Source organism: Colwellia sp. MB02u-10 (assembly GCF_014077185.1).
In the GTDB taxonomy this organism is placed as follows: Bacteria; Pseudomonadota; Gammaproteobacteria; order Enterobacterales; family Alteromonadaceae; genus Cognaticolwellia.
This window is the reverse complement of sequence record NZ_JACGVK010000123.1, coordinates 1-114,824: the sequence shown is the minus strand read 5'-3', so window position 1 is coordinate 114,824 and position 114,824 is coordinate 1. Positions and strand designations below refer to the sequence as shown.

General features: G+C 39.4%; 92 protein-coding genes, 1 other RNA gene and 1 pseudogene. 40 read left to right on the top strand and 54 right to left on the bottom strand.

All coding sequences use genetic code 11. The annotated features are described in order from the left end of the window. The first annotated feature begins 420 nt into the window (after positions 1 to 420). From miaB to H4J59_RS12395, 7 genes are all read left to right on the top strand, one after another. Complete coding sequence (miaB, locus tag H4J59_RS12425; protein WP_182239806.1) at positions 421 to 1,863, top strand: tRNA (N6-isopentenyl adenosine(37)-C2)-methylthiotransferase MiaB; 1,443 nt, start codon at positions 421 to 423, stop codon at positions 1,861 to 1,863. Between the two features lie 86 nt (positions 1,864 to 1,949). Beyond that, on the top strand, positions 1,950 to 3,029 hold the full coding sequence (locus H4J59_RS12420; RefSeq protein ID WP_182239805.1) for a PhoH family protein: 1,080 nt from the start codon (positions 1,950 to 1,952) through the stop codon (positions 3,027 to 3,029). Beyond that, positions 3,019 to 3,489, top strand: a complete 471-nt coding sequence (gene ybeY / locus H4J59_RS12415) for an rRNA maturation RNase YbeY (protein ID WP_220469811.1) — start codon at positions 3,019 to 3,021, stop codon at positions 3,487 to 3,489. The genes H4J59_RS12420 and ybeY overlap by 11 nt, the downstream gene beginning before the upstream one ends. A gap of 202 nt (positions 3,490 to 3,691) precedes the next feature. Next, complete coding sequence (locus H4J59_RS12410; protein ID WP_182239803.1) at positions 3,692 to 4,570, top strand: HlyC/CorC family transporter; 879 nt, start codon at positions 3,692 to 3,694, stop codon at positions 4,568 to 4,570. Positions 4,571 to 4,576: 6 nt separating this feature from the next. Next, positions 4,577 to 6,136, top strand: coding sequence for an apolipoprotein N-acyltransferase (lnt, locus tag H4J59_RS12405; RefSeq protein WP_182239801.1), 1,560 nt, complete (start codon positions 4,577 to 4,579; stop codon positions 6,134 to 6,136). A 266-nt stretch (positions 6,137 to 6,402) separates the two neighbouring features. Continuing rightward, positions 6,403 to 8,064, top strand: coding sequence for an amidohydrolase (locus H4J59_RS12400; RefSeq protein ID WP_182239799.1), 1,662 nt, complete (start codon positions 6,403 to 6,405; stop codon positions 8,062 to 8,064). A 56-nt stretch (positions 8,065 to 8,120) separates the two neighbouring features. After that, positions 8,121 to 8,444 carry a VanZ family protein gene (locus H4J59_RS12395; protein WP_310733186.1) on the top strand — a complete coding sequence of 108 codons (324 nt, stop codon included), beginning with the start codon at positions 8,121 to 8,123 and terminating at the stop codon, positions 8,442 to 8,444. A gap of 128 nt (positions 8,445 to 8,572) precedes the next feature. Here H4J59_RS12395 and H4J59_RS12390 read toward each other — a convergent pair whose 3' ends face one another. Together H4J59_RS12390 and H4J59_RS12385 are read right to left on the bottom strand one after the other, a co-directional pair. Then, entirely contained in the window at positions 8,573 to 9,532 is a 960-nt protein-coding gene (locus tag H4J59_RS12390; RefSeq protein WP_182239797.1) for a diguanylate cyclase, read from the bottom strand. Positions 9,533 to 9,534: 2 nt separating this feature from the next. After that, on the bottom strand, positions 9,535 to 10,623 hold the full coding sequence (locus tag H4J59_RS12385) for a response regulator (protein WP_182239795.1): 1,089 nt from the start codon (positions 10,621 to 10,623) through the stop codon (positions 9,535 to 9,537). Positions 10,624 to 10,851: 228 nt separating this feature from the next. Between H4J59_RS12385 and tpx the strand changes: the two genes are divergently transcribed. Next, positions 10,852 to 11,496 (top strand): thiol peroxidase, encoded by a 645-nt coding sequence (gene tpx, locus H4J59_RS12380; RefSeq protein ID WP_182239793.1) that lies wholly within the window; start codon positions 10,852 to 10,854, stop codon positions 11,494 to 11,496. 601 nt (positions 11,497 to 12,097) lie between these two features. Here the strand turns inward: tpx and H4J59_RS12375 are convergent. Then, the gene (locus H4J59_RS12375) at positions 12,098 to 13,435 is read right to left on the bottom strand and encodes an amidohydrolase (RefSeq protein ID WP_182239791.1); all 1,338 of its coding nucleotides are present in this window, start codon (positions 13,433 to 13,435) and stop codon (positions 12,098 to 12,100) included. A gap of 734 nt (positions 13,436 to 14,169) precedes the next feature. Between H4J59_RS12375 and H4J59_RS12370 the strand changes: the two genes are divergently transcribed. Continuing rightward, on the top strand, positions 14,170 to 15,579 hold the full coding sequence (locus H4J59_RS12370) for an NAD(P)/FAD-dependent oxidoreductase (protein ID WP_182239789.1): 1,410 nt from the start codon (positions 14,170 to 14,172) through the stop codon (positions 15,577 to 15,579). A gap of 281 nt (positions 15,580 to 15,860) precedes the next feature. On the opposite strand, the gene H4J59_RS12365 is transcribed toward H4J59_RS12370, so the two are convergent. The 3 genes from H4J59_RS12365 to H4J59_RS12355 all read right to left on the bottom strand — a co-directional run bounded on the left by H4J59_RS12365 (position 15,861) and on the right by H4J59_RS12355 (position 17,429). Beyond that, entirely contained in the window at positions 15,861 to 16,253 is a 393-nt protein-coding gene (locus tag H4J59_RS12365; protein WP_220469810.1) for an MGMT family protein, read from the bottom strand. After that, positions 16,247 to 16,912, bottom strand: a complete 666-nt coding sequence (locus H4J59_RS12360) for an SDR family oxidoreductase (protein ID WP_182239787.1) — start codon at positions 16,910 to 16,912, stop codon at positions 16,247 to 16,249. The genes H4J59_RS12365 and H4J59_RS12360 overlap by 7 nt, the downstream gene beginning before the upstream one ends. A 133-nt stretch (positions 16,913 to 17,045) precedes the next feature. Next, complete coding sequence (locus H4J59_RS12355; protein ID WP_182239785.1) at positions 17,046 to 17,429, bottom strand: hypothetical protein; 384 nt, start codon at positions 17,427 to 17,429, stop codon at positions 17,046 to 17,048. A 611-nt stretch (positions 17,430 to 18,040) separates the two neighbouring features. Here H4J59_RS12355 and H4J59_RS12350 point away from each other — a divergent pair. From H4J59_RS12350 to H4J59_RS12335, 4 genes are all read left to right on the top strand, one after another. Continuing rightward, positions 18,041 to 19,006, top strand: coding sequence for a tRNA-dihydrouridine synthase (locus H4J59_RS12350; protein WP_182239783.1), 966 nt, complete (start codon positions 18,041 to 18,043; stop codon positions 19,004 to 19,006). Between the two features lie 155 nt (positions 19,007 to 19,161). Then, on the top strand, positions 19,162 to 20,139 hold the full coding sequence (locus H4J59_RS12345; protein WP_182239781.1) for a methylenetetrahydrofolate reductase: 978 nt from the start codon (positions 19,162 to 19,164) through the stop codon (positions 20,137 to 20,139). 81 nt (positions 20,140 to 20,220) lie between these two features. Beyond that, positions 20,221 to 20,463 (top strand): hypothetical protein, encoded by a 243-nt coding sequence (locus H4J59_RS12340; RefSeq protein ID WP_182185053.1) that lies wholly within the window; start codon positions 20,221 to 20,223, stop codon positions 20,461 to 20,463. 86 nt (positions 20,464 to 20,549) lie between these two features. Then, complete coding sequence (locus tag H4J59_RS12335) at positions 20,550 to 20,753, top strand: hypothetical protein (RefSeq protein ID WP_182239779.1); 204 nt, start codon at positions 20,550 to 20,552, stop codon at positions 20,751 to 20,753. Between the two features lie 259 nt (positions 20,754 to 21,012). On the opposite strand, the gene H4J59_RS12330 is transcribed toward H4J59_RS12335, so the two are convergent. From H4J59_RS12330 to H4J59_RS12320, 3 genes are all read right to left on the bottom strand, one after another. Continuing rightward, positions 21,013 to 21,402, bottom strand: a complete 390-nt coding sequence (locus tag H4J59_RS12330) for an acyl-CoA thioesterase (RefSeq protein WP_182232378.1) — start codon at positions 21,400 to 21,402, stop codon at positions 21,013 to 21,015. Between the two features lie 66 nt (positions 21,403 to 21,468). Further along, positions 21,469 to 22,539 (bottom strand): beta-ketoacyl-ACP synthase 3, encoded by a 1,071-nt coding sequence (locus H4J59_RS12325; RefSeq protein ID WP_182239777.1) that lies wholly within the window; start codon positions 22,537 to 22,539, stop codon positions 21,469 to 21,471. A gap of 525 nt (positions 22,540 to 23,064) precedes the next feature. After that, positions 23,065 to 23,679, bottom strand: a complete 615-nt coding sequence (locus tag H4J59_RS12320) for a DsbA family protein (RefSeq protein ID WP_182239775.1) — start codon at positions 23,677 to 23,679, stop codon at positions 23,065 to 23,067. Positions 23,680 to 24,006: 327 nt separating this feature from the next. On the opposite strand from H4J59_RS12320, the gene H4J59_RS12315 reads away from it, so the two are divergent. The 3 genes from H4J59_RS12315 to H4J59_RS12305 all read left to right on the top strand — a co-directional run bounded on the left by H4J59_RS12315 (position 24,007) and on the right by H4J59_RS12305 (position 26,234). Then, positions 24,007 to 24,282: a tetratricopeptide repeat protein gene (locus H4J59_RS12315; RefSeq protein ID WP_182239773.1), complete on the top strand. Its 276-nt coding sequence runs from the start codon at positions 24,007 to 24,009 to the stop codon at positions 24,280 to 24,282. A 29-nt stretch (positions 24,283 to 24,311) separates the two neighbouring features. Then, a complete protein-coding gene (locus tag H4J59_RS12310) occupies positions 24,312 to 24,581 on the top strand; it encodes a hypothetical protein (protein WP_182239771.1) in 270 nt (89 codons plus the stop codon). Positions 24,582 to 25,226: 645 nt separating this feature from the next. Further along, positions 25,227 to 26,234, top strand: a complete 1,008-nt coding sequence (locus H4J59_RS12305) for an NAD(P)-dependent alcohol dehydrogenase (RefSeq protein WP_182239769.1) — start codon at positions 25,227 to 25,229, stop codon at positions 26,232 to 26,234. A 617-nt stretch (positions 26,235 to 26,851) separates the two neighbouring features. Here H4J59_RS12305 and H4J59_RS12300 read toward each other — a convergent pair. Continuing rightward, on the bottom strand, positions 26,852 to 27,022 hold the full coding sequence (locus tag H4J59_RS12300) for a hypothetical protein (RefSeq protein ID WP_182239767.1): 171 nt from the start codon (positions 27,020 to 27,022) through the stop codon (positions 26,852 to 26,854). Positions 27,023 to 27,308: 286 nt separating this feature from the next. Here H4J59_RS12300 and H4J59_RS12295 point away from each other — a divergent pair, with 286 nt between their 5' ends. Both H4J59_RS12295 and H4J59_RS12290 read left to right on the top strand, forming a co-directional pair. Continuing rightward, the gene (locus H4J59_RS12295; protein ID WP_259369507.1) at positions 27,309 to 28,733 is read left to right on the top strand and encodes a nodulation protein NfeD; all 1,425 of its coding nucleotides are present in this window, start codon (positions 27,309 to 27,311) and stop codon (positions 28,731 to 28,733) included. Then, on the top strand, positions 28,717 to 29,496 hold the full coding sequence (locus H4J59_RS12290; RefSeq protein ID WP_182239766.1) for a slipin family protein: 780 nt from the start codon (positions 28,717 to 28,719) through the stop codon (positions 29,494 to 29,496). The genes H4J59_RS12295 and H4J59_RS12290 overlap by 17 nt, the downstream gene beginning before the upstream one ends. A gap of 516 nt (positions 29,497 to 30,012) precedes the next feature. Here H4J59_RS12290 and H4J59_RS12285 read toward each other — a convergent pair. Together H4J59_RS12285 and H4J59_RS12280 are read right to left on the bottom strand one after the other, a co-directional pair. Continuing rightward, positions 30,013 to 30,450 (bottom strand): universal stress protein, encoded by a 438-nt coding sequence (locus tag H4J59_RS12285; RefSeq protein ID WP_182239764.1) that lies wholly within the window; start codon positions 30,448 to 30,450, stop codon positions 30,013 to 30,015. 30 nt (positions 30,451 to 30,480) lie between these two features. Next, positions 30,481 to 30,936, bottom strand: a complete 456-nt coding sequence (locus H4J59_RS12280; protein WP_182239762.1) for a cytochrome C — start codon at positions 30,934 to 30,936, stop codon at positions 30,481 to 30,483. A gap of 497 nt (positions 30,937 to 31,433) precedes the next feature. Here H4J59_RS12280 and H4J59_RS12275 point away from each other — a divergent pair, with 497 nt between their 5' ends. Continuing rightward, entirely contained in the window at positions 31,434 to 31,898 is a 465-nt protein-coding gene (locus H4J59_RS12275) for an Hsp20/alpha crystallin family protein (protein ID WP_182239760.1), read from the top strand. Between the two features lie 280 nt (positions 31,899 to 32,178). Next, positions 32,179 to 33,090, top strand: coding sequence for a DNA-binding protein (locus tag H4J59_RS12270; RefSeq protein WP_182239758.1), 912 nt, complete (start codon positions 32,179 to 32,181; stop codon positions 33,088 to 33,090). 494 nt (positions 33,091 to 33,584) lie between these two features. On the opposite strand, the gene lon is transcribed toward H4J59_RS12270, so the two are convergent. Next, complete coding sequence (gene lon / locus H4J59_RS12265) at positions 33,585 to 36,053, bottom strand: endopeptidase La (protein WP_182239756.1); 2,469 nt, start codon at positions 36,051 to 36,053, stop codon at positions 33,585 to 33,587. Between the two features lie 377 nt (positions 36,054 to 36,430). On the opposite strand from lon, the gene H4J59_RS19670 reads away from it, so the two are divergent. From H4J59_RS19670 to H4J59_RS12245, 4 genes are all read left to right on the top strand, one after another. Next, the gene (locus tag H4J59_RS19670; protein WP_182239755.1) at positions 36,431 to 37,099 is read left to right on the top strand and encodes a response regulator transcription factor; all 669 of its coding nucleotides are present in this window, start codon (positions 36,431 to 36,433) and stop codon (positions 37,097 to 37,099) included. 93 nt (positions 37,100 to 37,192) lie between these two features. Then, positions 37,193 to 40,807, top strand: a complete 3,615-nt coding sequence (locus H4J59_RS12255; RefSeq protein WP_182239753.1) for a CheR family methyltransferase — start codon at positions 37,193 to 37,195, stop codon at positions 40,805 to 40,807. 290 nt (positions 40,808 to 41,097) lie between these two features. Then, positions 41,098 to 41,367, top strand: coding sequence for a DUF211 domain-containing protein (locus H4J59_RS12250; protein ID WP_182136937.1), 270 nt, complete (start codon positions 41,098 to 41,100; stop codon positions 41,365 to 41,367). Positions 41,368 to 41,389: 22 nt separating this feature from the next. After that, positions 41,390 to 41,977 carry a hypothetical protein gene (locus H4J59_RS12245; RefSeq protein WP_259369506.1) on the top strand — a complete coding sequence of 196 codons (588 nt, stop codon included), beginning with the start codon at positions 41,390 to 41,392 and terminating at the stop codon, positions 41,975 to 41,977. 134 nt (positions 41,978 to 42,111) lie between these two features. Here H4J59_RS12245 and H4J59_RS12240 read toward each other — a convergent pair whose 3' ends face one another. The 7 genes from H4J59_RS12240 to H4J59_RS12210 all read right to left on the bottom strand — a co-directional run bounded on the left by H4J59_RS12240 (position 42,112) and on the right by H4J59_RS12210 (position 56,288). Further along, positions 42,112 to 50,628, bottom strand: coding sequence for a GH36-type glycosyl hydrolase domain-containing protein (locus H4J59_RS12240; RefSeq protein WP_182239751.1), 8,517 nt, complete (start codon positions 50,626 to 50,628; stop codon positions 42,112 to 42,114). After that, entirely contained in the window at positions 50,628 to 51,608 is a 981-nt protein-coding gene (locus H4J59_RS12235) for a universal stress protein (RefSeq protein WP_182239749.1), read from the bottom strand. Before H4J59_RS12235 ends, H4J59_RS12240 begins: the two co-directional genes overlap by 1 nt. Before the next feature lie 552 nt (positions 51,609 to 52,160). Further along, entirely contained in the window at positions 52,161 to 52,862 is a 702-nt protein-coding gene (locus H4J59_RS12230; protein WP_182239747.1) for a cyclic nucleotide-binding domain-containing protein, read from the bottom strand. Between the two features lie 370 nt (positions 52,863 to 53,232). Beyond that, positions 53,233 to 53,949 (bottom strand): SGNH/GDSL hydrolase family protein, encoded by a 717-nt coding sequence (locus tag H4J59_RS12225; protein ID WP_182239745.1) that lies wholly within the window; start codon positions 53,947 to 53,949, stop codon positions 53,233 to 53,235. A gap of 197 nt (positions 53,950 to 54,146) precedes the next feature. Beyond that, positions 54,147 to 54,317 (bottom strand): hypothetical protein, encoded by a 171-nt coding sequence (locus H4J59_RS12220; RefSeq protein ID WP_182239743.1) that lies wholly within the window; start codon positions 54,315 to 54,317, stop codon positions 54,147 to 54,149. Between the two features lie 188 nt (positions 54,318 to 54,505). Beyond that, entirely contained in the window at positions 54,506 to 54,940 is a 435-nt protein-coding gene (locus H4J59_RS12215; protein ID WP_182198793.1) for a universal stress protein, read from the bottom strand. A 277-nt stretch (positions 54,941 to 55,217) separates the two neighbouring features. Beyond that, positions 55,218 to 56,288: an NAD(P)-dependent alcohol dehydrogenase gene (locus tag H4J59_RS12210; RefSeq protein WP_182239810.1), complete on the bottom strand. Its 1,071-nt coding sequence runs from the start codon at positions 56,286 to 56,288 to the stop codon at positions 55,218 to 55,220. 194 nt (positions 56,289 to 56,482) lie between these two features. Between H4J59_RS12210 and H4J59_RS12205 the strand changes: the two genes are divergently transcribed. Beyond that, positions 56,483 to 59,173, top strand: a complete 2,691-nt coding sequence (locus tag H4J59_RS12205; protein WP_182239741.1) for a cation-transporting P-type ATPase — start codon at positions 56,483 to 56,485, stop codon at positions 59,171 to 59,173. A gap of 218 nt (positions 59,174 to 59,391) precedes the next feature. Here the strand turns inward: H4J59_RS12205 and H4J59_RS12200 are convergent, their stop codons facing one another. The 3 genes from H4J59_RS12200 to H4J59_RS12190 all read right to left on the bottom strand — a co-directional run bounded on the left by H4J59_RS12200 (position 59,392) and on the right by H4J59_RS12190 (position 61,136). Further along, positions 59,392 to 59,820 carry a TerB family tellurite resistance protein gene (locus H4J59_RS12200; RefSeq protein WP_182239739.1) on the bottom strand — a complete coding sequence of 143 codons (429 nt, stop codon included), beginning with the start codon at positions 59,818 to 59,820 and terminating at the stop codon, positions 59,392 to 59,394. A 71-nt stretch (positions 59,821 to 59,891) separates the two neighbouring features. Further along, positions 59,892 to 60,209, bottom strand: a complete 318-nt coding sequence (locus H4J59_RS12195; protein ID WP_182198790.1) for a hypothetical protein — start codon at positions 60,207 to 60,209, stop codon at positions 59,892 to 59,894. A gap of 108 nt (positions 60,210 to 60,317) precedes the next feature. Then, a complete protein-coding gene (locus tag H4J59_RS12190) occupies positions 60,318 to 61,136 on the bottom strand; it encodes a formate/nitrite transporter family protein (protein WP_182136947.1) in 819 nt (272 codons plus the stop codon). 242 nt (positions 61,137 to 61,378) lie between these two features. On the opposite strand from H4J59_RS12190, the gene fdhF reads away from it, so the two are divergent. Genes fdhF through H4J59_RS12175 form a run of 3 tightly spaced genes read left to right on the top strand, consistent with a single transcriptional unit; the run spans position 61,379 to position 65,448 of the window. Beyond that, on the top strand, positions 61,379 to 63,490 hold the full coding sequence (fdhF, locus tag H4J59_RS12185; RefSeq protein ID WP_182239737.1) for a formate dehydrogenase subunit alpha: 2,112 nt from the start codon (positions 61,379 to 61,381) through the stop codon (positions 63,488 to 63,490). Next, complete coding sequence (locus H4J59_RS12180; protein ID WP_182239735.1) at positions 63,471 to 64,511, top strand: 4Fe-4S dicluster domain-containing protein; 1,041 nt, start codon at positions 63,471 to 63,473, stop codon at positions 64,509 to 64,511. Before fdhF ends, H4J59_RS12180 begins: the two co-directional genes overlap by 20 nt. Then, positions 64,504 to 65,448, top strand: a complete 945-nt coding sequence (locus H4J59_RS12175; protein WP_182239733.1) for an oxidoreductase — start codon at positions 64,504 to 64,506, stop codon at positions 65,446 to 65,448. Before H4J59_RS12180 ends, H4J59_RS12175 begins: the two co-directional genes overlap by 8 nt. Before the next feature lie 3 nt (positions 65,449 to 65,451). On the opposite strand, the gene ppsA is transcribed toward H4J59_RS12175, so the two are convergent. From ppsA to H4J59_RS12095, 17 genes are all read right to left on the bottom strand, one after another. Next, complete coding sequence (gene ppsA / locus H4J59_RS12170) at positions 65,452 to 67,965, bottom strand: phosphoenolpyruvate synthase (RefSeq protein ID WP_182239730.1); 2,514 nt, start codon at positions 67,963 to 67,965, stop codon at positions 65,452 to 65,454. A 40-nt stretch (positions 67,966 to 68,005) separates the two neighbouring features. Further along, positions 68,006 to 68,251, bottom strand: coding sequence for an acyl carrier protein (locus H4J59_RS12165; protein WP_182239728.1), 246 nt, complete (start codon positions 68,249 to 68,251; stop codon positions 68,006 to 68,008). Continuing rightward, complete coding sequence (locus tag H4J59_RS12160) at positions 68,248 to 69,573, bottom strand: dihydrolipoamide acetyltransferase family protein (RefSeq protein WP_182239726.1); 1,326 nt, start codon at positions 69,571 to 69,573, stop codon at positions 68,248 to 68,250. The genes H4J59_RS12165 and H4J59_RS12160 overlap by 4 nt, the downstream gene beginning before the upstream one ends. Positions 69,574 to 69,624: 51 nt before the next feature. Continuing rightward, complete coding sequence (locus H4J59_RS12155) at positions 69,625 to 70,626, bottom strand: alpha-ketoacid dehydrogenase subunit beta (RefSeq protein WP_182239724.1); 1,002 nt, start codon at positions 70,624 to 70,626, stop codon at positions 69,625 to 69,627. Further along, positions 70,623 to 71,642, bottom strand: a complete 1,020-nt coding sequence (gene pdhA / locus H4J59_RS12150; protein ID WP_182185026.1) for a pyruvate dehydrogenase (acetyl-transferring) E1 component subunit alpha — start codon at positions 71,640 to 71,642, stop codon at positions 70,623 to 70,625. Before pdhA ends, H4J59_RS12155 begins: the two co-directional genes overlap by 4 nt. A gap of 50 nt (positions 71,643 to 71,692) precedes the next feature. Next, positions 71,693 to 73,471: an acetate--CoA ligase gene (gene acsA, locus H4J59_RS12145; RefSeq protein WP_182239723.1), complete on the bottom strand. Its 1,779-nt coding sequence runs from the start codon at positions 73,469 to 73,471 to the stop codon at positions 71,693 to 71,695. Positions 73,472 to 73,799: 328 nt separating this feature from the next. Further along, positions 73,800 to 74,129, bottom strand: coding sequence for a YbaB/EbfC family nucleoid-associated protein (locus tag H4J59_RS12140; protein WP_182137031.1), 330 nt, complete (start codon positions 74,127 to 74,129; stop codon positions 73,800 to 73,802). A 64-nt stretch (positions 74,130 to 74,193) separates the two neighbouring features. Next, a complete protein-coding gene (gene dnaX, locus H4J59_RS12135) occupies positions 74,194 to 76,398 on the bottom strand; it encodes a DNA polymerase III subunit gamma/tau (RefSeq protein ID WP_182239721.1) in 2,205 nt (734 codons plus the stop codon). A gap of 9 nt (positions 76,399 to 76,407) precedes the next feature. After that, the gene (gene apt, locus H4J59_RS12130) at positions 76,408 to 76,953 is read right to left on the bottom strand and encodes an adenine phosphoribosyltransferase (RefSeq protein WP_182136958.1); all 546 of its coding nucleotides are present in this window, start codon (positions 76,951 to 76,953) and stop codon (positions 76,408 to 76,410) included. A 54-nt stretch (positions 76,954 to 77,007) separates the two neighbouring features. Further along, positions 77,008 to 77,391: a response regulator gene (locus H4J59_RS12125; RefSeq protein WP_182239719.1), complete on the bottom strand. Its 384-nt coding sequence runs from the start codon at positions 77,389 to 77,391 to the stop codon at positions 77,008 to 77,010. Between the two features lie 21 nt (positions 77,392 to 77,412). Beyond that, positions 77,413 to 77,535, bottom strand: a complete 123-nt coding sequence (locus tag H4J59_RS19450) for a hypothetical protein (RefSeq protein WP_259363252.1) — start codon at positions 77,533 to 77,535, stop codon at positions 77,413 to 77,415. Positions 77,536 to 77,765: 230 nt separating this feature from the next. Beyond that, positions 77,766 to 79,025 carry a lipopolysaccharide assembly protein LapB gene (locus tag H4J59_RS12120; RefSeq protein WP_182239717.1) on the bottom strand — a complete coding sequence of 420 codons (1,260 nt, stop codon included), beginning with the start codon at positions 79,023 to 79,025 and terminating at the stop codon, positions 77,766 to 77,768. A 2-nt stretch (positions 79,026 to 79,027) separates the two neighbouring features. Next, positions 79,028 to 79,645: an energy transducer TonB gene (locus H4J59_RS12115; RefSeq protein WP_182136961.1), complete on the bottom strand. Its 618-nt coding sequence runs from the start codon at positions 79,643 to 79,645 to the stop codon at positions 79,028 to 79,030. Between the two features lie 3 nt (positions 79,646 to 79,648). Continuing rightward, positions 79,649 to 80,050 (bottom strand): biopolymer transporter ExbD, encoded by a 402-nt coding sequence (locus tag H4J59_RS12110; protein ID WP_081149207.1) that lies wholly within the window; start codon positions 80,048 to 80,050, stop codon positions 79,649 to 79,651. Positions 80,051 to 80,062: 12 nt separating this feature from the next. Then, positions 80,063 to 80,587 carry a MotA/TolQ/ExbB proton channel family protein gene (locus H4J59_RS12105; RefSeq protein ID WP_182136962.1) on the bottom strand — a complete coding sequence of 175 codons (525 nt, stop codon included), beginning with the start codon at positions 80,585 to 80,587 and terminating at the stop codon, positions 80,063 to 80,065. Further along, positions 80,587 to 81,930, bottom strand: coding sequence for a MotA/TolQ/ExbB proton channel family protein (locus tag H4J59_RS12100; RefSeq protein ID WP_182239715.1), 1,344 nt, complete (start codon positions 81,928 to 81,930; stop codon positions 80,587 to 80,589). The genes H4J59_RS12105 and H4J59_RS12100 overlap by 1 nt, the downstream gene beginning before the upstream one ends. Next, positions 81,930 to 82,709 (bottom strand): DUF3450 domain-containing protein, encoded by a 780-nt coding sequence (locus H4J59_RS12095; RefSeq protein ID WP_182190233.1) that lies wholly within the window; start codon positions 82,707 to 82,709, stop codon positions 81,930 to 81,932. Before H4J59_RS12095 ends, H4J59_RS12100 begins: the two co-directional genes overlap by 1 nt. A 2,331-nt stretch (positions 82,710 to 85,040) precedes the next feature. On the opposite strand from H4J59_RS12095, the gene H4J59_RS12090 reads away from it, so the two are divergent. Then, complete coding sequence (locus tag H4J59_RS12090) at positions 85,041 to 85,322, top strand: hypothetical protein (protein WP_182239713.1); 282 nt, start codon at positions 85,041 to 85,043, stop codon at positions 85,320 to 85,322. Between the two features lie 520 nt (positions 85,323 to 85,842). On the opposite strand, the gene H4J59_RS12085 is transcribed toward H4J59_RS12090, so the two are convergent. Beyond that, positions 85,843 to 88,761, bottom strand: a complete 2,919-nt coding sequence (locus tag H4J59_RS12085) for a TonB-dependent receptor domain-containing protein (protein WP_182239711.1) — start codon at positions 88,759 to 88,761, stop codon at positions 85,843 to 85,845. 341 nt (positions 88,762 to 89,102) lie between these two features. Here H4J59_RS12085 and H4J59_RS12080 point away from each other — a divergent pair. Continuing rightward, positions 89,103 to 89,326, top strand: a pseudogene (locus tag H4J59_RS12080) (transposase); the annotation flags it as partial. A 78-nt stretch (positions 89,327 to 89,404) separates the two neighbouring features. Here the strand turns inward: H4J59_RS12080 and H4J59_RS12075 are convergent. After that, positions 89,405 to 92,206 carry a TonB-dependent receptor gene (locus H4J59_RS12075; RefSeq protein ID WP_182239709.1) on the bottom strand — a complete coding sequence of 934 codons (2,802 nt, stop codon included), beginning with the start codon at positions 92,204 to 92,206 and terminating at the stop codon, positions 89,405 to 89,407. Positions 92,207 to 93,021: 815 nt separating this feature from the next. On the opposite strand from H4J59_RS12075, the gene H4J59_RS12070 reads away from it, so the two are divergent. The 4 genes from H4J59_RS12070 to H4J59_RS12055 all read left to right on the top strand — a co-directional run bounded on the left by H4J59_RS12070 (position 93,022) and on the right by H4J59_RS12055 (position 96,712). Next, on the top strand, positions 93,022 to 93,801 hold the full coding sequence (locus H4J59_RS12070; protein ID WP_182239808.1) for a TSUP family transporter: 780 nt from the start codon (positions 93,022 to 93,024) through the stop codon (positions 93,799 to 93,801). A gap of 12 nt (positions 93,802 to 93,813) precedes the next feature. Then, complete coding sequence (gene priC / locus H4J59_RS12065; RefSeq protein WP_182239708.1) at positions 93,814 to 94,416, top strand: primosomal replication protein PriC; 603 nt, start codon at positions 93,814 to 93,816, stop codon at positions 94,414 to 94,416. A gap of 122 nt (positions 94,417 to 94,538) precedes the next feature. After that, complete coding sequence (locus H4J59_RS12060) at positions 94,539 to 94,814, top strand: late competence development ComFB family protein (protein WP_182239706.1); 276 nt, start codon at positions 94,539 to 94,541, stop codon at positions 94,812 to 94,814. Positions 94,815 to 94,882: 68 nt separating this feature from the next. After that, positions 94,883 to 96,712: an SLC13 family permease gene (locus H4J59_RS12055; RefSeq protein ID WP_182239704.1), complete on the top strand. Its 1,830-nt coding sequence runs from the start codon at positions 94,883 to 94,885 to the stop codon at positions 96,710 to 96,712. 588 nt (positions 96,713 to 97,300) lie between these two features. Here the strand turns inward: H4J59_RS12055 and H4J59_RS12050 are convergent. The 12 genes from H4J59_RS12050 to pspA form a co-directional block, all read right to left on the bottom strand. Next, entirely contained in the window at positions 97,301 to 97,858 is a 558-nt protein-coding gene (locus H4J59_RS12050) for an NAD/FAD-utilizing enzyme (RefSeq protein WP_182239702.1), read from the bottom strand. A 438-nt stretch (positions 97,859 to 98,296) separates the two neighbouring features. Beyond that, positions 98,297 to 98,393: signal recognition particle sRNA small type (gene ffs, locus H4J59_RS12045), an RNA gene on the bottom strand. 692 nt (positions 98,394 to 99,085) lie between these two features. Continuing rightward, complete coding sequence (locus H4J59_RS12040) at positions 99,086 to 99,943, bottom strand: DUF3014 domain-containing protein (protein WP_182239701.1); 858 nt, start codon at positions 99,941 to 99,943, stop codon at positions 99,086 to 99,088. 105 nt (positions 99,944 to 100,048) lie between these two features. Beyond that, positions 100,049 to 100,687, bottom strand: a complete 639-nt coding sequence (gene maiA / locus H4J59_RS12035) for a maleylacetoacetate isomerase (RefSeq protein WP_182239699.1) — start codon at positions 100,685 to 100,687, stop codon at positions 100,049 to 100,051. A 51-nt stretch (positions 100,688 to 100,738) separates the two neighbouring features. Further along, positions 100,739 to 102,289 (bottom strand): transcriptional regulator TyrR, encoded by a 1,551-nt coding sequence (gene tyrR / locus H4J59_RS12030; RefSeq protein ID WP_182239697.1) that lies wholly within the window; start codon positions 102,287 to 102,289, stop codon positions 100,739 to 100,741. Positions 102,290 to 102,399: 110 nt separating this feature from the next. Then, positions 102,400 to 102,735, bottom strand: coding sequence for a 4a-hydroxytetrahydrobiopterin dehydratase (locus H4J59_RS12025; protein WP_182190445.1), 336 nt, complete (start codon positions 102,733 to 102,735; stop codon positions 102,400 to 102,402). Between the two features lie 12 nt (positions 102,736 to 102,747). Beyond that, positions 102,748 to 103,560 (bottom strand): phenylalanine 4-monooxygenase, encoded by an 813-nt coding sequence (gene phhA, locus H4J59_RS12020; protein ID WP_182239696.1) that lies wholly within the window; start codon positions 103,558 to 103,560, stop codon positions 102,748 to 102,750. A gap of 222 nt (positions 103,561 to 103,782) precedes the next feature. After that, positions 103,783 to 104,793, bottom strand: coding sequence for a YcjF family protein (locus tag H4J59_RS12015; protein WP_182239694.1), 1,011 nt, complete (start codon positions 104,791 to 104,793; stop codon positions 103,783 to 103,785). Next, positions 104,790 to 106,220, bottom strand: coding sequence for a YcjX family protein (locus H4J59_RS12010; RefSeq protein ID WP_182239692.1), 1,431 nt, complete (start codon positions 106,218 to 106,220; stop codon positions 104,790 to 104,792). The genes H4J59_RS12015 and H4J59_RS12010 overlap by 4 nt, the downstream gene beginning before the upstream one ends. Before the next feature lie 164 nt (positions 106,221 to 106,384). After that, entirely contained in the window at positions 106,385 to 106,876 is a 492-nt protein-coding gene (gene pspC, locus H4J59_RS12005; RefSeq protein ID WP_182239690.1) for an envelope stress response membrane protein PspC, read from the bottom strand. Further along, the gene (pspB, locus tag H4J59_RS12000) at positions 106,873 to 107,097 is read right to left on the bottom strand and encodes an envelope stress response membrane protein PspB (protein ID WP_404842451.1); all 225 of its coding nucleotides are present in this window, start codon (positions 107,095 to 107,097) and stop codon (positions 106,873 to 106,875) included. The genes pspC and pspB overlap by 4 nt, the downstream gene beginning before the upstream one ends. A 51-nt stretch (positions 107,098 to 107,148) precedes the next feature. Next, the gene (gene pspA / locus H4J59_RS11995) at positions 107,149 to 107,820 is read right to left on the bottom strand and encodes a phage shock protein PspA (RefSeq protein ID WP_182239688.1); all 672 of its coding nucleotides are present in this window, start codon (positions 107,818 to 107,820) and stop codon (positions 107,149 to 107,151) included. A gap of 190 nt (positions 107,821 to 108,010) precedes the next feature. Here pspA and pspF point away from each other — a divergent pair, with 190 nt between their 5' ends. The 6 genes from pspF to H4J59_RS11965 are packed head-to-tail and all read left to right on the top strand — an operon-like array spanning position 108,011 to position 114,415. Beyond that, positions 108,011 to 109,102, top strand: coding sequence for a phage shock protein operon transcriptional activator (gene pspF / locus H4J59_RS11990; protein WP_182239686.1), 1,092 nt, complete (start codon positions 108,011 to 108,013; stop codon positions 109,100 to 109,102). A gap of 9 nt (positions 109,103 to 109,111) precedes the next feature. After that, complete coding sequence (locus tag H4J59_RS11985; protein ID WP_182239684.1) at positions 109,112 to 110,728, top strand: ABC transporter substrate-binding protein; 1,617 nt, start codon at positions 109,112 to 109,114, stop codon at positions 110,726 to 110,728. Position 110,729: 1 nt separating this feature from the next. Then, the gene (locus H4J59_RS11980) at positions 110,730 to 111,758 is read left to right on the top strand and encodes an ABC transporter permease subunit (RefSeq protein ID WP_182136983.1); all 1,029 of its coding nucleotides are present in this window, start codon (positions 110,730 to 110,732) and stop codon (positions 111,756 to 111,758) included. Further along, on the top strand, positions 111,748 to 112,641 hold the full coding sequence (locus H4J59_RS11975; protein WP_182185010.1) for an ABC transporter permease subunit: 894 nt from the start codon (positions 111,748 to 111,750) through the stop codon (positions 112,639 to 112,641). Before H4J59_RS11980 ends, H4J59_RS11975 begins: the two co-directional genes overlap by 11 nt. Continuing rightward, complete coding sequence (locus H4J59_RS11970) at positions 112,641 to 113,633, top strand: oligopeptide/dipeptide ABC transporter ATP-binding protein (RefSeq protein ID WP_182239682.1); 993 nt, start codon at positions 112,641 to 112,643, stop codon at positions 113,631 to 113,633. The genes H4J59_RS11975 and H4J59_RS11970 overlap by 1 nt, the downstream gene beginning before the upstream one ends. Beyond that, a complete protein-coding gene (locus tag H4J59_RS11965; RefSeq protein ID WP_182136986.1) occupies positions 113,630 to 114,415 on the top strand; it encodes an ATP-binding cassette domain-containing protein in 786 nt (261 codons plus the stop codon). Before H4J59_RS11970 ends, H4J59_RS11965 begins: the two co-directional genes overlap by 4 nt. Positions 114,416 to 114,824 lie beyond the last annotated feature (409 nt).

Below are 114,824 nucleotides of genomic sequence, written 5' to 3'. Positions count from 1 at the left end.
CAAGTAATCGGATCCGTAGTCTACCATTAGTCGTAGTGGCAATAATTTGTGATAAATTTTGAGTCATATGTAGTAATCCTTTGTTAAGGATATTAGATCACAAAATTATCGGAATTGGTATAACTCACGACTCGATTATTTATTTGCTCGTTTTACCCGCAGATAAAGAGACCCTCGTATTAATGAATCGGGTGAAACTTAAGGGAAACACTCGCAAAAAACGCACCATTAAGCGTTTAAAGGTCAAACTGGGCGCTTCAAATTTCTGCTGACTCACAGCACTAAACTAAAAACTTAAAACTATTTTTAACCAAGATATTTCTAAGCTAGCATCATAGGCAAAGAAAGAGTAAAATATGCCTCCTTAAATTCTCTAGCAAAAACTAGAATCAATTCATAGAAAAGATTAGGCGCGAAACAATGAGTAAAAAGCTATATATCAAAACTTGGGGCTGTCAAATGAACGAGTATGACTCGCAGAAAATGGCTGAACTTTTAGACTCAACCCATGGCTTTGAACTAGCCGAAGCAGCAGAAGATGCTGATGTTATCTTACTTAACACCTGCTCTATCCGTGAAAAAGCACAAGAAAAAGTGTTTCATCAGTTAGGTCGCTGGAAAAACCTCAAAGTAAAAAATCCTGATTTAATCATAGGTGTTGGTGGTTGTGTTGCTTCACAAGAAGGCGATGCTATTCGTCAACGCGCCCCCTATGTTGATATGGTTTTTGGTCCACAAACCTTGCACCGTTTACCTGAAATGATCCAACAAGTTACCGGTAACAAAGGTCATGTCGTTGATGTGAGCTTCCCAGAGATTGAAAAATTTGACCGTTTACCTGAGCCAAAAGCCGATGGCGCTACTGCCTTTGTTTCTATTATGGAAGGTTGTAGTAAGTATTGTACCTTCTGTGTAGTACCTTATACCCGTGGTGAAGAAGTCAGTCGTCCGCTCGATGATGTCTTATATGAAATTGCTCAACTTGCCGAACAAGGTGTGCGCGAAGTCAATTTACTTGGCCAGAATGTTAACGGTTATCGTGGCGATTCGCATGACGGTAGTATTTGTCGTTTTTCTGAACTGTTACGCTTAGTCGCTACCATTGACGGTATTGACCGTATTCGCTATACCACATCACATCCCATCGAATTCACTGATGACATTATTGATGTTTACGCTGATGTGCCTGAGCTTGTTAGTCACTTACATTTACCCGTGCAAAGTGGGTCAGACCGCATTTTAACGCAGATGAAGCGTGGCCATACCGCTTTAGAGTACAAGTCTCAAATCCGTAAATTGAAAAAAGTTCGACCTGATATTTGCATGTCATCTGACTTTATTATTGGTTTTCCAGGTGAAACTGATGCTGATTTTGAAGCGACCATGAACTTAATTAAAGCAGTAGATTTTGATTTAAGTTTCAGCTTTATTTACAGTGCTCGCCCAGGAACACCTGCGGCCGATATGGTTGATGACATTAGTGATGAAACTAAAAAACAACGTTTACAAATATTGCAAGACCGTATCAGTCAACAAGCACTGCAAATTGCACGTCATATGCTTGATACCGAGCAACGTATTCTAGTTGAAGGTCCGTCAAAGAAAAATCCAATGGAATTGCGTGGCCGAACAGAAAATAATCGTATCGTAAACTTTGTTGCTCCACATACCGTTATTGGCCAATTTGTTGATGTCAAGATTACGGATGTTTATGCCAACTCGTTACGCGGTGAACTGATTCGCCAAGAAAGTGAGATGGGTTTACGTATCGCCCATTCGCCCGCTGACATTTTGGCTAACAACCATCACCAAGCAGAACAAAATCCAGTGAATGAGCTAGGGGTAGCCACCTTTACGCCTTAAGCCATTATTATTCATAAAAGTAAATATTAAGGGCAAATAATTATTTGCCCTTTTAACATCTTACTTAAAACACTTGGGAGCAGCAATTGAGTAAAAATACCAGTATAACTTTTGAACTATCTCCGGCCGATAATAATCGTCTGGCCAATTTGTGTGGCGCTATAGACGACAACCTTAAGACGATAGAACGTCGAATGGGCGTTGAGATCAGCTACAGAAGCCATGAGTTTAAAGTTACCGGTAAAAGTGTCAATGCAGAGGCTGTGAAGCAAGTTTTGATCAATCTTTACCTTGAAACTGAAACCGTTAAAGGTAAGTCAAACACCATTACCGCTAAAATACTGCACTTAGCCATTGTAGAAGCCGGAGTGTTAGAAGCCACGCCAAGCAAGCTTGATGCTAAATACGACGATATGGTAACGATAAAAACCAAACGTGGCATGGTCAAGCCGCGTAACGAAAGCCAGCAAAGTTACGTCCAAAATGTTATTACCAATGATATCAGCTTTGGTGTTGGTGTTGCCGGTACAGGTAAAACTTACCTAGCCGTAGCCTGTGCTGTCGATGCTTTAGAGCGTCAAGAAGTCAGACGCATATTACTGACCCGCCCAGCCGTAGAAGCGGGTGAAAAGCTCGGATTTTTACCCGGTGATTTATCGCAAAAAGTCGACCCATATCTACGTCCGTTATACGATGCGCTATTTGAAATGCTCGGTTTTGAAAAAGTTGAAAAGCTGATTGAGCGTAATGTCATCGAAGTGGCTCCATTGGCCTACATGCGCGGTAGAACATTAAACGATGCCTTTATTATTCTTGATGAAAGTCAAAATACTACCGTAGAACAAATGAAAATGTTCTTAACCCGTATCGGCTTTAACTCGCGCGCCGTGATCACAGGTGACATAACTCAGGTAGATTTACCACGCGGACAAAAATCTGGCTTACGTCATGCTATTGAAGTATTAGTGGATATACCCGGCGTTAGTTTTAACTTCTTTCAAGCAAAAGATGTGGTACGCCACCCTGTTGTCGGTCATATAGTTGAAGCTTATGAAGCGTTTGAGCAAAAAGAGCAGCGCTTAAAAGCAGAAAAACAACAAGCGCGCGAACAACAGCAAAAAGCAGAAGCCTTAGCCGCTGCAAGCGAAAGCAAACATGGCGAATAACGTGGCTAATATTGTCGTCGATTTACAATTGGCTTGTGATGATAAGACGGTGCCTGAACTCAGTGACTTTCAACGTTGGACTGAGGCTGCGCTAGCGCCATATGAAAAATCATTTGAACTTACCATTAGATTGGTCAATAGTGATGAAAGCCGCCAGCTTAATCATCAATATCGAGGCAAAGACAAAGCCACCAATGTTTTATCATTTCCATTTGAAGTACCTGATGGCATTGAACTGGATTTATTAGGTGACCTTGTTATTTGCGTTGATATTGTTGAGCAAGAAGCCGCAGAACAACACAAATCTATCAATGCCCATTGGGCGCACATGGTTGTACATGGCTGCTTACATTTATTGGGCTTTGATCATATTGACGATGATGAAGCAGAAGAAATGGAAGCACTTGAAACGAAATTAATTACCGGTTTGGGCATTGCTGCACCTTATGAAATACAATAGCAGCCAATATTCAATAATAAGCGGGCTCATTGATGAATTCGCTTAGTATAAATATCAAAGCATTATTTGATCTGTCTCAGTAAAATAGTTACTGAAGAGAATAAGCAACAATTTAGTACTTGAAATTAACTACGATCGGTTCCAAACTAGTCGAATAATTTAATAGTACTAAATTCAACTAACAAGGAATTAAAAAGGCTCTATGAGCGACGACCAACCCCACTCTAGTAACGGTTCTTCAAATAAGTCAATCTTGACTAAAATTATGCAAGTATTTACCGGAGAACCGAGAAGTAAAGAGCAGCTAGTCAATGCATTAAATGATGCTGAAAACCATGAATTTATCAACCCTGAGATCAAGCAAATGATCGAAGGCGTACTCGAAGTATCTGATATGCGAGTACGTGATATTATGATCCCTCGGTCACAAATGATCACCTTAGATATTAATGATCCACTAGAGAAATCACTCGCCATTATAGTAGATTCTGGGCATTCAAGATTTCCTGTGATTAATGATGATATTGACGACGTTGAAGGCATCTTATTAGCGAAAGATTTACTCGCTTACGGCTTTAGCCAATTCGATGAAGCATTCACCATTGCACAAATTATTCGTCCGGCCATTATTGTTCCTGAGAGTAAAAAAGTTGATCCACTTTTAAAAGAGTTTCGCCAACAGCGTTATCATATGGCGATTGTCGTTGATGAATACGGTGGCGTTTCAGGTGTGGTGACCATTGAGGATATTCTAGAGTTGATCGTCGGTGAAATTGAAGACGAAACCGATGATGCCATGGAAGAAGATATTAAATACCTTGCTGGCCAAGTTTATCAAGTGAAGTCACTTACCGACCTTAACGACTTTAATAATTACTTTAATTTTCAATTTAATGAACGTGATGCCGATACCATAGGGGGTATTGTTACCCAGCACTTTGGTCATATGCCGAAAAAAGGTGAAAAAACCACCATCAATAAAGTTATATTCAAAGTCACCGCTGCCGATAACCGTCGCATTCAAACCTTGCAAATTACCGTACCAAAAGAACATGTAGTTGCTGGTAAAGTGGCTGATTAACACTTTATGCTAAATAAATTCTTTACACGAATTAACCACAACATCATTAATAAAGACAATGGCCTCAGTTTTTTACTGGGGCTTGCATTAGTACTGTGCTATGCACCCTTTTCTTATTATTGGCTAATGGCGATACTATTGCCAACTTGGCTATATTCGCTACAAGGCAAATCAGCTAGAGCGGCAGCCAAGCAAGGTTTTATTTTTGCCTTTGGTTGGTTTTCTGCTGGTATCAGTTGGGTGCATGTCAGTATCGACCAGTTTGGTGGTTTACCGCTGATTGTATCGATATTATTAATGGTGCTGCTGTGTGTCTATTTAGCACTATTTCTCGCCCTTGCCTGCTATTTGGCTGCGCGTTTTTCCTATCAACAAAAACTTAATCTTTGGCTTTTATTACCCTTTTGGCTACTTGCCGAGTTCTTACGTGGCGTATTACTCACCGGCTTCCCTTGGTTAACGTTAGGTTATAGTCAAATTGACGGTCCTTTGGCGGTGTTTGCCCCTATCATGGGCGAGAAAGGTATCAGCGCCTTAGTGATTACCATCAGCATTGCCATAGTTTATATTGTTAAACAGCGCAAACCTTGGCGACATATTGCCTTACTTATCGCCATTAGTGTAGCAAGCCTAGCCTTACAGAATAAAGTTTGGGTGTCAGCAACAGGTCAGTCTGTTAACACTGTGATGGTACAAGGCAATATCAAGCAAGCAATGAAATGGTCGCCAGAGTTAACTTGGCCAACCATGTTAAGCTACTTAGATTTAACCCGTAAAAATTATCCTGCTGATATTGTTATTTGGCCAGAATCAGCCATCACCGCAATAGAGCCAAGTGCCCAAGCGCAAGATTTCTTACAAATAGCACAAAAATCAGCCTTATTAAATAATAGCGCTATTATTTCCGGCATAATTGATTACAACATCAATAGCAGAAATTATTACAATAATTTAATCGTACTGGGTAAAGAATTGCCGAGTGACAGTCAAGGAAGTTACCAATATAACAATCAGAATCGTTATGCCAAGCATCACTTACTGCCCATAGGTGAGTTTGTACCCTTTGCTGATTGGTTAAGACCACTAGCGGCGATTTTTAATTTGCCGATGTCGTCTTTTAGTCGTGGTGAATATGTGCAAAAAAACCTCGTTGCTAATGGTTATCACTTACTGCCATTGATCTGCTTTGAAGTCGCTTTTGCAGAGCAACTTAGCGCTAACTTTTCTAACCAAACTGATTTACTCTTAACCGTGAGTAATGATGCTTGGTTTGGTGATTCACATGGCCCACACCAACACTTAGAAATTGTTAGAATGCGTGCGCTAGAGTTTGGACGACCTTTTTTGCGGGCAACCAACAATGGCATTACCGCTGTTATTGACCATCGAGGTCATATTCTTAAACAAATCCCACAATTTGAACAAGCGGTTCTGAGCAGCCAAGTAGCTTTAGTTACTGGACTAACACCTTATGCGCGCTACACGCGTGTTATCGACTTTGTTATTCCTTTATTACTTTTATTACTGGCGGTGATACGTCGTTTTCAATATAGAGCCAAATCATAAAAGCTAACAGCCGCGCTGTGCTTATAATACAGACTTTTATAACAACAAAAAACGGTGTTAATAAACCCTACCACAAGCAGAACAAGTTAATCGTGCTAGCGACTTAACACCTGGACTAAGGTTATGATTTTATCTTGCTCTCCTTTGCAGAATCTTTAGGTATTTTTCTCATAAAAAGCTCTGCGTCCATAGATAAAAAGCTAAAGTTTTCACTATTTTTCATGTTAGTATTTAGTGATAATAAAAAGGTGCGCCAAGGAAATACAATGATTAGACTATCCACCTCAATAAAATCGGCAATACTCATCACAGCATTGAGCCCAAGCCTAGTGTTTGCAAAAACTACGTTAATTACCAATGTTCAAGGCTATACCATAACGGGCAGCGAACTAGAAAGCTTCGCTGCTATTGCATTTACTGATGACAAAATCGATAAAATATATTCTGCAACAGACACGTTACCAAGCACAAAAAATTTAACCGTTATTGATGGTAAAGGAAAAACATTAATCCCGGGTTTGATTGATTCCCATGGTCATATTTTAAACTACGGTTTAAGCCTATTACGCGCAGATTTAGTCAACAGTGCTTCAGAGCAAGACGCCGTTAATAAAACCTTAGCCTACGCCAAAGCCAACGCGGGGCTAACATGGATACAAGGTCGAGGCTGGAACCAAACCCAATGGCCAAGCAATGCCTTCCCTAATGCAGAGAGTTTAGACCAGCACTTTATCGAGCAACCGGTTTGGCTTGAGCGTGTTGATGGCCATGCCGGCTGGGCAAATTCAAAAGCGATGGCGCTGGCGGGCATCACAAAAGATACCGTATCACCGGAAGGTGGTGAGATTATTAAAGATAATAATGGCCTACCTACGGGTGTTTTTATCGATAATGCCATGGCACTCATTAATGACAGTATCGCGCCTTTAACTATCAAGCAGCAAAAACAAGTGTTGGTCAAGGCGATGGACTCGCTTGCCAGTTATGGCCTTACTAGCGTACATGACGCTGGTATTGACACCGATAACCTTAATGCTTTTAAAGAACTCAGCCAAGAACAAGCGATGAGTATTCGCGTTAATGCTATGTTGTATTTACCGTCGGCTAAGTGGCAACAAACGTTAGCTAACGGTCAATATCGCAGCAAAGACGATATGTTAACCTTTAATAGCGTTAAAATTCAAACCGATGGTGCCTTAGGCAGTCGCGGTGCGGCATTAATTGAAGATTATTCTGACCACCCAGGTCATAAAGGCTTACTGCTAAATACTCCGCAAGAATTTGAACTTTTAGTTAATACTTCAATGCGCCAAGGCTATCAAGTTAATAGTCATGCCATTGGTGATAATGCGAATAAACTGGTACTTGATACCTACGAAAAACAGATCAAAGCGACTAATACCAAAGCGTTACGTCACCGTGTTGAACACGCACAAGTATTACGCCTTGAAGATATACCGCGTTTTGCAGCGCTAGATCTTATTGCTGCCATGCAAGCAACCCACGCGACCAGTGATAAAAATATGGCACAAGACCGACTTGGGCCAAGCAGAATGTTAGGCGCCTATGCCTGGAGAAAGTTACTTGATGCTAAAGTAATGATTGCGGCTGGCTCAGATTTCCCCGTTGAATCACCCAATCCATTTTTTGGTCTACATGCCTCAATTACTCGTCAAGATCATAGCAATAGTCCCGAAGGTGGTTGGTTTGCTGATCAGAAAATGACACCGCTAGAAGCTTTTAGAAGTTTTACCTTAGATGCTGCCTATTCTGGCCACCAAGAAAACATCATTGGTAGCTTAGCCAAAGGGAAAAAAGCTGATTTTGTTTTACTCGACAATAATTTATTTACCATGCCTGAGCAAAATATCTGGCAAATATCGGTGGATAAAACTTGGGTAAATGGCAAGTTGGTGTATAAAAAGTAGTGACTATCATCGCAATAACAAACTTTATTAAGCAGTTTTGGCTAGGTATAACAATCGTGATCTTAGTACTAATAACGGTTGCTTCGCTCTACCCTGCCCAGTATTTGCCCAGCGTACCTGGCAGTGATAAAACCCACCATTTTATTGCCTATTGCGCTTTAATGTTGCCTACCGCACTACGTCGGCCTAAATATTGGTTAGCCTTTGCCTTGTTATTCATTACGTGGAGTGGCTTAATTGAATTGATTCAGCCACACGTTAATCGCTATGGTGAATGGTTAGATCTGGCGGCTAACACAGGTGGTGTGCTATTAGCGATAATTATTGCGCAAGCGCTACATGGCTTAATTGCGTTAAAGAAAACAAAATGCAATCAGTAAGCTAACATCAGTCAACTACTTTGCTACGCTTATGAACACTGAAGTATTAATGCGTTTATTCATATAAAAAAAGCCCATATGGGCTTTTTTTATCACCATTTTTTATCATCATAATACTGGCTATAGCATTATTTTTGATAAATCGTCGCTTTATTACGGCCATTATCTTTAGATTGATATAAAGCATTATCGGCATGCTCAAGCCACTGTGTTTCTGAGCTATAGTTTGGTTGAACTTGCGCAACCCCTAAGCTAATAGTATATTGAACCTCAATGCCATTATAAATAACTACTGACTCTGCTACTGTTTTACGCAAGCGCTCAGCAAATATTAGCCCGCCTTCTGCATGAGTATCCGCTAATAAAATAATAAACTCTTCACCGCCATAGCGAGCTGAAATATCAGTTTCTCGTACTTGTTCGCGGATCAATTTAGCTAAATGGCGAATCACATCATCACCCACTAAATGGCCATAGTTATCGTTAACAACCTTAAAGTGATCTATGTCTAACATAACTAAGCAACTAGCATGTTGGTTACGCGTATAACGCTTAAACTCGGCTGCTATACATTGCTGCCAATGATTGCGATTAAATAATTGTGTCAGGCCATCGGTTCGACTCAAAATAGCTAAATCAGCGTTAGCTTTTTTTAACTGCTTTTTCTGCGTAGCATTGTCAGTTACGTCGTAAACTAATAAACATAAATGAGAAACTTCACCCGTAGTCGACTTTAAAGGAATAAAGGTGGTATTTTGGTACATAAACTCAGCGGTACCGGTAATAGGGCGGTAATTGTTAAATTTGAATACATAAGGGCGCTGCTCCCAAATAGTAAATGCTTTATTTTTTAATAAAAAAACTGATTCCGCTTTACGACGAAACCAGTCTTGGGGTATTTCGTCAAAAAGATCAAAGAGTAACTTACCTTTAACTTCACGCGGCAATAAGCCACTGTGGTTTTCCATAAAACCATTCCAAATTTGAATGGTGTAAGCACGATCAAGCACCACCAGGCCAACATCAATGGTATGAAGTACTTCCATCATCCAATGCAATTCGTTCAACTGTTCAGTTTGTAATGACATGATTAATCCAACAAGTAAGCAATTTTATGATTAAGTACGGCTAACGATTGTTCAGTAAAGAGCAGCAGTAGATCGAATTTAATAGGGTAGTTTTCGATACTATAACTAATTTCAATCGCGAGCGTTTTCTTCCATTTATTAGTATTTGTCGCAATTAATTCAGAAATTTTCCTATGTTGACCTAGCACGACCGGATGGCCCTGACTAAAGGACATATCAAGCTGCTCTGCAATACCACTTAAACACGCACCAATCAGTAAATTAGCCATGTCCATTAACAACTCTAACTCAACATTGTTATCAAATTTGTGTTCATATTTCATCAAGGAGGCAATGTCTTTAAAGCTTGAGTCATTGAGAATTAAAAGTGCTTCGCCTGAGATACCAGCACCAATAAAACCTTGACAGATACCTGAGGTTTCATCTTTGTTCTCAACGTCCGAAAGCGCCATGGTTAACTCGCTGACTTCAATTAAATTAACATTAGGAATAGGTAAAACAACAACAACGTCCAGTAAACGAGCGAGTAAATCACCTGCCTGCCCCATAGCTACATTGGTAATTTCTTTATAACAATCAATCATTTCACTATCAACTTTGACAATTGATTCTTGTGTTGCTGCCACAGCAGGCTTTATCACTGATGCGCTTTTTATTGAGCCTGTTGATTGATTTATCAGTTTAGCTGTTTCATTTTCATTTTCAGCAATGATGAGTTCTGCTTTACTAAAAACCCCATAAGCACTCAATACTTCAGTAAGTTTGCTTTTATCAACGGGTTTTTTAATGAAGTCTAATGCGCCTAAACCCTTCACTCTTTGATGTGCATCAGGTTGAATATCACCTGATATAACAATGGTAAGGGTTGGCAGGTCTTGTTTCAATATGGTTTCTAGTACTTGATAGCCGTCCATTTCTGGCATATTCAAATCAAGTAATAAGATATCACCTTTACCTGCCTTAATTGCCGCTATGGCTTCAATACCATTATTGGCAAATGTTATATCAGCATCCCAGCCATCAGGAAGTGAGCGCGCAACTTGTTTTCGCGCCATAGTAGAATCGTCACAAATAAGTAAGGAAGTTGGCATAACAGAAAAACCCTAGGTTGGGATAGCAAAAGATAACTCAAGTGACATTTTCAGCAAGATATATTCAGTAATAAAAGATCAATATATACTCATGCTATGATATTTAGTGGTAGTTTTTTTAAAATAAAATACGATTAATTCACATTTTTTTCTACACTTTTTTCTACACTTTTTTCTTACAAAAAGGTAAGCTTGGCTTCTAGTTTACCTTAAGTAAATATCGAAATTATGAATATTTTTAAAATAACCGCAATTGCCTTACTTAGCTCAGTATTTTTCTCTTCAGCCAACGCTGATATTTCTGTACCTGAACTGACAGAAACTACCAATTTAGTCATGGCAGGTAACAAGTACGTTACCTTACTTGGCAATCAAGTGAAAGTAGGAGATCAAGCACCTGACTTTAAGGTAGTAACTCAGTCATTTTCACCCGTTACCTTGGCTGAATTTAAGCATAAACCTGTGTTAATTTCAGTTGTACCGAGTTTAGACACCGGTGTTTGTTCTATTCAGACTAAGCGTTTTAATGATGAAGTAGCAAATTTACCCGAAAACGTAGTTATGTTAACAATAAGCAATGATTTACCTTTTGCTCAAAAACGTTTTTGTAAAGTTGAAAAAGTAGAAAATATCAAAGTGTTATCAGATGCTGTTTGGCGAGATTTTGGTCATAATTATGGTTTACTTATTAAAGATATGGGCTTGTTAACACGCGCTATTTTCATTATTGATGTCGACGGAAAAATCGCTTACAAAGAATTAGTCGGCAATATTTCTCAACACCCAGATTACGACACGGCGTTAACCAAATTAAGATCAATGAGTCCAACAGTTCAACCAACAAAAACTACAACAAGTGAGCATTCTGGCTAGCAATTTTCAAACGATAGCATGATGAGAGCCAATATAAAACATTAGCTCTCATCAACTAACAAACGTAAAACAAATAATTATATTATTAAAAATCAATAGTATAAAAATAAAAAACAACTCAACTACCCCCTTGCTGTTTAAATTAAATACATTAATCTCATCTTTAATAGTATAGTCGCCGATAGGGTCTACATTAACCGCCTATTCAGTATTGAAAGGCACAATTAAACGCTGTAAACGTTTAATTTCAGTTATCACAATTCGCAGCTTTAGCTGGTTTTAGCATCAACTTATAGCCATTTAAATCAACCTACTTTTTCATGAGAAAAATGGATACATGCCAGGCATGAAATTTAGTCAGGCGTTACGCTACTTATAAATTTTATCACACTGTATTTTTTCATTTTAACCCTTAAAAAGGTACAGCTAATTAACTTGCTATTACATACGGTTAATAAACACGACTCAGCACCAAGATCGTTGCTATTTTATTATCACTAAAGCGATATTAATATAATCCGCGCTAACGATTAAATTTATTGTGATACTGAACCATTCACTTTTCAGTATCACAATAAAGACACGTTAAGGGCTAGGCTTGTTATTTCGCCATAACATCAAGTAGCGCATATACCGTAGCTTCGACACCTGATTTAATCGCGGGCTCAGGGGTTATTTTAAATTGCGGGCTATGATGACTTGGCACAGCCGCGCCACCGGCTTGTGCACGCTCAAAATCAGCTTTTGGCGTGCCGCCTACTTTAAAATAAACACTAGGAATATAAGGCTGTGTGGTAAAAAAGCCAAAATCTTCTGCGCCCATACCCGTTTCTGCCGGCTCTAATAGCGCGTCAGCACCCATTTTTTCACTTAATACGTTTTTCAAACGCTTAGCCAATTTTTTATCATTAAAGGTCGGTGGATAAGCGAATTCACTGACCACTACTTCTGGTAATTTATCTTCTGGTACACCGGCAGTACGTGCTGTGCCTATAGCAATACGTTTAATTGCTGATAGTAACTGCTCACGTACCTCTGGTGTTAAACTTCGTACTGTTAACTGCAACTTAGCTTCATCTGAAATAATATTATGCTTAGTACCGGCATGAAATGAACCTACTGTAATAACACCCGCATAACGCGGCGCTAACTCACGACTAATAATCGTTTGTAAGTTATTCACAATTTGCGCACCGATCACGACAGGATCTTTACCTTGATGTGGTGAAGCACCATGAGCACCAATACCATGTACCGTAATATCAACTGTATCCGCACCGGCATAAGGTGAGCCTTCGTCTACAATTACCTTACCCGCTTCTGAATTAGCGGTAACATGAAAAGCAAAAGCATAATCAGGTTGACCAAAACGCTGCCATAAATTATCTGCCATCATCGCAGACGCTCCTGGGCCCTTTTCTTCTGCGGGTTGTCCTATAAGCATTAAGGTGCCTGACCATTTATCTTTATTTTCAGCCATATAGCGGCCAGTTCCCACTAGGCTCGTCATATGAACATCATGACCACAAGCGTGCATAACACCAACAGTTTCGTCATTCCAATTCTGCATTTTAACGGTTGAGGCATTAGCTAAGCCTGACTGCTCGACTACGGGCAAACCGTCCATATCGGCTCGTACCATGACCATTGGACCTTCGCCATTTTTCATTATCGCGACAATACCTGTGCCGCCAACACCTTGAGTAACTTCATAACCAACAGCACTCAATTCTTGCGCTAAACGTTTTGCTGTTTTAGTTTCCATTAATGATAATTCAGGATTACGATGAAAATGATCCCATAACGGTGCTAAGTGCTGTTGATAATCTTTTGCAATATCGTTAGCCGTGTTTTGTTCAAAGGCTAAAACGTTAGTCGTCGCAAAAGACGAGATTGTGAGTGCTGACGCAATTAAGATTGCTAATGTTTTACGCTTCATTTTCAACTCCATAGATTGTCTAAATATCATCCCATTTTTATAACGAATCACTTTAAAATCTTGATGACTTTATTGTTATAGCAAACAGAGTGGGTATGTAACTTACTCTACCTAGGCTCATTATCAATGTCTTGCTGTTTTCGCTAATCTGCCTAGATTCAACGACAGACGACCTTAATCTCTAGCCATTTATGTCTACTTATTATCTTATTCTTGTTGGTAATTAAAGCGACAGCTGACTGTACAAAGCTCAGTCATACCGAGTCTTTAACCACCCTTTCGCTTAACAAACATGCGCTTAATGGCACATTTGTTTACTTATTGATTTATGAGCCTCGGGGATAAGATTTTTTTAACAACAGCTAAAGCTTAATTAACCAACAAAAACTCAACCTAACATCAGAAGAAATAATCTACTTTTTTTATAAAAAAGTTACTGATATTAAATTTTTTATTGTGCTCAATATTGTGCTGAAAGTTAAATTAAATCTTACTTATGCTGCCCACAATATTGAGTTATCATTGCATAAACGCCAAGTCGATATTGTCTGCTGGTACAAGGGTAAATACCTCAACAGAGCCACATTAAAAATATTCAAAACTTAACCGCTTTGCAGCTTGAGTGTTAGCACTGATGGGCGCACACCTAATGTTATTTGCGTTGCGCGAGTGTCGTTATACAATAGTTTTCAAGATAGTTACCATTTTGTCAGAATATTAAAGGAATTCATCTAATGTCAGTCAGAGAGAAAATAACCATTGCCGGTGCTGGCCCCGTTGGTACTTTACTTGCCGTACTTTTAGCTCGACATGGTTATGCCGTTAATTTATTTGAATCACGACCTGACTCGCGCAATCATAATATTTATCAGGGTAAGTCGATTAACATTGCTTTGTCTGATCGGGGCTGGTTGGCATTAGCCGCTGTTGGTATTGAAGCAGAGATTAAACAACATGCCATTGCTATGCATAAGCGCGTAATGCATGCCATTGATGGCACGATTACCGAACAAGCATATGGTCAAGATGACCAAGCTATTTGGTCGGTTTCTCGTTCGGGTATTAATGAGCAGCTACTTGATTTAGCTGAGCAAGAGCCTTTAATAAAAGTGAAATTTGAACAACGTTTAGTTGATCTTGATTTTAGCGATGCCAGTGCTAGCTTTAGCCATGATCATAACCTTGAAAAAATATCAGCAGATATTTTATTTGGTGCCGATGGCGCTTTCTCAAAAGTGCGTCGCCTAGCACAAGACACGCCACGCTTTAGTTATAGCCAGTCTTATATGCCACAAAGCTATATTGAATTAAACATTCCAGCCAATGATGATGGTTCATTTAAAATAGCCAAAAACGCCTTACATATTTGGCCACGTAAAACCTTTATGCTGATTGCCTTACCTAACCCTGACGGCTCTTTCACTTGCACTTTATTTCTAGACTCTGAAGGTGAGGTTTCATTTTCTTCATTAACAAACCGCGCTGAGGTGGTTGCGTTTTTTGCAGAAAATTTTGCCGATGCACTACCTTTAATGGAAAATCCGATAGATGACTTTCTCAATAAAACCGCCAGCCCATTATTCCTGCTTAATGTTGACCCTTGGGTTATCAATAATACTGTCGCGTTAATTGGTGATGCAGCTCATGCCATGGTGCCTTTTTATGGTCAAGGCATGAATTGTGGTTTTGAAGATTGTCGAGTCTTAGACGAATTAATTACTGAATATCAGCAAGACTGGTCGAGAATATTTCCAGCTTATCAAGTGGCTAGAAAAATAAATGCGGATGCCATTAGTGAGTTAGCGAAAAGAAATTTTGTTGAAATGAGTGAGTTGTCAGGTCAGGCAAGGTTTTTATTACAGAAAAAAATAGAAGCAGAATTTCATCAACGCCATCCTACACTTTGGACTCCGCTATATACTATGGTGACCTTTTCGCCTTTACTGCCTTATTCTCAGGCCTTAGCACTGGGTGATATTCAGCAAGAGATTATGCAAAAAATAATGCAAATTCCCAATATCGAAAAATGTTGGCAAGCCGACTTTGTTTATGACAAATTGTGGCAATTAGCCCAAGCAGCATTTGGCGCTGGCCATACTGATTTAGTTAACCAGAAAAATTTAACCGACTATGATAAAGGCTAAAGCAGGCTCGAAAAAGGCAGGGTTAATCATGCCAACGCAAAGAAAAAGCCGCTAGCGAAAAAAAGATAACTGGCGCTCCTTTTCATCATTAAACCAGTGGGGTTGGGGATAATTATCAGGCACTGAAAACGATACTCATCAAGGGTTATTTTCTTAAAATTAGCCGTTGAAGGTGAGATTTATTCTTCAGCCGCTTGACGTTCGTAACCATTTATAACTAACCGCGATAAAGCAGCTTAGATTCATTAGTTAACTCAGCTGCTTTTAATTGTAGACAATAGCTAATGCGCTAAAACAAACAACAATTCTGCTAAATCAGGTTGCCATTGAAAGTTTTTTAATTTGATGCGCGCCCCTATAACTAACACTTGCTCAGCTTGCAGTAAGTCACGTTGTCGAGCAAAATTCTCGCTACCGGCTGCAAATGAAATTCTACCTTGAGCATTAATTACCCGATACCAAGGAACGGCTTGCCCATGCCAGCCGTTAGTTGGCACAGCAGCTAACGCTTTGCCTACTAAACGAGCCCGGCCAGGTAAACCTGCTAGATCAGCAATTTGGCCATAGCTGGCGACTTTTCCCGAAGGAATAGCCAGAACAGTTTGCCAAATTTTTATATGCTTGCTACTAAAAGGTTTACCAACATTTGAGCTTATATTACGCTTAATTACCAAGGCAAAATATTGCCATTGGAGTGTTTAAAAATACCACTTTGTGCCAAGGTTAATTGATTAATTAATGCAACTAGCTTTTTAGCCGCATCACTCGCGCTAATATCACCCCCATAATTAACCATCTCTGTTTGGACATAACCAGGATGATATATACCAACAGCCACTTTATTACTGGCAAGGTCATGACTCAACGACATGGCTGCCGCATTTAAAGCCGCCTTTGACATTCTGTATCCATAACGACCACCTGAGTCATTATCGGCAATAGAGCCCATTCTTGAGGTGATAAGTGCTACTTTTGCTCCTTGATTAAGCTGTTTTTGCAAACTGGCAACTACTCTTAGCGGTGCTAACGCATTGACTTCGAACTGCTCTCGTATCGTGCTTAGATCGAGATTAGCTAAACTTTCATCCCTTAAAACACCCGCATTACACACCAATACATCAATGTCGAGATGCTTTAATCCAGATACCATATTTGCTATACCCAAATCACTTGTTACATCGATATCTTCGATGATATTGACATCAAGCGCGGTTAACTCAACTGAAGTTTTTCGACACAGCGCAAAAACACGATCTCCTTGTGCCTTAAAGTGCATACACATGGCTAAACCTATGCCTCTATTCGCACCGGTAATCACAATATTATTGTTCATTGACTATCCTTATAGTTAAACGTTTTTATTGATATTAAATCATTAAAACTAAAAAACCACTTCAGTGAAGTGGTTTTTAATATGCTATCAAGCTTATTGACTAAGCGTTAGACTTATTTACTAAGCAGTGCGCTTACTCGCCACACTTACCTTCTTTAGCTTTTGTGGCTTTACCTTCACCACATTTACCTTTGGCTTTGGTCTTCATTTTACTTTCGCCACACTTGCCTTCAGTTTTAGCTTTGCCTTCCCCACATTTGCCTTCGGTTTTGGCTTTGCCTTTACCTTCACCACATTTGCCTTCGCCGCACTTACCTTCGGTTTTAGCTTTGGCTTTACCTTCACCACATTTACCTTCGCCGCACTTACCATTCTCGTGGCCGTCAGCTGACACTATAGTCATTACATTTTGCACAGCAAATGGGTTAGTTTCTGCTTGCACTGGCATTGTTGCCGCAACAGTTAATACAAATAAGCCTAATAAAGCCGCAATTGAAGATTTTTTAATTAATTTCATTATATTTTCCTTTTAATTTTAATTTTTTATTTAGGTACTACATCTACTAGGTATAACTATTAACAAAGACCATACTGGATATAAATAAATTTCAAGTGCTGTAAATTTTTTATATAAATTTAAAGAAATTTTGTATCTACAACACTGTCAGATTAGCTTTGTCTACATGAAACCACAAGTAAAAAAACTCACCTATTTAACTTCTGCATTAGCCACTTTTAGTAGCAAAATGTCGTTAACATGATTAATTATCATTCTCTTTTTGTCAAAAAAAAATTACATAAACATGACTAAGCTCACTTAACCTTACTAACGCCACTTAATTTTCATCACAAAAACACATTAGCTCTGAATAATTTTCTGGTGGAGCTTAGGTTTTTGAGCAATTTTTAACACTAAAAAAATAGAAAATAAATAAGTAGCCTGCTATTTATTTTTAGTTGTTATGGTGGCTTAATGTTATTATTGCCTGATGATTACCCTTGGGTAAATCAACATTAATGGCAACTAAAGTGCGTTGCCTGTTGAGAACACATTGCTCTTAGCATAAGGTATTTAATAAAACACCATTGAATAACGTCTACCGCCTCAAATATTACAGCTAATAACGTATGCATACCCCAATAGAAACCAAAGTAAAAAAAATTATCCTAGCACCTATGGAAGGTGTTGCCGATGAGTTAATGCGTAAGACACTGACATCTCTGAATAATTATGATTTTTGTATAACAGAATTTATTCGTATTGTTGACGCCTTAATGCCTGAGCATGTTTTTAGAAGAATGTGTCCTGAACTAGAGAATGGCTGTAGAACTCAAAGTGGTACACCTTTGAGAATTCAGTTACTCGGCCAAGAGCCCAATTGGATGGCTGAAAATGCGGTTAGGGCATTAGACATGGGCTCATACGGTATTGATGTTAATTTTGGTTGCCCAGCTAAAACCGTTAACAAAAGCAAAGGCGGCGCTGTTTTGCTGAACGAGCCAGAAAAAATCTACCAAATAATGGCTAAAATGAGAGCTGCCATTGGCCTTGATGCAACTTTATCAGCGAAAATTAGGCTAGGTTTTAACGATGCGTCAAAGCTAGATGAAATTGTTAGTGCCATCGAGTCAGCTCAAGTTGACCAATTAACCATTCATGCTCGCACCAAGCAAGATGGCTACCGACCTCCTGCTTACTGGCACTTTATTGGCCAAATAAGACAAAAATACGCTATTGAGATATTTGCTAACGGTGAAATTTGGAGTCAAAGTGACGCGGCTAACTGTATAACGCAAAGCCAAACACCCAACCTAATGCTGGGGCGTGGCGCATTAGCCCTACCCAACTTAGCCAATGTGATTAAGTTTGATGAAAAACCTATGCCTTGGTCTGAACTAAGCTTGTTGTTAATAAGTAATAGTGAATTTGACTTAAAAGGTAATAAAAGCTTTTATTTTTCAAGTCGTTTAAAACAATGGTTGCGTTATTTAAAGTTACAATACCCACAAGCAGATACCTTATTTAATAATATCAAACGATTAAAAGATAAAGATGAAATTCTTCATCAAATAGATATCGCCGCATCGATATAGAAAATCAAGCTAACGTAGTAAACCCGCCGCCTTATCAACATTAGCTATAATGTTGATAAAACTATTATTAGACTAACGCAGATTTTTATCATCCAACAAGGTAAGATAATTGTTATTAAAGACCATTAATTTACCTTAAATAAGAAGTAACGATAGTGAAGAACGGTTCAGAGTTAAGAGCACGATATAACGACGTAAATCGTGGTGTCTACTTTATTGGCACAACCCCGCCTAAAAGTGATACACCCATTGAACAAGTATCAACCATTGCCGATAAATTACTTGAGCGTGTAAGCGACATCGACTTTGACGGTTTAATTGTTTATGACATTCAAAATGAGGATTCACGGACCTCAAAACCACGGCCTTTTCCTTTTAAGTCGACGCATGATCCTCGACTTTACTCTTCACTTTTACAGCAAAAGTCAAACCGACCGGTAATTACTTACAAGAGTGTCGTACAATCAAACGGGGATGCTTTTAATCAGTGGGCTAATGAAGCCTGGCATGAATATGGTATTCGCGACATTGTGTTGGTTGGAAGCCCTTCACGGCAAAATAATATTAGCCTACCTTTAGGCGATGCCTATAAAACCTTAGTAAACAATGAAAACAACTTTTTTATTGGCGGTATTACTATTGCTGAGCGCCATGCAAATAAAGGCAACGAACATGTTAAATTAATTGAAAAACACCAGCAAGGTTGCAATTTTTTTATCTCGCAAGCCATTTACAATGCCCAAGCAACCATTGATATGTTAACGCGCTATGCCATTGAATGTCAGCAACAAGGTATAAAGCCACAACGTATTATTTTAACTTTCTCTCCTTGTGGCAGTAAAAAAACCTTAGCGTTTATTGAGTGGTTAGGAGTCAGTGTTCCTGAAGCAACAAGTTTACGTATTTTAAATGCTGAGCGCCCCTTATACGAATCAATTAGAATTTGCAGCAATACCTTGGTTCAGATACTTGATGCGGTATTACCCTACAAAGTACCTTTAGGGCTTAATATTGAGAGTTTAACCAACCGTAAAGAAGAAATTGACGGTTCAATATTACTTTATAAACTCTTACGTTCAACCATGGATAATTATTTAGCTAAACAAGAACTCAGTGGACTTTTTACTGATTAATTAAGCATTTTTCTCATCGTTATACGCTATGCTTAATTGAAATGTTATTTATTTCAATTACAAGGTAATGGAGGCTTAAATATGTCAGGTACAGCGATGGTTGTGTTAATTGTATTTATTTCAGTTGGCTTTGGGGTAATATTCGACATGTACAAAAAGCATTTAGAATTTAAAACCAAAACCTTAGACCACAACAGCCAAAGTAATGAACAAGCTGTAGCGATGACAAAACAAGTACAAGCACTTGAAGAGCGTATGCAAGTGCTAGAAAAAATTGTCACCGATGAAGGCTATAGCGTACAAAAAGAGATTAATAAACTCTAAGCTGCAAACGCTAAACTACAAGTTTTTACTATTGGTAATTATGATGGTGGTGATTATGGTCATGACCAAAAGGATCAAGTGTTAATATGAAGTTAATCATGAGAACCGAATTTGAAAACTTACAAAAAAATCCACTTCATGGTTATCAAAGTGATGTTAATGGTGAAAAGCAGGTCGTAAAATTATATCGAAATGATCAACTTATTGCGAAAAAGATCACGCTAAAAAAGTCTATTCGATATTTTGCTGTTGATAGCTATCAGCAATTTCTCACTGATGAAACTGAGTAAACCCAACTACGACTAACTATCTGATCAGATAAACGTCTGATCGGATAAATACCTAATAAATAAATACACCGCCTGCATCACTATATTGCAATGTACTTCCCTTATCGCATTTGGTGCTTATTTGGTATTACCACACCAAAACCACTCAATAAAGGTAGGTTTTAGCGCTGCAATAGCGAGGTAGAGTTGACGGTAGATGTGATACATTCTAATGATTTATAAGGCAGTTACTAAGAACTTTTTAGATTAACCAAACATATTAACTTTCCAAATCTTCAGTTAAAGAAGCCAAGGTTTTACCATGTGGGATCGGCTGTTTGGATTCAGGATCAACCTGAACAAAAACGATATCATCCGCCAAGCATATTGTTTTTTTCGTCACCTTATTGCGCATAATGCATGTAATGGTAATCGACGACCTTCCAACCGCTTTAGTTGATAAACCAAACTCAACAATGTCACCTTGTTGAGCCGACGATTCAAAGTTTATGGCGCCAATATGCTTAGTAACCAAACAGTTTGTTTCTAGTTGGCAAATGGCATATATAGCAGCTTCCTCATCAATCCAAGCTAATGCCCTGCCGCCGAAGAGTGAATTGGCATAATTTAAATCATTAGGCAAAATTAAACGGCGAGATAAAAAGCGCATAGGTATCCTTATTATAGCTATCAGCCAACTCAAAGTAGTGTTGGCTGATGAACAAAAATTTATTTTTTACAAAGATTTGCCAGCAATAATGTCTTGAACTAATTCCAAGCCAGACTGCTTACATTCAGGTAAGTCAACATCGGTTGTTGATAAAGCGTGCGTTCTATCACCCCATTTCACCACATGAGCGCTCCATGTTAAACCACCACCAAAGGCTGGAAGTAACACATAAGATTGCTTTGCAATAAAGCCTTCTTCTATCGCTTCTACAAAGGCCACTAAGGTGGTTGCCGCTGACATGTTGCCATATTTATGAATGTTGATAAATACCTTTTCTTTGTCCATTTTAAGACGTTTTACTAGGGTATCAATAATACGTAAATTTGCTTGATGAGGAACAACACTGGCCATTTGGTCAGCACTAAGTTGCGCTTGTGCTAGTGCTTTTTCACAAGCCTGCGCCATACCTGAAACCGCTTTTTTAAAAATATCGGGCCCTAAAAACGCCCAATTAGACTGCCCAAGCAAACGTCCTTTATTAGCATATTTCATGCCCCAACCTTCAACAGCAAGAATATCTCGAGATTCGCCATAACAGCCTAAAGCTTGCGTTATAACACCAGTTTCTTCTGCACTTTCTTCCAAATAAAGCGCTGCTGCACCGTCACCAAATAAGACAGCAACATCACGATTACTCCAGTCCATAATGGGTGAAATAGTCTCAGCTCCAATAACCAGCGCTGATTTAACCACGCCACTTTTTATCATAGAAGTTGCAACACTTAAACTATACATACCACCAGTACAAGCGGTACTAACGTCCATACAAGCGGCATTCTCAGCTCCTAGTAAACGCTGGACGTTCGAGGCTGCGTTAGGACAAATCTGATCAAAGGTGGTGCTGCCAAAAACAATCAATTCAACATCTTTGGCAGTTTTACCTGCAGCAGCTAATGCTCGCGCACAGGCAACATGGGCTAACTCACTGACGGTAACATGAGAAATTCTTCGCTCTTTCATGCCTGTGCGAGAAGTTATCCATTGGTCATCTGTTTCTAAAAACGTTGCTAAATCATCATTGGTAAGAATAGCAGGCGGTAAGCATTTGCCCCAACCGGTAATTGCTGCGTATGTCATAGGAAACCTTATTTTGCTGTTATTTTTACTTTTAAAAAGCAAAGAATAGTCTTTTTTTATGACCACATCATACTACAAAAAAAACAGTATATTAACGGCTATTTACTGTATTTACATCAAGTTGATTTAAAATTTGGTCAGTCGATAAAGGCTAGCATTAAATACCTGCTAAAAAGTCAGCATTTTTATCTCTCCTGCTGCCGTCCTTCTTCTCTTTCTGTGAATTATTTTATTTTTTACAGGGAGGAAACAATGAGAAAATAATGAGGAAAGACTTAAACCTTTTAGGGACGTTCTATTGATACAAGTTGATTTGAAATTTGAAAAGTTGATAAAAAATAGCATTACATACCACCTAAAAAGTCAGCGTTTTACCTCTCCTGCGGTCCTCTTGCTTCTCTCCCTGTGAATTATTTTATTTTTTTACAGGAAGGAAACAATGAGAAAACAATGAGGAAAAACTTAAACCTTTTAGGGAAGTTCTATTGATATAAAGTTGAACAGTTAATTTTAAAATTTTTGAAGCTAAAGTTTCGCCATTATTAACGCATAACTATTGCGCCAATCTTTATAATCAATGGGAATATTGATAAGCGCTTGGTTGTTAACTAAAACTAACGCAGGAAAACCGTTAATTGGCATCGTACTCATTTGGATAATTTCTTTTTTCAGAGCCTTATCAAGCTGCTGGCTGTTCATTTGTTGCAAAAAATCATTGCCGTCCAAGCCAATTTCAATCGCTAACTTATGTAAGGTATCGATATCGGATGGATTTTTGGCCTGTAAATAATAAGCATGCTGAATAGCTGTCAGCATGATTTGTTCTTTATTGCTAGCTCTTGCAATGAGTGCAGCGCGACAAGCCGGAAAGGTAGAGCGCCTTGGCTGACAATCACGCCAAAAATCAAAATTAAATGCTGTACCAAGTTGCTCAGAAATATTTCGCCAAGTTTGCTGTAAAAAATTTTGCATTTCGTCTGGCATAATTTCATCGCAATCTTGTGCTAAACCACCAAGCCCATAGATAATATCAATATGTGGCGTAAGTTCTTGTTGCAGTCTATTCCAAGTAGGTGCATAACCCCAACACCAGCTGCACATTGGGTCATAAATATAATATAAAGTAGAGGTCATATTCATTTTAGATCAGGGAGTTGTAGTGATAACAACTAGCATACTAACTTCAATCTAACATTTCATTATAAATCTATTATCTAAAGTCTACATTTAGTTAAAACGCCGCAGTAACTTCAATTAAAACCAAGTAAGAAGAAGGTTATGTAACAGATAAATTAAACATTAATAAGTAAATTACATGTTAAAAAATTAGTTGTAACGATAATAATTACTGCCTTAACTTCAGCGTTTAATGCCTCCGCACTACAAATATCTGAATGCAAGACCAGTGAATGTCTGACTTACTTTAAGTTATTTAAAAAAGCCTAAAATCGTGGCCATAAAAATGCCATGTATAATTTAGCAAAGTTTTATCACTATAGTTTTGGTACTGAAATTGATAAAGCTAGGGCGCTTAATTTTTATAAAAAAGCAGGTATGCCTGGGCTAGGCGAAGCAGAATACAGAGCTGGAATGCTACTCTTAACTGACGAAGAGATTTATAACTTTGATGATGGTATAAACTGGTTACAGCAAGCATCGAGAAAGGGCCAGCCAAACGCCGAATTTTTATTAGGACAAAATTTTTTTCAAGGCAAAGATATACTAATGCAGATACTTGGTTGACTAAAGTCCACGAAAGCCACCCTATCAAAATGGCAAGTTGGCTTAAAGAAGCACAGCTAACTGAAGCCTTTAATGAAAACAACTTGCCCTCATTGTATAAAGTATTTGAAACAACCCCTCTTAAAAGTTTCGACTCTACTTCATCTGACAATATTGAAGTTATAACCGTCACCACAATGTATAGAAACTCGCTATTAGGCTATATGTTAACTGAATTTAAAAACGAATTACATCAACAGGAACTCGACTGCCAAATATTACTTGTGACCAAAACCTCGCATATAATAAAAAGTTGTTAAATGAAATACAGTATTTGGGTTAGTCAATAATAATAGCTATTATCGAAGGTATAAAATGAATTAGGCAAAACTTGATCTTACAAGTTTAATAATGAAGTCTACTAAAATTGACAACTTAGTGTGCACAGAAGAAATAAAGCTGCCATAACTTTCTTATCCTGTGGCGCTAAGGGGGGCAAAGCGCCATAGAAATTTTGCCCTATTAATCTGTTTATACTGTCCCAATTTACGCTCGCTTTCTTCAAAAAGAAAAATCAAAGTTCCTCGCCTACAAAATCGATTTGAATGTTCATGTATTGCTTGGACGATTTCGCTAAGGTGCTTTCGCCCCCGTAACGGCTTACAAACCTACAAATTTTTAGCAAACTAAAAGGCAAAAAGCAAGACGCGACCCTATTCACACGTCTGGCTTACCCATTGACTAAATCAGGTTTAGATGACCACGACAATATAATCTATAAAACTTATGAAAAATGACTTTTTATTCTACCTATACTCCAACGACTATGTACGGCGGAACCAACAAAGACTACACTGATCACCCAGTATACATAAGGTAGACAGCTTGTTGCTCAATGCTGAGAACAGCTGTAGCACTAACTCTGCTATACATTCCCTATACACGAAATAATTAAAGGACTTGATATGAAAAGCATAACCCTTTCTACACCGGGCGGTCTTGACCAGCTCAAACTTAACCATAGCGCGGAACCCGGTGAACCGGGGCCTGGCGAAATTCGAGTACGTATTCGAGCCTGTTCTCTCAACTTTCACGATTATGCAGTGGTTGTCGGAGCCATCTCGACCGAAGACAACCGCATCCCCATGGCTGATGGCGCCGGCGTTGTAGAAGCCATAGGTGAAGGTGTCAGCGAATTTAAGATTGGTGAACCTGTCGTGTCGACATTCTTTCCTGATTGGCTAACTGGCCCTGCTCTTATTGGAAACTTCAGTACCACACCCGGCGATGGCCAAGATGGTTACGCCTGCGAGCAAGTTGTACGCCCAACGAACTGGTTCACCCACGCCCCTAAAGGCTACACCCATGCAGAAGCCGCTACATTGACCACCGCAGGCTTAACCGCATGGAGAGCGCTTGTTGTTGATGGTGGGCTGAAAGCAGGCGATACCGTACTCACGATGGGCACCGGTGGTGTGTCTATCTTTGCACTGCAATTTGCCAAAATGATGGGTGCTCGGGTTATTTCTACGTCGTCTTCAGACGAAAAACTGGAACGGCTCACCGCGATGGGTGCCGACCACACCATCAATTACAAAACCACACCGGCCTGGGGCACTAAGGTTCAGGAAATGACTGGTGGCAAGGGCGTCGACCACGTTATTGAAGTGGGTGGCCCTAGCACTCTGCCAGAATCTATTGATGCCGTTCGCATTGGTGGCCATATCTCGCTCATTGGGGTGTTGACTGGCTGGGCTGGGGATATTCCAACCGCAAAACTGATGGCGAAACAAGTCCGTCTGCAAGGACTGATTGTAGGCAGCCGAGACCATCAGCAAGAAATGATCCGCGCGATTGAAGCAAACGATATGCACCCGATTATTGACCGGTCATTTGCGCTGGAAGAGATCGCTGACGCGTTCCGCTACCAAGAGTCTGGCAAGCATTTCGGCAAAATCTGCCTAGAGTTTTAATCCGAGTAATATATGGCCAGCCATTTGTGAAACCATTTCTTTGCATCTAGTGGTGGGATGCCCAACTTGGTTATGGTGGGCTTAGCCAATCCAATCCGCAGCGGCTTATGGGCCACTGCGGCCTTATAATGTTTGATTGAGTATGCATCACAAAGCAACTATTTTTCCGGGTGGGGCGATAACGAGATAAAAATATACTGCTTATGTCTGCTTTCTCTGGAAATAGTGAGCGTAATATTGAAATTCATTAATCTCAAATTTTAGACCGCTTTGTGGCCAGCCTGTATGAAAACTATTTCGAACTTGCGTAATTGGATAATATCAACGTAAAAAGGCCCCATAGATTAAATTCTGTAGTACGTTTGAGGTAAAACCATCTGGTAATTCACGTAGCGTCGCATAAAAAATTTACTCTGAGAGTTTTCACACAGCCTGTGGCAAAAGCTGAATTCATATTTGTAAGATCAGATATGAGCCACTAATGTATATCACGGTTTTAATCTCACTTTTTTAAATTAACTTGAATGCCTTTGATAACCGACTCCCTTTGACTTACCGCGCCCAGTTTATTTATAGCATTGATGGTGTCGCCATTATCCCGGCATAGAGGAAGAGTGCTACACCATTAAAAGAGAAGAGCTAGCCTTTACGATGTAAAATAAACCATCTGCCATCGTAAGATCTTTATTTAATGTCGCCATAAAGATATTCATCTTTTGTTTACAGACCAATTGATTTTCTTTAGCGATAAAGTAATCATCTATGACATTATTTTTTTCATCATCCATTAATGCTAAATGGTCTAAACCAAGTCAGTTCACAGCTTCACTTTTATTATTATCCTGTCAGCTTAAAGCGGTAAATAATAAGGAAGGAGGTTGATGAAAAAACGCCATTTAAAACGCTTTATCAGCAGAATTTATCATTTCTCAAGCATTAGAACACCTTAAATAAAGGCATTGTTTTTCGTTAACAACTAAGAGTTACTGATCTTTATCAGCATTTCCCAACACAAGTTAGAAATATTGACCAAGTACAACTAAGCTCATAATTCAGCGATTAATGGAAACTGTTATGTGTAAATTGTGCGGAATATTTTTTATTTTATATTGTGTTTTGCTCTCAATGCATGCCTTAGGAACTGTAGAAGCGCCGTATTTAAAGCCATTAGCCAATAACGTTCAGCAAGAGATAAGTATTAATGCAAACACTTCGGTTGTGCCATTATTGACCATCAAAGGTGCTATTGGGCCTGCCGTTAGTGACTATTTAGTGCGAGAAATAAATAGCGCTAATATGGCCAGTAACATTCCTTTAATTATTATCACACTCGATACTCCTGGTGGCTTAAGTGCCAGCCTACGTGACATTAATAAAAGTATCTTAAATTCTACTATTCCAATCGCCTGTTTAGTTTACCCACAAGGAGCACGCGCCGCGAGTGCAGGTACTTATATACTTTATGCTTGCCATATTGCTGCTATGGCTCCCGCCACCACTCTGGGCGCTGCAACACCGGTTAATATTGCTGGGCCAATGACGCCACCAGCAGAAAATAAGGCACAAAAAAACGCACCTTCTGCGATGGAGAACAAGGTATTAAATGATGCCATTGCCTATATTCGTTCACTCGCACAATTACGATCTCGTAATGAACTATGGGCTGAAAAAGCCGTTACAGAAGCGGCAACGTTAACAGCGAAAGAAGCACTAAAAGAAAATGTCATCACCTTAATCGCTCAGTCGCCACAAGTGTTATTAAATAAACTAGAGGGTCAGCAGATAGCGATAAAACAGAAAAATATTAAATTATCCTTACAAGGTGCTGAAATACTGAGTAAAAAACCAGACTGGCGTAGCCAATTTATTGCCACCATTACCGACCCTAATATTGCCTATATTTTAATGCTACTGGGTATTTATGGTTTGTTATTAGAATTCTACAGCCCTGGTGTCGGCATAGCGGGCATCATCGGCGGTATATCATTACTTATCGCTTTATATGCCCTGCAGTTATTACCCCTGAATTTTGCGGGTGTTGCCCTACTCTTGTTAGGCGTAACACTCATGGTGATGGAATCACTGATACCCAGCTTTGGTATTTTTGGCCTCGGTGGTATTAGCGCATTTGTTTTAGGCTCGATATTTTTATTCGACACTAAACTTGAGCAATTTAAAGTTTCACTGCCATTAATTGCCAGTTTTGCTTTTGTCTCTGCACTCTTTATTGTCTTTGCCTTGGGTTTTATCTACCGAGCCCGAAAAAATAAAATCGTCAGTGGTCAAGAAGAAATAATTAATGCTTGGGTTACGGTGGAAAATGACTTCACTCGTAAGGGTTATGTGCTCTTTAATGGCGAGCGTTGGGCGGCTAGCAGCCCTCTAGCCTTAAAAAAAAGTCAACAGGTACAAGTGCAAGCAATTAATGGCCTAACCCTTGTTTTAGCGCCAGCAATCAACACAACAACTCAGGAGCAAGATAATGACTTCACTATTTAATAATTCAGAATTATTCACCGGCTCAATTATTTTTTTACTTATTGCCTTTTTTTTCAGTGCTTTTAGAATTTTACGAGAATATGAACGCGGAGTGGTTTTTTTACTTGGACGATTTTATAAAGTGAAAGGGCCTGGTTTTATTCTTGTTATTCCCTTTATCCAACAAATGGTAAAAGTTGATTTACGTATCGTGGTGATGGATGTACCTAGCCAAGACGTTATCAGCCGCGATAATGTCTCAGTAAAAGTTAATGCGGTTATTTATTTTCGAGTTATTGACCCACAAAAAGCGATTATCAATGTCGAAGACTATTTACAGGCAACGTCTCAACTTGCACAAACCACCTTGCGTTCGGTGTTAGGGCAACATGAATTAGACGAAATGCTCGCGAATAGAGATATGTTAAATGCCGATATTCAAACCATTTTAGATGTCAGAACCGACAGTTGGGGTATAAAAGTGTCTAATGTTGAAATTAAACACGTTGATTTAAATGAAACTATGATCCGCGCGATTGCCAGACAAGCCGAAGCAGAGCGAACTCGTCGAGCCAAAGTTATTCATGCTACAGGGGAATTAGAGGCGTCAACTCACCTGACCCAAGCCGCCAATCAACTGGCCAAAGAGCCTGATGCTATTATGCTACGTTATTTACAAACCTTAACAGAAATTGCTGGTGAGAAAAATTCTACTATTATTTTCCCTTTACCCATGGAGCTGATCAGCGGTCTTATTAAATCAACAGACAAAACAACCAAATAATAGCAAAAGAACACACGCTATTATTTTTTACTCATTATTATAATATTAACGTTAATCTCTTATGACAAGGGGTTAACTCCCCTTAATAGCATTACCTAGTAAACCATAATCTTGAAACAGTAAACTTTGCATTAAACAGCCAAGAAAAAGCCGCTAAACTTGAACCTGTGCTTGCCTTACGTGCTGAATAAATGTTAACTGTAGCTATATAAAATTATTGTTTAAAACAGAACATATACCTGCGGTGACTGGTTAGTTTTACCACCGTCTATCGAGATAATATTTTACGCACTTGAACCCAGACACCAAGAAGTAAAGCATAACAGTCTATGTTGATATTAGTTTATTAACTTGAGTTATCGACAATAAAAACACACCACTAGCAGCTTAATTTTTTGGCATGTTGTTATTAGCTAAAAGTTTACCTTTATTAAAGTGCAAGAGATTAGAACTTATAGACTCATGGAGCTATGGATTTATGAACTTATGGCACTGTAGAACTGTGGCACTGTGGAGCTACGGAACTAAAACAATAGGCACACCAACACAATGGGCCAGTTTATTCGCCACACTACCCAGTAATATATCAGCAAAGCGCGATCGACCTCGCCGACCAACAAAGAGCATATTAACGTGATAATCATTTACCTGTTGAAGTAATGCGTCAACAGGCTCACCCCAGATATATTCACTGCTCAAATCAACCTTTTCTGCTTTAAATTTTTCAATCGAGGGTTGTAAAATTTTTTCATTCACATCATGTTCTATTTGTTTTTTATCAATCGGAGGTGGTGCAACACCCTCAATCATCATTGGCTGAAATTCTTGCCAAGTAATCACATACACTAATTTAACACTTGCACCTGTTTTTTGTGCCAGATGAACCGCTCGTTCAACAGCTCTGTTACTCCATTCACTGCCGTCAACGCCAACTAAATATAAAATTTTATGCATGTTATTTACCCTTTTTAATAACCTGTATTTTTAATAGTGATAAAATTGATAGTCAGTTCTTCTATAAGGCACCAACTCATAATGAGGTTGTAAAAATGTTACTAAATCAACCAACTCTGTTATGGTCATCACATCATTAAAATTGCTCATTTTAGACTCTCCTTCAACAGCAATAGCGGTAAGGGCATAACCTTTAGATAGTTTATGTGAAGGATTAATAACACTGGTCACAAGTTCGGCATACGTTGTTACCTTGGTTGATTTACCTCCTAAACGTACATTTAAATCAGGGTTATTTATACCTTCAGCTTGTTCCACACCATTGATATTATGACAAGCTAAACATTGGTATTTTGTTAATACCATCGCTCCCTTAGCAATATCACCTTTTGGCAAACTAAAGCCTCTGGGTGAATCAGGACCTAAGTCACAACTGCTCAGACTAATAGTGATTAACGTAAAGCAACAAAAAAGTAAATATTTCATAAAAACTCCTCGACACCGATTCAAAAAAGAACAACTACTTTATAAACCTAACATCTAAGTAATAATGCACAGGTTAATTTATCTCTACTTTTTCTAACAAGTAGCTGAGATAGATCAGTTAATGGTCACTAACGATGAAAAGATGAGTGTTATTCATCAAAAAGTAGAGCAATACCCCGTAAACTTGCCCGCCGGATTAATAAAATTGCCAAGATAAAAATAAGGATCAACGCCTCATTTTTCTCTCTATCTACACACAAAATAACACGCCAAAAAATCTTATATAAATGACATTTATCAGGATCGCCAATATAACTTGGTGATAATATCGTGGTGAATAGCAGCGGTATTGTCTGTTTTACTCAATGTACCTATTGATTATGACAACGACTATTTAATGCATGAGCTTGTAAAAGCTATATTGAAATTTTTATTAACTTATAACGCCAGCAACTATTTACGCTGTGGCGTTATAACACTGTACGGAGATAAAAATCATGACATTATTTAAACATCAACCATTAGCAACAAGACCACAACTGCCCTTGTTTTCGCAATTATCTAACGAAATTGATCGGTTTTTTGGTCAGGGGTTTCCGATGAATAGCCGGAGTTCAGATTTACTGACTGATGTTTGGCAACCTTCTGCGGATATAGAGCAACAAGACAATCGCTATATAATCAGAGCCGATATCCCTGGCGTTGATCCTAAAAACATTAATGTCTCCATGGACAATGGTAATTTAGTGATTGAAGGAAAAAGAGAAAGCAAAGCGGAAGATAAACGAGAAAATTACTATCGACTCGAACGTTCATACGGCAGCTTTTATCGTAGTTTCAATTTACCTGATGCCCAAGATGCAAAAAAAATTGAAGCGCATTGCCATAACGGTGTATTAGAAGTTATTGTGCCTAAACTCGTCGCAGAAAAGCACAAAAAAATAGAAGTAAAAGTAGATTAATACTCGCTCTATTATGTTTGTGATCTTGTTGCACACAGAAAAATAATTCAAGGGATTATATTAAGGGTCATATTTATTGTTTCAGACTAAACATAAGTACTCGGCTCCATATGAGCAATAAATCCTTGGGCTATTTAAACTAGCACAAGTGAGCAATAGCTTAATAGAAGTGATATCACTCAGCAAATTTATTTATCTGGGCTGGGGGATCAGTCCAGATAAATTTTAGCTACTCAGTGCTAAATCTATGGAAGCTAAGCTTTATGATAAGGAATAAACCATGTTATCTTTTAATCATGAGGTAGCTCAAAACCTACGAAAAGTCTCATTTTTACTTAAAGAGCAACACGCCAATCCATTTCGCTGTCAAGCTTATCTAAAAGCGGCAATCACTCTTGAGGCGTTACCACAAGATCTCAGGCAACTTTTTAAAAACAGTGGTATCAAAGGATTAACTCAGTTACCCAATATTGGCCTTGGTATAGCCCGTTCAATTAATGATTATATTACCATGGGACATATGACGAGATTAGATAATCTCAGAGGAAACACCAATCCCATCGATTTATTTCAAGTTATTCCAACCATTGGTCAAGAGATGGCTCAACGTATTCACGACACCTTACATGTCGACACCTTAGAAGCTTTTGAAAATGCGATATTTGAAGGTCAATTAGATAATGTTAAAGGGATAGGCGTAAAACGAAAAAAAGCTATTAAAACTTGGTTTGCTCAATGTTTTGGTGCCCGTCAATTACCCATAACAACTCACCAGCAGCCCATTAAGGCTAAGCCCAGTATTGAGCTGATTTTCAATATTGATGCACAATATCGTAAAAAAGCACAAGCAGGAGAACTGCCTGTCATTACACCAAAACGTTTTAATCCAGAAAATAAACCTTGGTTACCTGTAATGCATCTTAATAAAGAAAATTGGCATTTTACTGCCATGTATTCTAATACTCAGCGCGCTCACAAGCTTAACTTAACTTTAGACTGGGTATTAATCTTTTGTTATGACGAACATCATCAAGAAAGCCAATACACCCTAGTTACCGAAACCCATGGACCACTGAAGGGGAAACGGGTGATCAGAGGACAAGAAGCCACCTGTGAAATTTTTTATACCACAAGAAATGCTATCAAAAATCCTAATACTGATATCGAAAAAATAGCAGCAACAGCAAAATAAATCACCAAATTATAAATTAGCTGCCAAAATAACGATAATGAGATAAAAATCAATAATGCTAAGGTTTACCCTATGACACCTGAAAGCAACGCAGATATTCGACATTTAGGCCGATTTAAAATAACTAAATAAAGAATTAAACATATAATTCAATAATTTACTGTAAATTAAATTGGTGTTTTTTTATCTAAGCGCTATTCATCTACCTTAGTTTGTTAGGCAAGTTATTGCGATTATCTAATGTTGGGTGATTTTTTGTAGATCGGACTTTAGTCCGTCAACCGTTAAACCGGCAATTAACCTGATGTGTTAGCCAACATCTGCAATGGGATTATTTTTATTACTTGGCCGTTATGCCAATGACGGTTAAATTTCATTTAACTTGATGGACTAAAGTCCATCCTACATACGACCTACATAAGCCCTACGGGTGTTCATCTAACGTTGGGTGGTTTTTTGTCGGTCGGACTTCAGTCCGTCAACCCTTAAACATCCTATTGAATCGGCTTTGTAAATGCTTCATCTAATACAGTATCGACATGTTCAGCCAATACAAAACGCATTTCTTTCTGAATTGATTCAGGTAAATCAGTCAAATCTTTCTCATTTTTACTGGGCAAAATAACCGTGGTTAAACCGGCGCGGTGTGCGGCCAAAATTTTATCTTTTATCCCACCCACAGGTAACACTAAACCCCGTAAGGTAATTTCGCCCGTCATACCAATATGATGAAAAATAGGCCTATCCGTTAATAACGACACTAACGCGGTAATGATAGCAACACCGGCAGATGGCCCATCTTTTGGTGTTGCCCCTGCGGGTACATGCACGTGAATATCAATGTGCTCAAAAAAATCTTCAGCAATACCTAATTGCTTGGCTTGGGATCTTACGTAACTTAACCCTGCTTCAACTGACTCTCGCATTACATCGCCTAATTGTCCGGTAATGGTCAAACCCTTTTTACCTGGCATAGCGCTAGCTTCAATAAATAATATATCGCCCCCAACAGCGGTTACCGCCAAACCCGTTGCTACGCCTGGGCGCTCAGTACGTTCGGCGAGATCATAAGAGAACGGCGGTTTACCCATTAATTCTTCCAACATAGCGTTATCAACAGTGAGCGACTTACCACTTTTTGTGGCAATTTTTATCACTAATTTTCGACAAATAGCGCCTAAACGTCGATCCAAACTACGTACACCCGCTTCTCGGGTGTATTGACGAATAAGTGTCAGCATCGCCGCGTCATTTATAGTTAACTCTTTAACCCGTAAGCTATTTTCTCGTAATTGTCGAGGTAATAAATAACGCTTCGCGATATGAAATTTTTCATCATCGGTATAGCCCGACAAGGTTATAACCTCTAATCTATCTCGTAACGGCCCAGGAATGTTATCGAGTTGATTAGCCGTGGCAATAAACATTAACTGACTAAAATCAAAAGCGACTTCAAGATAATGATCACGAAATTCGCTATTTTGTTCTGGATCTAAAATTTCAAGTAGCGCCGACGCAGGATCACCGCGCTGATCGCCAATAATTTTATCAACTTCATCTAACAATATAACCGGATTATTCGTCCCCACGTCGCGCAATGCTTTAATAAACCGACCCGGCATCGCACCAATATAGGTACGACGATGGCCCCGAATTTCAGCCTCATCACGTATGCCTCCCAAACTGATACTAACCAACTTACGTCCCAAGGCATGTGCTATTGAATGTCCTAATGACGTTTTCCCAATACCGGGAGGCCCAACAAAACAAAGAATAACGCCTTCTCGTTCTCGGCGAATATGAGGTGACGATGCACGCTCATCTAATGGTTTAGTTAATAATCTTTTCTGCCGCAGCTGCCTTACCGCCAAGTACTCTAAAATGCGCTGTTTTATTTTTTCCAAGCCATAATGGTCTTCATTAAGAATTTTCTCAGCCTGTTTAATATCAAGCGTGTCTTCCGTCGTTTTTTTCCAAGGTAACGCGAGTAACCAATCAAGATAAGTTAATATCACGCCCGACTCTGAAGATGATTGTGGGATATGTTCTAAACGAGAAATTTCCTGCCTTGCTTGCTCTTCTGCTTCTGTTGACATGCCACTGGTTTCGATTTTCTTAAGGTATTGCTCTATTTTAATTTGTTGGCTATCTTCTTCACCCAATTCGCGTTGCATAGCCTTAATTTGATGGCGCAAAACATAGTCACGTTGTGCCTTGTCCATTTCACCATGGGCTGAACTTTGTATTTTCTTACCTAGCTCAAGTACCTTCATTTCGTGTTGGATAAGATCGGTTAATTTAAGCATTTTTGCCACAACATCTTTCATATTAAGTATATCTTGAGCGTCAGCCATGTTCATTCGCATACTCGAACTGACTAAATAGACCAGTTGACGACAATCTTCTGTTTGGCTTAATGCACTCACTAATGATTTAGGTAAATATGAAAGTATGTTAATTAATTCGCTAAACGACTTTAACAAATTATTGCGTATTGCTTGTGCTTCAATATCTCCTGCTTCTGGTTCAATATCAGTAACAAGATGAATTTTTGCCCGTAAATAGGGCTTTTCGCTCAGCCAAGCGTCAACCGAAAATTTATCAAGCCCTTGTAACAATACCGTGGAGTGATTATTTTCACCCTTTGAAATTCGCAATATCTGTGCAATACACCCCACTTGATAAAGATCTAAAGGTGCTGGCTCTTCAACGTCTTGATCTTTATAAGCAAGGGTTGCCAATAAGTTATTACCTGCGGCCACATCCTCGAGCAATTTCAATGAGCGCGCTTGACCAACAGAAATAGAATTAACGTTGTAAGGGAATAAAACTAGATTTCGTAACGGCAATACCGGCAGATTATCAGGAATAGCGACTAAGGCTCTAGGTTGTTGATTTACATCGACTGATTGCTGTTTATTGTCCTCTTTTACTTTAATACCTTTAACATTAATGTCTGACATCTGGGTTCCTTAATATTACAAAATTATAAATTTACTTTTCGTAACTTTTTTTTCGTAACTTTTTTTTCGTAATATGGTCATTACTGCTTGGGTTAATTCACCAACATAATGCTAATCCCAGTTATTAATTTACACGCTGATATTTATCAGTTCAATTTCGTATTATTCTGTTTAAAGTTGTTTTAGTGTTTTAGTGTTTTAGTGTTTTAAAGTTATAATGTATTTACATTAGCGATATTTATAGCTATTGCTGATTTTTAGTGAGTATCAAGCCATTGAAACTACAAAATGTTGACGCTAAAACTTGATATAAACGGCGAAAATAACTTGTTGATATGGGAAAAAAATAAGTACAATATTGTTAAGGAGTGGGTCAAGTGTCTGGACTAAAAGTACAAAATATTTTTATTGTTGATGATCATGAACTCGTTCGCCAAGGGCTACGTCAGTTGGTTGACGGTGAAGCAGACATGCACATTTGTGGTGAGGCCGCCAATGTCTATGACGCACTTAACATGCGTTCTACCCTAACAGCAGACGTTGCTATTGTTGACTTATCATTGCCCGACGGTAATGGTCTGGATTTGATCAAACAGCTTCATGCTTGGCGACCACAAATGGGGATTATCGTCTTATCAATGCACGATGATGAATTGTATGCAGAAAGAGCATTAAATTGTGGTGCGCTAGGTTATATCAATAAACAAGACTCAGCTCAAAAATTACTCCTTGGCATAAGACAAGTAATGAAAAATAAAATTTTTGTTAAAGCAGAAATTCTTGAAAAAATACGTAAAAATCCATCACGAACGATAACCTCTAAAAATGCTATTAACATACAGATGCTGACCGACAGAGAACTACAGGTTTTTGAAGCTATTGGACAAGGCATCACAACAACAAAAATTGCCAAATTACTCAATGTTAGCGTAAAAACGATTGAAAGCCACCGGCGTCACATCAAAGACAAGTTCCACTTAAGCTCTGGTTTAGAGCTAACGCGCTCAGCAATAATCTGGAGTTTAGAAGTCATTTCAGCTGAATAAAAAATAGATATAAAAATATTTTTATTCTTAGCACAACACTTAAAATAAATCATTTTAGATCACACTCACTTTTCCACCGAAACTAGGTGCTACATGTCAGGAATAAATGCAACTAAACCTAAGCTGATTGTCGGTATTGGCGCTTCTGCTGGCGGGCTTGAATCATTTAGTACCTTCTTTGCTCATATGCCAAATGACAGTAATATAGCCTTTGTTTTATTACCTCATTTAGACCCAACACATAACAGCTTGATGCCAGAGTTACTTTCCAAAAAAACGGCTATGCCGGTTTGCGAAGCGAGTGAAAATATGCAAGTGCAAGGGGATCATGTCTACATACTGCCTCCCGGTAAACTGCTTTTTATCAGTGGCGGGCACCTGCACCTTTCACCAAACGTTAAAAGTCGCACCCAGTGGGTTGCGATTGAATATTTTTTACGCTCTTTAGCGCTAGATCAAGGTGAACATTGTGTTGCCATCATTTTGTCTGGCACTGGCAGTCATGGCACATTAAGTTTTAGTGATATAAAACTTGCAGGTGGCATGATCATAGCTCAAGACCCAGCTAGCACTACCTATAATCAAATGCCTATAAACGCCATTAATACCGGATTAGTTGATGTGATTGCCCGACCTGAAAACATGCCAATCTTGTTAACAGAGTTTTCCAACCACCCTTATTTGCAAAGTAAAGCTGAACAAACTGATCAACAGGTGTTTAATTGCATGTACTCTATACTGTCATTATTGCACAGCCGCACAGGTTATGATTTTAGTGGCTATCGGAAAAATATGTTATTGAGGCGCATTCAACGACGCATGTCTGTGTGTCATAGCAAAACAATACAAGATTATCATCAGTTTATGAAAAATAATCCAACCGAAACCAGCTCATTAAACAAAGATTTATTGATTGGGGTTACCGCATTTTTTCGTGATGAAGAGGCATTTTCAGCGTTAGAAACCCATGTTTTTCCTGAACTTGTCGCGCGAAGTAGTGTAGATAATCCTGTTCGTATTTGGATCCCTGCCTGCGCCACTGGGGAAGAGGTTTATACCATCACCTTATTAATGTTTGAGGCTTTTGACCAAGCGAAGAAAGAAATTAACCTGCAAGTTTTCGCCAGCGACATTGATGAAAAGTCAATCAATGTTGCTCGCGGCGGCATCTACGCTAAAAGTATTGCTGAAATTATCTCTGCCGAGCGCTTAGCACGTTTTTTCGACGTGACTAATAAGGGCGATTATAAAATTAAAAAAGTCATTCGTGAAAAAATTATTTTTTCTAATCAAAACCTGATAAACGACGCGCCATTTTCTCGACTAGATCTCATCAGCTGTCGTAATCTGTTTATTTATTTACAGCCAGAACTGCAAGCTAACCTGCTCGATTTATTTCATGTTGCGCTGAAAACGACAAGTTATTTAATGCTAGGCCCGTCTGAGTCTCTGGGTAAAAATAAGCATCAATTTACCACTATATCCAAAAAGTGGCGTATTTTTAAAAAGATTACACCATTAATTAAAAGCTCATTGGCTTTACCCGTGAGCCGCATGCCAACACCAAATATCGCAATAGATCAAAGTACTATAAGCAATAATTTTAGAGTTGACTCACCTTCTCGTTATAGTGACTTGGTTAATCGTGATTTACTTGCCGCTTATGCGCCAGCAGCCGTGTTGATTAATCGTTCATTTGAAATACTGCACCATCAAGGCCCTACGGTTAATTTTCTTGAGTTTCCAAAAGGCTCCCCTTCTAATGATCTATTAGTCTTATTACGTGAAGGACTCAGAGCGCGAATGCGTTCAGCGATTAATTACGTGCAAAAAGAAAATCAGGCTATTGCAGATCACCAAGCCAGAGTAAAACGTAATAATCATTATGTAACTTGTACACTTACCGTTCGCCCAGTATATGAGCCAAACCTTTCAACTGAGTTGTTACTGATCACTTTTGAAGACAAACATTCTTTACAAAATAGCTCGCCGCAAAATATTTCAGTAGAAGATACGCTTAAAAAAAATCCCCCTAGTCCGTATTTAATCGCAAACAATGACAGCGCAGGAAGCTCAAACATAGTCACTCAACTTGAGTATGAACTAAACGCTACTCGCGAAGATTTATACAGTACGGTTCACGAACTGGAAAACTCCAATGAAGATCTAAAAGTAAGTAATGAAGAAGCCATGTCGATGAATGAAGAGTTGCAATCTGCCAACGAGGAATTGGAAACCTCTAAAGAAGAACTGCAATCGATGAATGAAGAACTCAACACCATTAATTCCGAATTACAATATAAAGTTGAAGAATTAGAGCGAAGTTATAATGATATCAGCAACTTACTTTCCAGCACAGATATTGCCACTGTGTTTCTTAATCGCGACATGCAAGTGATGTTATTCAATCCTCCTATTAGTGAATTGCTCAACTTACGTGAAAGCGATATTGGTCGTCCTATTAGTAATTTTTCTGCCAATGTATCTAATAAAGCTTTAATGACTGACGCAAAACAGGTGCTGGAAACATTAACCCCGATTGAAAGCGATGTATGGAGTCATCATAAAGGTCAAAAGCAGCGCTGTTATTTACGTCGAATAGTGCCCTATCGCACCTTAGATGATCATATTAACGGTATTGTGATCACTTTTGTCGACATTACTGAGCGCCATCATCAAAAACAAATATTGGAACAATGTGTGCAAGAGCGCACGCATGCGTTACACGAGCGAGAAGCACGGCTAAGCGCCATAATGAATTATGCTTTTGAAGCCATACTTGTTTTAGATTTATCAGGCAAGATTACCGAATTTAATGACTCAGCCCAAACAATGTTTAATTATAATAATAAAGAAATTATTGGCAAAAACATTCAAGCATTAATTCCCTCAATCAATATTAAACAACTAACTAGCCAAGCACTGAACATTGAATCATCTGCTCTGTCTACCTTGATTTTAGAGAAAAAAGAATTGATAGGGTTAAGGAAAGATGCGCTTAATTTCCCCATCGCACTCTCCTTAACTAAGGTCAAGGGTCGAGCACTTTACATCGGTATTATTAATGACTTGAGCGAACCTCAAGCATTAAAAAAAGCCTTAATTAACATCTGCACCTATGAGCAGGAAAAAATTGGTCATGAAATTCATGATAATTTAGGCCAACGTTTAACGGGGATCAACTTACTGGCGAGTAATTTAAAACGCTCTTTGCCTAAAAGTGACATAAAAAACAATCAAGCAATGGACCTTATAATAGAACAATTGAGTCAAGCCATTGGTGATACTCGAGATTTTAGTCATACCTTAGCCCCTATTTTATTTCCTCCGCATGGCTTACAAGGCGCCTTAACCACCATGATGAAATTATTTGATTCATCAGGTATTAAAAAGAAAATAAAATTATCTTCAAATTTAACCATTGTAGATTCCGTCGTAGCGACTCAAGTCTACCGCATCGCCCAAGAAGCCATTAATAATACCTTAAAACATGCTAAAGCCCGAAAGGTAACACTGCAACTACAAGCGCAAGGAGAAAACACCTGTTTAGAGATCACTGATGATGGCCTAGGTTTTGACATCAATGATCCAAAGTTTAATCAAGGTATAGGTATACAAATCATGCGATATCGGGCATCTAATATTAATGCGACATTAGATGTTGTCTCATCGAAAGGCAAAGGTACAAGTGTGCGCTGTGTGTTTTAACACTCTAATTTATTTTCATCACTTCAATAAACCTAACTAAACAGCACACTAAATAGCAAAGTAAATAGCAAACTAAGAATATCGCAAAGTAAGCCACAGCAGATGAAAAATCAGGTCGGCAGACTCATAAGAACCCTCATGCATTTTAGTGTTTTTTTATACTCAAATTATCTTAGCATTACCCGTGCATTCGATAATTTGACAGTATCAGCTATAAGTCTATAGTTATAAATGATGATATTCAAAAATTAAATAACGAATAATTATAGTCAACATTAGGAGTTAGTTTAATGGTTCGCGTTAAACGTTTGGTACTCGATATTCTAAAACCCCACCAACCCAATGCGCTAGAATTTTGTCAGGTGTTAGCGTCGGTAGGTGAAGACTATCATGTGACGTTAACTGTAATCGAGATGGATGAAGAAACAGCCACAACTGAAGTGGTAATAGAGGCAAACCATATTGATTTTGATGCAATTTGTGCTGCTATTACTTCAGTAAGTGGCTCAGTTCATAGTATCGATTTTGTCGAAGTACAAAACGACACTCAACAAAAGTAACCGATGAATCTGGAATAGCATTTTGATTAGCACTTTAAAACAGGTTGCGTTATTGTTGAGGATCACTAACTCGCAAGACATTATGCGGCGGTACTTTGTGGTTAACGGCTTCGATGGTGCGCTAACAATGCTTGGCATCATTGTCGGTTTTAGTCTTGGTTCCACCACCAGTTTGACCATCACCATTAATGCTTGTGTAGGAGCGGCTATTGCGCTTGCAGTTAGTGGTTTAAGTAGCGCATATATCAGTGAGCATGCAGAGCTTAAACGCACGTTAGTGGAACTTGAAAACATTATGTTAGTTAACATGGAAAATACCGCTCATGGACAAGCAGCACGTTGGGTACCTATTTTTGTTGCGCTAGTTAACGGTTTGGCACCTTTGGTCATATCCTTATTAATTATTGCTCCGCTATGGTTGGCCGACGCTGGATTTTCGTTAATTTTTCCACCTCTGTTAATGGCCAGCATTATTGCGATGACATTAATTTTTTTTCTTGGTATATTTTTAGGCCATGTCTCTGGAGTGTCTTGGTTAATAAGTGGTCTAAGAACCCTGCTGATCAGTTTAGTGACAATCTTTCTTATCTATCTGTTTAGTAAAAACTAATCTCAATGAAATTAGACTAATATCCATCAAAAAAAGAGACCGTATTTTATGCGTTTATTCGCCGAGTAACTTCAACCTAGTAACCTCAAGGTATGCGCTTCCAACCTTAGTCGATTTTAAATTAATGAGTGGCTTTAATTCGTCTCTTTCCCCAATAGTACTTCAACCCTTAATAGTTCATTATCACTCGGCAATGCGACTTGCTGACCTGTTATTACCTTGCCATTAACGCTGATTTGAATGACACCACAGCCGACTCCTTCAGGGTCTTTCACTGCAAGCTCAATAGTGTCGTTTTCTCGAGTTAACGTAGCGCTATAACTGCCCCATGACTTAGGAATACAAGGGTCAATCAAGAGGTATTTATCACGATAACGTATGCCTAAAATGGCTTCAGTTCCTAAGCGATAAGCCCACGCCGCTGAGCCTGTATACCAAGACCAACCCCCACGACCCATATGAGGCCCAGCCGTTGCTATATCTCCTGCCATTACGTAAGGTTCTATTTGATAAGTGGTCATTTCTTCTGTCGTGCTAGAACGCTCAATAGGGTTGAGCATATTAAATATTTGCATCGCCCCGTCTCCATCTCTGTCTTTTGCCAACGCCCAACCTAACCAAGTAGCCGCATGCGAGTATTGTCCACCATTTTCTCGAGTGCCCGGAGGATAAGCCTTGATATAACCTGGGTCTCGCATGGTTGCGTCAAACGGGGGCCATAGTAGTCGAGCTAATTTATGCTCTTGATCAATTAATTCATTTTTAGCCGAGGTCAATGCCTGCTTAGCACGCGTTTTATCAGCTTTACCACAAAGGGTTGCCCACGATTGTGCGATAGAGTCGATACGACATTCTTGACACTCACTTGAGCCCCAAGGGAGTTGCATATCATCGAAAGCGCGTCGATACCAAGCGCCATCCCAGCCATTATTTTCCACAGCGCGGCAAAGGTCTTTAGCTCGCTTGCGCCATTGTAAAGACAAATCACTTCGCTGTTGTTGATCGCATATAACCGTAAATGCATCAATCACAGCAATAGCAAACCAGCATAACCAAACGCTCTCACCCCGACCTCGAACACCCACTCGGTCCATGCCATCATTCCAATCACCCGTACCTATTAGCAATAAACCATGCTCTCCAGATGAATCAGTGCCACGTTCGATTGCCCGTTGGCAATGTTCAAAAAGCGAATAGCTTTCGCTTGAACTTTCATACTTACTGTATCGGTCTGCTTCCTGTGTGGTTAAGGGCTCTCCAAGTAAAAACGGAACTTTCTCATGCAATATCGAACTATCACCACTGGTTTCAACATAATACGAGGTGACAAAAGGTAGCCACATCAAATCATCAGAACAATGTGTTCGTACACCTCTACTATAAGGTGGATGCCACCAATGTAGTACATCACCCAGGTCAAACTGGTGTGCTGCACACTCAAGAATATACGCTCGAGCCAAAGCAGGCTCTATGTTTACTAGCGCCATCATGTCCTGAAGTTGATCGCGAAATCCATAAGCACCGCTTGATTGATAAAAGCCTGAACGCGCAAATATTCGACACGCTAAGGTTTGATAGATAAGCCATTGATTCATCATCAAGTTAAATGACAGTGAAGGTGTTTCTACCTTGATGGCATTACAGACCTTTTGCCAGTGCGCCTTCATTAATGTCCAATCTTGGTTAATCACACCAGCAGAGCGCCATTTCTTGATGAGTTGTTGCACATGATTATCATTTTTACCTTGACCCAAGATAAAGTGAATATCGACTTGTTCATTAGGGGCTAAATCAATATGCACTTGCAAAGCGGCACAAGGGTCAACTGCCGCGCCTACTTTGCCACTCATTCCCCAACGAGCTAATGCGGCAGGCTTAGATAAATGCCCTTCACGACCTATAAATTCAGCTCTGTCTGTAGTGAAAGCATGCACTGGATAATCAGAGAATAAAAAACTTACATTCGTCGAAAAATCACTGCTCCAATGATTTTTAGCTAAAATCACGCCCTCATCAGCTGAATATTCAGTAAATATATGCGAACCACTATGGGCGCGATTAACCCCGTTAACGAGTTCAGCATAATAAGTAACCGTTAAACGTCGAGCGACAGGGCTGGTATTATTTAAGCGCAGACGAGTGACTTTAATCGGGTCTTCATGGGCGACAAATACGCTTAGCTCTTGCTCTAATTGATGCCAATGGCTACGCCAACGACTATAACCCACGCTATGGGTGACTTCACAAAGGTTACCTGTTCCTACGGGTTTTGGGGTAACTGTCCACACTTGTGCTGTTTGTTCATCACGTAAATAAACCGCTTCACTGGGTTGGTCAATAACGGGATCATTCGTCCAAGTCGTGAGTCGATTTTCACCACTGTTGCCAGCCCAAGTATAACCACCGCCAACTTCGCTAACAATACTGCCAAAATTAGCATTGGCTAAGACGTTACACCAAGGTGCTGGTGTGGATTTATTTGCCTCAAGATAAATAATGTATTCCTTATCAGTAAAGCCACCCAGGCCGTTAAAAAAAGCTAAATCTTCGCGGCGCTGTAGTTTTGGTATGTCAGGTACTTCTTCAGGAGCCACCATCCCCCGAAAAGGAGGCAAGAGTTCTGTCTGACGATAAGCGAGCGCTAACTGCTCTTTCAATGAAGAATGTGCACCTAAAATGACATGAGCACTCGCCTCAAGTAAATGTGTTTGCGGAACTGAGATTTGATCTGAATGAATGACATGAATACCCGCCCTTTGCGCCACTAAAGTTTCAATGTCTAACTCATGTATAAGTTGCTGTATTTGCGCACCAAACTTGTCATCATAACCAGAAGGGCCTGCTTGTAATATCACAAAATCAATCTTGATCCCTTGATGATGCCAACGTCGATAAGCAAAAAATAACAGTCGTAATAACGCCACATTCGTTTCATCCACAAGTCGCAACAACAAAATGGGGAAATCACCCGAGATACCAAATGGCCAAAGTGCTGACTGGCCCAATAAGTTATCCGTGATCACTTTATCTGCGGCGCGTAATAGGTCAACCGGATAAATAATGAGTGCCAATAATTGCTGTAATTCGGGTAAATAAGCAACGGCATAATCGAAGGTTTTCATCTCATTACTGACTTTAAATAAGGCATCATGAAAAAGTAAATCAATGGCAGAGTAAACTTCATAACATTGGCAAACATCAAACAATGCGTGTCGCGAACTGGCTGCAATAGTAACAAAGGCAAAAGATTCACTATGATAAGGTGATAATTCAACATTTACCTGTAGAGACATAACTGCATCAAGTGTCCAGCCAAGAGTTTTCGAAACCCCGTCAGTGACTGCTTGTGGACTTTGTATCGAGCCATTTCTACCCATAAATTTAGCACGGTCAGTCTCATAGCCAACCAATGTTACCGCGTCGCTATCGCTCAGTAATCGATGCATCATAGCGGGAGATTTTTCTTGTGGTGAGCGCGCACGACGTTCAAAAATCAATGCATTCATGTTGCTGGCTAATTCACTGTGAACAAATAATTTGCTAAAAGCGGGATGACTTTGGTCGGCGTCGCTTGGGGTTAAGACCACCTCAGCATACGTGCTGACTTGAAGCCTTCTTGACGCGGCCGTTTCATTTATAAAGCTTAATCGCCTGACTTCTACATCATCATTTGCCGCGACCGCGATTTCCATACGTAAGCTAATGCCTTTATCGTGGCGATTAAATTCTGCCATATGCGCATGGAATACCACTTCGTATTTATCAGCGCGTTTATTTACCGGTTGCCTACCTGCAGACCAAATTTCTCCACTATCAAGGTCACGGATGTAGATCCATACCCCCTGATTATCGAGTGTTGAATCCGCTGACCAACGGGTTAAAGCGTTATGGCGCCATAATATACCTCCTGATCCCGAGTCGGTCAGCAAAGTGGTGAAACGACCATTACTTAAAGTATGCAGCTGCGGAATAACGCCATGCAGTTTAGGTTTCCAAGTGGGTAGGTGTGGCAATTGATGCATAGGTACATGATTGATTTCCGCTTCGGTTATTGCATCAATAGGAAACTCAAGGGCATGGGTTGTTGGTATTTGTTCATGTAAAAGCAATTCTACCGTTTGCACCATGGGACACGACTGAAAACGCTGGGCAACCTGATCATTAAATATCGCATTATCTAACGCAGTTAATATCATGCCTTGATGATGCGCCATATGAGAACGAACGATAGAAAAACGTCGATTCTTAGCGACTCGCCCTGGGGTGTAATCAATCGCTTCATACATACCATAGAGGCTCATCATACCGAGCTTGGTTAATTTTTGAAGGTTTTGCACGGCGCGAAGTGGATAAATAGCTAATGCCAGTGCGGTAGAATAAGGTGAAATAACCGTATCTTCCTCTAAGCCACGCTTATAACCTAAACTGGGCACACCAAAGGCACGATATTGATAGTTATGTTGAAAATCAACCGCCGCATAACCAGACTCAGAAATTCCCCAAGGGGTATTGCGTTTTTCAGCTAATTTAATTTGTTCATCGACCGACACTTGTTCACTTTGAGCCAATAAAGTTCCAGCATGACTTCGCAGTAATATCCGCGGCATCAAATACTCAAACATTGTGCCTCCCCAAGAAAGTAGAACACTACGGCCAGCAACTTTGGTGACAGAACGCCCCAAAGTAAACCAGTGTTTTATCGACACATCTCCCTTCCCTATCGCGACAATACTCCCCAAACGCGCTTCTGATGCGAGTAAGTCATAATGGTGTGTATCCATAATTCCGGTAGTGGCATTAAAACCAATATGAAAAAGTGCAGCGTCTTTATCATAGAGTAAACGAAAATCCATCGCCGATACTTCTTCACTCGCCAATGTAGCGATAGTATTTAATTCTACTTGCAGGGTTTGAGCATTCTTTTTGGATTCACTTACTGCAGTCTCCAGCTTATTAAGACATAAGGTAAAATCATTCGCGGGTTCCTCTAGCCAAAGACTTGGCTTGGCGTCACGTAAAGTGGCAATAAGCGCTTGAGCTGACTCACAAGCGAAAGGCACTTCAGCCAAGCTTAGCGTTGGCTTTAAAACTTGATTAAAAGAACTTATTGCTTGGTAGTAGCTACTTGTATCTTGGTGCAAGGTTTTTGGCTGGGTTTGAAATAACACAGACAACCAAGGTAACAAGCGGTCAATATCACGTAACATATCACGTAGATGTTGGTGTAGACGCCCCAACCAAACACGGACATCTCGCAGTTGTGAAACCCTTGAAACCAAAGATTTTTTAGCCAGTGTTGTCACCAAAACGCGGTCAAAATCAACGCAGTCCTCTTGACAAAGTTCGTGTATGGTTAACCACCAAAGCGCTGAATTTTTTTTGGCTTTATTGGCCTTATGACGGATATCAGCTATTAGTGTGACTAATAGGGTAAAGTCATGGTGTTTGTCTGTGTTAAGTAACGCCAAAGACTCTTCAATCAAGGCGATATTATCCATCAAGCCATCCCAACGTGAACAGGTAAATATGGCGGTGTTTTGCACTTCTTGGCAGCTTTTTTCAAGGGTCATTAAAGCCGCCGCCAAATTACCGCTATCAACCATTGAAATGTAACGAGGTGAGAGTACTTCTAATGTTTTAGTGTCATACCAGTTGAAAATATGACCACGATAATGCTCAAGTTTAGTCAGTGTGTTCATGCTGGCCAGTAAACGAGCAGCCAAATCTGTTGGGCCAAGGTAACCAAAATCCCAAGCAGATACATTAGACAAAAGCATCATGCCAATATTGGTTGGAGAGGTGCGATGTGAAACAGTGCCATGCGGGTCTTCTTGATAATTGTCAGGCGGTAACCAATGATCAGACGGTCCAACAAAGGTCTCAAAAAACAACCAGGTTCGTCGGGCCAAACGGCGTAAAAATATCACCTCATCATCGCTTAATTTTTCTTTGTCACTCGATAGTGTACGCCCTAGTACCCTGGCTATTTCTGGTGCCATAAGCCACAAAAACAACAAAGGTGCAGCAATAGGTAATACCGCTAAATTAACACTAGAAACCGCTGCAGCTAACGATAAGGTCAGCAGTATACTTGTGCTCATTTCACGCCAATAAAACAACCGAGTATCATCACCACTGAGCTGATTGTCAGTATCAGCTGCGGTTACCCATTCCAACATTTTACCTCGGCTAATCGTGATTCTATAAAGTGTTCGAGCAATAGCATCTGTGGCGATAATGGCTTCATAAGGCAGAAATATGAGTAACAATAACCAGCGACCCGCCACCTCACGTGGCACGATAAAAGAATGCATCAAAGTTTTAAAATTAGCCGCACGGGCGACTCCTAACATGAAATGACAAAAATTATGTCCAACAGGGGCAAGTAGCGCCATTGCGGTCCAAACTAGGGCGTTACCGGGCAACCATAGCCAACCCGCCATAAGCCATAAAAGCAATGTTGGCGCAAAAAGGCTGCGTCGTAAATTGTCGATTATCTTCCATCGTTCAATCACACCAAAACGATTTTTAACTTTTGTACCATCAGCCTGAAATACACTATTGGCTAGCCATGGCATGAGCTGCCAATCTCCGCGTATCCACCGATGTAAACGGCGACTAAAGCTGAAATAATGTGTCGGGAAGTTTTCATAAAGCACAATGTCAGAAGCCAGTGCTACCCGGCCCAAAATCCCCTCGAATAGATCATGACTTAGTATGGTGTTTTCCGGAATACATTGCTTGAGGCTGCGCTCAAAACTAGCGACCTCATAAATACCTTTGCCAACAAAAATGCCCGTACTAAAAAGATCTTGATACACATCAGACACGGCATGGCTATATATATCAATAACACGATCGCCAGAGGCCAATCGAGTAAACCAAGTGTGACGGTGTATGGTAGGAGCGATTTCAATACGGGGTTGAATAATGGTATAACCTGCAATAACCTTGCTTGTTTTATCATCAAAAACTGCGCGGTTCAGCGGATGCGCCAAGGTACCAATCAGCTTAGCCGCAGCCCCCCGACAAAGCTGTGTATCACTATCAAGGGTGATCACATAACGAATATCATTCAGCCCTAGCGGCTCTCCCTCATGAACAAAAATAGCCTCACAGTTTTTGTCGCTAAGAAAACGATTGAAATCGCTTAATTTACCGCGTTTTCTCTCCCAGCCCATCCAGCAATTTTCACTGCGATTATAACGTCGCTCTCGATGTAATAAGTGAAATGGTCCGGTATTGCCAGCACCGTATTGACTATTGAGTGCTCTGACACCTTGAGTAACACGATTAAGATAATCCGCGTCACTGGTAATACTCTGCACTTGCGCGTCAAGATAATCAGTTAACAACACAAAACGCAGTGCAGGATCGCTATTTGACAAATAATGAAGCTCTATTTGTTTGAGTAATATGTCGATATCGCTATTACTACTTAACATACTAGGTATAACAACAGCTGTTTTATATTGGGGGTCTATATGCTGATCAAAGTCGAGCTTGTTTAAAATTCGACTTGGCCATATGAGGGTAATCAACCAATTAGTAATAGCAATCGATAACATGGACGCGGGTATTAATGTTAATGCCAAACCCGCCAAATATGTTAAGGCTTGAGCCTCGTTTTGATAGAGATAAACAACAACCACAACTTCAGCCAATATCACAGAGAATGCTAGCGCTAATAAATATAATAGGCTGGAAAATTGGCCACAAAAACGCTGAAAACGCTGCCACCAAGACACCTGATAACCTAAATCTTTTTCTAACGCCATTAATCCTTCATCAACCAGCCAATAACCTACATGGGAATATCGTTCGCCATTGGCACTTTCACAACAGGCTAATGCGACCGCTCGCTCGGCAATATGAGCTTCATCATGGGCAGTTGCCCTTGCTAAGTTTTCAATGACTTTGCAATACCTATCACGGCTGTCAAAATCAAGGCTTTGATATATGTCTGCCGGCTCATGGCGAAGCTTTTCCTCAACCACACTCACTTGCTCAAAAAACTTACGCCATGGGATTGTTTCTATCACTGAAAGACAATGAATAGCTCGACTTAAATAATCAATTTCATCACGAGAAACCATTAAAGGCTGGCTAATATCGTCACGCGAATAAGGCACAGTGAGTTCAGGCACTATATTGTCTACCGCTTCGACAATTAATTGGATACAAACCAAACGCAATAGTGTCGGTAAGGCCCATAATTCAGAAATATTGAGCGTCGTTTCTTGTTGATAGCCTTTAACAAATTTAACCAAAAAATTTAACGACAGTTGGATACCTGTGGCCGCTAATAAGCCACTAGCCAGAGAATAAGCCCGCGGTAATGACTGACCACTGGTGTTTTGTAGACTAGGTAACAGCCGATAATAGCTGGTTGGCATATCAATTTGTATTTGAGTAATGGCGCGGTCAACAACATAGCCATTGTCATAGACCCACTCAGCGACTTTCGCGGTATTAACATCACGGGTATTAAACAAGAGTTTTGCCTGCTCAAGCCACTTGGGTATTTTGGGCAGTGCATTAAGTAAAGGGATTTGAGCAGGTGGGCGATACGACACGGTTTGACTTTTAGCCAACTCCTGCGCCTTTATCGCTAACAAAACTTCATTCGATATTTCCGCCTGAGGATTCATTAATAAGCCCTCTGAGGATAACGTCCTTCTAACTCAGATTGATCAGTATTGCCAGGCCTGAGTAAATCATCTTGCGGTGTTATACCTTTTACCAACAACACGGGCACTTTACTATTTGCCAAAAAATCCATGGCAATATTACCATGGTAACGCCCTTCTCTAGCAGAACGACCATGCGCGTTCATAATCACCATATCGATGTCATCTTGGGCTACCACTTGTAATAACTCGTCACACACGCCATGTTTGGGGATCAGCATCGAACTGATATCTAAAGTGGTTAACGATGATAATTGTTTTCTCACCTGCTCTAGGTAATTGGCTGCAACTTTTTCATTATGTCGCTGAATACTATTTTCCAATGCTATTTCATCATTGTTCAACGGCATAATATGCGTCAGTCCAGATTCTGGTACAACATGGGCTAATAGTATTTCTGCCTGCTGCTCTTTGGCGATGCTTAGCGCAACAGGTAATACGCTTTCAGCCCAAACAGAGCCGTCTAGCGGTACCAATATTTTTTTACAGTGAAGGGGTTGTTGTTGATGTTGTTGATGCTCTTTTGCTGGCACCAATAATGTTGATACTTTGCTGCCAAAAAGTAGTTTTTGACTATTACTGGCTAATGGCCACTGCGAATAACCATTGGCACCATGACTGCAAAGTACGACCAGATCGACAGGGTGTTTTTTTATCCAATGACTAATTTCTTCTGCCGCTTTACCTTCAACAATATGGCTAGTAACTATATTAGTGTTGGCTGGAAAATTTGACATAATATCATCAAGATATATTTCTATTTCTTGTTTTTGTAGCGCCCAAAGAAAAGGGTCAACCGGTGTTTTAATATTATTGTCTGAATATTCCAGTACATGTAGCAGGGTAATTTTTGCTTTAAAAGCATGTGCTATCGCCAATGCATAGGGAATAGCCTGCTTAGAAATAGCGGATCCATCAAGGCAAATTAAAATATCACGCATGATATACATCTCCTTCATAGTTAAGGACACAATTATTGAGCCTCTTTTTTAGGGATAAACGTAAATACGAAAGGAATTCGTGGTAATACGCTAAACATTGTCAGTGCTATATTTCAGGCACAGTTGAAATGCGCCAAGGCAGTAATAATGTATGTTAGCTAGACTATAAATAAGAAGGGGATTTTTTAAACTGATAATAATCAGGTCAAGAAAGATTAACTAAAGTATAACGTCTCAAACTGTATTAATCTTGCTGTAATCTCTTGATCAATTCACCCAGAGATAATAAAACCTGTTTCTTTTTACCAAAGGCTTGTACTCAAATAAGTACATGAATATTGAGTCAATCAGTAATACATAATAACGAGTTACCTACTGCACGAAATAACAAGATAACAGCAGCATTTATGAAGCCCTGAAAAATATCCGTTGAGCATAAAAAGTGTTTTATGCTTGCCTTTTAACAGGCACAACGCATTTATTTAACCTAGACCTTAACTGAGACCTCAACCGAGACCAACAGGTGATTTTACAATAATCATCTGATTTTGCTTAGCGATGTTGCGCCATTTCACTTAAGTGCGGCGCATTTATAATCGTTACATTTCTCCGTTCCATTTTTACTGAGCCTTCTTGTTGTAACTGAGTCAATGTTCTGCTGACGGTTTCTGATGCTAGCCCTAGATAATTACCTATGTCATCACGAGACATACTTAATTCAAAATTCTTATCCGAACAACCAAGGGATTTGTAGTTATCAGCCATATCCATTAAAAATGCTGCTATCCGTGCTTTAGCTTTTTTCTTGTTTAACAAAGCAATATTACGACCCTGTTTACTCAAATTATCGGTGGCGAGCTTGATTAACCAACCCGGTACTAACTCAGCGAGTATGTTTTTAAACTGTTGTAATGGAATAGCACAAACAGCCGAGGTTTGTAAGGCAATAGCCGAAGAACCATATTGCTGTGTATCTAAACCATCAAGCCCAAGGATATCGCCTGGAATTAAAAAATTGAGAATTTGTTCATCACCATCATTATGGGTAACATAATTTTTAATTGCCCCTGATTTAATTATATAAAGTGCACTCAGCTCATCACCCGCATGATATAAGTGTTCATGAGTACTTAGTAAATATGAATTAACGGTTTTAATATAAGGCGTACTTCCTAATAACTGTGCGACAACGCAATTTTGATATCTAATACAACGTTCACATTTACTTGCTTCCGCGTATTTAAGGTGTTTCATGGCTTTCCCTAAGAGGTTTTTACGCTCATATATGTATTTCTCCCATTAATCATTATCCAAAGGAGAAAAATTAGTAATAAGGGAAAACCTGATATAAAGCTTATTAGTTAACTCTCAAGAAATATTGATGTCTTCTGATTTGCTTATACCTAAGTTAATGTATGTAAAAATAGCGATCGCTGACCTTATTTTCAATGACAATAAGTAGACAAACTTCAACATTAAGCAGCTTGAGATAAGCCTGTTAAGCATCACAAGCTAACGACGTTTTAAGCAGAAAATAAACTGTGTGAACAATAGCCTTAAATAGGATTAACAACCATCAGCCATATATTCAGATCCTATATAAGATAATCAACAAAGCCATTTATTACGCGTTGATGTCATCTAAAGATGAGGTAATTGTTTTAGCTGCCTGATTCGCCCAAGCTTGATAGGCTATTTTTGATGGGTGAAATCCATCCTTGGCGATGTACCTTGGTTCAATAGGTGCATCGATATCAAAGTTAGTACATTGGCTAAAATTTTTAACAACAACAGTGAGCCGGTTATTTAACTGCTTAGAACGCTGCCCCCACCACCAACGTAAAGGTAAAGGAAAGCTGGTAAATTCTTGCATGGGTGGTAAGTTTGATAGCAGTATTTTTTTTACTGAAAATTTTGATACTAGGATATTGAGCATCAAATTCATACTTTTTTCCCATCGATTTAAATGAGTGAAATGCGTTACGTCATTAACACCAATCGATACGAGTACCACATCAAACACTTGCGCTTGTTGATGTTGTAACATAACCAGTACATCTTCAGCCGTGGCCCCGGTCTTTGCAAGTAACTGCCAACTAACACTATAATAACAGCCAAGTAATGATGATAGCTGTCCGGCTAAAGCATCTTCTTGTCCATCGACCCCAACACCTAAGGCAGCTGAATCGCCAATGATGAGTAATTTCAGTTCATTACCCGCACCACATACACCTAAACGCTCCCCTGTTGGCTCTGGCAGTGATACTGTCATTTTATTGATAAAAATAGCTTGTGGTATCAATACCGGCATTAACAAAACGGTTGTTATTTGATGGAACATATTAATCACCCTCCCTGAGTTTATTTCCCTCTTTGTGTTTTTAGCTCTTTGTGTATTACTATCACTAAACGGGGAATTGAATGCTGTCACTGCCTATGCTGCTTGTGCTGCTAATAGATGATATTCACCATTTCATGATTAATACTGTGAGTAACAAACTTAGATGAAAGCGAGCAATCATGTCCTGGTTGCGGTAATCACTTTAAAAAAGCTTTAGCATCATAAGCGTCATCCAAGTCACTTCCATGGTGTTGATCAATCACCTTATACTCTAGCGCTTCAAGTTCTTGTAATTCTTGTCGAGTTGCATTTTCGTTGGCTTCTTTCTTGGTCAGTACCAATAAACGGTTATAATCACGTTTTTGCATAATCAGCTCTATTAATAAATAAAGATCACAGTCTGCGGCATCTACTCCAAGGATAAAATGATAAATATCAGCCGAGTTAACATATAAATGACGCAAGCCTGACTAACCTCAAAATGATTGAATTAGTCGCAACAATCACAATGAAAATAGCTTATTGATACGATAATAAAAATGTCAAAAAACCTTGTTCAAGGGACTAGCACAATAGGTATGCCGATAGAGTGAGCCAGTTTATTAGAGACACTGCCAACAATAATTTCAGAAAAACGCGAACGACCTCGTCGGCCAACAAAAAGCATATTGGCATGTTCCGTTTTGGTCTTATCATGTAAAACTTCAGCTGGGTCTCCCCTTAGCACTTCACTGTCTAAATGAACATTTGATTTCTTATATTGATCACACAAAGACGACAGCATGTTCAAGGCAATTTTTTTTTCATCTTCATTTTTTATCATAGGCACAATTCCACCATCAACAACAAATGGCTCTGATAGGATCGGGGTAATAACTTGCACCAACTTTACCTTAGCACCAGTTTTTTCAGCTAATAAAATAGCACGTTCTAGTGCTCTTTTTGCCCACTCACTGCCATCTATGCCAACAATATACATAGGTTTGTCCATACCATTCCCCTCATTTATTAAGACCTAATGCCAAGCCAATAATCAATAATAAAAAGCCAAAAATCAAAAATCGTTATCCTGAAGAACCACTCTATTATTAACTTGCCACTTATATTTTGCTTGTATGAGTGTGATTAAATCCAGTAGCGCGATAACAATCATCCCCATTAAAATTTTCACCTTGTTGATCTACCCTTTTTGGATAGCGCACTAAGGCTAACCTTTTTAATTGACTTTATATGGCTAGCATTTCAGTCGTATGCCGTTCTTAAAATATTCAATTAGGGGTTATCGCAATTTTCAGCACTCCATCACTTTGATTGGCAAATAGTTCATAAGCATCTTCTATCTGATCAAGCGAATAATGATGAGTAATTAAGGCTTTGAGATCAATTCGCTCAGATTCGATCACATTCATCAATCTACGCATCCGCTCTTTTCCGCCAGGACATAAAGAGGTAATTATTTTATTGTCGCCTAGTCCGGCATGAAAAGCATCGAGGGGGATAATTAAATCCTCAGAATACACGCCAAGGCTAGATAATGTGCCTCCAGGCTTGAGTGCTCTTAGGCAGTTTTCAAAGGTTGACTGTAGCCCTAATGCCTCAATGGCCACGTCAACACCGCGCCCTTGGGTAATGCGCATAATCTCTTTCACGGGTTCAGTTTTTCGATAATCAATGACAAAATTTGCTCCTAATTGTCTGGCCATTTCCATTCGCCGTGGTACTGTTTCTATTGCAATTATGGTGGTTGCACCGCGCAACTTAGCCCCTGCGGTAGCACATAAACCAATCGGCCCTTGGGCGAATATAGCCACACTATCACCAATTTTTATGTTGCCTGATTCAGCGCCAGCAAAACCGGTAGACATAATATCTGGGCACATAAGCACTTGCTCGTCGGTAAGATTATCAGGTACTAGCGCGAGATTTGCCATCGCATCTGGAACCAATAAAAATTCAGCTTGAGCACCGTCAATGGTATTGCCAAAACGCCAGCCACCAAGTGCTTTTAGGCCATGTCTACAGCTGCCACCATCTTGCGAATGAAGTCCATCAAGGCAAGCGTGTGAATAGCCACTAGGGCAAATTGCACCCGCAATAACACGCTGACCTTCTTGATAACCAGCAACATTAGCGCCTAACTTCTCTATTATCCCGACCGGCTCATGCCCTATTGTCAGGCCTCTGGCGACTGGATATTCTCCCTTCAATATATGAACGTCTGTGCCACATATTGTTGTTGTAGTTACCCTTATTAACGCATCATTAGGCCCAACATTGGGTATAGGTTTGTCATCAAGAACGATTCGACCAGGCTCAACAAAAATAGCCGCTTTCATCATCTCAGCCACAGTAATTTACTCCAAAAATTAGTCTTGAATATAAAGGCTATCATGGCTGCTGTGGGTGAGAACTGATATTTATCAGTTCGACAATAAGTGTAAGCGCGTATTCTTTAGCTGGTAATTCAGATATTGATTCAGATGATGAATGTTTAGTGCATTCAAAAATCAGCATAGCTATTGGAGGGATAAGGATGTCAAACAGTTATCATACTGAACAGGTACAAACAGTCTTCGAATTACTCGAGGCAACACCGAGTGGACTATCAAAAGATGAGGTAAATAAAAGACTGACAAAATATGGACCGAACACCTTACCGGAATCAAAGGGTCGTGGTTTATTAGTGCGTTTTTTATACCAAATTCATAATATTCTCATTTATGTCTTACTAGTAGCGAGTGCTGTTACCGCAATCTTGGGTCATTGGATAGATGCCAGTGTGATCCTAGCTGTTGTTTTGATTAATGCCATGATTGGCTTCGTGCAAGAGGGTAAGGCCGAAAATGCTTTGAAGGCTATTCGGAAGATGCTTTCTCCAAATGCCATGGCATTACGTGATGGAAAAAAAATAAGTGTTGCTGCACAGGTTTTAGTACCTGGTGATATCGTCATGTTGCAGTCGGGCGATAAGGTCCCCGCAGATCTACGACTATTTTATGTTAAAGGGCTTCAAGTACAGGAGGCAGCACTAACAGGAGAGTCGATAGCAGTAGAAAAAATCACAAGTCCTGTTGCACAAGAGTCCATGATAGCTGACCGTCGATGTTTAGCTTACTCAGGCACTCTCGTGACTCATGGCCAGGGCAGCGGCGTGGTTATTGCAACAGGTGCACAAACTGAGATTGGTCACATTAGTAAACTCGTATCACAAGTAGACTCACTAACAACACCATTATTACGTCAGATAGCCCAGTTTGGACGCTGGCTTACACTCGCCATTTTAGCGATTGCCATGTTTACATTTATTTTTGGTTCACTAGTAAGAAATTATACACTCTCTGAAATGTTTCTTACCGCTGTTAGCCTTGCTGTAGCGGCAATTCCAGAAGGTTTACCTGCCATTATGACAATCACCCTGGCGATTGGTGTACAGCGTATGTCAAAACGAAATGCCATTATTCGTAGATTACCTGCTGTGGAAACTTTAGGGGCCGTGAACGTCATTTGTACTGACAAAACAGGTACGCTGACGCGCAATGAAATGACGGTTCGAATGATTGCCACGACTAGTAGTTTATTTGAACTGAGTGGCACCGGCTACGATCCTCATGGCTCAATAATGTTATCAGGTATGAATGTGTTTCCTGAAGAGAAGTCACTTCTATTAGAGGCTATCAGGGCTGCGGTGCTATGCAATGATGCATCACTAGAACTAAAAGAGGGAGAATGGCTAGTGCATGGTGATCCCATGGAGGGGGCTTTATTAGTATCAGGTATCAAGGCTGGATTAGACCTTGAGGCAGAGACTAAGCTATATCCCCGCACAGATCTGATTCCTTTTGAATCCGAACATCGCTTTATGGCGACACTTCACCATCAACACACAGGTGATGCCTTTGTTTTCCTAAAGGGTGCCCCCGAGCGTATTTTACAGATGTGTAGGTATCAGAAAACAGCACAAGGTGTTCAGACCTTAGACAGTGATTACTGGTTAAGCCGTATAAATGAAATGGCTCATCAAGGCCAGCGCGTATTGGCTATTGCCGTTAAGCCAGTCAATAATAAGCAGCTGGAATTAAAGTTTAGTGACGTGGATAACGGTCTCATATTGTTAGGCATGTTTGGCTTGATTGACCCGCCTCGTGAAGAAGCTATAGAGGCGATAAAAGTCTGCCATGCAGCGGGTATTCGGGTAAAAATGATTACAGGTGACCATGGTGTTACAGCCCGCGCTATCGCCCAGCAACTCAACCTGATTAATGTCGACGATGTACTGACCGGACAGGAACTGGACCTCATGAGTGAAGATGAATTACGCCAGCGCATCCAAGACATTGATGTCTACGCACGTGTCAATCCGGAGCATAAGTTACTTTTAGTTAGGCTGTTGCAAGAGCTAGGGCTAATTGTTGCCATGACCGGAGATGGCGTGAATGATGCCCCTGCCCTGAAACGTGCTGATGTCGGCACAGCTATGGGTCATAAAGGTACAGAAGCGGCCAAAGAGGCCGCTGAAATGGTATTACTTGACGATAATTTTGCTTCTATCATTCATGCGGTAGAAGAAGGACGCACCGTTTATGACAATATCAAAAAATCGATTCTTTTTATTCTGCCCACCGGTGGTGGCGAAGCACTGATCATTTTGGCGGCAATTTTATTTGGTTTTCATCAGTTACCGTTAACGCCAGTACAAATTCTCTGGGTCAATATGGTGACCGCCGTTACTCTGGCATTGTCATTATCATTTGAGCCGCCCGAAAAAAATGTCATGAAACGCCCACCACGTAATTCTAAGGAACCTATGCTGACGCCCCACTTAATTTGGCGTATCAGTTTTGTTGCTGTTATTTTGATGAGTGGAACAATCGGCCTTTATATTTGGGAAATTAAACAAGGTATGAGCATTGAACATGCACGCACAGTAGCGGTGAATACCTTGGTTATGTTTGAGATATTTTATTTATTTAACTCCCGCTATTTGAAAAACAGTGTCTTTAATTGGGCCGGACTAACGGGTAATCGTTATGTATTAATCGCTATTGTTATACTGATTTTTTTACAGTTAGGTTTCACCTACCTAATACCCATGCAGTCTTTATTTGGCACAACAGACATTGACTTAACTGTATGGCTACGTATTTTTCTCGTTTCTTCTTCGGTATTGTTTTTAGTCGAGGGGGAAAAATATTTTAGGCGACGTGCAGAACGAATGACATCATGAGTCGTATAACCACGGTCTAATTTTACCGACGGTTAATCGTTATATTAGTTGGAGGATAATGATAGGCGAGGGTTTAAAAAATTGTTTGGTTAGCTGTTTATATTGTTGGAGCAATGAATAGCACATCAGCTTTAGTTGCTTTAGATCAGAAATTTAAACCAAAATCAACTAATGAGTATTTGGCTTACTGCTCAGTAATTTTTTTAAAACCCTATTCATTATTTATCCCTAAGTTGTTTAACAAGGTCTGGGAAGATAACTTTCCATGTTTCATAATATATATTCAGTTCTTCGCTATCGACACCATCAACGCCAATCAATTGATTTAGTTTATCCATGAATGCCATACGTAAATTAGGATCCTTTTTTAGGTACATATCAACCGTTAATAAATCAGATTGTAAATCACTTTTAAGGTTTTTCACATAGTGATAAAGCACCATAATTTGTTGTTCTGACAGCTGAAACTCCTTGGCCATAATAAGTTTAAATTCTTGCTTTTCATTATTATCATCCAAACCGTCAGCACTAACCACATGATAGAGCAAAGCAGCCAATGCGATATGAAGGTTCAGTGAGTTTGGATGCTCAAATAATTGGCTTTCTTGATCTCTGGCTTCAAACCAGTGTTTAAATGATTCAAACATACTTACCTCCTATGTTGATACTTGTGCAGAGCAGAGCATGGTGCTGACATTGAAATTAGATAGTCTGAGATTCAAACAAAAACCACTGAACTGCTAATGGCAACACAGCCTTTTTTTATCCAAAGCAGAACCATAACCGCATCTTCGCCATGGCTATTAATAAGATTAGGCAGTTTTTCAATCAAGCCTATATCAGCACTATTAAATTCATAATACTGCGTATTTTTGGCATAGGGTTCTGCAATTAATACCACTTTATTGGTATCATAAGGGTGTTTACCCAAAGCACCAGAAAAAGCCACATGCTCATTTTTAAATGCCGTAATATTAAAATCGAGATGATATTTAACTAATTCAGTACCTTGGGCTGCAATAATAAAATATGACATAACCGACCTTATTTAGCTGGGAACTTAGACCTGAACTTAGACCTGAGCTTAGACCTGAACTTAGGACCTGAGTTTAACTGTGAGCGATGCAATTATTTTAAGTTAATATTAACTCTGATTGCGCCGATAAATAATGTGATAAACAAAGGCAACAAAAACACTCCCCCCCACAAGATTACCCATAATTACCGGTACTAAATTACTAAAAAACCCAGACCAAGTTATCGCAGCAACAGCCAAGTCGGTGTTACCAAAAGTCTGCGCTAACATCGCCAAAGGAATGATGTACATATTAGCAATGCAATGTTCGAACCCTGCGGCAACAAAAGCTGAAATAGGAAAAACAATAGCCATTACTTTATCTGTAACGCTTCGTCCCGCAAAGGCCATCCAAACCGCCATACACACCAAGACATTACATAAAACGCCTTTAAAAAAAGCACTCCAAAAAGGCAAGTTACTTTTAATAAGGGCTATTTTGATATATTGCTCAGCAATAGCACCCTGGTTCATGTCAATATGACCCGACAGAAAAACTAATACGGCAAGACCTGCTGCCCCAATAAAATTAGCAAAACAAACAACAAGCCAGTTTTTTAAGATCTGGGCTGTCGATATCTTACCTTCGGCCCACGCCATCGCTAATAGGTTATTACCGGTAAATAATTCCGCGCCAGCAACAATGACTAAAATTAAACCCAGAGAAAATGCTACCCCTCCTAACACTTGGCTAATAGCAAAACCCAGGCTGGCATCTGACTTTATCAAAACAAAATAAAGTGCGCCTAAGCCAATAAATGCCCCCGCAAGCATACCCAGCATCAATAACGATAAAAATGGCAAACCTACTTTAGCAACACCTACATCATTAACACGCTGGGCAATTTCTTTTGGTGAAAAGGCATCAGAACCAAATATCTCAGACATATCAACAAGCCTTGTGCGATCAAATATTAATAATTTCAAACCTAAGAATAAACCTTAGCTGTTCATAAAATATACTTATCACAGTGTTGGCTGATTTATATCAGGCAAAGCAAACTTTTGCCGATAAGCAGGCATTTTTTAGACTCTATACTCAATGTAAATGTTGGCTTTGCCGGTGAATTTCAATCAAACTTTAATCAAACTTTAATCAAACTTTAATCAAAGTAACGGGGGGATTAGACGTGGCTAATAAACTCATAAATACTATTTGTCCCTTTTGTGGCGTAGGTTGTGGTATAGCCTTATCTGTAGATGAAAAAGGTAAACTTCTCGGCGTTGAGCCACAACCTTCACACCCTATTAGTCAAGGGAAACTCTGTGAGAAGGGCTGGAGTACCGCGTATGCCATCACGGATAAAAACCGCTTAACACAACCGCTAAAACGTATTAATCATCAATTTTTTCCCATTAGTTGGCAAGAAGCCCTTGTCAGCATTGCTGAAGAATTAAAGCAGATTATTGAATATAGTGGTACTGACAGTGTTGGTGTTATTAGCAGCGCTCGAGCAACTAATGAAGATAACTACGCCGCGCAAAAATTCGCTCGGGCGGTATTAAAAACAAACAATATCGACCATTGTGCCCGTATTTGCCATAGCCCAACTGTTGCCGGACTAAAGCAGTCTTTAGGCTCTGGCGCAATGACCAATAGTGCCAAAGATATTTTCGACACTGATTTGATTATGGTCTTTGGCGCCGACCCGACAGAAAACCACAGTATTTTAGGTGGGCATATTATGCAAGCACAGCTCAATGGCTGTAAATTAATCGTCATAGATCCAAGAAAAATACGCCTGGCTAAACTGGCGCCTCTCCATTTACAGCTCAAGTTAGGCAGTAATATTGCGCTGATCAATGCAATGCTACATGTCATCATCAAAGAGAAATGGTATGACAAAGATTTTATTCATCAACGTTGCGAAGGTTTTGAGCACCTAGCTAAACACGTTGAAAATATTACGCCAATATCAGTTGAAGCAATAACAGGCCTTAAAGCTGCAGATATTTACCAAGCCGCAAAGCAATATAGTCAAGCGAAACGGGCAATGATTTTCTATGGCATGGGCATCACCCAATACATGAGCGGCACCAATAATGTTATTTCTTTGGCTAATTTAGCGTTAATCTGTGGCCATATTGGCAAGCCGGGTACTGGGGTCAATCCACTTAGAGGACAAAATAATGTTCAAGGTGCTTGTGACATGGGCTGCTTACCTAATGTTTATCCAGGCTATCAAAATGTTGATGATGAAAAAGCGCATGAAAAGTTTAGTAACGCTTGGCATACAGAGCTAGCAAAGGCCCCAGGATTAACCTCATTAGGTATGACCAAAGGCGCTTTATCGGGAGAGTTTCGCGCACTTATACTGTTTGGAGAAGACCCCGTAGTGACCGACCCAGATCAAAATCATGTTAAAGCATCACTCAAAAATTTAGACTTATTGGTTGTTGCTGAGCTCACCTTAACCGAAACAGCGAAGCTCGCCGACTTTGTTTTACCCGCGGCTTCTTTTGCTGAAAAAGAAGGTACCTTTACTAATTGTGAACGCCGAGTACAGAAATTAAACCAAGTTATCGCGCCTGTTGGGCAAGCAAAAGGTGATTGGCAATGGCTACAAGCGTTGGCAAAACAAATGGGCTCTGAGCAACTAAACTGGTCAAATTCACAAGACGTATTTAATGAAATGACCTCCCTAACTCCGCCATATCAAGCGATGAATTATCAAAAACTTGAGGATAATTACGGCTTACAGTGGCCCTGCACTGATGACAGCCCCAAGGGTACCGCCATTTTACACAGCACGAGTTTTCCTATTGGCAAAGCAAAATTAATTGCAGTAAACCATAGTGATATCGATGAAATTCCTGATGAAAACTTTCCATTGCAACTGACCACCAATCGGCTACATTTTCATTATGGTTGTGGCTCAATGACCCGAAACTCGCCTTTGTTAGAAAGAGAAATACCTGCTGGTATTTTATTTATAAATCCCATTGATGCCAACAACCTTAATATCAGCCATCAAGGCGCTGTCAGCGTTAAATCACGTCGAGGTTATTTAGAGACCCGAGCGATAATCACTAATGACGTGCCTGTTGGACTGGTCAGCATGCCTTATCATTTTAAAGAAGCGCCATCGAACCAACTCACCAATACCGCGCAAGATCCAATCACTAAAATGCCTGAGTTAAAAGCCTGTGCGGTCATGGTTGCAGCATTAGCGAATGGGCAAATACCAAAAACAATCGAGCAATTGCAGCAGGAGCCAAAACATGAAAATTTATTTACTTGATGACTTGCAGCATGTGCAAGCACATTTAGCTCAGGATTATCAATTTCATCAGGTGGTAACAAATAATAATGGTCAATATCATTGGCAACAACTCGCCAGTGACGAAACTCAACCTCTAGTGCATGACAAACCACAAAGCTCAGCCAAAGGCTTCTTTTTTGCCGAACAAGAAAGTGTACTGGTTTTTAATGGTGAATATTTTCAAGAAACCTTACCTACACCTAAGCCTTTTGTTTTATTTGGCGTACAAAGCTGTGATTTAACGGCTATTCATTATCAAGATAAATTTTTTAAAGACGATCGCTATTATCAGGCAAGGCGCCAGCAAGGCTTATTGGTAGGACTTGATTGCATTAATCCTTGCGAGCATGGTTTTTGTCCAACGGTGAATGCAGGGCCTGGTGTAAGAGAAGAGCACGCAGATATTGTTTTACACCCGCTAGGTCATAAATGGCTAGTCATTGAACAAACGAGTAAAGCTGCAGAAGCATTACAAGCATTAGCACTGATAGAAACACACTGGCATTATTTGACCCAAAGAGACTTAACATTACATCAATGTGAACAAAAGTTTCCTGACGATAAATACATCACTGATGGTATAAAAAAGTTAAATTCAGGAACAATAACTGATGAGTTTTGGCAAACGTTAGCCATACAATGCCTGGGTTGTTCTGGTTGCACCACGCTCTGCCCAACCTGTTCTTGTTATGGCACCCGAGCGATAAAACAAGACAACAATGCGTTTAGTCAGCAGCGTTTTTGGGACTCTTGTCTTTATGAAGGTTTTCAACGAGAGGCAAGCTTTAATAATCCCTCGGCAGAAGCAGGCACAAGAGTAGAGCGTTTTTGGCAGCATAAGTTTGCTGATGAATTTTTCACCGAATTTTCTCGCCATGGCTGTGTAGGCTGTGGTCGTTGTGAACAAGCCTGTCCGGGTGTTATTGGTGTACATTCAGTGATGAAGCGCATCACTAAAGAAGGTGGTCAAAAAAATGGCCCTAAGGAGACTCATGCTTAGTCATATTCCTGATTGTATTGAGTTAGTGGATTACATTGATGATGGTGAGCAGGCACGTCATTATTTGTTTCGGCTTTTAAATTTAGCACAAAGTAAAAATAAAAATCATCCACATGATTGGCAACGAGTACAACCAGGACAGTTTTTTATGCTCAATGTCCCTAGCATAGGTGAAGCCCCCTTCACCTTTACCGAACCACCCAATGAACGAGGTGAGTTTAAAGCTTTTATTCGACAAATGGGGCAAGTCACCTCAACTTTATTCTCTATGCAACGCGGTGCTATTCTTGGTGCGCGTGGCCCTTTTGGCCGTGGCTGGCCGTTGGATAAAATTGTTAATCATAATACGCTCATTATTGCCGGTGGCTGCGGATTAGCCCCTTTAGTGACTTTAATTGACAAATTAACTAACAACTCACCTGACAAACCAACTGATAAACTAGCTGAAAAAGCCAAAAATAAACAGCAACTCATCTTAGTCTATGGTGCTCGTAATAAAGCCGCGCAGATGTTAACCCCAGAACGTGCGCGTTGGCAAAAGCAGATCAAGATATATAATACTCTTGATGCCATTGATGAACATCCTAGTGCTAATGCCAATGACAATACCCGTGCTAATACCAGTGTTAATACTAATGATGAATTATGGCCAACTACTGTTCAAGGTAGCCCTTTAATGATATTACCCAAAGCGCTGAGCACTTTTACTCGCCCACCCACAACGGCGCTGCTTTGCGGCCCAGAGCTGATGATGAGTAGTGTCGCCACTTATTTGACTGAGCATGGCATGGCAAGTGATGCTATTTTCCTTGCGCTTGAACGACGCATGCATTGCGCCGTTGGTTTATGTGGCCATTGTTACATCAAGCATCAATATGTTTGTAAAAGTGGCCCTACCTTTAGCTGGCAAGCTTTACAGCAACTCAAAACACATTAATCATTAAAGGTTTTTCTGCTTTTTTATCGTGTTTTCTGCTAAAGCAATATGTACGCTAGCCTTAGCAACTGAGTCGGAGTTCAATGAAATAGAATCAATACCGCATGCCACTAAAAACTCGGCGAATTCAGGATGGTCCGAAGGGGCTTGTCCGCAAATCCCTACTTTGCAACCACACTCATGAGCAACTTTGATCACTTGTGCAATCATAACTTTAACCGCATCATTCCTCGCATCAAATAAGCTTTTTAACTCTGTTGAATCACGGTCTATACCTAAAACAAGTTGAGTTAAATCATTACTGCCAATAGAGAAACCATCAAAACGCTGAGCAAACTCTGCTGCCAAAATAATATTAGACGGTATTTCACACATGACATAAACCTGCAAGCCCTTTTCGCCACGCGTTAACCCCGCTTTACTCATCACAGCAAGCACTTTATCTGCTTCATCGGGTGTGCGACAAAATGGGATCATCACGATGACATTATTAAACCCCATTTGCTCTCGCACCTTAACAATCGCCTGACATTCCAACATAAAAGCTTCGCGATAAAGTTTATGGTAATACCGTGAGGCCCCCCGTAAACCCAGCATAGGATTTTCTTCTATCAGTTCAAAAAACTCCCCGCCCAATAAACCACGATATTCGTTAGATTTAAAGTCTGACATGCGCACAATGACAGGTTTTGGGTACTGTGAAGCGGCAATTTTAGCGACCCCTAGTGCAAGATTATCAACAAAATAATCTCCACCTTGTGCATAGCCACGGCATAATTCACTAATTTTTTGTTTAACTTTACTATCAGTCACTTTTTCAGGGTGTAATAACGCCATAGGATGCACCCCTATTTGACTGGAAATAATAAACTCTATGCGGGTTAAACCTATCCCCGCAACAGGCAAAGTGCTCCATTTAAAAACGCCATCGGGCATCGCGGCATTAATCATAATATCTGTGTTGGTGTGAGGTATGTCAGCTAAATTTACCTCTTCAGTTTCAAAAGCTAATCTACCTTCATAAACAATACCGAGTGTGCCTTGCGCGCAACTTAAGGTAACTTCTTGATCATTTTTTAGCACTTGGGTGGCGTTTTCACAGCCAACAATCGCGGCAATTTTTAGCTCGCGACTAACAATCGCTGCATGACTTGTTGGTCCGCCCGTATCGGTAATAATACCTGCCGCTTTACGCATTAAAGGTAACCAGTCAGGATCGGTTTTTTCAGTCACTAACATAGCGCCTTCCGGAAAATTTTCCACATCTTCAGGGTTAACGACTTTAAACACCTTACCCGTAGCAATAGCACTGCCAACACTGGCACCTTGCACAAGTATTTTTGATTTTTCTTTCAGTTTATAATTGACTAATACCGAATGATTTTTCTGTGATTCTACTGTTTCAGGACGAGCCTGAACGATGTAAAGCTGCCCTGAAATACTATCTTTTGCCCATTCCATATCCATGGCTTTGCCGTAATGTTTCTCGATTATCACCGCCCAGTTTGCCAGTTGTAGTATTTCATCATCAGATAAAACTAAGCTGGTACGTTCTTCAATACTGGTTACTAGCGTTTCAGTACTTGCTGCTACTTTACTTAGATGAATTTTTTTCGATTTATCCACATGGGCAAAGCACATTTTCACTAACTTGCTGCCACATTTTTTTTCAATAATAGGTCTAAAATTTTGCTGTGGCTCACTAGCGGTAACTTTTATATTTTGTGCTAACAAAGGCTTAAAAACCATAAATCTGTCTGGCGTAACGCTGCCTTTTACTATGGTTTCGCCTAATCCCCATGCGCCATTGATTTCAACAACGTCACTAAAGCCGGTTTCGGTATCAAGCGTGAACATCACCCCTGCTACTTGAGCATTAATCATTTGTTGAATACCAATCGACAAGGCAACTTTCTCATGTTCAAAGCCTTGTTTTTCCCGATAAACAATGGCTCTGTCGGTATAAAGCGAAGCGAAACATTGTTTACAGGCGATCAGTAAATGTTCAATGCCGATAACGTTTAAGTAACTCTCTTGTTGTCCGGCAAAGCTTGCTTCGGGTAAATCCTCAGCGGTAGCCGAACTTCTTACCGCAACACTAGCCATATAGGGGGCTTGGTTTACTAAGTCATTTTGATTAAGTTTGTCATGTTGATTTTCTTGTATTCTCTTTGATAAGTCTTGATAGGCTTGAGTAATCTCACTGCTTTGCTGCTCGGTAAAGTCACCATGAGCAATTAACTTTCTGATCGCACTGCCGGTAGTGGCCAAATTTTGTTGTGCTGAACCATAGGCATCAATATGATGTTTTATTTTTTCATTGAGCTTATTTTGTTGTAAAAAATCGACAAATAATTGCGCACTGGTCGCAAAACCAATAGGCACCTGCACTGGTGTTTCACTCATATTGGCGATCATTTCGCCTAAACTGGCGTTTTTTCCACCCACTTGTTCAAGATTGGCGAGCGTTAATTTTTCAAACCAAAAAATAGTTTGCGCTTGTTGTTTTGATTGCATATTTATCACCTTTATCCGCTCGACATTACCGAGTATAAACTCAGCTTTTCTTATCGTTAAGAAAAGCTAACGCACTATTAATACTATGAAATTTAGGGTAATCACCCTCAATAATTTTTATTCCTGTTGATTTTTGCAACGCCGCTAAATAATTAATAAAGTCCATTGAGTCTAAATCACACTCTTCACGGATATCTTCATCAAAATCAATGGTTTTTTTTTCAACTTCAGGCGCAACTTCCTGTATAGCCTCGATAATCAAGCGCTCGATTTCTGTTGTATTCATAATTGCTCCGGTTTTTGTAAATTTTTAGCCAAGCTATTTAAAAACTTTGCCGCGAGCATGCCATCAACTACCCGATGATCGGCACTTAAACAAAGCGTTATTTGCTCACCAATATCAATTTTTTCATCGCATACTTGCGGCACTTTTTTTACTTTACCAACACCGATAATAGCGACTTGTGGCGGATAAATAATGCCAAAAACTTGATCAACGCCACGCTCCCCCATATTGGTTATGGTAATTGTGGCGCCCATCAGTTCTGAGCTACGTAAACGCTCACCACGTTCAATCGCTCTACTTCGACGCGTAATATCACGCAAAGCAGACATAATTTCTGGCACCGATAACTGTTCGACATGGCGCAATGCGGGTACAACGACTCCACCAGCTCGTAAACTAATGACATTGGCAATATTGATTTCACTCACTGGCTCAAAATGACCCTGTTGGTAAAAGCCATTTAATTGCGGATATTTTTGTAAGCTTATAGCAACCGCCTTAAGTACTAGTGCAATAAGTAAAATATGTGTTTGGGGTGTTTTGTCTTTATTGACTTGTTGTAGCCATTGCTGTGCCTTGTTTATAGGTAGGTCTACACTCAGATAAAAATGGGGAATTTCTTGCTTAGATTTCGTCATAGCAGCGGCGATCGCGCTACGCATGTTTGTTAATGACTCGCCTTCAGTTAACCGTGTTTTGGGTGTTATCTGCGCAATATCTTTTAGTATGATGCCACCATTAGGACCACTGCCTTTAATCCTCAACAAATCTAGCTGCTGTGCTTTTGCTATTTTACGAACAATGGGCGAAGCAAGTACCCTATTGGTCTTGTTATTAGTTTTGGTATTGATGTTTAGCTTTTCAATGATTTTTTTTTGCGGTTTTAATAACGGTTTTTCTGTCAAGGCTGCTGCCGATAATAAAACAGGCTCATCAATTATTTTCTCGGATACTATTTTTTCGGGTGTAATTTTTTCAGTAATTATTTTTTCAGTGCTTATTTCTTCAGTGGTGATTGGTTCTTTGATGATGTCTTCAGTGCTAGTATTTTGATTTTTCGATTCATTTAGTGACTTTTCTTCGGTGTCTATCCTTGCCAATACGCTACCGACAGGGACAGTGTTTACCGGTTGAACTAATAACTGGGTAATAATACCGTCGTGGTAGGCTTCCATGTCGATAGCACCCTTTTGTGTTTCAAGCACGGCAATAATATCGCCATGCTTTACCTTATCACCTACCTTGATTAACCATTCGACCAACATGCCCTCGCTCATATCTGCCCCCAGTGATGGCATGGTAATGTCTATGGATTTTTTCATGCTTGCCTTCCCCCCTATTTTACATGACCTGCCTGACGTTGAAGCGCAGCGTTATTGTTCACCTGCAAATAAAATTGTTGCACAACGGATGATTTGTTCTACCTGAGGTAAAGCTGCTTGTTCGAGGTGACTTGGGTAAGGAATAGGCACCTCTTGAGTACAAATTCGCTTCACTGGCGCATCTAAATACCAAAAAGCTTGCTCCATAATAATGGCGCTGATTTCACCCGCTAAACTGCCGGTTTTCCAGCCTTCATCAATAATAATAGCGCGGTGTGTTTTCTTAACACTGGCTAAAATGGTGTGGTTATCTAATGGTCGCAAACAACGTAAGTCAACAACCTCGACATTAATATTCAATGTGTCAAGCGCAGAGGCTGCCATTAAAACTTTAGGTAAGCTGCCCCCATAGGTGATCAGGGTAATATCTGTACCTTGCTTACGCACTACGGCTTTTTCCATATCAGCGTCTGGTGCATTAAAGACTTCACCTTGGTTATTTAATAACATGACATGTTCAAAAATAAGCACAGGGTCAGGGTCTTGTATTGCTTGTAATAGCATATAACGGGCATCGTTATGCGTTGCTGGGCTTAATACTTTTAAACCAGGAATATGGGCGTATAAATTTTCCCAGCTATGAGAATGTTGCGCGGCCAGTTGTAAGCCGGCGCCACATGCCATGCGAATAACAATGGGGACATTCAGTTGACCACCTGACATATGACGTAACGTGGCGGCACTATTAACAATTTGATCCATTGCCAACAAGCTAAAATTAACCGTCATCACCTCTACTATCGGCCTCATTCCCCCTAACGCGGCGCCGATACCTACCCCGACAAAACCTGATTCGCATAGCGGCGTATCAATAATTCGCTCTGCGCCATAATGTTCAAACAAGCCTTTACTTACGCCATAACAGCCACCATAACGTCCAACGTCTTCACCCATTAAAAATGTACGTTCATCGTCGTTTAGGCATTGTTCAATACCCGCACGTAAGGCTTCGCGGTAAGTCATTGTTTGACTGCTGTTTGTTTGAACCTTCATGCCAAGCCTCCTTGTTCTGCCTTGATATTTATTTTCGGTGTTGCTGGGCTATAAACATCTTTACAAAGATCTTCAACCGGCTCCCATTGTCCTTGCTCGGCAAAGTTAATAGCTTCGATTATCTCTTGTTTAATTTCTGATTCAATGCCGTTAAAGTCACTATCACTGAGCTGATGATTTTGTATCAACCAGTGCTTTAATTGCTTTACAGGACCGTGCTTTTTCCACTGTTCTATTTCTGCTTTATCACGGTATAGCTGACCATCAAAGCTTGAATGTCCTCGAAAACGATAAGTCTGACACTCTAAAAAATAAGGTTGTTGATGACTTCTAACGTGCTGAACTGCTTTAGTCGTTGCCGCTTCCACGTTGACCACATTCATACCGTCAACTTGCTGCGCTGGCATGCCATAACTTTGTGCTTTTTTGGCAATATTGGTTTCTGATTCAGATAAGGCCAATGCCGTACCCATGGCATAACCATTGTTTTCACAAATAAATAGTATGGGTAATTGCCATAACACGGCAAGATTCATTGCTTCATGAAACTCACCTTCTGCCACAGCTCCTTCGCCAAAAAAACAAACGGCTATCGCTGATTTTTTCAGTTGCTTATTGGCCATAGCTAAACCTGTGGCTAAAGGCAAGCCACCTCCAACAATGGCATTGCCACCATAAAAGTGCTGCTTTTTATCAAATAGGTGCATAGAGCCGCCACGCCCTTTACTGCAACCATTCGTGCGACCATACATTTCAGCCAACACAGACTTCATTGATAAACCACGCGCAAGCGCGTGACCATGTTCACGATAAGTGGCCACAATATTATCTTCTGGGGAAAGCGCCGCCATCACGCCTACGGCTAAGGCTTCTTCGCCAATATAAAGATGAAGAAAACCTCGTATTTTCTCTTGTGCATAAAGCTCAGCGCATTTTTCTTCAAAAAGGCGAATGCGTAACATTTGTTTTAATTGTTCAAGTAAGTGCGCTTTATCAAGATGTAATTTATCATTCATTTTTTATTACTCTTTTTTCTTACTATTTTTCATTACCTTCTTATTGAACATTATTGTTCATCACTTTCTAAGGTGGAAATATCACCTTCGGGTAAATTGAGTTCACGTGCCTTTAATAAGCGCCGCATTATTTTACCACTGCGAGTTTTAGGTAAATTTTTACGAAAAATTATTTCCTTAGGCGCAACTGCCGCGCCTAATTTTTTACGAGCAAAACCTTTTAGCTCTTTTTGTAATGCGACTAAGTTGTGCTCAGTGCATTCAACATCAGGGTTTAACGTCACATAGGCTTTAACCTTTTGCCCGGTGATTTCGTCAGGAATACCAATAACACCCACCTCAGCGACAACTTCATGCTCCATCAAGGCACTTTCAATTTCAAATGGGCCAATTAAATGACCTGACGATTTGATCAAATCATCAGCCCGACCTACAAACCAGTAATAGCCTTGTGCGTCTCGCTTAGCGAGATCGCCAGTTAAATACCAACCGTCTTGAAAACACTGTTGATATTTTTCTTCACGATGCAAATAGCCACGAAACATTGAAGGCCAGCCTTGTTTTAATGCCAGCTCACCAATTTGCATAGCTTGCTCTATTGTTTCAATACGCCCTTGTGCATTACGCTTAACAATAGCGGCCGTTATACCCGGTAAAGGTAAGCCCATTGAACCGGGTTTTATTGGCTGACTGGCAAAATTAGCAATCATGATGGCGCCGGTTTCTGTTTGCCACCAGTTGTCATGAAAAGGTAAACCCAGTACTTTTTCACTCCATCGCACGGCCTCAGCATTCAAAGGTTCGCCAACACTAGCGATGAAGGTTAACGCGGATAAATCATATTGTTCACGAATAGCTGTTCCTGCTTTCATCAACATGCGAATCGCGGTTGGCGCGGTATACCAAATGGTTATTTTTTGTTGCTGTAAAATGTGATACCAACGCTCAACTTCAAATTCAGCTTCATCAACAATCATTGTCACGCCCAAACAAAGTGGCGCAATAATGCCGTACGAGGTACCCGTCACCCAGCCAGGATCAGCCGTGCACCAATAAATATCGTCTTGTTTTAAGTTTAAGGCGTACTTTGCCGAAGATTGATGGGCAACCACCGCTTGATGCACATGAATAACGCCTTTAGGTTGACCCGTTGTACCGCTGGTAAAGTGCAGCAAAGCCATGTCATTACCATGAGTTTTAGCACAGGGATATCTGGTGTCAGCATCAGTAAGCAGTATGGTTAACCAATAACAGCCTTTGTCTAAGGGATGAGAAGAGGCAGCTGAAATGTTTTCATCTTCAGGACTATCGATGAATAGAATAACTTTAAGATGAGGCAGTTCATGCCACCAAGTGGCAATTTTTTTATCATATAAACGCTTAGTGGTAACTAATACATTAACTTCGCCTATCTCCATGCGAGAACGAATAGGCTCAGGGCCAAAGGCAGAAAATAAGGGGGTGAAAACGCCGCCAAACTTTAACGTCCCTAGCGCTGAAATATACAGTAGCGGTAATCGACCCACTAAGCTAAATACCCGTACGCCTGGCTCAAAACCCAACTTAGCTAACACACTAGCAAAAAGGCTGGTTTGTTCTGCTAAATCACGGTAACTATAATCAATTAATTGTTCATCTTTACCAAGCCAGCGAAGTGCTACTTTGTCTTCAATGCTGGTATTTAAATGCTTATCAACGGCTTGGTAGGCAATATTAAGTGTTTTATTGGGGTCGGTTTGCCAATTAAAGTCATCACAAGACTGCTGATAATCATACAAATTTGTATCACGACTATTATATGACATCTTATTAATTATATTTTCAGACATACGAGCAAGATCAATCAAGTAAACGATACAAAAAGTATAGTGTTCATCTAATTTTCTACGTTTGCTTTTACTGATCTACATCAGGTGAAAACACAATAATCAGCAGGCGTTATATCGAAGAGTGCGAGTAAGGAGATATACAAATTTCAGAGAAAAAGGAACCATCAGGTATCGTAAAGTAAGACAAACTATATTTCAGAAATGGCTGAGAAACTTAGCCAGAGCTACGAATCATAATTTTATGAGAAACTTTATTCTGTTGTTTGACCCATATATGACCCATACAAAAAAGCCCGCTTTAAAAGCGGGCTTTTTCATACACTAAGAACTAGAAAGGCATTTTCATCCCTGGAGGCATTTGCATACCACCAGTTAAAGCACCCATTTTATCTTTATTTTGCTCTTCAACACGACGTACAGCATCATTCATTGCTGCGGCAACTAAGTCTTCAAGCATATCTTTATCATCGGCTATTAAGCTGTCATCGATAATAACGCGACGAACGTTATGATTACCTGTCATAGTGACTTTAACCATACCGGCACCCGCTTCGCCGGTTACTTCCATTTTGGCTAGCTCTTCTTGTGCTTTTGCCATTTTAGCTTGCATGTCTTGGGCTTGCTTCATTAAGTTACCCATGCCACCTTTCATCATAATTTTTCTCTCCAAATGTAATATGCCGCCAAAGATAGTAGTTAACGGCTAAAAGTTCAAGTAGCGATTAACGCGCTACAACAGTTTCTTGGTCAAGCTTAGCTTGAAATTGTTGTTGCAGTGCTATAACAATTTCATCTTCAGCTAATACTTGCTTTGCATATTCATAGCGCTTGGCATTAATGTCCGCTTGGATCTGATAAGGATCTGAAACGGTTTTTTCAACAATATTTAATTCAACGGTAATTTTACGTTGTAAATATTCAGATATTTGTGCTTCTAATTGCTTATGTGCTGTATCGCTATTTAAGTGTTTAATTGATTGATCTAGTTGTAAAATCAATAAGTCGTCAGTAGACCTATCATCAATAGTAGCGTGGATTGCTAGCTGCCTTAGCCGCGCGAGCAAAGACATACTGTCAATCATATGTGCCCATTTATCAACTTGGTTTGCTAGTTTAATCGTCGCTGGATTGATAACGCCTTCATTATAAGGTTGCTCAGGTAATGTTGCTAGTTCTGGAACATTAGGCTGCTCAACAGCGGTATTTTTTACCGTGTCGACACTGGCATTTTCTCTCGTTGCTAATGCTGGGCGCAAGGCAGCGCCGTTAGGCTTTTTTCCGCTATCCTCCATTGACTTCTTACGACTTCTTAGCATATTTCGTGTCGCGATTGCTGCCGCAACGGGCGATTCGAATACTTTTTTGTCATCTTTACCCGGTTGTAAATCTGAACTATTGTTAGTGGTGCTAACAACAGTTTTATCTTCATCATTATGATTAGCAGTAAGGTTTGGCTCAGTAATATTTGGTTCAACAGGGCTTTGATCAACAGGGCTTTGTTCAATAATATTTTGATCACTATTGCTCTGCTCAGATTGTAATATATTCTCTGCGGGTAATGGCTCAATAAGCGTATGAGCTTGATGTTCAACTGCCCGCATTTCTTCTGCTAAAACATCATTCGCTTCAAGTTCTTGATCAGGGGCTATACCTGCATCTGGAATCGAGTTGTCTGCATTTATATTAACGCTTGGTTGCTGTTGACTCTCTGGTAAGGCTGATTTTTTTTCTGGATTGAGGTTTTCATCGATATTAGCGCTAGCATGAGCTAATAACGTTGAATCACTGAGCGAGATATCATCAGCTATTTCTTTACCTGCTTCGGGTAAATTATGACTATTAACAACCGGTTTAAAAGCAAGTAAGCGAAGTAACATCATATCAAATGCAGCTTGTTCATCATCTGCATAAGGTAAATCTTTTCTGGCAGTTAACACGATTTGATAATACAGCTGAACATCTTCAGGCGACATTAACTGACAGAAACGCGTTAACAATTGTTGGTGTTCTGCCGGCAAGCTAAAATTAGCTTTAACCACTTGTGTCATCGCTATTTGATGCAGTAGTTGGATTAGATCAGCTGACAATCGGCTATAGCTTGGCGCGTATGAGGCAATCACCAGTGAAAGCTGCATTAAAGCGGCAGAGTCTTGTTTTAATAAGGCGATGATAATTTTAAAGACCCAATCGCGGTCAACACCACCTAACATTTGCTGCACGTCATTTCTGGTTATATGGCCATTACCTTGCGCGATGCATTGGTCGGTCAAACTTAAGCAGTCACGCATGCTGCCACGGGCCGCTTTAGCGAGCATAGCAATTGATTCATCATCAAATGATACGGTTTCTTTTGTGAGTATTTCAATAATTTTATCGCTAATTTGTTTAATCGTTAGCGCTTTTAAATGAAACTGTAAACAACGAGAAAGTACCGTAACGGGTAATTTTTGTGGATCAGTAGTCGCAAGGATGAACTTTACATGCTCTGGCGGCTCTTCAAGTGTCTTTAATAAGGCATTGAAACTACTGCGCGACAGCATATGAACTTCATCAATCAAATAGACCTTATATCGACCTCTTGTTGGTGCATATTGTACGTTATCTAAAATTTCACGCGTATCGTCAACTTTAGTGCGTGAAGCAGCATCAATTTCAAGTAAATCTACAAAGCGACCTTGATCTATATCCACACAAGCATCGCAAGTACCACAAGGCGTTGCTGTGATGCCTGTTTCGCAATTTAGGCTTTTAGCAAAAATTCTTGCGATGGTAGTTTTGCCAACACCACGAGTTCCAGTAAACAGATAGGCATGATGTAACCTTTGTTGCGTCAGGGCATTAACCAAAACAGTAACAACATGTTCTTGGCCCATCAATTCACTAAAGGATTTTGGTCGCCATTTTCTTGCTAAAACCTGATAGCTCATTCTTCAGCCTTAATCACCAGCATATTGCAGTAAAGAGAACACAGATAAATCCATGTCTTCGAGTTTTTTTTCTCCACCTAAATCTGGCAATGATATAACAAATGCCGCATCTGTTACCTTCGCACCTGTACGTCTTATCAGCTTGGTGGTTGCTTCAATAGTCCCACCTGTTGCCAGTAGATCATCAATAATTAAAACATTATCATCTTGGGTTAACGCATCTTGATGAATTTCTAAGGTGTCGTGACCATACTCTAGCTGGTAGTCTTGCCTGTAAGTAGCTCTTGGCAACTTACCTGGCTTGCGCACTGGAACAAAACCTAAGCCCATTGCTAATGCTAACGGAGCTCCAAAAAGAAAACCACGTGCTTCAGTACCAACTACTTTAGTAAAACCACCCGCTTTGAATTTATTCACTAAAATGTCTATGGTGAGCTTGAATGCTTCAGCATCATCTAATATACCTGTTACGTCTCTAAACATAATACCGGCTTTTGGATAATCTGGAATGGTATGAATTGCGGATTTAAGTGTATTGATTTGTGTTTCAGTCATGTTCTAAGCGTCTAAAAATATTTTAGTTACAGAGTAAAGCAATTCATTGAAAGATTATAGTAACTGATAGCGAGTATTTACCGATAGTAAGCTCTTTATCAATTTAAGTAGGTTTTGTACGTCAATCGGTTTATCAATTACCGCTGAAAATAAGTTGGTATTACAAATCAGCTTTAACGATTGATGACCTTGCGTAGTCATCAAGATAACCGGTGTATCTAGATAGATTTTATGCTGGCGTATGTGTTTAGTTAGCTGGATACCATTCATGATAGGCATCAAGTGGTCGGCGATCACTAAATCGTAGTATTCGTTTTGTAACTTTTCAGAGGCATCTAGACCATGACACCCTGTACTGACAAAATAACCTTGAGCGAATAACAGCTCACTCAGGCTATTGAGTATTACCGGATTATCGTCTACAACAAGAATTTTCATTTTAAATAAAACTCTTGTTGGTTAATTTGACAATAATGTAAACCAACCGGCCAACATGGGTAATAAAGGTGCTGCGAACATCACAAATAACGCGGCAAATAAATGACGCTTAGACGAACTATCTTTGAAGTTTTCTTCTGACATTGGCATTCCAATTGATTGACTAAACGGCGCGGATTGTAGTCTAAAAAAGCTATTAAAAATAGCTTTATTTGATTTAGAACAACTAACTTAACTATAGTTTAAAGTTTTATTTGAAATTTGAAATTAATGTGCTATGAAGTCATGATTGAGTAAGTGACTCTTTAAGATATAAAAAAACCAGCCTAATTGGCTGGTTTTTTAGTGTCATATCTATTAATTAAGTATAAAGATTAGATAGAAACGTTCTTACGTCGTGCTGTGTCTTTAATAAAGCTTTCCCAACCCTTGGCTGACTTACGGGTTTTAGGATCTTTCATTGCTAAACTAATCGCTTTATAAGCTTGTTTATATTGCTCTAAATAAAAGTGAGATTCTGCGATACTCATTTGCAGTCTACCTTCATTTTTAACACCAAGCTCAATTGCTTTAGTTAACGCTACGATCGCTGACTTAAATTGCTCATCTTGCTTTAATAACATACCTTGTTTGCTGTAATGCTTAGCAAGGTTAGTCATTTTAGCTAATTCGCCATAATAATCAGCCGCCTTATCAATATTCTGCGCAGCGTGCCAAGCGTTAGCTAGTGAAGATAAATTTTTATCATCACGTGGTACTAAGCCAGAATCGATATGTTTTTCTAACAGTATTGCTGCTTTATATGGCACTACATTCTGCGAATATAAACTTGCTAGTGTTTTAATCTCAGATTCTTTAACAAGGAAACCTTGTTTATAAGCCAGATCAAGTGTTTGTAAACCTTTCTGGTAATCTTCAACTAGCAGATAGAACATACCTAACTGCGTCCACCAAGTTTTATCTTCTGGGAATATTTGGATAACAGTTTCAAGCGTTTTAACAGCATCTTTATATTTTTTATTTTCATAAAATGAAGTGATCTTCAATATATAAGGATTTTTGTTTTGCTTGTCACCATAAGCTGCAATCGCATTATCTGCTGGCACAATCATTTCATCTAATTGTTTCAACGCATAATGAGCATTAGCTATTTTTGTCCAAGTATTACCGTCAGATTCACCCGTAAAATCCATCCAAGCTTGGTAATTAACTAGTGCTTCTTCATAAGCCTTGGTCTGCATCTGTAAATCAGCTAACAATTTAATCGCAGCACCATGATCACCTTCGTTAAGGAGATCAGGTTCAACCGCTGCTTTTAAATATTTAATTGCATTAGCTTCTTCATCACCCATAGTTGCATACATAACTGCTATAAAACGGGATACATAAGCTTTGTCGTAGTCTTTACTCGCATCAATATCTAAAAGAATAACTAAAGCACCTGGAATATCATCCGCTGAATAAGCTTCAAAGGCTTTTGCTACTTTTTTACCGACACTAGGACCAACAAGCTGTGTTTTACGCTTTGGTTTTTCAGACTTTTCAGCACCAGCTGCAGATACTTCTGCAGCTATTGGCAATTGAATTAGAACAACTGAAATAATTAACAGTAAAGATGAAAAAATCTTATTCATTACTAATTCCCTCCATCCATTTTAAAGTCAAGTCGTACGGTCAAACCTGTTTGTCTCATAGCTTTGCCATCAACAACTTTTGGTTTGTATTTCCATTTTCGCAAAGCACGTTTAGCTTCTCTGTCGAAAACACGTCTTGGCTCTGCTTCAATGACATCAACATCTTCAACACCACCAATTTCATTGATAGTAAATGAAAGCGTAACCCAACCTTCTTTACCATCACGAGCAGCTTGTATTGGGTATTTAGGCTCAATACGAACTATTGGTGTTGCATCTCCGTCACGACCGAAACCAGCACCAGGTGCAGAAATACCTGCATTTGCTCCGGCTAACTGTACACCAGGCATATTAAACGTTAATCCACCCGCGTCGTTATTAGCTTCAGGCTCTGGAGCTTGAGGCTTAGGTGGCGTTTTAGGCGGCGGCGGCGGCGGCGGCGGAACACGTTGACGGCGTTCAGCAGCTGACTTAGGTGGCGTCGTATTAACTTCTACAATGATATTCTCTAATCCTACTTCCTTGGTTCTATCACCGCTAGAAACAAGGAAGGCCATAAAAGAAAACAAAGCAAATGTTACTGCCGCGCCTAGTAGTATAGATACTAAAAAGCGAACCATAGACTACCCCTTAGCTGCAGCGATAGATATTCTGTCTATGCCCGCTTCTTTAATTGCATCCATTACTTTAACAACTACACCATGTTTAGCGTCTTTGTCAGCTTGAATGATTACAACATCAGTTGGTTGCTCAGCCAATAATTTTTCAATATTGGCCGCTACGCGTTCAACATCAACACGACGCTTATCTAACCAAATTTCACCATTATCTTTAATTGCCACAAAGATATTAGCTGACTTTTGTTTCGATTGATTTGCCGCTTTAGGTTTATTAACTTCAATACCAGCTTCTTTAACAAAAGAAGTAGTTACGATAAAGAAAATCAGCATAATGAATACGATGTCAAGCATCGGTGTCATATCTATAACTGCTTCTTCGTCCTCACGAATACGTTTACGTGCCATTCGAATATCTCTCTAGTGATGAGGTAAACTGTCAACCAGTTTAGCCTTTGCTAGTTTAACTTTAGCGTCTAACCTTGAACTGAAAAACACCCCTGATAATGCTGCAACCATACCCGCCATTGTCGGAATTGTTGCCATTGATATACCAGACGCCATCAGACGCGGATTACCAGTACCTTGTTGTGCCATTACTTCAAACACACCGATCATGCCGGTTACGGTACCAAGTAAACCAATTAGTGGACACATTGCCACCAAGGTTCTAATTGTGAGCATACGTTGCTCTAGTAGTTCTGTCGCTTCGGAGATCCAAGTATCTCTAATTCGATGTGCATACCAAGAAGTAGTATCTTCTCTTGCATCCCAACGTCCGACAATATCGTCTTTCATTTTAGGATAGATTTTAGATAGGAACCAATAACGCTCTATCATCATTATCCACATCAATAAGAGTGCGAAGGCAACAACGTACAGTACGTTACCGCCAGTCGCAATAAAACTCCTGACAGATTCCCAAAGCTCTATCAGGAATAACATTATTTAGACTCCTTCTCTGCAATAGCAGCGATCAAGCCAGCACTTTGCTCGTCTAACTTTTGCAATACAGACTTACTTTTACCAGCAACAACACTGTGGATTAAGATTAATGGCAATGCACAAATCAAACCTAGGGCAGTTGTTACAAGTGCTAGAGAGATGTTACCCGCCATAATTTTCGGGTCACCTGTACCGTATAATGTAATCGTTTGGAACGTCATAATCATACCGATTACTGTACCTAATAGACCCATTAGTGGTGCAATTGCAGCAAACATTTTGATTAAGTTAATACCACGGTCAACTTTAGGTGTTTCGCGCAATATAGCTTCATCAAGTTTAAGTTCAAGAGTTTCCGCATCAACCGCTTTGTTGTCAAAGTAAACTTTTAACAAGCGACCTAGTGGGTTATTGTCGTTTGGTTTTTCAAGGTTTTTCTCTTGAGCGCGAATTTTAGAACTCATGCTGCCAAGAACAATCATACGCTCTAAAGCAATAAGAAGACCAAAGAATAGTAATACAGTGATGGCATAGCCTACTTCTTTACCTTCATGGTAGAATTCCATCAATGTTTTCTTACGCGTTTCAAGCGTTAAGATAGCACCACGAGATGGATCAACATAAAGAGCTGAATAACCAGCAGTTTCACCAAAGAAAGAAGACGCAGTATCAGCGATATAACCAGCAGGTTGCTTAGCTAGTGGCTGTACTTGACCAACTTCATCATTATAGTTTAAGTAACCGTTTTCAGATACTAAGTTGAAAGTACCAATACGTGTTACTGATTCAGTAGACTTTGAACCATCTAAATTAGTTACTTCTGTAGTAAACTTAGATACTTCACCTGACTGAGTCATTTCAGTTTGCAGAGCAAACCATAATTCTTCAAGCTGCTCAAGTTCAGGGATAGCTTTTGAATTAGCAATCTTGTCTAACGTGTCACCACGACCTGGGTATTCAGCTGAAACAATTGACGTTACAATTGAACCATAAGCATTAGCTGCAGCTGCACGACTTACGCCGAACATCTCACCTAAGGTACCTTGGGCATTGTCTAACTCTACAGATTTTTGCGCTAAAGTAATTTCATTAGCGGCATACTCTTTTGTCAAACGTTTGTTTCGTGCTTGTTGATTTGCTAGTTCTTTTTTAGCTGTGTTCAATAACGATTGCTTGTCAGAACGCGCAGAAATAAATTCCGCTTCACGTTTTTTATCAATTTTAGCTTCAGAAATACGGTCATTTTTAACTTGTTTTAATAAGTCATCTAACTGATTCGCTGATGCTGAAGCTGCTACTGTCATTGAAGCAGCAAATAATACGAAATTAATAACTTTTTTCATTATTCTGCTCCTGCTGCAAATACGGGTAGTTTAGCTAGATCAAGTGGTAATTGCTTACGAGCCATACGAACGGCATCAGTCACTGGTTTCAAGTATTCGTCACCTAAAGCATCCCAACCACGTTTTTCATTGTTCCAAACCCAAGAGTTTTTCATGTCAAGAGATTGAGCAACAAATGAAATACGACCCATATGAACAAAATCAGCAGTGATCATACGATCACCTAAGTCAAGCTCACCTTGATACACACCGAATATGGTGCCGTAACTGGCTTCAATTTCGTATGCTTCAAGCACTAAACGAAACTGTTCAGATACTGATACATCTGAATCACCCATTACATCACGTAAACCAGCAATACGCTCTTTACGTGCATCAATGTTCATAGGAACATCAAGGTCAACAAACTTCTCTAATGTGTCAATCATTTTGTACATCAATGGTACAACGCCTTGCTTGGTTTTATCTATACCAGCAATTTGTTTTTGTAATGATTTAATATTAGCTTCTTGATCATCAACCATAAGTTGAACATGATCGTTATAACCGTTTAACACGTCAGCTTCATCGACTGTATTACGGTACTCAGCTAGTAACTCTTGAGTTTGTCCGTAAATGTTGTCTATTTTGCTTTGTGATTGACTTGAAGCTTTAAAAATTTGAGCTTCTGCTTTTTGAAGATCTGTTAATGCATCTGCAGCAGCGAAGTTGCTTGCTGAAAATGCTAGTGCGCCGATTATCGTCGTTGCGATAAGGCTTTTCTTGCTTAATTTGGACATAGTTCCCAACCATTGCTATTGAATTTTGATAACAAACTTTATTGTTAACGCAAATTTAATAATCTGCCATTTAAAGTTTTATTATTCTAAAATAAAACTACGACAATATTCCCAGACGACAGCCTAACTGTCAACTAAGTACAATAAAAAGACCATTTATTTCGCTTTTAAAGAGTGAAGTAAATTTTTTTGTAACGATAAATTAACAATATATTCATTTAATACAGAAAATTATTAATTTAATCGATGTTACAGAAGGCTCCTTTATTGTAAAAATATGTGCTGTTCATGTTTTACTAACTCTTTCGTAGTAAGTCAAACTTTATTATCTAAATGCGGTTTAATTTTGCCATTTTGGTTTTTAAATGAACAAATATAAAACATTATAAATATGCAAGCTATATGATGTTCATCAACGTCTGTCCTAAATTACAAGGGTTATGGGCAGCTTATAATTTAATCACAAGTAAGACTGAGCCAACCAAAAGACTAGCAAATTCCTTGGACAATAAGCTGTCATGATGTGGTATTAATTTAGTATTCGAGGCATTATTTTTTTACTATAAAAATATATGACACCCCACTAAAAATGCAAAAGTTAAGTGATACAAAACTAGCCGTTTAATTAAACAACTTTAACTTTCTAACTATTTGAATAAACTTTTTGTAATCGCCCAAAATACCGAGGCACTAATTGTTTCAATTCCAAAAGTGAATTTTAGTGAGGTAGTAATTTTTAAGACAGTAATTACGCACTATTATAATCAAAATCAAGCTTGCTCAACATCAAGAAATACGTATTCAGGTAAATTTTCTTAACCAAAATTAAAATTAGCTTGCTCGTAACAGTGTCCAGTCGAGTTGTTGAAATTGTTTAATGCACTAAAAAAAGTATGCCATTAACTGATTATTGTCTAAGGATTGATCCTTTAGTTCTTTTCTAACCTGATCCAAAATAACTTGTAGTATATTTTTACCATCAATATTTTTATAATATGAATAGGTTAACTGAGATGGGGCTAGATCAAACTCAAACCAGCTGATATGTTTCATCGAAATAGATTAATTGGCACTTGCCAACATAGCTTCTGCAAATTGACTACTTAGATTTTCATAAAGGTTTTAAGGAAAGAAGAATGGAACATTGGACAACGTGGAAAACTTGTCATTGTATTAAAACCTACTGAGGCATAGAACTCATGATTTTTTAAAAGCGCCCACTAATAATTCAGCAATGCTGTGATGCTTTTTTATCGGTTGCTGCTTAAATTCCTTAAGCAAGTCATTATCGGTAATATATTGCCCTGTCGGTAAGCTATTCTCATCTTAACATCATTAAACCCTACAAACTGCAACCCTGACTGTTCGAGCAACTGATACACTTCTAAAATGCTATAAGCACAATCTTGCTCATGTAATAATAAATATACTAAGCCGCTATCTTCACCTTTAATATGATCAACTATAAATTTTATATTATGGAAAAAACCAATGAGTTTCTAGGAGATTTGCCAATATTCTTTTAGTATTTGTCACCTTATTAGACAAATACTCTTCATTCGCGGTAATCATTCTCATTAACTGCTGCATTTGATAATCGCCAATGCGTACATATTTCTCGTATATCATCAAACCCATTGCACCTGAGTCACTCAATAAATTTTTAAGTGAGTGTGGACTTAACAATTGCTCGTCTAAATGATGTAGTACGCCTGTGCAACCTATATGGTAAAAATTACCTATATCCCACTAAATTAGAGTAGTGAGCCATACACCAGTTTATATTGGTCAAATTTCTGCCGTGTTATCTGTTAATTACTCCACTAAAAAAATAACGAATATCCTGTTCCGCTGCCAGCGACTAACACTCTTAATTGATTAAAATCACAACCGGCTTTAAAGCAATAGAAATTGATCAAATCAAGGCGTTCAATACCTATAAACTAATCGACAGATCTCTATGAGCGTAGGTATAACTTTCATATAAATCTCTACCTTTTTTAAATATTGCCTATTACGCTAAGCTACCTTATTATTTAAAGATAAAAATAATCTCTGTTGATCATCTAGATAAAAAATTTCATATTATTTTGGATTTATGTCATTTGTTACAAAACTATTACATACATATTTATATGTGAGAATTATATTCTAGGTTATCTTGCAAAGTACTAATAAAGAAATGTAATGAAAAACGTACAACTTACTAATAATGCTATTTCAGCATTTGCTAAGATATAATTTGTGATACAAGACAGTTTGGTTATCAATTTGATAATTTAGTAGGTTATAAAGCAGTCGTCACTCAAAAATATAACAATGGGGCTCAAAATGTTAAAAATAACATTACTAATTAGCATTACCATACTACTTGGCGCTTGTAGTTCAAGCCAGCCAGGCTATGCTGATAAATCTAAAGAAAATGATGATAAATATACCAAGATGGCAAATGATAAAAAGATGGTATGTGAGTATAGAGCTACGACAGGAAGCCATAGAAAAAAACGCAGTTGTATGTCAAAAGAATTAGCTGACGAAGTAAGAAGAAGAAACCAAGAAGCGCTTAGATCACAAGAAAGTAAAGCCCAAACTAGCGCTGGTTCAACAATTTAGCGATTGAATAAGTGCTAGATTATAATTTACATAGTAATGTGATTGCTAAATAAAGCTTAAGTAGCTTCTGCAGAAAGCTAATCCTTAACTATTGAGTAGTTAGGGATTTTTTATGCTTCAATGTGTCGATAGCATGGTTTGAAATAAGGTTGTTACAATTCGATGGAGAAGCACCTAAATAAGTAAAGAAAACCAACAAAGCTGAAATGCTATTCCATATACTTATACTCCCCGCGGATGTCAGCTTGACTCTTTTCGGTATCGCCCCTTATTCTTAATAAATTCAGTTTATAACATAGTTAGTTTATTTGTCTATTGGTTGATTGTTTATCGAAAATAAAAGAAAAACAGAAAGATAAATACCTTGGTTGTAGTGTGCTCGGAGTGAACAGGAGATACTTATATCAATTGCATTAAATTACTGCCCAATTGCTGTGGTTTAAAATGCCTAATAAAGCAAATAAAAAAGCCATTGAGTCGTTATCAATGGCTTTTATGATTTTACTTAACTAAAACTAACTTAAAAAGCTAATCCTAAAGTTACGTAAACATGACGACCTGACGTGTTATAAGTACGAGGGTCTGTATTATCATTGAAGCCAGTATCTGCATACGGAGGATCTTCATCAAATATGTTATTCAGACCAACAGTTGCAGTCATGTTATCCATGAAGTAACTAAAGCGTGCATCATTAATAATTTGCGCATCAATAGTACGGAAGTCACCGTCAAATGGTTCATCTACTTCACCAATGTAACGAACTGACCATGCTGCAGACCAATCATCGCTTGTGTAGCGAACGTCAGCATTTGTTTTCCATTCAGGGAAGTTACCATCACCACTATTGCGGTAAAAATAACCCGCATTCTCAATTACATCACCATTGGCTTGTGTAATATCATATGTATCATAATAAGTCGTGTCAACGTTGTAAGTTATTGTGCCACCTTCAAGGTCTGTAGAGTAACGAATGTTAAAATCGTAACCAGATGATTCAACACCACCAACGTTAGTTGTGCGGTCATCAATGTCAATTGAGTTACCGTAAAGTGTGCTATCAGCACCGAAACGTATAATTTTATCACAATGCTCGCCAGTTGCTGCACAGCTATCTAGAATTAACTGCTCACCTAACGTACTAATTGCACTCGTAATTTCGATATTCCAGTAATCTAAAGTTAATGACAAACCTTCTACGAAATCAGGGCTATATACGATACCAGCGGTAAGGATATCAGCTTCTTCTGGTTGTAAATCTTGACTACCACCACGCGTTGAAGATAATTGGTCACCAATGGGTTCGAAACCAGCAGCAGGAACACCATCAGCAATACAGAATGCTGTTGGGTTTGTGTTACAAGGATCAATTACTTCTGGGCTGTTGTCTGAAGAACCAGCGAACAAATCAGATGTAGATGGAGCACGGAATGCTGTTGATGATGTACCACGTACCATTAGTCCATCAAATGGAACCCAACGAACACCAATTTTATGGTTAGTTGTATCACCAAACGTATTGTAGTCAGAGTAACGAACCGCTAAATCAACTTCTAATACTTCAGCGCCAACAACACCACTTAAAAGTGGAACATTGGTTTCAAGGAATACTTCATCTACATCGTAGCTACCTACAGTTGATGTACGTGATGAGCCAGATGTAATGCCTAAAGCAATTAACGCGTCAGGGAAATCAGCACCTTTTTCTTCACGATGCTCAATACCTGCTGCGAAACCTACAGTACCAGCGGGTAATTCAAACGCATCACCAAAGATACTTGCAGACATGATTTGCTGTTCGTTAGAACCCACATCATGCGCTTCAAACAACATGTAATCCATCATTTCTTGGCTAATTTCGCCATCTGTACCAGGAGTACCGAAGGTATTTAATGATACACAGCCCGCAATTGGAGCCGCTTCAGTGCCACAAACTACATTACCAAGGTCATCCATAAAAGATGGACCAACAGCTGCGCTAACTTTTTCAAAGTTTACACCGCCAGCACCTTGTGTTGCTGAATCGTTACGACCAAAAATGTAACTTGCTTCCCAGCCCCAACCATTATCAAATTCACCGTCCATACCAATCATAGCACGTACCGTTTCAACGCGGAATTGTGAGTCACGTCCACCAGTTTCAACCATACGACGACGCCAATCAGCAATATCTACTGTATCGCCATTCGAGTCTTTTGGACCGAATTGTTGATTGTAGTAGTTGTCTGCAGAGTAAGTTGCATCACCCCAGCCAAAGAATGCTAATGGTGCTAATGGCAATGGCGCTAGTTTTGTTTTAGAAGTACGACGGTTAAAGCTTAATTCAGTAAATACACGAACAGTATCAGTGATCTCATAAGAGCCTGAAGCATAAATACCGTAACGCTCTTGTGGCGTTAAGTGATAGTTAGCTGGTGCGAAGTTGTAAGTATCTTTATCCCAATCCCAACAGTCATAACCCGCAGCATTTGCTGGGTTAGAAGGATCAGATTGACCTGGACCATTTGCTGCACCATGCGTAAATGAGTTACATGTACCTGTAGGTAATTCCAAAACCGGAGAAGTTAAAATCGGATCACCATTGTCATCTAATTTATACCTTAAATTACCATCGGCATCTTTAGCATGCTGAGTTAAGTTATCTGAGTTAGCTGAGTTTACACCGTTGTAACGTCCCCATGGTGGAGCCGAAGAGCCACCTGGAGTTAATGAACCGTCATCTTCCATACCGTAATCGAATTTAGACCAATCACGATCTCCAGACCATTGTGCGCCCTGCTGGACATAGTATGCGTTTACAACAGCATTACCTTTATCGCTTGAAAAACCTATGGTTAAATCTATATTTTTGGTCTCGCCATCCCTCTCTTCAGTGCCAATATCATAACCTGCATTGAATTCGAAGCCTTCAAAGTCATCACGCGTGATAATGTTTACAACACCACCGATAGCATCAGAGCCGTAGATAGCTGACGCGCCATCTTTTAAAACTTCAACACGTTTTACAATGGCAGTTGGGATAGTACTTAAATCAACTGAACTGTTTGCACCAGTACCAGAGGCAACCATACGGCGGCCATTTAAAAGTACCAATGTACGAGGAGAACCTAAACCACGTAATGAAACACGAATGGCACCTGAACCACCGTTATTGATCGCGGTGTTAGTTGCCGCACCAGCTACAGATGGAATTTCTCGTAAGATATCTCCCATATTAGTGATACCTGATGCAACAAGGTCTTGGCGAGTGATAACTTGAACAGGATTTGCACCTTCCATATCAGCACGCTTAATACGAGAACCTGTTACTTCAATGCGCTCTACGCTTTCAGCTGATTCATCTTCTGCTGAAAATGCAGGTGCTGAAATTGCTGCAGCTGCACCAGCACCAAACATCATGGCGACGCGTACTGCTTTAGCTATTTTGCTATTGTTATACATAAATACTCCCTGGATCACTTTCGTGATACTAGTGTTTAAATTCAAGACTATATTGCCTTGTTGAATTATTTTTGGTCAGATACCTGACCTAACGGTTAGGATATTAAACTTAATATTATTAACAGGTCAACACAAACAGTTACATTTGAATTACTTTAAAAAGAATCCGAAATGCAATTAAACAAAAAATCACTTATAAACAATAAGATAAAAAAATTTATTTTTAAATTTAAACTTACAAAAATAAACATCAACAGATCGCAGTAGCCTTGTTCGCTATAAAAATTAAGCCAAATGCGACAGCATATTAAATTTTAATGATTTTATTAAGAGGGCCAACATTGAATATTATTGACCAAACACACGACTACGAAGCCAAAGTAACACCAAGTCATTTGGTTGATGAATGGTTACCGTGGGCATACATCGCCATCGGCAATTTAAAACGTTTTTGTTAGGCACATTCCATGGCGTATCAGGGAAATACCTGCAGGAATACTTAGATGAGTTCTGTTATCGCTTTAATCGTCGTTTTATCGAAAATAAAAGAAAAACAGAAAGATAAATACCTAATTAAGTAAATAAAAAAGCCATTGAGTCGGACTCAATGGCTTTTTTAGCTTTACTTAATTTAAAAATTATCTTAGAAAGATAATCCTAAAGTAACGTATACATGACGACCTTGAGTGTTATAAGTACGAGGGTCAGTATTATCGTTAAAACCAGTATCTGCATACGGTGGATCTTCATCAAATACGTTATTTAGACCAATAGATGCGGTCATGTTATCCATGAAGTAGCTAAAGCGAGCATCATTAATGATTTGCTTATCAATCGTACGGAATCCTTCACCGAACGTCTCTTTAACATCACCTATATAACGAACTGACCAAGCTGCAGACCAATCATCGCTTGTATAGCGAACATCAGCATTAGTTTTCCACTTAGGGAAGTTACCATCACCACTATTGCGGTAGAAGTAACCAGCATTTTCAATTACGGCGCCATTGGCTTGTGTAATATCATATGTATCATAGTAAGTTGTGTCTACGTTGAAAGTCATTGTGCCACCTTCAAGGTCTGTAGAGTAACGAACGTTAAAGTCGTAACCTGATGAATCAACACCACCAACGTTTGTTGTACGGTCATCAATGTCAATTGAGTTACCGTAAAGTGGGCTATCAACGCCGAAACGAGTGATTTTGTCACAATATTCGCCACTTTTTGCACAACTTGTAAGAATTAACTGTTCACCTAACGTGCTAATTGCACTCGTAATTTCGATATCCCAGTAATCTAACGTTAATGATAAACCTTCAGCAAAATCAGGGCTATATACAATACCAGCGGTAAAGATATCAGCTTCTTCAGGTTGAAGATCTTGATTACCACCACGCGTTGAAGATAATTGGTCACCAATTGGCACAAAACCAGCGGCAGGAACACCGTTAGCAATACAGAATGCTGTAGGGTTAGTAAAACATGGATCTACAACTTCTGGACTGTTGTCTGAAGAACCAGCGAACAAATCAGATGTAGAAGGAGCACGGAATGCTGTTGAAGATGTACCACGTACCATTAGACCATCGAATGGAACCCAACGAACACCAATTTTGTGGTTAGTAGTATCACCAAACGTATTGTAGTCAGAGTAACGAACCGCTAAATCAACTTCTAATACTTCAGCGCCAACAACACCACTTAATAGTGGAACATTTGTTTCAAGGAATACTTCGTCTACTTCGTAGCTACCTTCTGTTGATGTACGCGATGAACCCGACGTGATGCCTAAAGCAATAAGCGCATCAGGATAATCTGCACCTTTTTCTTCACGATGTTCAATACCAGCGGCAAAACCAACAATACCTGCTGGTAATTCAAATGCATCACCAAAAATACTTGCTGACATAATTTGCTGTTCATTAGAGCCAAGATCATGTGCTTCAAAAGTAATGTAATCTAACATTTCTTGAGAAACTTCACTGTCTGTACCTGGAACACCAAAAACATTCAAAGATACACAACCGGCAATTGGGGCATCTACCGTGCCACAAATTACACTTCCAGTATCATCTAAAAATGACGGACCTACAGCTAATGCTACTTTCTCAAAGTTTACACCACCTTGTGCGGAAGTTGCAGAGTCATTTGAACCAAAGATGTAGCTAGCCTCCCAGCCCCAGCCATTATCAAATTCGCCATCAATGCCAAACATTGCACGTACAGTTTCAATACGGTAGGTAGAATCACGACCACCAGTTTCAACCATACGTCGACGCCAATCAGCTATATCTTGACTTTCACCTGCACCATTTTTTGGACCTACAGTCTGGTTGTAGTAGTTATCGGCAGTGTAAGGAGCAGAATAACCAAAGAATGCTAATGGAGCTAAAGGTAATGGTGCTAATTTAATATCTGATGTACGACGGTTAAAGCTTAACTCCGTAAATACGCGAACACTATCATTGAGTTCATATGAACCCGATGCAAAAACACCGTAGCGCTCTGCAGGTGTTAAATGATAATTTGCTGGTGCGAAATTGTATAAATCGGTACTACCAAAGCAGTCATAACCGGCAGTACGGTGATCTGAAGGATCAGACTGACCTGGTCCATTGGCTGCACCATGAGTGAAATCTGTACAACCATCAGCGTCCTCATCAAAACCTCGGAAACGACCCCATGGTGTAGCCGAAGAGCCACCTGGTGTTAATGAACCGTCATCTTCCATACCGTAATCGAATTTAGACCAATCACGATCTCCAGACCATTGTGCGCCCTGCTGGACATAGTATGCGTTTACAACAGCATTACCTTTATCACCAGAAAAGCCAATAGTTAAATCGATATTCTTGGTTTCGCCATCTGACTCTTCAGTGCCGATATCGTAACCAGCATTAAATTCGAAACCTTCAAAGTCATCACGCGTAATAATGTTTACAACACCACCAATCGCATCCGAACCATAGATAGCTGACGCGCCATCTTTTAAAACTTCAACACGCTTAACAATCGCAGTAGGAATAGTACTTAAATCAACTGAACTGTCTGCACCAGTACCTGAAGCTACCATACGGCGACCGTTTAGAAGAACTAGAGTACGTTCAGAGCCTAAACCACGTAATGATACGCGAATAGCACCTGAACCACCGTTATTGATCGCTGTGTTAGTTCCCGCACCAGCTACCGATGGAATTTCTTGCAGGATATCACCCATATTAGAGATACCTGATGCAACAAGGTCTTGGCGAGTAATAACTTGGACAGGATTTGCACCTTCCATATCAGCACGCTTAATGCGAGAACCTGTTACTTCAATGCGCTCTACACTTTCAGCTGATTCATCTTCTGCTGAAAATGCAGGTGCTGAAATTGCTGCAGCTGCACCCGCACCAAACATCATGGCGACGCGTACTGCTTTAGCTATTTTGCTATTGTTATACATAAATACTCCCTGGACCACTTTCGTGATATTAGTGTTTAAATTCAAGGCTATTTTGCCTATTTTTGAATTATTCCTGGTCTTTTGGTCACAGACCTAATTTGCTCTTTTGGTTGTAAGCCTGATATGTCAATGTCAGCTAAGACATCAAACTTAATCATGTTACAAAAAAGTTAACAAGCACGAGCAATACTGTTGCAATTAAGTTACTAGGTCAATACAAATAGTTACGTTTATTGACTTTAGATTAGGAAAATAAGTGAAAACAGCAAAATACCTGCACAGTACTGACTAAAAAACAATAAAATGTCATCCCGAGTGAAACTTACACAAATAAACACTAATACATCACAACTAGCTAGCTCCACATTAAAATTAAACTATATAAAACAATGGATAAAGTTCAATAATAATAGGTAACGAAGAACTGAGTTAAAAAAATAAAATTTTTTGGACGATATAAAAGAATAACCAGTTAATTAAGATAAACTAATAATTACAATTACTTAATAAAAAACACACCTACTGTAAACAAAATGAAACGTTTATCTGTTTTTTATTGATGTTTATTTTATAACTGAGCCAAGTAATACTGAGGAACTATTGTATTACTCGTTATATTAGGTATGGATATTGGTATTAAAGGTTATAACCGAGCCTAAATTATTAGTACCGCAACTCATTAACTACATATTCAAAATATCTAAGTTAGATTTAATTAGTACACAGTAATTAAAAATTGAAAAATAAAGGGCAATCAAATCAAGCATTCTCTGTGGTATAGTTAGCATTAAATTTTATATGCAATAAACCCTATGATTATTGATCCCGTCCTAGACATGAGTTTATGGATAACCTTATGTAGTGTCGGCTTTGTTGCAGGGCTAATTGATGCCATCGCCGGCGGCGGCGGAATGCTAACGGTTCCAACATTACTAACGTCAGGCTTGCCACCACATGTGGCCTTGGGTACCAATAAGCTTGCTGCGTCTTTTGGTTCATTCACCGCATCATTTGCCTTCTATCGTAAAAGACTTTTTAGCCCTAAATATTGGCGATTTGCTATTATTGCTACCGCCATTGGTGCTGTTTTAGGCACCATAATGGTTAATTTTTTATCCGTCGAATTTTTAGATAAGTACATCCCAGTACTCATAGTGATGACCGCGATATATACCTTACTTTCAAGCTCAGTTACTAGTGACATACATGGTTTGCCGTTAAAAACCATGTCGATTAAGTTCAAGCAAGTTGTACAAGGCTTAATACTAGGATTTTATGATGGTTTTGCAGGCCCAGGTACAGGGGCATTTTGGGTAAGCTCGTCTAATGCGATATATAAGATCGATATTCTTTTAAGTTCTGGCTTAGCCCGCTCCACCAATTTTGTCAGTAACTTCTTTAGCTTATTAACCTTTATCTATCTTGGCCATGTTAACTTTGTCTTAGGCATTTCTATGGGAATATTTATGATGCTAGGTGCGTGGGTAGGCGCTCATTGGGCGATTAAATTTGGTAGTAAGTTTATCCGCCCAGTATTTATTACTGTGGTCATTTTAATGTCTGTTAACTTGGGCTACCAAGCTTGGCTGAGCTAAGAAAGGTTACTTATGCAAAGTGCAATTAATAAAATTCACGCCATTCTTGATCAACTTAACGAGCAAGCTCTGCAAGTTGATCAACAAAATAAGCATTCTAAATCGCATAAAATAATTCAAGAAAATGATATTTTTTCTGAAGCATTATTCCTCACCCATAGCGATCAGTTCCACCCTTATATTGTCGAAGTAAAAAATAAAACTAATGAATTGTCTCGATTACTATCAGCTAACAAGAATGCACTTGCACACAGCCGTTTACTGATACTAGAACAGCAAATATCGGCGTTACGTAACGCATTGAATTCAAATAGTGCGCTACATAAAGAGCCAACTCAAAGGCTAGTTGCCATAAAAGCCCGTCGTTATAAAAAAGCGGCTCAAGCGGTAATGCAATCGAGTCACAACTTACATAAAAAGCTCAATGAAACCTTCGAGTTTGAACGCCGATTAGTAGAAATGATCCAAGTGCGTGAACGACAAGGCCACAACACATCAGCGACACAAAAAAAGCAATTTACTGAGGAAATTCTTGCGCTACACCAGCGTCTTGGTCGGTGTCGTCAAGCCATATCTAAATTAGAACGTGAAATAGCCCAAGCTGAAAAATTTTAACTAATAGCTTACTGCCATTAACTTTTTTGATAAAAATTAGTCTAAAGACATAAAAAAGTTGGTGTTTTCATTGCGCTAGCATTACGCTTGAAAATATAGTCATTAAATGAAGCGGCGCCTACATGAAAATTTCTGATGATATTCACAACTACTATGAAAAATTAGTGGATCAGCACTTTGCTACGTTAAAATTAGAAGAAAGCTATGACGCTGAGTTTATAGCCGATTTAGTTTGCGTAGTGTTAAACCAATTACCCACCCGCTACATCCGTCATGAAGTTGATATGGCCTTTTATTTACCCGAATCTGAGCGTTTTGAAATGGAAAGTAATGTCAAAGTAGCGATAGCAAAAGCACTAGAATTTATGAAAGAACACACTCAGTCTGTTAATGAATAAATGATGAAACTCAACTAAATCGGGGCCAGATCTAAAAACTAAACAATTAAATCAACTTGGTAAAGCCTTTGAATATTCCAGAGCTTCCTAATAATCATGCCTTAGCTGTTTTATTGATAACCGTATTGGCATTGTATTTATTTCGTCGAGAAGATACTCCCTTAGAAACCTCCTCACTTGCTGTGATAGCAATTTTAAGTGTGATGTTTGCTGTGTTTCCATTTTATAGCGATGGCAAACACTTTGAGCCAAGCTCTTTGTTCTTTGGTTTTGGCCATGAGGCTTTGATTACCGTGTGTTCCTTGATGATTATTGGTCATGGCATTGTGCGCACCGGGGCCCTGGAGCCTATTGGCCGATACCTGGCTAAGTTATGGAAAATAAGTCCCGCACTATCTTTATTGATCACACTTATTTTAGCGGGCGGGTTAAGTGCCTTTATTAACAATACCCCTGTGGTAGTTTTATTACTGCCTATTTTGATCAGCGTGTCGTTACGCACTAAAACAGACTCATCACCCATGTTGTTACCTATGGGGTTAGCCACCTTAGTCGGCGGAATGGCAACAACGATAGGCACCTCGACAAACCTTCTGGTGGTTAGTATTGCAAAAAATATGGGCGCAGCTGAATTTGGGCTATTTGACTTTGCTAAGCCGGCACTGATGGCTTCAGTCGTTGCTGTACTCTACTTATGGCTAATTGCGCCAAGACTTTTACCCCGTAGAGCACCATCAATGCCTGATACGTCGCCACGTATATTTAGTGCTTACCTCAATATAAACGAAAACAGTCTTGTTAACGAAAAAACCATCACCGAAATAATTGCCTTAACTGATGGCCAAATAAAAATAGAGAGTATCCAGCGAGGGCCCGAAAATCGAAATATTATCCCTTTACCCGATACTTTGCTTGTTGTTGGTGACCGGTTAAAGGTTCATGACTACCCCGATCGGCTAAAAGAATATGAAACCGTATTAGGAGCCACTTTATTTTCTGGCTTGCATAAAGTTGACGACGAGCATCCATTAAAAGCTGAAAAGCAAACATTGGCTGAAATTGTCATCATCGCAGGCTCTGGTCTTGAAGGTCGCACCTTACAACAGGCCAATTTCATTCGTAAACATGCCATAACGGTAGTGGCATTGCACAGAGCAGGTAAAGCCATGGAAATTGGTGCTAATGGCATAGGAAACAGTCGCTTGCAGATTGGCGATGTATTACTTGTGCAAGGAGAAACCGAGCAAATAAGTTTATTAAAATCCCAACCCGGTCTGTTAATAATCGATGGGGCAGAATCGTTGCCACAAACAAAAAAAGCGCCATTGGCTTTAGGCACATTACTCGCCGTGGTTGTTTCGTCGGCACTGGGTATTTTACCCATTGAAATTAGTTCAGTATGTGGGGTGCTGATACTGTTAGTGACTAAATGCTTAGATTGGCAAGAAGCTGCATCTGCGCTTAGTACCCAAGTTATTTTAATTGTTGCTGCATCTTTAGCTTTAGGCTCTGCCATGATGATAACCGGAGGCGCAGAATATATAGCCCAGGTTTTTGTTGCCTTATCTTTTGGTTTACCGCCAGGAGGAGTTTTAGCCGCGTTAATGTTGTTATTAGCCATATTAACGAATATTGTTTCTAACAATGCTGCAGCCGTTATTGGTACACCTATTGCTATTTCCGTGGCTAGCCAATTAAACCTTTCACCTGAGCCATTTATCTTAGCGGTGTTATTCGGTGCTAACTTGAGCTATGCCACACCTATGGCTTATAAAACTAACTTATTGGTGATGAATGCCGGTGGCTATAAATTTTCTGACTTTATGCGTATTGGTATTCCCTTGATTCTACTGATGTGGGTAACACTCTCTCTGCTATTAAATTGGTTATATTTATAAACTTGGTGATGGTAAGGGTTAAGTATAAGATTACCTCAGGTTGCCATTTGATTAATATTTTGCCTCACAAGGTAACTTTATCGCCCTATTTACCTTTACCTAGAACACCACTAAGTGTGGCTAAAATTTATTCTGGTTAGCTGGAAAAATATAAAAGCCATCTCCTTATACACTGAGCGCCCAGTGCCTTTCAAAGAGATTAATAACGATTGTCATCACAACTATAGTGAAACTAAAGATAAATAATTGATAAGAGGTTTAGTGACTAACATGTTAGCTAAAAGTGATCGGCATCGATATTATTCAGTGATGGGGCTCAGTGGTGATGTAGAAAAATTATCACTGGCTGTGTTTGAAATATAAGTCAACCTTGCTATTTTATTCTTTACAAGAACGTATAACGCTGATGTTGTTAACGGTATAGACTCATCGATAAACTAACGGTTTGAGCTATTTTTTTTCGCTAAAACGTAATCATGTAAATACTTTTTTCTGTTTTCACTCATGTTTTCACTCATATAGTGGTGGCTTAACTTTTATAACTTTAACTACTACTATCGTTACCTAGTGATATCATTATTCGCTAAATTAAGGCATAACTTTCATAAAACGTTTAAATTTATCCTGGGCTCTGACCACCCAATGAGGAGTCCCTTCCCCTATCCCTGCCACTTGAATATTTGGATGCATCTTCATCACTGAAGCTATTGCCATTTCTTGTTCAGGGTCGACATCAACAAACAAAATATGCTTACCTTCATGCAATATTTCCTTAAACTGTACAAAATTGATATTAGGTGTTTGAATGCCGATAAGGCCACCCTCCCAAGTACAAAAACCAAGTATAATAATAGACAAGAAAATAAAGGGTATCCAACCCACAGTAGATTCTGTCCAGCCCATAGTATATGAAACCAAGAGAGTGATAATAGCGCCAATAACGCCATAAATAGCACCAATTTTTGTTGAATGGACAACATCTTGTTTCAATACAGACTCTACTGCATGTAAATCATGGGTTTCTACCTCAGTATCATTTTCACTCAGCACATGAATTTGTGAATCAGTAAAACCTTGTGACTTGAGCTCTTTTTCAACTTCTTCAACTTCGTCAATGTCTGCTGTAACGTAAAAGTGTCTGATCATAATCTGTTCCACCTAAAATAGGATGTATAAAGTTGCTATTTACAGCTAGCGTATAACTAATAATAAACAGGCTAAACCCCACAACTGAGCCTACTACGTGTTGAAGTATAGCAGCGATTTTTAAAAGAGCTTTTGGCAGTGAAGCTATCATCACAGATAAATTTTGGCTTAATTTTGATGAGTAATACAGTGCTTAACGAGATGATAGTATGTTGTGTTGGTGCGGATGGTGCGGATAGAGAAAAATATATAATCGCTGATAACTAATTGAAGCTGCTTTATCTAAGCTATGCTTAATAATGTACAAACAGAGTTATTTCGATAAAAAATACTATTACAAGATTACAAATGAGGGGATTTGGGTGACTTCGTTGTGGCACCAATTGCAGCAGCTACGCTTTTCTGGTGTAAGTCATTGATAAAAAACAGTGGTGGCAACCCTAATAGCCACACTCCGGCACATGAGTCGTCTGCTGCGGTTGCTTCCTTCCGGACCTGGCCGAGTTCACAGAGTATCATTGCGGAGGGACCAAAAGGGTCGCCATAGAAGCGTTAAAAATAATTTCCTCTAACGCGCCGCGAATTATGGCTAATCAATGGCTTGGTTGCAAGCGCTAGTTACTAAATTCAGACTGCTTGCAGATTTTTTGCACAAAAATAAGTAAAAACTTGCTTAAATTCGATTAACGCTTGATTTATATCGCCCGTTATAACTACTGCAGGATGAAATCGCACTTCCTTTTTAATAAAATCAAAACTTAAGAGTACCACCAGCACATTCGCTTGCTTGGCGATATGCAAAAATCCAGCTCTCCACTCGCAAATTTTACCAAGAGTTCCTTTCGATGCAATCGCTAAAATAAACTGCTTATTATCTTTAAACTTTATTTAAATATTTGACCAAAAACACCATGGTTATGGTTACATTTAACACCAATGCTACCAAGGACTGTCAATAACGACTTTATTGGCCAACGAAAAATACTGCCCTTAGCGAGAAATCACAGCTTAATATTTAGTGAAAGCATAACCTCGATGCCAACACCCCCAATATAAAGTCTGAGGGGTCGCCGCAATAATAAACTTTTCATGTTGTGGCAACGCTGCAGTAATTTTCCAACCACAGCGCACCATTGCTCGACTGGCGAATCATCTTACAAGAGCATAATTGCGGGTTGCTATACACGCGGTAACCTTGGTTTGATTCATTTAATACTTAACCAGTACTTAACGCGATCTTGCTAGCTTTTCGTTAATTTCTAACAACACTGACTTGATCACAAGTAAGTTTTCTTTACCTAGTCTTAGCAATAGCTTTTCTGCGTCATCTAAAGACTCTAGCGACGGATCTTTATATTTATACATAACGCTAAGGCGCTCTAACTCAGGCTGGGTTTTAGGGATTTCCATATCTAAAACCTTGGTTATAGCATTGTGTAATACTTCGGTAAAATCTTGTTCAGGGTAACCTAACTCACCATAAGCTTGATCAATTAACGGTTTTAGTTCAACGTACCATTTAACTAGCGTTTCACTGTCCATTGAGCGTAAAAGGTCAACGTAGTTGCTAAAACGACGAGTGCTACTTTCATCCCACTGCAATTTAATGCCGTTGTTTGTGGGCTCTTCTAGCGCAGTAAATTTTTCACTCGGTGTAATTAATGGTGTGTGCTCATAAGCTAAGGTACCTTGGCTGAAATTATCAGTAAATACCACAAACCGGCGGATTATATCTTCTGTAACGACCATTTTCAGTAATTCTTTACGCCAAGTTAACGTCGGTAATTTAGTACTAAACCAAGTGTCACTTTCGTCTAATGTTGGTAATAAAATTTCAGGCTCAAGCTCAACAATCTCTTCTTCAACCTGCTCTGTCGTAATTTCTGGTTCAATTAACTCAGGTGTAATTTCAGGTTCAAGCACGGGTGTTTGAACGGGTGCAACGGCAGTGGTAGCGACGGTATCACTACTGTTATCTTCATCTGCAATCACGTAGAAATAGATAACCAAGGCAATAACAGTAGCAATAATTACTGCAATAATGGCCCAAGGCGTTTGTTTTTGTTCAGTATTTTTAGTTGACATAGTAACCTTAACTTTATGTAATACCCATTGTATTAATGAATTGGTTTAAGTAATGGCATAATGAATAATAAATTTTCATATGTAAATTTTCAAAAACATTGCACGTTACTGTGCATCCGCCTGGTTCTCAGGTAAAGCAGCAATAAAGGCCGCATGTTGATTACAATTTTCAGCCACCCGACAAATATTTGGAAATTCACTCATATCAAGGTTAAATCGATAGGCGTTGTATACCTGAGGCACTAAGCAAATATCAGCCATAGTAATGTTATCGCCAAAACAATATTTTCCTGAGTTTACTTTTAACTGCTGTTCAACAGCCAAAAAACCTACATTCATCCAATGATGACTCCAAATAAGTTTATCACTTTCTGGTAGTGAAAAATGATTAACTAGGTATTGTTGTACACGTAAATTATTAACTGGATGCATTTCACAGGCAACATCAAGCGCAAGCGCCTTTACTTTTGCTTTAGCCACAATGTTTTCAGGATAAATAGCCACCGACGGATATTTATCATCTAGGTACTCAACAATGGCAATCGACTGATGCAAAATTACATCTTCATCAATCAAGGTGGGCACTAAACGTGTTGAGTTTAATTCAGTGTAAGCTTTTTTATGCTGCTCACCACCATCTTTAACTAAATGCACGGGAACTGATTCAAACACCAGCCCCTTTAAGTGCATAGCAATTCTTACTCTATACGCAGCGGATGAGCGCCAATAACCATATAATTTCATATCTAATACTCAAATAACTTTTGCAGTAAAACCAATATTGGTCAGTTCACGTTAAATTTTAACTGTTTTTTTATTGATATCGTAGTCACGTAATTTGTTGGCAATAGCCGTGTGACTCAGTCCTAATTTTTTGGCTAATTGTCGCGTACTTGGATAAGCAGGATAAAGTTTTCGCAGTAAATCTGCTTCAAAATTTTTCACTGCCGCATCCAAAGTACCTTCAAAATCTTGCTCAAGATAACCATGCTCCCGCGTATACGCAGGTAAATGCAAGTGCGAGGTTGTAATGATATTGCCGTCAATTAAGGATACAGCTCGAATCAGCACATTCTCTAGTTGTCTAACATTACCAGGCCAAGGGTAGTGTTCAATAAACTCAAGACATTCTTTATCGAAAGAAACATGGGTCTTGCCAACACGTTGACCAAATTTAGCAACAAAAAGTTCCGCTAAAGGCACAATATCTGAACGTCGCTCACGCAACGATGGAATATTAAGCCCCAACACATTTAAACGATAATATAAGTCTTCTCTAAACTCTCCAAGCGAAACCATATTAAGTAAGTCGCGATTGGTTGAACCAATAATACGGACATTAACTTTGATTTCTTTTTCGTCATCAATGCGCCTAAAAGTGCCATCTTGAATGACCCGTAGCACTTTAGTTTGTAATTTGGCTGACATCTCGCCTACTTCATCGAAAAATATAGTGCCACCGTCCGCTGATTCGAATATACCTTTTTTACTTTTTGCTTCTCCAGCAGCGCCAGAGCCAAATAATTCTGTTTCTGCAGCATCGTCAGGTAATGCTGCACAACTTAAGGTCATAAAAGGCTTATCCTTGCGATCACTGGCCGCGTGACAAGCGCGAGCTAATAACTCCTTACCTGATCCTGTTTCACCCACAATCAACATAGAAGAGTCGAGCAAAGCCATTCGCTTTGCTTCGCGTATCAATTTACGCATTGAACTGCTGTTAGACTGGATGCCATTAAAATCATTTTCATTGGCTTTTTTAAAGGCACTAATTTGTTGGCCTAATCTCGCTTCTGATTTTAATATCAGTACTGCACCCGCAAGTACTTGCCTGCCATCACCTTCAGCAATGTGAATAGGGATAATATCGGCGACAAAGTCATCTTCTTGAAATTTAACACGGCGAGTTTGGGCCAGCACTTCTGCACTGCCAAACCAGCGGGTAAAATTAAAACCTTTTAGCCATTGTCCAATATACTCACCAATAATATGCTCAAGCGAGCTACACATTATTTGCGCAGCAATATTATTAACCACACGAATTTGGCCATTATTATCAATCGAGATAAAAGGGTCTGGAAAGGTTTTAACTAAGGTTTCAAATTCATTTCTTTCACGCTCAGACGGCATATAAGGTGTTGTTTTAACATCAATAACGCCATCTATTAATCGCAATTGCGGCATGAAACTTTGCAGCTCTGAAAACTCTAAATCAGGGATATTAATAAAAATTTTCCCTGGTTGTTTTAACTCGATACCACGTAGGTCGATCCCACGTTCAACAAATATTGCTAATACACTTTGCGCAATACCAACTCGGTCCTTGCAACCAATTTCTAAACGCATTTAATAACCTCAAGCAAACAACAAAATCCAATTCCACCATTGTAAACTATTTTTTACAATAAAAAAAAGCCCCCTTTATAGGAGGCTTAGTATTATTGTGTCGTATGAGATTAAAGAAGCTGATCGGTTTTGGCCGCACAAATAAAGTCATTCTTATGCAGCCCTTTAATAGCATGGGTCCACCAGGTAACTTTTACTTTACCCCACTCTAATAAAATGGCTGGATGGTGAAATTCTTTTTCTGCTAATTCAGACACTTTATTTGCAAAAGCCCATGCTAGTTTATAGTTTTTAAATTTATAAACACGTTCTAGCATCATAATACCGTTATTCACTTCAGGTACCCAATCAGGTATTTGAGCCAATAAACTTGCTAATTCGTCATCGCTAACCTTTGGTGCATCTACCTGGCATGCTTCACATTGTTGATTTGATAATTCGCCGATCATAAAAATTCCTTAACTTACTTTTGAAGTTGTTTTTAATTCAAATTTAGCTGGATGTAGACCTATTTTTTTCGCTTGTTCTACCAACACCATAATATCTTCTACGCTTAATTTTCGTACCTCATCGAGATCACTAACTTTGGTGAGCATAAAATAAACCGGTTGCAAAATATCAATGCGATATTGTGTCCGTAAAACATCTAAAACATCGAGTGGTTTTCTTTCAACATTTTTATCATGTAATGCGTATTCTGTTTCAGTTGGAGAAGACAAAATACCACCACCATATACACGTAGACCTTTAGGGGTATCAAGTAAGCCAAACTCTACGGTAAACCAATAAAGCCGAGCTAAAAACACACGGTCTTCCTTCGAAGCATTTAAACCCATCATGCCATAAGCTTGAGTATAATTAGCAAACGACGGATTAGTCAGTAAGGCACAGTGACCGTATATTTCATGAAATATATCGGGCTCTTCTAAATAGTCAAACTCTTCTTCGGAGCGAATGAAGGTCGCAACAGGAAATTTCTTTTCTGACAGTAAGCGGAAAAACTCACCAAAACCAATCAGTGCTGGCACAGGTTCACAGCTCCAACCCGTTTCTGCCCTTAATACCTGACTAACTTCTTCTAGTTGAGGAATACGATCAAGTGGCAGATTTAACTTACTTAAGCCGGCGATAAATTCATCACATGCAGTATTTTGTACTGTTGAAAGTTGTCGCGTAATTAACGCTTGCCAAATTTTATTTTCTGCTGCTGACCATGCAATGTGACCATGTTCATCTGCAACCTTAGAAACATACTTACTCGCCTTCGCCATTCGTTTAACCTTATTGAGTGAATATCAATTTTATTATTAATTTTGTTGTTAATTTAATTTTGATATTTAAAACTACTTTAGTTGCCATAATCATAAGACAACACCAATAGAAAAAGCACGACTTTCAAAGTGGCTATTTTTTCACCAGAACAATAAGGCTGTAAAAATTATTTTACATCTAAATATACAGTTAAAAAATTTATGTTTACTTTCAGTGACTTGCTAGCTCCTCTTCACCAATGATTGCACTTGGCTGACAATCTGTTGACGAATATGCCCAAGCTTTGGCGCATCATCGGTAAAAGGAATAGGCCGACATAAATGCATGGCTTTGAGCCCCAATCGGGCGGTTAACATACCTGCACCTAGACCTTGTGCCATACGCGCTGATAATTTTCCTAACAGCTCTGCGCCTAACAGATCTGCACCTAAATCAGCCACTAATTCACTTGCGCCGGCATAAGCCATGTTAATAATCACTTGTTTAATGAGTTTAACTCGGCTCCAGTAACTTAGTTTTAAACCATATAAAGCGGCTATTTTATTAACCAAACGTAAATTTCGCCATAACATCAGTAACATATCAATAATGGCGATCGGACTTAGGGCCACTAAAACAACTGACTCTGAAGAAAATTTTGCAATTTCTTTCAATGCTTTTTGATCCACTTGAGATAAAACGTTGCGAGCATATAACTGCATTATTTCAACATCGTTGTACTCTTCAAGGTTTAACTGCTGCCATGAACTGTGATCAAATTCAGCTAAGTCAACCGGTAAACGCTGAGATATTTTATTACAAAGGCTGGTGGCATCAACTTGGCCTTCTTCATTGATAATATCTTGTGCTTGTTGTTTAAGATTTTGCTGATATTTAAACTGCCTAAGCCCAGCAAATTCGCGCCACACACTACGGCCGCAAATAAGTGATAAACCAGCCAGTAAGATAGCGTACAAACTGGCGATTATCGGCGATTGACTGAAGCCATTAACAAAAAACTGTACCGCTTCAACCGCCACTAAAGTAACAAAAACCACCCCTAGTGTACGCCAAAGCCAGCTTGGTTTTTTGCTGGTAATAACGCTATTATCGTCAACCGTTTCTACTTGCTCATCACAAACCCAATCCTGCTCATTAACAATAATTTGCTGGGTGTTTTCTGTTGTTGGTTTGTCGGAAACATCAACATCAAATAATATTTGTTGTTGATGTTTTTCTTTCTTTTCGGTCATGTTAATTTATCTCCAAGCAAAAACTGCAACATTTGATCCATACGAAGATGCGGTAAACATTCGTCACTACTAGCCGGTTCAATCGGCGAAAAAGCAATATAGTTAAAGGCTTGCTTTTGCCAATAATCAAGCGTTGGAATACTCGCCGGCACCGCACCAGGAAATAAGGTCATCATTTGGCCATTACTTAATTGACGACCTTTAATCACCGGAATATTTTGGCCTTGATACAGGCTTTTGCCTACTTTGGTTGCTTTAACCGAGGCAATAGCGATTGTTTTCATTTTAATGGCATCAAAACTCAGCGCTTGCTTAGTTTGAAAAACCAGCTTATTGAGCAAGGAAACTAAATTGCCGTGCTGTTCAGGTGTGACATGGTCGGCCTTAGTGGCGGCAAAAAGTAATCGATCAATTTTTGGCGAAAATAAACGCGACAGTAAACTCGATTGCCCATATTGAAAGCTTTCCATGATCATTGCCATGGCATGTTGTAAATCTGCAAAACTTTCTGGGCCTTTATTTAATGGCGTTAAACAGTCAGCAAGCACAATTTGTCGATCAAAATTAATAAAATGCTCTTGATAAAAACGCCGCACTACACGCTCTTTATATTCAATAAATCGTGCGCGCAACATGCCGATATAACAGTCGTCTTTAGCATTTTGATAGTCATTACTGTCGATATCGTCAAATCCACTATAAGGAAAAAACTGCAGTATTGGCGCATCTTCTAACTCACCGGGTAGGATAAAACGTCCCGGTTGAATAACAGACAAGCCAAGTTGATGACGAAAGAGTAACAGTAAGTCGGTATATTCTTGTGATAGTTGCGCTAAAACGGCTTCGTCAACACTGGCAAAGGCATCAAACTCAGCCAATTTATCGAGAAAGCCCTGTGCATGTTCACTTCTGGGTGCCTGCTTAAGGAGTTCCATTGTCTGTTTCGACCATTGCTCAAATGTTAACGACAACATAGGTAAGTCAAGCAGCCACTCGCCTGGATAGTCGGTAATATCAATATAGAGCGTTGCCGACTCCGTAGCATACTTTAATAACGAGTCTTTAGGTTGATAACGCACGGCTAAGCGTAACTCGCTAATACCGTTAGTCGGTTTTGGCCATTTTGGCGGCGACTGACACAAAGCTGATAGCGCCCCGTCATATTCAAATCTTGAAATATGAAGATGCTTTTGTGGCACCCGTTTAGCGGCAATGTAACGACCTTGATGGACCACATTAAAAAAACTGAGCTGCGAATTATTACCTTCGTTGAGTAACTGATTCACTAAAGAGGTAATAAAAGCAGTTTTACCACTGCGGCTGAGCCCGGTTACAGCCAGTGTAATATGTTGGTCGATAGAACGATTAACGATATCGCTGGCTTTTTGTTTTAACTTGTTTAACTGAGCTTTATTAATAAATGCCATACTTAAATGCTATCTTTTTATTTTCAATACGTTGAAGGGAGAATACTTGTCTTAACAATACTATTATTGCCGTAGATATTAGCGGCTTTTACATTGAGATAACAGTGCTACAACGGCTTTATCATTAAGTTACCACTATAAAAAAAGCGGCCTAGCCGCTTTTTTTATAGTTGATTAATCTCTCGTGACACCGTAAATTCTGGTGAGGTGACATAGCGTTCAATCACTTGTAGTTCCAGCTCTAATGTCTTGAACTTGCGCCTAATGTCCTGAAATGCTTGTTTAGGCGGCTCACCTGCTTGCCAAATTCGCGATTTCACTTTAATCGACTCATGGGTGATGTCTTCATCAAACCCTTGTTGTTCTGACGCTTGCTGCTTAGACTGCTGCTGACCAGCCTGACCATGGCCAAAATGACCTCTTTGAGCGTTACGGCTAACATGGCCTACATTGGCAGGTTTTTTATCTAATATAAACCAAGCGGCAATATAAATAACAATAAACCAACCCATACCTAACAACACACCAGAAACCACGAGTATACGAACCAACCAGGATTCCCAGCCAAAGTAATCGGCAATGCCTGCACAAACACCGGCTACCTTTCCTTGGCTAGTATTTCGATATAACTCACCTCGTGATTTGCCGGTCATCATTTGTTTCTCCACTCGGGTGTTTCAACATCTAAAATAGCTTCTAAGGTTTTTATTCTGTCAGCCATTTTATCGGCGAGTTCAGACAACTCAGTCAGTTGAATATACTCTTCTTCACTGAAACCCTGGCTAATTTGGCGTTTACTACGATAATGCAATATCAACCAAATAGGCGCCACGACGACCATGAATATAATTACTGGGGCGATGATAATCTCCTCCACGATTTTCTCCTTTAATTGCACCTAATTAAGGCATATATTCTTAATCTATGATTATTTATTTTTAGTCTCTGATTTCATTTTAGCTTTTAATTGCGCTAATTCATCATCAACTTTTTCATCTGAAGCCAACTCTGAAATTTCATCAGCCAATGACTTGCTGCCCATATCATAAGATTCGACTTGTGCCTCTATACCATCAATTTTACGCTCGTAGCGGTCAAAGCGGCTGAGCGCGTCATTAACCTTATCGCTGTCAATATTCTGTTTCACTTTCAGGCGTGAATTCGCTGTTTTTTCGCGCATAATAATCGCTTTTTGGCGCGACTTAGCATCGGCTAATTTGTCTTGCAACTGTGAGATTTCACTTTGCAATTTAGCAATATGGCTATCTACGCGACTTAACTCTTCACGCAAGGTACCGGCGCTTTCAACACATTTTTTCTTTTCCATTAATGCTGCACGCGCTAAATCTTCGCGATCTTTACTTAATGCTAGCTCAGCTTTTTCTTGCCATTGTGATGCATCCGCTTCAAAGCGACTAGCTTGGCGTGCTAGTTCTTTTTTATCTGCTAAGGTTTTTGCTGATGAAGAGCGCACTTCAACTAACGTGTCTTCCATTTCCTGTATGATTAAGCGCACCATTTTTGCAGGGTCTTCTGCTTTGTCTAATAAGTTGTTAATATTAGAATTAATGATATCTGTAAACCTTGAAAAAATACCCATATTTACTTCCTCGTTCGAAAAGTGACTTAATTGTCTTAGGTTTTACTATTCACGTTCTACGCCAAGTTTTTATAACACTATAATATATTGATTAATAATGCTTTATTATTATTTAAAAAAAGGCTTTTCTCTAAGCCGTTAATAAAATACACTATTTGTTAGTGAAAAAAACCAATTATTAGGTCAGTTCATGACACGTTTTAAACAACAAGATAATCTCATTGGCCAATCTAACAATTTTTTAGAGGTGCTTGAGCAAATTTCACAGATAGCACCGTTAAGTAAGCCTGTGCTGATCATCGGTGAACGCGGCACAGGTAAAGAGCTAGTTGCGGCCCGTTTACATTATCTATCTAAACGATGGGATCAAAATTATCTCAAACTTAATTGTGCGGCGTTGAATGAAAATTTATTAGAAAGTGAATTATTTGGTTATGACAGTGGTGCCTTTACTGGTGCTAGTAAGCGTCATGAAGGTCGTTTTGAACGCGCAGATAATGGCACTTTGTTTTTAGACGAAATCGCCAATACTACTGGCTTAATTCAGGAAAAATTATTACGTGTTGTAGAATATGGCGAATTTGAACGTGTTGGCGGCTCAAGAACCATTAAAACTAATGCTAGATTAATCGCAGCAACTAACGAAGACTTACCGTCAATGGCCGCAGCAGGCGAATTTCGTGCCGACTTGCTTGATAGGTTGGCCTTTGACGTGATCACCCTGCCGCCTTTACGCGAACGTTTAGACGATATATTGGTATTAGCTGAACACTTTGCTATTAACATGGCGCGCGAACTTGAATTTGAGCTTTTTAGTGGTTTTACCGCAAAAGCAAAACGTGCCTTACTTGAATATCATTGGCCGGGTAATATTCGAGAATTAAAGAATGTAGTAGAACGCAGTGTTTATCGCTGTAATAATCCACACTTACCTGTACATGAATTAGTCATAGATCCATTTGAGTCGCCTTATCGCCCTTCTAAACGTATGAAAACTCAAGATCGCATCATAGCGACACCTGTTGCACAACCCAATGAAACAACGACAACTCCGGTTAAAGTAGAAGAAAAAATTCAACCAAGCACGCAAGCGTTACAATTCCCGCTGTCATTAAAAGATTTATCACAAAACTATGAAGTCGACTTGATCAAGTCGGCATTGGCACATTGCCAATATAGTCAAAAGAAAACCGCTGACGCCTTAGAATTAACCTATCATCAGTTAAGAGGCTATTTAAAAAAATATAATCTACTCGATTCAAGTAGTGCAGACGAAGAATAAAGATTAGCTATGGCTTACTCTAAACTTACATACTATTGCCGCTTTGCACTATTGATATTGGTGTTGTCAGGCTGTGATTCAAACGAAGCACTTTCGTTAAGTAAAAAAAGTATTATCTATTGTAGTGAAGGTCCTCCTGAAAGCTTCAACCCCCAAACGGTGTCCTCTGGTACGACAATAGATGCCACGTCACATCAGTTATATAACCGTTTGATTGAGTTTAGCCCTATTGATAATGCGATTATACCTGCTATTGCTAAATCTTGGCATGTGACACGTGACGGAAAAATGATAACTTTTTATCTTCGCAAAGATATTCAATTTCATCAAACTAGCTATTTTATGCCAACAAGGGCGCTTAATGCTGACGATGTGCTGTTTAGTTTCAATCGTATGTTGGATATCAACCATGAATATCACCCGATATCAGGTGGCAAATATCCATTTTTTCAGAATGCTCAATTAACCAGTTTGATTGATAACATAGAAAAAATTAATGACCACACCATTCGCTTTCAACTTGCACATGCTGACAGTTCATTTCTTGCTAACATTGGTGGTGATTCAGCCGTTATTTTATCAAAACAATACGCCGACAAATTAGTCGAACTTAACGCTATGCAAGAAATAGATATGCTCCCCATTGGTACGGGGCCCTTTAAGTTTAAACAGTATAGTTCAGGGGCTTTTATTCGTTATGAACCTCATTCAAATTATTGGCGAGGTAAGTCAGAACTTAAACAGCTCGTTTTTGATATAACTCCTAGAGATACTGCTCGCTTAACTAAGTTATTAGCCGGTGAATGTGACGTAATTGCCTACCCTATTGCACATGAAAAAATTAAACAACACCCCAATCTCATTTTAGAATCAGTGATATCTTTCAATGTCGGTTATTTTGGCTTTAATACCCGTAAACCACCCTTTGACAATCCTTTAGTACGCAAAGCTTTATCCTACGCTATTAATAAGCAAGCAATTCTAGAGGCGGTTTATACTGGCCAAGCAGAAGTTGCTAACGGCATTATTCCAAACTCTTCTTGGGCTTATGATGCAAGGATAACAAGCCAAGACTATTCAATAACTACTGCACAAGAATTATTAACGCAAGCGGGTTATAGTAATGGCTTTTCTATGGATTTATGGGCAATGCCTGTGCAGAGATCCTACAACCCAGATGCTATTACGATGGCAAAACTTATTCAGGCTGATTTACAAAAAATAGGGGTAGAGGTTAATATAGTGTCAGGTTATGAATGGTCAACTTTTTTACGAAAGGTTTCTGAAGGTGAACATCAAAGTGTGCTATTGGGTTGGTCAGCTGACAACCCTGATCCCGATAACTTTTTTTCGTCATTACTCAGCTGCTCTTCTGCCAATAATGGCAGCAATCGCACCTTTTGGTGTAATAAAAAATTCGATCAGCTGATCCAAAAAGCGCTAAAAACAAATAACATTAATAAACGAAAGGCCTATTATTCAAAGGCGTTAAAATTGATCAATGAAGAAGTACCTTTAATTCCCATTGCTCATTCAAAAAGGTATCAAGCACGGCATAATAGTGTAAAAGGTACTGTGTTGCGCGCAATCGGTGGAGTTGATTTTAACGGGGTTACAAAAAACTAATATGCTAATTTTTACTCTGCGTCGTTTTAGTTTATTCTTTTTTACCTTGTTGTTATTAACAATGTTGTCATTTAGTTTGAGTTTTTTATTTCCTGGTGAGCAACTCATTAACCTAACTGGCCAAATAAGTGCTTCACCAGAGCAGCTAGCGATTTTAGCTGATGAATATCAACAGCAATCGGGTTTACTGGGCCAATATGTCAGTTATTTGAAACACCTATTTCAAGGCGACATGGGTTATTCAATGACCAGCCACCTACCGATTTCAACCGAAGTACTTAACCGTTTACCTGCAACGGTCGAGTTGGCCAGCGTTGCTTTGTTAGTGGCAATGTTTGTTGGTATTCCCGTTGGCTTTTGTGCTGCGATTTACCACCGAAAAGCGGCTGACAATTTAATATTGACCATTGCAATGATTGGCTACTCAATCCCAGTTTTCTGGTTAGGCATACTCGCTATATTGGTGTTTTCTATCCAATTAGGTTGGTTTCCTTCTTCTGGACAAATCAGTCTTTTGTTCGAAATTAAACATATTACCGGTTTACAGTTAATTGATATTTTACTCAGCGACAGTCCGTATAAATGGCAAGCTTTTCAAGATGCCACTCGACACCTTATATTACCAGTGATTGTCGTAGCATTAGCACCCGCCACCATCTTTATGCGCTTAGCACGCTCAGCCATGCTCGAAGTTTTAGACACTCATTACATTAAAGCGGCAAAAGCAAAAGGTTTAACCTTTAGTCAAATTATTTATCGTCATGCTATGCGTAATGCTATTATTAAAGTTATCAGAGATATAGGGTTACAATTTGCTAATTTAATTACTATAGCCATGGTGACAGAGGTTATTTTTAGTTGGCCAGGTATCGGCAGTTGGTTAATCGAAAGTATATATCAGCGTGACTATACGGCTATTCAAGGCGGGCTTATTGTGCTTTCAAGCTTTATATTCATTGTTCATATTATTATAGATTTAGTCTACGCAGCGCTTAACCCTTTAGCTCGGGAGCCTCGTCATGGCACGTGATAAAATATACTTAGAAGAAGAGTTCCCAACCCCACTGGTGCAATTGTGGCATAATTTTAAACAACCTCCTGTTGTTATGATTGGGTTTTGCTGTTTTTTATTTTTAATTGCGCTGGCAGTATTAGCCAATATCATTACGCCGTATTCCTCGGTGGAAAACCATTTAGACCACTTATTATTACCCCCGGCATGGAGTGATGATGGCGATGTCAGCTTTTTGCTTGGTACGGACAACCTAGGTAGAGATATGTTGTCGCGTTTAATTCAAGGTACCTCATTAACTTTTGGCTTAAGTATTATTGTGGTTATTGCCTCTTTAGCCGTTGGTGTGGTTATTGGTTCACTATCAGCCTTAACAACGGGTATCAAATCTAGCTTTCTTAACCATTTTCTCGATGTTATTTTATCCATTCCTTCCTTACTTTTAGCGATTATCATTGTTGCCATACTCGGTCCTGGTTTAGAGAACACCTTGTGGGCCATCATTATGGTGTTAATACCGCAATTTGTGCATGTAACCCGCAATGCCGTTAAGGAAGAGTTTGCCAAAGACTACGTACTGGCATCACGTCTTGATGGCGCTAGTTCGATTAGGATTTTACGTTATTCTATTTTTCCCAATATTATCGAAAAATTAATTAGCCAAGCAACACTTGCTCAATCAGCTGCTATTCTCGACATTGCAGCACTAGGTTTTCTTGGTTTAGGTGCACCGATTCCTATGCCAGAATGGGGAGCCATGCTAGCTAATGGCATTGAGTTATTTTACATTGCTCCTTGGACCGTTTATCTACCCGGCTTAGCTATTTTATTTTCGGTTATCGCGACAAACTTGGTCGGTGAAGGCATGCGTCATGCCCTAAAAGTGCGCAAGGAAAACTAATGAACTTAATTGATATTCGCAACCTTTCCATAAAACTGCAGACTTCAACAAAGCCAATATTTGCTGTCGACCGAGTAAACCTGACCATGAAAGAAGGTGAGGTTCGTGGTTTAGTCGGTGAATCTGGCTCTGGAAAATCGCTATTAGCACAAGCGATTGTCGGCGTGTTAGATGAGAAGTGGGAAGTTGATGCCGACCGTTTTCATTGGCGCGGCAACGACTTAATGCGGCTATCTGCTGAAGAAAGAAAAGCAATTATATCAAAAGACGTCGCCATGATTTTTCAAGAACCTATGGCATGTTTAGATCCAACCACCACCATTGGCGAACAATTAGAAGAAGCGGTAGATGTTGAGCAACTAACTGGCTATTTTTGGCAAAAAAGACAACAGCGAAAACTCGCTGCTATTAACTTGTTGCATAAAGTTGGTATCAAGCAGCATGAAGTCTGTGTGAAGAGCTTTCCTCATCAACTAACCGATGCATTATGCCAACGAGTAATGATCGCAATGGCCTTAGCACGTCGTCCTATGCTTCTTATTGCTGATGAGCCTACTGCAGCAATGGAAAGTACCAATCAAGGCCAGATATTTCGTTTGTTAGCGAGCCTGAATCAGCTAAAAAATATGTCAATATTATTAATAAGTCATGATTTAGAAAATGTTACCCATTGGACCAACACTATTACCGTGATGTATAGTGGCCAATTTGTTGAGGCAGGTACCACAGAGCAAATTTTTAACCAACCTTATCATCCCTACACCCGTGCCTTGGTCGACAGTAGCCCAAAAGCTAACCGAATGATCCCAAATAAATCTCGACTAATGACATTGCCTGGTAGTATTCCTACTTTGCAACATTTACCAATAGGCTGCCGATTAGGCCCAAGGTGCCCGCGAGCACAGCAAAAATGTGTACACGCGCCAAAAATTAAAAATTTTCATAGCCATCAAGTCAGTTGTCATTTTCCACTGAAGGATAACTATTCGTGAGTGATGTTTTATTACAAGTCAGTAACCTGAGTAAAACCTATAAAGATAAAAATTATTGGTTTAATCGTAAATGCGTCACGGCACTTGAGCCTTTATCTTTTGATATTATGGCGCATAAAACGCTCGCTATTGTAGGCGAAACAGGCTCTGGAAAGTCTACGGTTGCGAAACTACTAGTTGGCGCTGAATTGCCAAGCACTGGTCACATTCGTTTAAATGGCCAAAGCTTAGAACCTGGTAACTTTAAGCAACGTTGCCAACATGTGAGAATGATTTTTCAAGACTCAGGCACCACCTTAAATCCTAGTCTGACGATAGAACAATTATTAGATGAACCACTGCAACTCAACACCAACCTAAATGAAACTGAGCGCCATCAGTTGATCCGAGAAACCTTGCAAAAAGTTGGTTTATTAGCTGAACATATGAGCTTTTACCCTCATATGTTTTCAGGGGGTCAAAAGCAACGTATTTCATTAGCACGTGCGATCATATTAAAACCACAAGTGATCATTCTCGACGAGGCTTTAGCATCACTCGACCCATCTTTACGCTCACAAATGATCAACCTACTGCTCGATTTACAGCAACAAATGGGGCTGGCATTTATCTTAATCTCTCATAACCTTGGCATTGTCAGACACTTTAGTGATGAGATGATGGTACTAAGCAAAGGTGAAGTGTTAGAGTTTGGTAAAACTGCTGATATTTTGCAAAAACCTAAACACAAGTACACTAAAAGGTTAATAATGAGCCAACGTTTTCAACTGCTACATCGTTAGCTATAATTGCCAATTACTTGGTCTTAATAATTATAAGTAAGGCAAATAAGTTATCTGTTATAGCAAACTGATCACTTTATTTTTTTAAATGAACTACCTACACCTACCTAATAAACCACTTCTTTTTGCACAATTACATAACTTAGTTATAGAATAATCAACCGGATTATTGTTCAGCATTTATGCTACCTGATGTTATACCAGTGTCATTAAATTATTACCCACTTTTGTGGATTAACCAATAAAACTTAAACCCTAAGAAGCAAAAAACCAGCCTATTGGCTTAATGCCGATCATTTAAGCTAAAACAGATCGGTTGAACGATCATCTAGACCCTGTATAAAGGCTTCTAAGTTTACTTAGAAGCCTTTATTTTTATGCAAGTATCACAAGCCCTAGACATTATTAA

Bases quoted from the DNA above. Each gene is read 5' to 3' on its own strand.
- H4J59_RS12050 (WP_182239702.1), bottom strand. From the start codon at position 97,858: ATGATCAGACACTTTTACGTTACAGCAGACATTGACGAAGTTGAAGAA.
- pspA (WP_182239688.1), bottom strand. From the start codon at position 107,820: ATGGGTATTTTTTCAAGGTTTACAGATATCATTAATTCTAATATTAAC.
- H4J59_RS12040 (WP_182239701.1), bottom strand. From the start codon at position 99,943: ATGTCAACTAAAAATACTGAACAAAAACAAACGCCTTGGGCCATTATT.
- H4J59_RS12310 (WP_182239771.1), top strand. From the start codon at position 24,312: ATGGCAAGTTGGCTTAAAGAAGCACAGCTAACTGAAGCCTTTAATGAA.
- H4J59_RS12180 (WP_182239735.1), top strand. From the start codon at position 63,471: ATGAAAATTTATTTACTTGATGACTTGCAGCATGTGCAAGCACATTTA.
- H4J59_RS12330 (WP_182232378.1), bottom strand. From the start codon at position 21,402: ATGCGCTTTTTATCTCGCCGTTTAATTTTGCCTAATGATTTAAATTAT.
- H4J59_RS11975 (WP_182185010.1), top strand. From the start codon at position 111,748: ATGGCACGTGATAAAATATACTTAGAAGAAGAGTTCCCAACCCCACTG.
- H4J59_RS12340 (WP_182185053.1), top strand. From the start codon at position 20,221: ATGTCAGGTACAGCGATGGTTGTGTTAATTGTATTTATTTCAGTTGGC.
- H4J59_RS12235 (WP_182239749.1), bottom strand. From the start codon at position 51,608: ATGCGTGATATTTTAATTTGCCTTGATGGATCCGCTATTTCTAAGCAG.
- H4J59_RS12375 (WP_182239791.1), bottom strand. From the start codon at position 13,435: ATGAAGCGTAAAACATTAGCAATCTTAATTGCGTCAGCACTCACAATC.
- H4J59_RS12270 (WP_182239758.1), top strand. From the start codon at position 32,179: ATGTTATCTTTTAATCATGAGGTAGCTCAAAACCTACGAAAAGTCTCA.
- H4J59_RS12165 (WP_182239728.1), bottom strand. From the start codon at position 68,251: ATGAATACAACAGAAATCGAGCGCTTGATTATCGAGGCTATACAGGAA.
- H4J59_RS12010 (WP_182239692.1), bottom strand. From the start codon at position 106,220: ATGGCATTTATTAATAAAGCTCAGTTAAACAAGTTAAAACAAAAAGCC.
- H4J59_RS12110 (WP_081149207.1), bottom strand. From the start codon at position 80,050: ATGGCACGTAAACGTATTCGTGAGGACGAAGAAGCAGTTATAGATATG.
- H4J59_RS12190 (WP_182136947.1), bottom strand. From the start codon at position 61,136: ATGTCTGAGATATTTGGTTCTGATGCCTTTTCACCAAAAGAAATTGCC.
- H4J59_RS12295 (WP_259369507.1), top strand. From the start codon at position 27,309: ATGTGTAAATTGTGCGGAATATTTTTTATTTTATATTGTGTTTTGCTC.
- H4J59_RS12300 (WP_182239767.1), bottom strand. From the start codon at position 27,022: ATGGATGATGAAAAAAATAATGTCATAGATGATTACTTTATCGCTAAA.
- H4J59_RS11970 (WP_182239682.1), top strand. From the start codon at position 112,641: ATGAACTTAATTGATATTCGCAACCTTTCCATAAAACTGCAGACTTCA.
- H4J59_RS12075 (WP_182239709.1), bottom strand. From the start codon at position 92,206: ATGTATAACAATAGCAAAATAGCTAAAGCAGTACGCGTCGCCATGATG.
- H4J59_RS12060 (WP_182239706.1), top strand. From the start codon at position 94,539: ATGAAAATTTCTGATGATATTCACAACTACTATGAAAAATTAGTGGAT.
- H4J59_RS11980 (WP_182136983.1), top strand. From the start codon at position 110,730: ATGCTAATTTTTACTCTGCGTCGTTTTAGTTTATTCTTTTTTACCTTG.
- H4J59_RS12400 (WP_182239799.1), top strand. From the start codon at position 6,403: ATGATTAGACTATCCACCTCAATAAAATCGGCAATACTCATCACAGCA.
- H4J59_RS12275 (WP_182239760.1), top strand. From the start codon at position 31,434: ATGACATTATTTAAACATCAACCATTAGCAACAAGACCACAACTGCCC.
- dnaX (WP_182239721.1), bottom strand. From the start codon at position 76,398: ATGAGCTATCAGGTTTTAGCAAGAAAATGGCGACCAAAATCCTTTAGT.
- H4J59_RS12385 (WP_182239795.1), bottom strand. From the start codon at position 10,623: ATGCCAACTTCCTTACTTATTTGTGACGATTCTACTATGGCGCGAAAA.
- H4J59_RS12240 (WP_182239751.1), bottom strand. From the start codon at position 50,628: ATGAATCCTCAGGCGGAAATATCGAATGAAGTTTTGTTAGCGATAAAG.
- H4J59_RS12085 (WP_182239711.1), bottom strand. From the start codon at position 88,761: ATGTATAACAATAGCAAAATAGCTAAAGCAGTACGCGTCGCCATGATG.
- H4J59_RS12090 (WP_182239713.1), top strand. From the start codon at position 85,041: ATGTTAAAAATAACATTACTAATTAGCATTACCATACTACTTGGCGCT.
- H4J59_RS12305 (WP_182239769.1), top strand. From the start codon at position 25,227: ATGAAAAGCATAACCCTTTCTACACCGGGCGGTCTTGACCAGCTCAAA.
- H4J59_RS12360 (WP_182239787.1), bottom strand. From the start codon at position 16,912: ATGAACAATAATATTGTGATTACCGGTGCGAATAGAGGCATAGGTTTA.
- H4J59_RS12105 (WP_182136962.1), bottom strand. From the start codon at position 80,587: ATGTTATTCCTGATAGAGCTTTGGGAATCTGTCAGGAGTTTTATTGCG.
- H4J59_RS12125 (WP_182239719.1), bottom strand. From the start codon at position 77,391: ATGAAAATTCTTGTTGTAGACGATAATCCGGTAATACTCAATAGCCTG.
- H4J59_RS12100 (WP_182239715.1), bottom strand. From the start codon at position 81,930: ATGAAAAAAGTTATTAATTTCGTATTATTTGCTGCTTCAATGACAGTA.
- H4J59_RS12350 (WP_182239783.1), top strand. From the start codon at position 18,041: ATGCATACCCCAATAGAAACCAAAGTAAAAAAAATTATCCTAGCACCT.
- H4J59_RS12285 (WP_182239764.1), bottom strand. From the start codon at position 30,450: ATGCATAAAATTTTATATTTAGTTGGCGTTGACGGCAGTGAATGGAGT.
- priC (WP_182239708.1), top strand. From the start codon at position 93,814: ATGCAAAGTGCAATTAATAAAATTCACGCCATTCTTGATCAACTTAAC.
- H4J59_RS12115 (WP_182136961.1), bottom strand. From the start codon at position 79,645: ATGGTTCGCTTTTTAGTATCTATACTACTAGGCGCGGCAGTAACATTT.
- H4J59_RS12230 (WP_182239747.1), bottom strand. From the start codon at position 52,862: ATGAAACACCTTAAATACGCGGAAGCAAGTAAATGTGAACGTTGTATT.
- phhA (WP_182239696.1), bottom strand. From the start codon at position 103,560: ATGGCGAAGGCGAGTAAGTATGTTTCTAAGGTTGCAGATGAACATGGT.
- H4J59_RS12015 (WP_182239694.1), bottom strand. From the start codon at position 104,793: ATGACCGAAAAGAAAGAAAAACATCAACAACAAATATTATTTGATGTT.
- H4J59_RS12215 (WP_182198793.1), bottom strand. From the start codon at position 54,940: ATGGACAAACCTATGTATATTGTTGGCATAGATGGCAGTGAGTGGGCA.
- miaB (WP_182239806.1), top strand. From the start codon at position 421: ATGAGTAAAAAGCTATATATCAAAACTTGGGGCTGTCAAATGAACGAG.
- H4J59_RS12160 (WP_182239726.1), bottom strand. From the start codon at position 69,573: ATGAAAAAATCCATAGACATTACCATGCCATCACTGGGGGCAGATATG.
- H4J59_RS12225 (WP_182239745.1), bottom strand. From the start codon at position 53,949: ATGTTCCATCAAATAACAACCGTTTTGTTAATGCCGGTATTGATACCA.
- H4J59_RS12355 (WP_182239785.1), bottom strand. From the start codon at position 17,429: ATGAAATTAATTAAAAAATCTTCAATTGCGGCTTTATTAGGCTTATTT.
- H4J59_RS12200 (WP_182239739.1), bottom strand. From the start codon at position 59,820: ATGTTTGAATCATTTAAACACTGGTTTGAAGCCAGAGATCAAGAAAGC.
- pspF (WP_182239686.1), top strand. From the start codon at position 108,011: ATGACACGTTTTAAACAACAAGATAATCTCATTGGCCAATCTAACAAT.
- maiA (WP_182239699.1), bottom strand. From the start codon at position 100,687: ATGAAATTATATGGTTATTGGCGCTCATCCGCTGCGTATAGAGTAAGA.
- acsA (WP_182239723.1), bottom strand. From the start codon at position 73,471: ATGTCTGAAAATATAATTAATAAGATGTCATATAATAGTCGTGATACA.
- H4J59_RS12320 (WP_182239775.1), bottom strand. From the start codon at position 23,679: ATGAATATGACCTCTACTTTATATTATATTTATGACCCAATGTGCAGC.
- lon (WP_182239756.1), bottom strand. From the start codon at position 36,053: ATGTCAGACATTAATGTTAAAGGTATTAAAGTAAAAGAGGACAATAAA.
- tpx (WP_182239793.1), top strand. From the start codon at position 10,852: ATGAATATTTTTAAAATAACCGCAATTGCCTTACTTAGCTCAGTATTT.
- H4J59_RS12095 (WP_182190233.1), bottom strand. From the start codon at position 82,709: ATGTCCAAATTAAGCAAGAAAAGCCTTATCGCAACGACGATAATCGGC.
- H4J59_RS12370 (WP_182239789.1), top strand. From the start codon at position 14,170: ATGTCAGTCAGAGAGAAAATAACCATTGCCGGTGCTGGCCCCGTTGGT.
- H4J59_RS12280 (WP_182239762.1), bottom strand. From the start codon at position 30,936: ATGAAATATTTACTTTTTTGTTGCTTTACGTTAATCACTATTAGTCTG.
- H4J59_RS12175 (WP_182239733.1), top strand. From the start codon at position 64,504: ATGCTTAGTCATATTCCTGATTGTATTGAGTTAGTGGATTACATTGAT.
- H4J59_RS12155 (WP_182239724.1), bottom strand. From the start codon at position 70,626: ATGAAGGTTCAAACAAACAGCAGTCAAACAATGACTTACCGCGAAGCC.
- H4J59_RS12315 (WP_182239773.1), top strand. From the start codon at position 24,007: ATGTATAATTTAGCAAAGTTTTATCACTATAGTTTTGGTACTGAAATT.
- H4J59_RS12325 (WP_182239777.1), bottom strand. From the start codon at position 22,539: ATGACATACGCAGCAATTACCGGTTGGGGCAAATGCTTACCGCCTGCT.
- tyrR (WP_182239697.1), bottom strand. From the start codon at position 102,289: ATGCGTTTAGAAATTGGTTGCAAGGACCGAGTTGGTATTGCGCAAAGT.
- apt (WP_182136958.1), bottom strand. From the start codon at position 76,953: ATGACTGAAACACAAATCAATACACTTAAATCCGCAATTCATACCATT.
- H4J59_RS12210 (WP_182239810.1), bottom strand. From the start codon at position 56,288: ATGATGAAAGCGGCTATTTTTGTTGAGCCTGGTCGAATCGTTCTTGAT.
- H4J59_RS12205 (WP_182239741.1), top strand. From the start codon at position 56,483: ATGTCAAACAGTTATCATACTGAACAGGTACAAACAGTCTTCGAATTA.
- H4J59_RS12410 (WP_182239803.1), top strand. From the start codon at position 3,692: ATGAGCGACGACCAACCCCACTCTAGTAACGGTTCTTCAAATAAGTCA.
- H4J59_RS12390 (WP_182239797.1), bottom strand. From the start codon at position 9,532: ATGTCATTACAAACTGAACAGTTGAACGAATTGCATTGGATGATGGAA.
- H4J59_RS19450 (WP_259363252.1), bottom strand. From the start codon at position 77,535: ATGTCAGAAGAAAACTTCAAAGATAGTTCGTCTAAGCGTCATTTATTT.
- ybeY (WP_220469811.1), top strand. From the start codon at position 3,019: ATGGCGAATAACGTGGCTAATATTGTCGTCGATTTACAATTGGCTTGT.
- lnt (WP_182239801.1), top strand. From the start codon at position 4,577: ATGCTAAATAAATTCTTTACACGAATTAACCACAACATCATTAATAAA.
- H4J59_RS11985 (WP_182239684.1), top strand. From the start codon at position 109,112: ATGGCTTACTCTAAACTTACATACTATTGCCGCTTTGCACTATTGATA.
- pdhA (WP_182185026.1), bottom strand. From the start codon at position 71,642: ATGAATGATAAATTACATCTTGATAAAGCGCACTTACTTGAACAATTA.
- ppsA (WP_182239730.1), bottom strand. From the start codon at position 67,965: ATGCAATCAAAACAACAAGCGCAAACTATTTTTTGGTTTGAAAAATTA.
- H4J59_RS12250 (WP_182136937.1), top strand. From the start codon at position 41,098: ATGGTTCGCGTTAAACGTTTGGTACTCGATATTCTAAAACCCCACCAA.
- H4J59_RS12195 (WP_182198790.1), bottom strand. From the start codon at position 60,209: ATGTCATATTTTATTATTGCAGCCCAAGGTACTGAATTAGTTAAATAT.
- H4J59_RS12255 (WP_182239753.1), top strand. From the start codon at position 37,193: ATGTCAGGAATAAATGCAACTAAACCTAAGCTGATTGTCGGTATTGGC.
- pspC (WP_182239690.1), bottom strand. From the start codon at position 106,876: ATGATGACCGGCAAATCACGAGGTGAGTTATATCGAAATACTAGCCAA.
- H4J59_RS12120 (WP_182239717.1), bottom strand. From the start codon at position 79,025: ATGAATAAGATTTTTTCATCTTTACTGTTAATTATTTCAGTTGTTCTA.
- H4J59_RS12290 (WP_182239766.1), top strand. From the start codon at position 28,717: ATGACTTCACTATTTAATAATTCAGAATTATTCACCGGCTCAATTATT.
- H4J59_RS12335 (WP_182239779.1), top strand. From the start codon at position 20,550: ATGAAGTTAATCATGAGAACCGAATTTGAAAACTTACAAAAAAATCCA.
- H4J59_RS12220 (WP_182239743.1), bottom strand. From the start codon at position 54,317: ATGCAAAAACGTGATTATAACCGTTTATTGGTACTGACCAAGAAAGAA.